The 115,343-nt window shown below is 52.1% G+C and carries 90 protein-coding genes and 1 pseudogene (2 of these 91 running past the window's edge); 77 read left to right on the forward strand and 14 right to left on the reverse strand.

The window, feature by feature from the left end; genetic code table 11:
• On the reverse strand, positions 1–311 hold the start of the coding sequence (locus tag ACOMHB_RS23650; RefSeq protein WP_448218471.1) for a bifunctional lysophospholipid acyltransferase family protein/GNAT family N-acetyltransferase. The gene continues 1,468 nt to the left of window position 1, outside the view; only the first 311 of its 1,779 coding nucleotides appear in the window; it begins with the start codon at positions 309–311; its stop codon lies off the left edge, out of view.
• Positions 312–569: 258 nt separating this feature from the next.
• The gene (locus ACOMHB_RS23655) at positions 570–1,091 is read right to left on the reverse strand and encodes a YHS domain-containing (seleno)protein (protein ID WP_448218472.1); all 522 of its coding nucleotides are present in this window, start codon (positions 1,089–1,091) and stop codon (positions 570–572) included.
• A gap of 94 nt (positions 1,092–1,185) precedes the next feature.
• Here ACOMHB_RS23655 and ACOMHB_RS23660 point away from each other — a divergent pair, with 94 nt between their 5' ends.
• The 5 genes from ACOMHB_RS23660 to ACOMHB_RS23680 all read left to right on the forward strand — a co-directional run bounded on the left by ACOMHB_RS23660 (position 1,186) and on the right by ACOMHB_RS23680 (position 8,314).
• Positions 1,186–1,533, forward strand: a complete 348-nt coding sequence (locus ACOMHB_RS23660; RefSeq protein ID WP_448218473.1) for a hypothetical protein — start codon at positions 1,186–1,188, stop codon at positions 1,531–1,533.
• Between the two features lie 37 nt (positions 1,534–1,570).
• Positions 1,571–2,956, forward strand: a complete 1,386-nt coding sequence (locus ACOMHB_RS23665; RefSeq protein WP_448218474.1) for a S8 family peptidase — start codon at positions 1,571–1,573, stop codon at positions 2,954–2,956.
• A gap of 185 nt (positions 2,957–3,141) precedes the next feature.
• Positions 3,142–5,238, forward strand: a complete 2,097-nt coding sequence (locus ACOMHB_RS23670) for a TonB-dependent receptor plug domain-containing protein (RefSeq protein ID WP_448218475.1) — start codon at positions 3,142–3,144, stop codon at positions 5,236–5,238.
• 22 nt (positions 5,239–5,260) lie between these two features.
• A complete protein-coding gene (locus ACOMHB_RS23675) occupies positions 5,261–5,803 on the forward strand; it encodes a YfiR family protein (RefSeq protein ID WP_448218476.1) in 543 nt (180 codons plus the stop codon).
• 78 nt (positions 5,804–5,881) lie between these two features.
• Entirely contained in the window at positions 5,882–8,314 is a 2,433-nt protein-coding gene (locus ACOMHB_RS23680; protein ID WP_448218477.1) for an ATP-binding protein, read from the forward strand.
• A gap of 234 nt (positions 8,315–8,548) precedes the next feature.
• Here the strand turns inward: ACOMHB_RS23680 and ACOMHB_RS23685 are convergent, their stop codons facing one another.
• Together ACOMHB_RS23685 and ACOMHB_RS23690 are read right to left on the reverse strand one after the other, a co-directional pair.
• Positions 8,549–10,333 carry an acyl-CoA dehydrogenase C-terminal domain-containing protein gene (locus tag ACOMHB_RS23685; protein WP_448218478.1) on the reverse strand — a complete coding sequence of 595 codons (1,785 nt, stop codon included), beginning with the start codon at positions 10,331–10,333 and terminating at the stop codon, positions 8,549–8,551.
• Positions 10,334–10,503: 170 nt separating this feature from the next.
• Positions 10,504–11,079 carry a hypothetical protein gene (locus ACOMHB_RS23690; protein WP_448218479.1) on the reverse strand — a complete coding sequence of 192 codons (576 nt, stop codon included), beginning with the start codon at positions 11,077–11,079 and terminating at the stop codon, positions 10,504–10,506.
• A gap of 319 nt (positions 11,080–11,398) precedes the next feature.
• Here ACOMHB_RS23690 and ACOMHB_RS23695 point away from each other — a divergent pair, with 319 nt between their 5' ends.
• Positions 11,399–11,659 (forward strand): hypothetical protein, encoded by a 261-nt coding sequence (locus ACOMHB_RS23695; protein ID WP_448218480.1) that lies wholly within the window; start codon positions 11,399–11,401, stop codon positions 11,657–11,659.
• Positions 11,660–11,952: 293 nt separating this feature from the next.
• Here ACOMHB_RS23695 and ACOMHB_RS23700 read toward each other — a convergent pair whose 3' ends face one another.
• A complete protein-coding gene (locus tag ACOMHB_RS23700; protein WP_448215063.1) occupies positions 11,953–12,966 on the reverse strand; it encodes an IS110 family RNA-guided transposase in 1,014 nt (337 codons plus the stop codon).
• A gap of 146 nt (positions 12,967–13,112) precedes the next feature.
• Here ACOMHB_RS23700 and ACOMHB_RS23705 point away from each other — a divergent pair, with 146 nt between their 5' ends.
• Positions 13,113–14,630: an IS1182 family transposase gene (locus ACOMHB_RS23705; RefSeq protein ID WP_448216038.1), complete on the forward strand. Its 1,518-nt coding sequence runs from the start codon at positions 13,113–13,115 to the stop codon at positions 14,628–14,630.
• Positions 14,631–14,821: 191 nt separating this feature from the next.
• On the opposite strand, the gene ACOMHB_RS23710 is transcribed toward ACOMHB_RS23705, so the two are convergent.
• Positions 14,822–16,612 carry an acyl-CoA dehydrogenase C-terminal domain-containing protein gene (locus tag ACOMHB_RS23710; protein ID WP_422139081.1) on the reverse strand — a complete coding sequence of 597 codons (1,791 nt, stop codon included), beginning with the start codon at positions 16,610–16,612 and terminating at the stop codon, positions 14,822–14,824.
• Positions 16,613–17,138: 526 nt separating this feature from the next.
• On the opposite strand from ACOMHB_RS23710, the gene ACOMHB_RS23715 reads away from it, so the two are divergent.
• From ACOMHB_RS23715 to ACOMHB_RS23775, 13 genes are all read left to right on the forward strand, one after another.
• Positions 17,139–18,200, forward strand: a complete 1,062-nt coding sequence (locus tag ACOMHB_RS23715) for an ankyrin repeat domain-containing protein (protein ID WP_448218481.1) — start codon at positions 17,139–17,141, stop codon at positions 18,198–18,200.
• Between the two features lie 188 nt (positions 18,201–18,388).
• Positions 18,389–19,441, forward strand: coding sequence for an ankyrin repeat domain-containing protein (locus ACOMHB_RS23720; protein ID WP_448218482.1), 1,053 nt, complete (start codon positions 18,389–18,391; stop codon positions 19,439–19,441).
• Between the two features lie 207 nt (positions 19,442–19,648).
• Positions 19,649–19,957 (forward strand): ankyrin repeat domain-containing protein, encoded by a 309-nt coding sequence (locus ACOMHB_RS23725; protein WP_448218483.1) that lies wholly within the window; start codon positions 19,649–19,651, stop codon positions 19,955–19,957.
• 138 nt (positions 19,958–20,095) lie between these two features.
• On the forward strand, positions 20,096–20,950 hold the full coding sequence (locus ACOMHB_RS23730; RefSeq protein ID WP_448218484.1) for an ankyrin repeat domain-containing protein: 855 nt from the start codon (positions 20,096–20,098) through the stop codon (positions 20,948–20,950).
• 199 nt (positions 20,951–21,149) lie between these two features.
• The gene (locus ACOMHB_RS23735; RefSeq protein ID WP_448218485.1) at positions 21,150–22,433 is read left to right on the forward strand and encodes an ankyrin repeat domain-containing protein; all 1,284 of its coding nucleotides are present in this window, start codon (positions 21,150–21,152) and stop codon (positions 22,431–22,433) included.
• Between the two features lie 137 nt (positions 22,434–22,570).
• Positions 22,571–23,257, forward strand: a complete 687-nt coding sequence (locus ACOMHB_RS23740; protein ID WP_448218486.1) for an ankyrin repeat domain-containing protein — start codon at positions 22,571–22,573, stop codon at positions 23,255–23,257.
• A 144-nt stretch (positions 23,258–23,401) separates the two neighbouring features.
• Positions 23,402–24,592, forward strand: a complete 1,191-nt coding sequence (locus ACOMHB_RS23745) for an ankyrin repeat domain-containing protein (RefSeq protein WP_448218487.1) — start codon at positions 23,402–23,404, stop codon at positions 24,590–24,592.
• A 136-nt stretch (positions 24,593–24,728) separates the two neighbouring features.
• Complete coding sequence (locus tag ACOMHB_RS23750; protein WP_448218488.1) at positions 24,729–25,523, forward strand: ankyrin repeat domain-containing protein; 795 nt, start codon at positions 24,729–24,731, stop codon at positions 25,521–25,523.
• A gap of 133 nt (positions 25,524–25,656) precedes the next feature.
• Positions 25,657–26,529: an ankyrin repeat domain-containing protein gene (locus ACOMHB_RS23755; protein ID WP_448218489.1), complete on the forward strand. Its 873-nt coding sequence runs from the start codon at positions 25,657–25,659 to the stop codon at positions 26,527–26,529.
• Positions 26,530–26,784: 255 nt separating this feature from the next.
• Entirely contained in the window at positions 26,785–27,642 is an 858-nt protein-coding gene (locus ACOMHB_RS23760) for an ankyrin repeat domain-containing protein (RefSeq protein WP_448218490.1), read from the forward strand.
• Positions 27,643–27,829: 187 nt separating this feature from the next.
• On the forward strand, positions 27,830–29,086 hold the full coding sequence (locus ACOMHB_RS23765; RefSeq protein ID WP_448218491.1) for an ankyrin repeat domain-containing protein: 1,257 nt from the start codon (positions 27,830–27,832) through the stop codon (positions 29,084–29,086).
• A gap of 208 nt (positions 29,087–29,294) precedes the next feature.
• On the forward strand, positions 29,295–30,356 hold the full coding sequence (locus tag ACOMHB_RS23770) for an ankyrin repeat domain-containing protein (protein WP_448218492.1): 1,062 nt from the start codon (positions 29,295–29,297) through the stop codon (positions 30,354–30,356).
• Between the two features lie 188 nt (positions 30,357–30,544).
• Complete coding sequence (locus tag ACOMHB_RS23775) at positions 30,545–31,303, forward strand: ankyrin repeat domain-containing protein (protein WP_448218493.1); 759 nt, start codon at positions 30,545–30,547, stop codon at positions 31,301–31,303.
• 196 nt (positions 31,304–31,499) lie between these two features.
• Here ACOMHB_RS23775 and ACOMHB_RS23780 read toward each other — a convergent pair whose 3' ends face one another.
• On the reverse strand, positions 31,500–31,766 hold the full coding sequence (locus tag ACOMHB_RS23780; protein WP_448218670.1) for a hypothetical protein: 267 nt from the start codon (positions 31,764–31,766) through the stop codon (positions 31,500–31,502).
• Between the two features lie 58 nt (positions 31,767–31,824).
• Positions 31,825–32,334 carry a DUF29 domain-containing protein gene (locus ACOMHB_RS23785; protein ID WP_448218494.1) on the reverse strand — a complete coding sequence of 170 codons (510 nt, stop codon included), beginning with the start codon at positions 32,332–32,334 and terminating at the stop codon, positions 31,825–31,827.
• 51 nt (positions 32,335–32,385) lie between these two features.
• On the opposite strand from ACOMHB_RS23785, the gene ACOMHB_RS23790 reads away from it, so the two are divergent.
• Entirely contained in the window at positions 32,386–32,616 is a 231-nt protein-coding gene (locus ACOMHB_RS23790; protein ID WP_448218495.1) for a hypothetical protein, read from the forward strand.
• 211 nt (positions 32,617–32,827) lie between these two features.
• Here ACOMHB_RS23790 and ACOMHB_RS23795 read toward each other — a convergent pair whose 3' ends face one another.
• Positions 32,828–33,355 (reverse strand): DUF29 domain-containing protein, encoded by a 528-nt coding sequence (locus ACOMHB_RS23795; RefSeq protein ID WP_448218496.1) that lies wholly within the window; start codon positions 33,353–33,355, stop codon positions 32,828–32,830.
• Between the two features lie 53 nt (positions 33,356–33,408).
• Here ACOMHB_RS23795 and ACOMHB_RS23800 point away from each other — a divergent pair, with 53 nt between their 5' ends.
• The 26 genes from ACOMHB_RS23800 to ACOMHB_RS23925 all read left to right on the forward strand — a co-directional run bounded on the left by ACOMHB_RS23800 (position 33,409) and on the right by ACOMHB_RS23925 (position 71,951).
• Positions 33,409–33,654 carry a hypothetical protein gene (locus ACOMHB_RS23800; RefSeq protein ID WP_448218497.1) on the forward strand — a complete coding sequence of 82 codons (246 nt, stop codon included), beginning with the start codon at positions 33,409–33,411 and terminating at the stop codon, positions 33,652–33,654.
• Between the two features lie 217 nt (positions 33,655–33,871).
• Positions 33,872–34,621: an ankyrin repeat domain-containing protein gene (locus ACOMHB_RS23805; RefSeq protein ID WP_448218498.1), complete on the forward strand. Its 750-nt coding sequence runs from the start codon at positions 33,872–33,874 to the stop codon at positions 34,619–34,621.
• Between the two features lie 131 nt (positions 34,622–34,752).
• Positions 34,753–36,000 carry an ankyrin repeat domain-containing protein gene (locus ACOMHB_RS23810; protein WP_448218499.1) on the forward strand — a complete coding sequence of 416 codons (1,248 nt, stop codon included), beginning with the start codon at positions 34,753–34,755 and terminating at the stop codon, positions 35,998–36,000.
• Positions 36,001–36,077: 77 nt separating this feature from the next.
• Positions 36,078–37,163 carry an ankyrin repeat domain-containing protein gene (locus tag ACOMHB_RS23815; protein WP_448218500.1) on the forward strand — a complete coding sequence of 362 codons (1,086 nt, stop codon included), beginning with the start codon at positions 36,078–36,080 and terminating at the stop codon, positions 37,161–37,163.
• Between the two features lie 135 nt (positions 37,164–37,298).
• A complete protein-coding gene (locus ACOMHB_RS23820) occupies positions 37,299–38,849 on the forward strand; it encodes an ankyrin repeat domain-containing protein (RefSeq protein WP_448218501.1) in 1,551 nt (516 codons plus the stop codon).
• Positions 38,850–39,486: 637 nt separating this feature from the next.
• On the forward strand, positions 39,487–40,605 hold the full coding sequence (locus ACOMHB_RS23825) for a hypothetical protein (protein ID WP_448218502.1): 1,119 nt from the start codon (positions 39,487–39,489) through the stop codon (positions 40,603–40,605).
• Positions 40,606–40,858: 253 nt separating this feature from the next.
• The gene (locus tag ACOMHB_RS23830) at positions 40,859–41,551 is read left to right on the forward strand and encodes an ankyrin repeat domain-containing protein (RefSeq protein ID WP_448218503.1); all 693 of its coding nucleotides are present in this window, start codon (positions 40,859–40,861) and stop codon (positions 41,549–41,551) included.
• Positions 41,552–41,738: 187 nt separating this feature from the next.
• Positions 41,739–43,532, forward strand: coding sequence for an ankyrin repeat domain-containing protein (locus tag ACOMHB_RS23835; RefSeq protein WP_448218504.1), 1,794 nt, complete (start codon positions 41,739–41,741; stop codon positions 43,530–43,532).
• A gap of 137 nt (positions 43,533–43,669) precedes the next feature.
• Positions 43,670–45,568 carry an ankyrin repeat domain-containing protein gene (locus ACOMHB_RS23840; protein WP_448218505.1) on the forward strand — a complete coding sequence of 633 codons (1,899 nt, stop codon included), beginning with the start codon at positions 43,670–43,672 and terminating at the stop codon, positions 45,566–45,568.
• A gap of 138 nt (positions 45,569–45,706) precedes the next feature.
• Positions 45,707–47,875: an ankyrin repeat domain-containing protein gene (locus ACOMHB_RS23845; RefSeq protein WP_448218506.1), complete on the forward strand. Its 2,169-nt coding sequence runs from the start codon at positions 45,707–45,709 to the stop codon at positions 47,873–47,875.
• 186 nt (positions 47,876–48,061) lie between these two features.
• Entirely contained in the window at positions 48,062–49,819 is a 1,758-nt protein-coding gene (locus ACOMHB_RS23850; RefSeq protein WP_448218507.1) for an ankyrin repeat domain-containing protein, read from the forward strand.
• A 441-nt stretch (positions 49,820–50,260) separates the two neighbouring features.
• Positions 50,261–50,962, forward strand: a complete 702-nt coding sequence (locus ACOMHB_RS23855; protein ID WP_448218508.1) for an ankyrin repeat domain-containing protein — start codon at positions 50,261–50,263, stop codon at positions 50,960–50,962.
• 136 nt (positions 50,963–51,098) lie between these two features.
• Entirely contained in the window at positions 51,099–52,952 is a 1,854-nt protein-coding gene (locus tag ACOMHB_RS23860; protein ID WP_448218509.1) for an ankyrin repeat domain-containing protein, read from the forward strand.
• Between the two features lie 189 nt (positions 52,953–53,141).
• Positions 53,142–54,446 (forward strand): ankyrin repeat domain-containing protein, encoded by a 1,305-nt coding sequence (locus ACOMHB_RS23865; protein WP_448218510.1) that lies wholly within the window; start codon positions 53,142–53,144, stop codon positions 54,444–54,446.
• 135 nt (positions 54,447–54,581) lie between these two features.
• Positions 54,582–56,327, forward strand: coding sequence for an ankyrin repeat domain-containing protein (locus ACOMHB_RS23870; RefSeq protein ID WP_448218511.1), 1,746 nt, complete (start codon positions 54,582–54,584; stop codon positions 56,325–56,327).
• Between the two features lie 245 nt (positions 56,328–56,572).
• Positions 56,573–57,523: an ankyrin repeat domain-containing protein gene (locus tag ACOMHB_RS23875; RefSeq protein WP_448218512.1), complete on the forward strand. Its 951-nt coding sequence runs from the start codon at positions 56,573–56,575 to the stop codon at positions 57,521–57,523.
• Positions 57,524–57,710: 187 nt separating this feature from the next.
• On the forward strand, positions 57,711–58,964 hold the full coding sequence (locus tag ACOMHB_RS23880) for an ankyrin repeat domain-containing protein (protein ID WP_448218513.1): 1,254 nt from the start codon (positions 57,711–57,713) through the stop codon (positions 58,962–58,964).
• Positions 58,965–59,052: 88 nt separating this feature from the next.
• Complete coding sequence (locus tag ACOMHB_RS23885; RefSeq protein WP_448218514.1) at positions 59,053–60,153, forward strand: ankyrin repeat domain-containing protein; 1,101 nt, start codon at positions 59,053–59,055, stop codon at positions 60,151–60,153.
• A 136-nt stretch (positions 60,154–60,289) separates the two neighbouring features.
• Positions 60,290–61,591 (forward strand): ankyrin repeat domain-containing protein, encoded by a 1,302-nt coding sequence (locus ACOMHB_RS23890; RefSeq protein WP_448218515.1) that lies wholly within the window; start codon positions 60,290–60,292, stop codon positions 61,589–61,591.
• Positions 61,592–61,727: 136 nt separating this feature from the next.
• On the forward strand, positions 61,728–63,527 hold the full coding sequence (locus ACOMHB_RS23895) for an ankyrin repeat domain-containing protein (protein WP_448218516.1): 1,800 nt from the start codon (positions 61,728–61,730) through the stop codon (positions 63,525–63,527).
• A gap of 137 nt (positions 63,528–63,664) precedes the next feature.
• Positions 63,665–66,031, forward strand: a complete 2,367-nt coding sequence (locus tag ACOMHB_RS23900) for an ankyrin repeat domain-containing protein (RefSeq protein WP_448218517.1) — start codon at positions 63,665–63,667, stop codon at positions 66,029–66,031.
• 169 nt (positions 66,032–66,200) lie between these two features.
• Positions 66,201–68,261: an ankyrin repeat domain-containing protein gene (locus ACOMHB_RS23905; protein WP_448218518.1), complete on the forward strand. Its 2,061-nt coding sequence runs from the start codon at positions 66,201–66,203 to the stop codon at positions 68,259–68,261.
• Positions 68,262–68,432: 171 nt separating this feature from the next.
• Complete coding sequence (locus ACOMHB_RS23910) at positions 68,433–69,830, forward strand: ankyrin repeat domain-containing protein (RefSeq protein ID WP_448218519.1); 1,398 nt, start codon at positions 68,433–68,435, stop codon at positions 69,828–69,830.
• Positions 69,831–69,966: 136 nt separating this feature from the next.
• Positions 69,967–71,238 carry an ankyrin repeat domain-containing protein gene (locus ACOMHB_RS23915; protein WP_448218520.1) on the forward strand — a complete coding sequence of 424 codons (1,272 nt, stop codon included), beginning with the start codon at positions 69,967–69,969 and terminating at the stop codon, positions 71,236–71,238.
• A gap of 87 nt (positions 71,239–71,325) precedes the next feature.
• Entirely contained in the window at positions 71,326–71,667 is a 342-nt protein-coding gene (locus tag ACOMHB_RS23920) for a hypothetical protein (protein ID WP_448218521.1), read from the forward strand.
• Complete coding sequence (locus tag ACOMHB_RS23925; protein WP_422412482.1) at positions 71,655–71,951, forward strand: helix-turn-helix domain-containing protein; 297 nt, start codon at positions 71,655–71,657, stop codon at positions 71,949–71,951. Before ACOMHB_RS23920 ends, ACOMHB_RS23925 begins: the two co-directional genes overlap by 13 nt.
• A gap of 26 nt (positions 71,952–71,977) precedes the next feature.
• Here the strand turns inward: ACOMHB_RS23925 and ACOMHB_RS23930 are convergent, their stop codons facing one another.
• The gene (locus ACOMHB_RS23930; RefSeq protein ID WP_422135625.1) at positions 71,978–72,148 is read right to left on the reverse strand and encodes a hypothetical protein; all 171 of its coding nucleotides are present in this window, start codon (positions 72,146–72,148) and stop codon (positions 71,978–71,980) included.
• 292 nt (positions 72,149–72,440) lie between these two features.
• On the opposite strand from ACOMHB_RS23930, the gene ACOMHB_RS23935 reads away from it, so the two are divergent.
• The 4 genes from ACOMHB_RS23935 to ACOMHB_RS23950 all read left to right on the forward strand — a co-directional run bounded on the left by ACOMHB_RS23935 (position 72,441) and on the right by ACOMHB_RS23950 (position 77,622).
• The gene (locus tag ACOMHB_RS23935) at positions 72,441–73,640 is read left to right on the forward strand and encodes an ankyrin repeat domain-containing protein (protein ID WP_448218522.1); all 1,200 of its coding nucleotides are present in this window, start codon (positions 72,441–72,443) and stop codon (positions 73,638–73,640) included.
• A 136-nt stretch (positions 73,641–73,776) separates the two neighbouring features.
• Entirely contained in the window at positions 73,777–75,129 is a 1,353-nt protein-coding gene (locus ACOMHB_RS23940; RefSeq protein WP_448218523.1) for an ankyrin repeat domain-containing protein, read from the forward strand.
• A 185-nt stretch (positions 75,130–75,314) separates the two neighbouring features.
• The gene (locus tag ACOMHB_RS23945; RefSeq protein WP_448218524.1) at positions 75,315–76,661 is read left to right on the forward strand and encodes an ankyrin repeat domain-containing protein; all 1,347 of its coding nucleotides are present in this window, start codon (positions 75,315–75,317) and stop codon (positions 76,659–76,661) included.
• A gap of 193 nt (positions 76,662–76,854) precedes the next feature.
• Positions 76,855–77,622 (forward strand): ankyrin repeat domain-containing protein, encoded by a 768-nt coding sequence (locus ACOMHB_RS23950; protein ID WP_448218525.1) that lies wholly within the window; start codon positions 76,855–76,857, stop codon positions 77,620–77,622.
• A gap of 198 nt (positions 77,623–77,820) precedes the next feature.
• Here ACOMHB_RS23950 and ACOMHB_RS23955 read toward each other — a convergent pair whose 3' ends face one another.
• Complete coding sequence (locus tag ACOMHB_RS23955; protein ID WP_448218526.1) at positions 77,821–78,105, reverse strand: BrnA antitoxin family protein; 285 nt, start codon at positions 78,103–78,105, stop codon at positions 77,821–77,823.
• Positions 78,089–78,358 carry a BrnT family toxin gene (locus tag ACOMHB_RS23960; RefSeq protein ID WP_448218527.1) on the reverse strand — a complete coding sequence of 90 codons (270 nt, stop codon included), beginning with the start codon at positions 78,356–78,358 and terminating at the stop codon, positions 78,089–78,091. The genes ACOMHB_RS23955 and ACOMHB_RS23960 overlap by 17 nt, the downstream gene beginning before the upstream one ends.
• 306 nt (positions 78,359–78,664) lie before the next feature.
• Here ACOMHB_RS23960 and ACOMHB_RS23965 point away from each other — a divergent pair, with 306 nt between their 5' ends.
• Entirely contained in the window at positions 78,665–80,908 is a 2,244-nt protein-coding gene (locus ACOMHB_RS23965; RefSeq protein ID WP_448218528.1) for an ankyrin repeat domain-containing protein, read from the forward strand.
• Positions 80,909–81,244: 336 nt separating this feature from the next.
• Positions 81,245–83,056, forward strand: a complete 1,812-nt coding sequence (locus ACOMHB_RS23970; RefSeq protein ID WP_448218529.1) for an ankyrin repeat domain-containing protein — start codon at positions 81,245–81,247, stop codon at positions 83,054–83,056.
• A gap of 61 nt (positions 83,057–83,117) precedes the next feature.
• Here the strand turns inward: ACOMHB_RS23970 and ACOMHB_RS23975 are convergent, their stop codons facing one another.
• A complete protein-coding gene (locus tag ACOMHB_RS23975; RefSeq protein WP_448218530.1) occupies positions 83,118–83,339 on the reverse strand; it encodes a hypothetical protein in 222 nt (73 codons plus the stop codon).
• On the opposite strand from ACOMHB_RS23975, the gene ACOMHB_RS23980 reads away from it, so the two are divergent.
• The 3 genes from ACOMHB_RS23980 (at position 83,340) to ACOMHB_RS23990 (ending at position 84,789) form a co-directional block, all read left to right on the forward strand.
• Positions 83,340–83,516: a hypothetical protein gene (locus ACOMHB_RS23980; RefSeq protein WP_448218671.1), complete on the forward strand. Its 177-nt coding sequence runs from the start codon at positions 83,340–83,342 to the stop codon at positions 83,514–83,516.
• Positions 83,461–84,150: an ankyrin repeat domain-containing protein gene (locus ACOMHB_RS23985; protein WP_448218531.1), complete on the forward strand. Its 690-nt coding sequence runs from the start codon at positions 83,461–83,463 to the stop codon at positions 84,148–84,150. Before ACOMHB_RS23980 ends, ACOMHB_RS23985 begins: the two co-directional genes overlap by 56 nt.
• Before the next feature lie 174 nt (positions 84,151–84,324).
• On the forward strand, positions 84,325–84,789 hold the full coding sequence (locus ACOMHB_RS23990) for an RING finger protein (protein WP_448218532.1): 465 nt from the start codon (positions 84,325–84,327) through the stop codon (positions 84,787–84,789).
• Positions 84,790–84,808: 19 nt separating this feature from the next.
• Here the strand turns inward: ACOMHB_RS23990 and ACOMHB_RS23995 are convergent, their stop codons facing one another.
• Positions 84,809–85,792, reverse strand: coding sequence for a hypothetical protein (locus tag ACOMHB_RS23995; RefSeq protein ID WP_448218533.1), 984 nt, complete (start codon positions 85,790–85,792; stop codon positions 84,809–84,811).
• Between the two features lie 200 nt (positions 85,793–85,992).
• Here ACOMHB_RS23995 and ACOMHB_RS24000 point away from each other — a divergent pair.
• The 21 genes and pseudogenes from ACOMHB_RS24000 to ACOMHB_RS24100 all read left to right on the forward strand — a co-directional run.
• Positions 85,993–86,079: pseudogene (locus tag ACOMHB_RS24000) on the forward strand (IS3 family transposase); the annotation flags it as partial.
• A 262-nt stretch (positions 86,080–86,341) separates the two neighbouring features.
• Positions 86,342–87,493 (forward strand): ankyrin repeat domain-containing protein, encoded by a 1,152-nt coding sequence (locus ACOMHB_RS24005; protein ID WP_448218534.1) that lies wholly within the window; start codon positions 86,342–86,344, stop codon positions 87,491–87,493.
• Positions 87,494–87,805: 312 nt separating this feature from the next.
• A complete protein-coding gene (locus ACOMHB_RS24010) occupies positions 87,806–88,933 on the forward strand; it encodes an ankyrin repeat domain-containing protein (protein ID WP_448218535.1) in 1,128 nt (375 codons plus the stop codon).
• 197 nt (positions 88,934–89,130) lie between these two features.
• Complete coding sequence (locus tag ACOMHB_RS24015; RefSeq protein ID WP_448218536.1) at positions 89,131–91,992, forward strand: ankyrin repeat domain-containing protein; 2,862 nt, start codon at positions 89,131–89,133, stop codon at positions 91,990–91,992.
• Positions 91,993–92,119: 127 nt separating this feature from the next.
• A complete protein-coding gene (locus ACOMHB_RS24020) occupies positions 92,120–93,115 on the forward strand; it encodes an ankyrin repeat domain-containing protein (protein WP_448218537.1) in 996 nt (331 codons plus the stop codon).
• Positions 93,116–93,262: 147 nt separating this feature from the next.
• Positions 93,263–94,558 (forward strand): ankyrin repeat domain-containing protein, encoded by a 1,296-nt coding sequence (locus ACOMHB_RS24025; RefSeq protein WP_448218538.1) that lies wholly within the window; start codon positions 93,263–93,265, stop codon positions 94,556–94,558.
• A gap of 143 nt (positions 94,559–94,701) precedes the next feature.
• Positions 94,702–96,027: an ankyrin repeat domain-containing protein gene (locus ACOMHB_RS24030; protein ID WP_448218539.1), complete on the forward strand. Its 1,326-nt coding sequence runs from the start codon at positions 94,702–94,704 to the stop codon at positions 96,025–96,027.
• Positions 96,028–96,142: 115 nt separating this feature from the next.
• The gene (locus ACOMHB_RS24035; RefSeq protein ID WP_448218540.1) at positions 96,143–96,562 is read left to right on the forward strand and encodes an RING finger protein; all 420 of its coding nucleotides are present in this window, start codon (positions 96,143–96,145) and stop codon (positions 96,560–96,562) included.
• A 57-nt stretch (positions 96,563–96,619) separates the two neighbouring features.
• Positions 96,620–96,730, forward strand: coding sequence for a hypothetical protein (locus ACOMHB_RS24040; RefSeq protein WP_448218541.1), 111 nt, complete (start codon positions 96,620–96,622; stop codon positions 96,728–96,730).
• A 16-nt stretch (positions 96,731–96,746) separates the two neighbouring features.
• A complete protein-coding gene (locus ACOMHB_RS24045) occupies positions 96,747–97,445 on the forward strand; it encodes an ankyrin repeat domain-containing protein (RefSeq protein ID WP_448218672.1) in 699 nt (232 codons plus the stop codon).
• 146 nt (positions 97,446–97,591) lie between these two features.
• Positions 97,592–98,593, forward strand: coding sequence for an ankyrin repeat domain-containing protein (locus tag ACOMHB_RS24050; protein WP_448218542.1), 1,002 nt, complete (start codon positions 97,592–97,594; stop codon positions 98,591–98,593).
• A gap of 146 nt (positions 98,594–98,739) precedes the next feature.
• Positions 98,740–101,634, forward strand: coding sequence for an ankyrin repeat domain-containing protein (locus tag ACOMHB_RS24055; protein ID WP_448218543.1), 2,895 nt, complete (start codon positions 98,740–98,742; stop codon positions 101,632–101,634).
• 227 nt (positions 101,635–101,861) lie between these two features.
• Positions 101,862–103,148, forward strand: coding sequence for an ankyrin repeat domain-containing protein (locus ACOMHB_RS24060; RefSeq protein WP_448218544.1), 1,287 nt, complete (start codon positions 101,862–101,864; stop codon positions 103,146–103,148).
• A gap of 184 nt (positions 103,149–103,332) precedes the next feature.
• Positions 103,333–104,163, forward strand: coding sequence for an ankyrin repeat domain-containing protein (locus ACOMHB_RS24065; RefSeq protein WP_448218545.1), 831 nt, complete (start codon positions 103,333–103,335; stop codon positions 104,161–104,163).
• Positions 104,058–105,119, forward strand: a complete 1,062-nt coding sequence (locus ACOMHB_RS24070; RefSeq protein ID WP_448218546.1) for an ankyrin repeat domain-containing protein — start codon at positions 104,058–104,060, stop codon at positions 105,117–105,119. Before ACOMHB_RS24065 ends, ACOMHB_RS24070 begins: the two co-directional genes overlap by 106 nt.
• Before the next feature lie 64 nt (positions 105,120–105,183).
• Positions 105,184–106,968: an ankyrin repeat domain-containing protein gene (locus tag ACOMHB_RS24075; RefSeq protein ID WP_448218547.1), complete on the forward strand. Its 1,785-nt coding sequence runs from the start codon at positions 105,184–105,186 to the stop codon at positions 106,966–106,968.
• A 182-nt stretch (positions 106,969–107,150) separates the two neighbouring features.
• Positions 107,151–108,944, forward strand: a complete 1,794-nt coding sequence (locus ACOMHB_RS24080) for an ankyrin repeat domain-containing protein (protein WP_448218548.1) — start codon at positions 107,151–107,153, stop codon at positions 108,942–108,944.
• Between the two features lie 148 nt (positions 108,945–109,092).
• Positions 109,093–110,871 (forward strand): ankyrin repeat domain-containing protein, encoded by a 1,779-nt coding sequence (locus ACOMHB_RS24085; RefSeq protein WP_448218549.1) that lies wholly within the window; start codon positions 109,093–109,095, stop codon positions 110,869–110,871.
• A 179-nt stretch (positions 110,872–111,050) separates the two neighbouring features.
• Complete coding sequence (locus ACOMHB_RS24090; RefSeq protein WP_448218550.1) at positions 111,051–113,129, forward strand: ankyrin repeat domain-containing protein; 2,079 nt, start codon at positions 111,051–111,053, stop codon at positions 113,127–113,129.
• Between the two features lie 137 nt (positions 113,130–113,266).
• Positions 113,267–114,973 carry an ankyrin repeat domain-containing protein gene (locus tag ACOMHB_RS24095; RefSeq protein ID WP_448218551.1) on the forward strand — a complete coding sequence of 569 codons (1,707 nt, stop codon included), beginning with the start codon at positions 113,267–113,269 and terminating at the stop codon, positions 114,971–114,973.
• Between the two features lie 136 nt (positions 114,974–115,109).
• On the forward strand, positions 115,110–115,343 hold the 5' end (the start) of the coding sequence (locus ACOMHB_RS24100; RefSeq protein ID WP_448218552.1) for an ankyrin repeat domain-containing protein. The gene runs 918 nt beyond the window's last position; only the first 234 of its 1,152 coding nucleotides appear in the window; it begins with the start codon at positions 115,110–115,112; its stop codon lies beyond the right edge, outside the window.

Consider the following 115,343-nt stretch of genomic DNA (forward strand, 5'->3'; position numbering starts at 1 on the left):
ACATCAGGACGAACCTGCAACAATAAATCAGCAAGGGCTACGCCTTCAATTCCGCCAAAAGGATGATTGGCCACTATAACGGATGAGCCTGTCGCCGGAATTGAATCCCGATGCCCTGAAGCCACCTGATGCTGAATATTAAATATTTTCAGTACCAGCTTGAGAAAATCATCTGAGGGGTATTCTTCATTCACCTCTCTTTTATAAATCTGGTCGATGGTTTTCAGGCCCAGGAGCCACTCGGCAGCAGCCTCAGGCAAGCCAGACCGTGTTTTTTGTGGAAGTCTGAACGGAGAACGTTGAGGAGTCATCCTATTTTCCCTTTCTCGCTTTTTTAGCTACGGGCCTATTTGAGCCATACCTCTTCTGTAGATAGCTACAACGCTTTGCTCCTGCTCATAAGGCTGGCCAGCTTCCTGTTTTTTTAATGAACAAGCTGAACTTTATTAGCAAGACTAGAAAGGGTTAATGACAATTCAGTGAACAGGATATGAAGACACTGTGACGATATGCATTTGAGAAATGAGCGAGATACCAGGACCTCGCTGTTGAATCATGCGCTGCCTGGATTAATGAGCCATCATTGTTGGCCAGTTCGCATCCCCCAGCCTGATGAAGCCCGGTATATCCTTCAGCCACTTTCCCTGAATGTCTGCGTCATAATTCAGATACAACTTATTATCCACAATTTTCCAATAATTCGGATCACCCGGTGCTCTTTGCTTTTTCTCGGCGACAGCCCAGGCACAGTAACCGCCGTATTGAGGCCGATATTTATCGGGCGATTTCTTGAAAATCTTCAGGTGTTTTTCTGAGGAAAAGTACCACTCTACCCCCATGTACTTGTATTTGAACCGGGCATTGCCCTTAACGGCTTTTGCTTCCGTAAAGTAAGCTACCGTATCGTAACCACTGACGGCTTTATTACTGAACCAGCCGGTATAAATGTTCTTGTCAGCAATGGCATTGCAACTGAACAGTAACATCAGGGCTAATACAGCCATGAGCAAAAAATGCCGTTCACACCAGACTATAAAAATAGCTTCAGGATTAGAAACAGTGGCATTTTCATAATAAGCAGTGCGGATCATCCTCGCCTCCCTGCGGACAATGACTCCGTATCCGGATATTGCCTGAAAAGCTTCCGCTCATGCTTCCATTGTTGATACAACACCAGGAAGAAAGTTGAGCGAAATCGCTGGCACCGATTCAGCCATCCCAGTCGAAAGAGTAGATACTGATAAAAAGAACTCGATAGACTTCTCTGAGAGAACTTCTGCAATCCCAGACAAAGGCTGCTTTTCTGCTGGCACCGTTCAGTTAAATTATATAGTAATTTTTGCCATTTATTGGAGAATTTATATCTCTAAATCGAATATCTATGCAGCTACAAAAATAGTCGGCGAACCTTCAGCCACTTTATCAACGGCCTCTCCAAGCTCAGTAGAAATTAATGAAGATAACTACAGACCGGCTGACACTTCTTTTGAAGATACTGTGTCGTGCTGTTTATCTTCAACCATACTGATTTAACCACGCCAATAATAACCAGAGGTAAGGATATCTCGCCATGAAAGCAAGGATTGCTTTAATACTGACTTTTCTCGGATTCACTCCCCTGATGGCCTCGAGCCAGGAAATAGAAAACGCGACAGCTCCCCGTCAGGTTACCGACCGAATCATTGTTAAATATCACCCCAAACCCACCGAAGGCAATGCCATGGCATTCATCAAGCAGGGAGTCAGTTATGGCTCCTTTGGTGTTGCTGCGGGTAAGCAGAAAGACATTCTTGAGATTGGCAGCAGCCTGAACATTAATGAGGTCCAGGCACTGGCAGAGGGTCTGGAAGACGATCCTCAGATTGCCTTCGCTGAACCAGACTACATTATGCAAATCATGCGCGTGCCCAATGATTCACGCTACAACGAGCAATGGCATTATTTTGAATCCACAGCAGGCATTAATCTGCCCGCCGCCTGGAATACGACAACAGGTGCGAATGTTGTTGTGGGCGTTATAGATACTGGCATCGTCTATCACAAGGATCTGGATGGCAATGTAGTGTCAGGCCATGATTTCATATCACAGGCGTGGATGGCCAATGACGGTGGCGGCCGTGACACTAATGCCACTGATTCAGGCGATGCTGTCACTTCAGCCGGAGCCTGTGGCTATGCCAATGGAGAACCGGTGCCATCGTCCCCCACCGAGAGCAGCTGGCATGGAACCCACGTCTCCGGCACCATTGCGGCAGAATCAAACAACAGCACTGGCGTGGCGGGTGTTGCCTGGAATGCCAAAATCATGCCTCTGCGCGCCCTGGGCCGATGCGGCGGTTACACCTCAGATATTATTGATGCCATGCGCTGGGCAGCCGGACTGGATGTTTACGGCATGACTCGTAATAACAACCCGGTAAAAGTCCTTAATATGAGTCTCGGTGGTTATTCCTACGGCTGCCCCCGCAGTTATCAAAATGCCATCAATGAAGTGGTCAATGCCGGGGTGACCGTCGTTGTCGCAGCGGGTAATGAAAACACCAACGCCGCTTATGTCACGCCAGCCAACTGTCAAAATGTGATTACAGTGGGTGCTATTAATCGCAGCGGCAACCGCAGCTGGTATTCAAACTTTGGCAGTCATGTGGATATTTCAGCACCTGGTGGAGAGACTCGCTATTACGGAAACGGTATCCTTTCCACAGCCAATGCGGGTGCCACTTCGGCTACCCGGGATAATTACGAGTATTATCAGGGCACCAGCATGGCCACTCCCCATGTTGCCGGAGTAGCGGCGCTCATATACTCAGTCAACCCCAATATCACACCGGCCAGAGTGGAAGAGATCATTAAACTCAATGCCCGTTCTTTTTCTGGTGGTACCTGTAATACCCGTCGTTGTGGCGCCGGCATTCTCGATGCCGGTGCTGCTGTACTGGATGCCAGAGACGAATAAATGGCCAATCGCAGGCTCTTTCGAGCCTGCACCCTTTATCCCCTGGAAAGCACCTTTATCTGCCCAATGTGCAGAATCCGGCTTTTCCAATTCAAATTTCTACAGGTCAGCTAGGGTTTAAAGAAGACCTTTTTTTGAATCTTCAACTTCAGCAGTGTTGGGATTTAAATCCACGGAGCGGAACCTTGAACACTAAATTTCTACCCACACTGCTGGCCTCATGTATTTTCGCAGGCAGTCAGGCTATCGCCGAATCACAGGAAGACGAGGATCTTTTTGAACTCAGCCTTGAAGAGCTGATTTCCATGGAGATTCCAGATGTCACGTCGGTATCCCGAAAAAAGCAGCGTCTGATGGATTCCGCTGCCGCTATCTATGTCATCACCAATGAAGACCTTCGTCGCAGCGGCGTCACTTCCATTCCAGAAGCCCTGAGAATGGTGCCGGGCATGCAGGTGGCAAAACTCAACGCCAACACCTGGTCAATCAGTACCCGCGGATTTAACTACATCTTCGCTAACAAACTGCTGGTTCTGATTGATGGCAGAACCGTTTACTCCCCGCTGTTTTCTGGTGTGAACTGGGATGTTCAGGACACCGTGATGGAAGACATCGACCGGATTGAGGTTATCCGGGGACCCGGAGCAGCACTCTGGGGAGCCAATGCCGTCAACGGTGTCATTAACGTCATTACCAAGAAAGCAGCAGACACCCAGGGGAACCTGATTTCAGCCGGCGCAGGCACTCAGGAAAAGGCCTTCGGAGCCTATCGTCATGGTGGCGAGTTTGGGGAAACCGGTTTCTACCGTGTTTATGCAAAAGCCTTCGAACGAGATGGTCAGGTTGATGCTGAAGGTAAAGATACCTCTGATGACTGGAATATGCGCAGAGCCGGTTTCAAATCAGAGTGGAAAACAACCTCTGACTCAGAGATGACAGTTCAGGGAGACCTTTACGAGGGAACCACCCGACCTCCCTTGCGCCTGTTAGACCAATCTCAGGCACTCTCCCCTCAACTGACTAACGGATTTATTGTTGAGGGGCTCAGTCGGGATCAACGTGGTGGAAATCTGGGCGCTTATTGGAAAAGAACCCTGAGTGAAACTCATGATTTCTCCTTCAGAGCGATCTACGATAACTACCAGAACTTTGATTACCGGATTGCTGAAAAACGTGACACGGTTGATTTTGAGTTTCAGCACTACTATCAGTTCTGGGGCAAGCACGATCTGGTCTGGGGACTCGGCTACAGAACCACCTGGTACGAGGTAGAAAACACCCCCTATATGTTTCTGCTTGAAGGCAAAGACTCGAAAAAAACGGAGTTATTCAGTGCCTTTATCCAGGATGACATCACGCTCAATGACCAGTGGACCTTCACCCTCAGCTCACGTTTCGAGCACAACAGTTTCACAGGCTATGAGGTTCAGCCTAACGCTCGGTTAACCTGGAAGCCCACTGAAAACAGGACTTTCTGGACGGCTCTGTCTCAGGCGGTAAAAACCCCCTCCATCAGTGAGACCGCATTACAGACTGACGGTATTACGATTGATGATACCAGTCCTGTTAAATACGTGATTCCGATCAAAGGTAATCCAGACCTGAAGTCAGAAAAACTGACCGCTCTGGAAGTAGGTTACCGTGAACAATTTAGTAATAGCTTTCGTCTCGATATTACTGCGTTTTACAATCAGTACGAAGATATCATTGCCTATGTTGATATTAATCAGTGCCCCAACGGTAGCTCTACCTTTCCACTCCTTTCACTACAAAACCTGTGCTCCAACACTGATCCTTCCCTCGGCTTCTTCGAAATCCCGGCCACTCTCATCAATGGACTTGATGTAAGAACCTACGGAATGGAAGTTGTAGCGGACTGGCAGGCAAAAGACTGGTGGAAACTTCAGTTTAATTACAGCTGGCTCCAGGTCGATGCATGGCCAAATAAGGAAAGAACCAGCATCCTGAGAGTCAATGAAGTAATTGTCGAAGATCTGAGCGCCTCCCACACAGCAAACATTCGATCCACAATGAACCTGCCTAATCAGTGGTATTTTGACTTCTGGGTCCGCTACATGGACAACTTGAAAAATGCCAGTATCGGAGCCAACACATCGCTGGATATGCGAGTCGCGAAAAAGCTTGGGGACGGTCTTGAGTTCTCAATTGTGGGACAGAATCTCTTCAGGAATCACCACCGGGAGTTCTACGAACCTCTGAGTGGTATGGCACCAACAGAAACCCGGGAATCATGGTACGCCCAGATTCGCTGGCAATTTTAATCGGATGAAGGAGGATTACTTCATGCCGATGCCAATCAACATGATCAAATCAAACATAAGACTGCTGCTGATAACGGCCAGTTTGTCGGTGATGTTCTTTACCAGTGCAGTCAAAGCTGGCACACCGGAGGACAAGGTCAAAACAGCCATTGTTTATAAAATCACCAAATTCGTGAGCTGGCCAAAGAAAAAGCAAAGCCTCACTCTCTGTATTATTGGAGAAGGTTCAATTAATAGTGAGTTGGTCAAAATTAACCGTAAAAGCAGTATGGGCAGACGCCTTTCTGTCACCCGAAAAGATTTGAATGCGCCTGTGGATAAGCTGTGCGACATTCTGTATATCCACAGCATTGACCAGGCTTCCTCTTCAAAAATGACCCGTAGTCTTAATGGCAAGCCTATTCTAACCATAAGTGACGGTCGTTCATTTGCCGAGCAGGGTGGATTAATTGGTTTGGCTCGGAAGGGGAAGAAGATCAACTTCACCATTAACAAATCCTCTGTGGATAAGTCAGGTCTGAAGATCAGCTCTCAACTAAAAAGTCTGGCCAAAGTCATTGAGTAAAAAAGCCACACGAAAAACATTAGTCACTCGTTTTCATCCCATTCGGGATGAAAACCTTTTTCAGTCAAGCAATCAATCATGGTGACGTTCAGAAATCTGCCTATCAAGCGAAAATTGCGTTATGCCATGCTCATCACGGCGTATGCGGTACTTCTGGTAACTTTGTCCATTCAGAGTATCAGCGATCTTATGAAGTCCAGGGCCTCTCTGGTTGAACATATGGAAACTCTGGCAGAGGTTGTAGGTTCCAATGCTCATGCCGCTCTGCTTTTTGGGGATGAAAACTCTGCCAAAAAACTGTTAACCGGTTTTGGCAGCGCTCCCCATGTTCAATCCGCTTTTCTTTTAAATGCTGACGGTGAAGAGATTGCTGCCTATCATCGTTCCAATCAAAGTCCCTGGGCCTTCTCAATAAAAGACCCTGAACGTCCTGTTACTCTTTTCAGCAGTACCCGTCTCCACTTGTACCGCCCCATTGTTCTCGATCAACAATTGATTGGTGCTATCTACATTCAGGGTGATCTGTCACCTCTGTATATAGAGCTGACTGAAAACCTTTTTTTAGCCTTGTTAGCCGCCCTGATCTCTATCATTCTGACCTCTATTCTTGCCTCAAAACTGCAGAGATTACTGGCTAAACCCATTACTGAGCTAGCCAACACCATCTCCCAGATGACCAAAAACGAACAGTATGATCATCAGGTTCAAAAATTTGATAACGATGAGATTGGTCAGCTGTACGACTGCTTCAACGAAATGCTGATGCAGATAAAAGAACGGGACAAGAGACTGCAACAACATCGCGAAAATCTCGAAGCTTCTGTTGCCGAAAGAACCAGAGAGTTACACAGTGCCAACCGCGAACTTAAAGATAATATTTCTGAACTGCATGAAGCCAAGGAAGCAGCCCTTGAAGCAGCCAAGGCTAAAAGCGCTTTTCTCGCCAATATGAGTCATGAAATCCGCACGCCTATGAATGGCGTTCTGGGTATGCTGGAGTTGTTAAAAGATACACACCTTAATCCAGCACAGCAGGACTTTCTGGAGACTGCCTATAACTCCGCAGATGTGTTGCTGCTGATTATTAACAACATCCTCGATTTTTCCAAAATTGAAGCAGGAAAGATGGATATTGAATCCATTAACATGAACCCTGCAGAGATCGCTGAGGATATCTGTGCCCTTCTGGCAGTCGAAGCCCGAGAAAAAGGTCTGGATTTAAGCTGTTATACCGATGTAGATCTACCTGCTATTTTGCAGGGAGATCCGGTACGACTGAGACAGGTACTCACCAATCTTGTGGGTAATGCTGTCAAGTTTACTGAAGAAGGTGAGGTGATTGTCCGACTGAATATGTTGGAAGCCAGGGAAAACCGGGTCAAAGTGGAATTTTCAGTAAAAGACACCGGTATTGGTATCGCACCCGATGTACTGACCAATCTGTTCTCAGCCTTTACCCAGGCCGACGGTAGCACCACCCGCAAGTTTGGTGGTACCGGCCTGGGGCTCACGATATCCAGACAGTTACTAGAGCTGATGGGCAGTGAGGTCAAGGTATCCAGTGCTTTGAACCTGGGCTCTACGTTCTCATTTGTTCTGGACCTGAATGTATCTGACTCTCAGACACTCAAGCCTGACAATACCAGTCATGCTCCGCAAGACATAACAGGACTGACTGTCGACGAGAATGCCTTTAGTCATCACATTCGAATTCTTCTGGTTGAGGACAACCTGGTTAACCAGAAAGTCGCTGTCAGTATGTTAAAAAAAATCGGATTAAATCAAACTGACATTGCAGCAGATGGCAATGAAGCAGTCAGTATGAGCCATAATCAGACTTATGATCTGATACTCATGGACTGCCAGATGCCGGCAATGAGTGGCTATGAAGCCACCGGCCTGATAAGAAAACGAGAAAGTGCTCATAACCTGCCACGCACTCCCATTATTGCCCTGACTGCCAATGCCATGCAGGGAGACAGGGAGAAATGTCTGGCATCCGGCATGGACGATTATTTGAGCAAGCCCATTAAGACCAATACCCTCAAAGAGAAACTGAGCCAATGGCTGATTAATGATTTTAATGACAATGATTTCGAATCAGATATTAAACCTGTTTCCGAAAAGATAGAAACAGAAGACAGCCTTGAGCTGGAAGAAAGCCTTGAAACAGAAGATCAAGACCCGATTCTGGATATGGCCACTCTGGATACCCTGAAAGACATCATGGAAGACGAATTTGACAGCCTTGTTGAAAGCTATCTTGAAGATGCTCCATCACTGTTGAAAGACATTCAGAACGCCTCAAAAGAAGCAGACTTACAGGTTATGATTCGGGCAGCCCATACATTAAAGTCCAGTAGTAATAACTTTGGTGCAACACTGTTGACGGGTATTGCACTGGAAGTGGAAAAAATGGGCAAAGATAATCAGCTCTCCAATGCCATTCACTTAATTCCTGAGCTCGAAGAGGCTTTGATTAAAACCACTGAGGCACTTAAATCACTCTGAGCCATAATTAATTTTTTCCCAGAAAAGAAAAACCTCGCATTGCGAGGTTAATGAATACCGGGCTGACTCCCTGTGAGCATCCTGCTCATTATTTTGCGTCCCTGCCTCTACATTCCATGTAGATTGATAGCCCAGTACTTTAATCATAGACAATTACCCAAAAATGAAAAAACCTTTCAACACCCGAGTGAAGAAAGGCTTTATTGATTGATTAAATGTGGAAACTATTCGCTATCAAAATTGTTCAGCCGACAATTCATAAAGCGCTTCTGTTCCAGAAGCTGCAGAAACGAGTAAACCTTCCATTCTGGGCAATAAACGCTGGTAAAAGTATCGGGCAGTAATAATCTTGGCCTGATAAAATTCATCTTCCTGAGTGCCTGCTGACAACTTGGCTTGAGCTTCTCTTACCATCATCGCCCACATCCAGGCATAACAAACGTATGAAAACGCATGCAGATAATCATTACAGCTGGAATTAATCACATTCGGATCATTGGCAGCCTGACTCAGCAGATCATCTGTCAGGGTCTCAAGTTTGACCAGAGCTGCTTCCAGAGGAGCAGTGAACTCATCGCCTTGTCCTTCAGCAATAAAACGCCTGACATTAGCGGCAAATTGTTTGAATGAGGTACCACCATTCATAGCGATCTTGCGACCCAGCAGATCCAGTGCCTGAATGCCATTGGTGCCTTCATAAATCTGGGCAATACGAACATCCCTGACCAGTTGCTCCTGTCCCCACTCACGAATGTAACCATGACCACCAAATACCTGCTGACCGGAAACACAGCTTTCAAGGCCCATATCGGTCAGGAACGCTTTCACAACGGGGGTCAACAGGCCCACCTGATCTGAAGCCTGGTTTCTTTCTGTTTCATCCGGGCTGAACTTGGCGGTATCCAGCAGATTCGCGACATAGGTTGAAAAAGCTCGCCCACCCTCGTTCAGAGCTTTCATGTTAAGCAGCATTCTTCGAACATCGCCATGCACAATGATCGGATCGGCAGCCTTTTCAGGCTGTTGCGGACCGGTAGCTGCCCGGCCCTGAACTCTGTCCAGAGCATATTCGAGAGCTGACTGATAAGACATTTCACTGGTGCCCAGTCCCTGAATACCGACAAAGAGTCGCTCATAGTTCATCATGGTGAACATAGCGTTAAGACCCTTGTTAACATCTCCCACCAGGTAACCTTTGGCGCCATCAAAGTTCATGACACAGGTGGCTGAACCCTTGATCCCCATTTTGTGTTCCAGAGAACCACAGTGAACCTGGTTTCTATCTGCCAGAGTCCCATCTTCATTCACATTTACCTTGGGTACCAGGAACATGGAAATACCTTTGGGTCCGGCAGGTGCATCGGGCAATTTGGCCAGAACCAGATAAATGATGTTTTCTGTCAGATCATGCTCACCGGCAGTAATGAAAATCTTGGTGCCGGTAATGTTGTAGGAACCGTCACCATTATCTTCCGCCCGGGTTCTGATTATACCCAGGTCTGTTCCACTGTGTGACTCAGTCAGGCACATAGCTCCCGTCCATTCGCCGGAATAGAGTCTGGGAAGATAAAGGGACTTAAGCTCTTCGCTGGCGTGGGCATCAATCGCCAGCGCAGAACCGGATGTCAGGCTCGGGTAGAGGATAAAGGCCAGGCTGGCACTGCTGAACATTTCATCAAATTGTGCACTCAGTGCTTTTGGCATCCCGATACCACCATACTCGGGATTGCCCGCGATGCCTGTCAAACCAGCTTCTGAAAACAACCGATAGGCTTCTTTATAGCCTTTCGGAGTGGTAACGCCTTCTTCACTCCAGTGGCAACCTTCCTCATCACCTTCCCGGTTGAGAGGAGCCACTGTTCTCGCAGCCAGTTTGGCACCTTCTTCCAGGAAAGCATCAGCCGTTTCACGATCAACCACTTCCTGGGTAGCAGGCCACTGACTCCATCGCTTGTCGGTATTGAACACTTCGTACATTACAAAGCGCATATCACGGAGAGGTGCCTGATAGTCTGCCATGGGGGACACTCCTGAAATTTTAATGTTTTTAATCAGTGTCCGGTCATTTTACCCCAGAGGAACAGGGGCTAAAAGGAATGTTTTAAACTAACGTTTGAATTTTTAACTACAAAAAAACGACATCTCCAATTTGTGGTATTTTTTGATAAGGGTGGCAAACGTTCAGGGCATTAGAAACGGTAATAAAAACCCGCAGAGAAAACCACCGCCGCATAGGATAACTCAACACCAAACCCCTTATAGTCGATGTCGAGTACGGCCTGAACCAGAGGGAAGACACGGCTTAGATATTCCTTATATCCATAGACAATCCCTGCGCGATACCCTGCCTCTATATCAAAGGCTCCATATTTTTGTTGATACAGAGTTCGCTGCACACCTCCAGACCAGACTCTGTCACAGTGAGTATTAATGAGAGTTGCGCCGTAATAACCTTCATAGGAGAAAGCGATCAGCTTATTGTTGCTTTCCTGATCATCACCACCCTCAAGATGAAAGGTCCACATGCCCAGGTAAAGATGATCTCTGGAAGGACGACCCCAAATTTGATCGACCCAATCTGTCTCCTTGTTAAAACTGTCATAAGGCAAAGAAGTGTCTGCAGTGACTGAAACGAGTTCTTCTTTCCCATGCGAGCCCTCATCCCTGATCTGCAAGTTTTTAAGGTCTGTGTCAACAGCCAATAGAATGTCTGTCGGCTCTAACCATTGCAAATGCCCCTGATGAGCCCGAAGCTCGTAGTTCATTTCATTATTTTCAGCCGCTTGCACTTTCAAGCCGCAGGGTATCAAAAGAAGAAATATCTGTAAGAAAGAATTAATGGATTGCTTAAAAAAGCCCGATAAGGGATTTATTAGTGTTTTCTGCTTGCTCATCGCCTCGCCTAATACAGCTCCGGTTAGGTACTTATATCTCCACGGACTTTGAAAAAGGACTAATGCCGTGTTTTTTTATAGACCAGCGTTGGAGGTTAGGCAAAAAACATTAGACTCAAAACAGTGTCTGGAAAAAAATCACCAGACTGCATTTTTATTAAATAACTGCGCATATTTCAAAGGAATGTTTATGCGGTATCTTATAACCCTGATCAGCATGATGCTGAAAATCACATGGCAGCCAGACTGGATGCAGGATCAGCTGCCCGATAAACGTCACTTTTATCGTCGAACCTTGACTGGCTCTTATCGAGCCAAGAAAAAGATTGTCAAAAACATCTGGATCGCAGCCGGACTGTTAATGCTGATTAATCCGGTTATACACATTGTGATGCTAATCGCTCTTCCCGTTACCCTCCTCAGTTTTGTTATTCTCGATGAAACTTCCTAGGAGCCTTATATGGTCCGCCCCGTTTTGCAAGAGCCTGTTTTGTTAATTAGCAAACAAAGATAACTGCAATCATATATACGGCCTATTCATGAGGTCTAACCCTCTGGCCCTGATGGGTATCCGCGCAACCTGGCCTTATCAGTCCGACGGCCTCAAGGGTCAAGGCTCCTATCAGGTTTCAGGTTGCCGGTTTTTACCTGTTTGCCATCAACTGTACATGCTCATCGCAATCTGCGGGGGGGTCCCCTTTGATTAAGCTTATGCTTTACTTTGCCGCTGCCGCCTTTACTTCATTATGCAGCCTTGTAAACTTCATTTCGGGTCATGATGACCCAGACAATCCGAGCCATTTTATTAGCCAGACCAACGGCGGCAACGTTGTGATTGCTGCGCTCATTAAGTTGGCTAACCCATTTTTTACAGCGGTCATCCTTATTTTTGAGGCAGTGGAGTACCGAACGTGCGCCGTGTATCAATAATGTGCGCAGGTATTTATCACCCCGTTTACTGATGCCCAGCAGGACTGACTTACCGCCTGTGGAATGCTGTCTTGGAACTAATCCCATCCATGCGGCAAGGTGTCGACCAGATTTAAAATACGTCGCATCACCAATGGCTGCCTTCAATGCTGTGGCAGTGATGGCTCCGATACCCGGCATAGTCATCATTCGACGACATTCGTCGTCGTTTTTTGCTAGCTCCTGAATTTTCTGGTCATACTGTTGAATACGCTTGTCAAGACTGGCCAACTCTTCTGATAAACCATGTAGCAGCTCACGAGTCAGCGAATGGAGTCCATTTTCAGCATCTTCCAGAATTCGTGGAAGCTGTGCACGAACTTTACCAATACCCTGGGCAACTACAATACCTTCTTCCAATAGTGACCCCCGGATCTGGTTAACCAGGGCAGTTCTCTGATCAACCGCTTGTTGACGATAGCGGTGCAGAAGTTGCCAGGCCTGCTGCTCTGATGTTTTAACAGGTACAAAACGCATGCTGGGCCGTGAAGCTGCTTCTGCAATCGCTTCAGCATCGTTGTAGTCATTTTTGTTGGTCTTGACATAAGGCTTGACAAATTGAGGTGAAATCAGCTTGACAGTATGCTCATAGTTCTTGAATAACCGAGCCAAATAGTGAGCACCACCACAAGCTTCCATAGCGATAATGCATGGCTCCAGATTTGCCACGTACTCTAGAAGGTTCTTCCTGGACGACTTCTTTCTGATGACTTTGCTACCCTGCTCATCAACACCAAACAGGTGAAAGTTGTTCTTGCCAATATCGATACCAAGTACTGAAATAGTCATGGGTGGTTCGCTCCGGTTAATCCTGTTTAAATGGTTAACTCCATTTTGGCTCATTTGAAGCCGTTTAGGAGGGGCGGACCATCCCATTAGACCGAGAATAGGCTTATCTGTTATGATAAGCCTTAAACCAACTCCGATGATGCCAGATGTCACCACCACCAAAATTCAAGGACAGCCCTGTTGAGTTTGACCAGCATCTGCTGTTCCCAACCAACATTTTCGACCTGCTTCCCAAAGACCATGATTGTTTCGTTTATGAAAGCATTTTTCAGAACATCGATACGTCTGAGGTTGAAAAAAAATATCACCACCTTGGTCAGCACGCTTACCCTCCAAAGCTCATTGTCGCTATTCTGATCTACGCCTATAGCCATGGTGTTTTCAGCTCCCGTCAGATTGAGCGACGGTGTCGACAAGATCTGGCGTTCATGTATATCTCACAAATGAACTGCCCAAATTTCAGGGTTCTGGGAGATTTTCGTAAGGAAAATCTGTCGTTTTTTCATGACTGCTTCAAACAGTCCGTCAAACTGGCCATGGAGCTCAAAATGGCATCACTGGGCCATATCAGCCTGGATGGCTCCAAGTTCAAAGCCAACAGCTCAAAGCACAAGGCCATGACCTACGGAAGGCTCAAGGCTAAAGAGGCAGAACTCAGTGCAGAAGTGGATGAGCTGATCAAAAAAGCCAGTCAGTGCGACCAGGAAGAAGACGACGCCTACAAAGCAAGCAACGGCTACAGCATTCCTGAAGACCTCCAGTTTAAAGAGGAGCGTCTGAAAAAAATCAAAGCGGCCAAAGAAGCCCTTGAAGAACGCGAAAAAGCCCTGAACCCTGATGAGCCTATTGACGACAAAAGGCAGATAAGCTTTGCAGACCATGATGCCCGGATCATGAGCAAGAAAAGTTACTGTGAGTACAGCTACAATGCTCAAATCACCGTAGATGCTGATAATCAGATCATCGTCGGCCAGCACATCAGCCAGCAAGCCAATGATGTTCAGGAGGCAGAGCCTGCTTTGGAAGCACTGTCTGAGACAACCGATGGTGCTGTAGTGGATAAGGTGAGCATGGATAATGGTTATTTCTCAGGGCCAAACCTGCATGTGCTGGATAAGCATGAAATAGATGGCTACATAGCCACCGACAGAAAAGAGAAGCCAGCAGATACCCAGCTTAAGGACTCTGAGCGTAAGTTTGTCAAAGCAGATTTTGACTACGATGCAGAAATGGATGTGTTTATCTGTCCGGCTGGGGAGAAGCTGATAACTAACCCAGACAGCAAGGCCAAGAGGCAGAGTTACCGGGCGAACAAGGACGCATGCAGGAAGTGTGTTTACCGTTCACAATGCAGTGGCTCAAAAAAGGATGCTGGCAGGGTCATCCGCACAGACAAGTTTGAGCCCGCGCGGCAACGTATGAACAAGAAAATGGAGACAGCCAGTGCGAAAGCAATCTATGAGCGTCGTAAGGTCATTGCAGAGCCACCGTTTGGTCATATAAAAAACTCAGGGTTCAGGAGTTTTAGCCTTCGTGGTAAAGAGAAGGTAGAAGCAGAGTTCTCACTGGTATGCACGGCACACAATTTCAAAAAATTTGTGAAGGCCGCTTCAACGGGATCAATCCGTCTTGAGAATTTAAAAGGGGTTAAAAAAGCGGCATAAAGGCTGTGAAAAGGCCTAAATTTGCAAAAATGAGCAAAATTACACCAAAAATTGGATGTTTTTTGCTCATCCTGAAATTTTAGAGAGCCTCTGGGGATCTAGTTACGCCATTCTCGGTCAGGCTCCTAGTGTTCAGACATAAAAAAAGGGGCTGCCGAAGCAACCCCCTGTCAGAAAACTCTTATCCGGGATTAGAGTTCACCGAAATCTTCCTCAGCCATATCCAGCAGATTCGCTGTGCCTGACAACATGGCAGATTTGTGAGCCTGTGTTCTTGGCAGGATACGTTCAAAGTAGAAACGTGCAGTCTGAATCTTGGCTTTGTAGAAGCCTTCTTCAGTTGTACCTTCAGCCAGCTTCTCCTTGGCCAGGCGAGCCATATCAGCCCACATATAAGCCAGAGTCGCATAACCGGAATACATCAGGAAGTCGACGGAAGCCGCACCCACTTCATCAGGATTTTCCATCGCCTTCAGGCCCAGCTGCATGGTGAGATCGCCCCACTCCTTGTTCAAGGCAGCCAGTGGCTCAACAAAGGCTTTCAGGTCTTCGTTTTCAGCGTGAGCTTTACAGAACTTGTGAATTTCCTTGGTAAATGGCTTCATGGTTTCACCACCGCTCTGGAAGATTTTTCTTCCCAGCAGGTCCAGAGCCTGGATACCGGTAGTTCCTTCATACAGCATGGAAATACGGCAGTCACGAACGTTCTGCTCCATACCCCATTCACTGATATAGCCGTGGCCACCGTAGCACTGAAGTGCGTGGTTGGCGGACTCAAAACCGGTTTCGGTCAGGAAAGCCTTGACGATAGGTGTCAGGAAGCCCAGTTCCTTATCAGCCTGTTCACGCACTGCTTCATCAGGACTGTGCAGCAGATCTGCTTTCTTGGCTGTGTAGTAAAGAAGGGCACGATTGCCTTCGGTTAAGGATTTGATGGTCAGCAGCATCCGACGTACGTCAGGGTGCACAATAATTGGGTCAGCCGGACCTTCAGTGTTCTTGGCACCGCTCAGGGAGCGCATTTGCAGACGTTCGCGGGCGTAGCGCAGAGCACCCTGGAAGGCGATTTCACCGTGGGACAGGCCCTGAATACCCGTACCCAGGCGGGCAGTATTCATGAAGGTGAACATGCAGTGCAGACCACGGTTTTCCGGACCAATCAGGAAGCCGGTTGCTTCGTCAAAGTTCATGACACAGGTGGCGTTACCGTGAATCCCCATCTTGTGCTCAATGGAACCACAACTTACGCCATTGCTCTCACCGTGCTTGCCAGGCAGATATTTGGGAACGATAAACAGCGAGATCCCTTTGGTACCTTTTGGAGCACCCGGCAGACGCGCCAGAACGATGTGGACAATATTGTCTGCCATGTCGTGTTCACCGGCAGAAATAAAGATCTTGGTACCTGAAATTTTATAAGTACCATCAGCGGCAGGCTCGGCTTTGGTTCGCAGCATACCCAGGTCAGAACCGCAGTGAGGCTCGGTCAGACACATGGTACCTGTCCATTCACCGGATACCAGCTTGGTCAGGTAAGCTTGCTTCTGTTCTTCAGTACCATGGGCTTCCAAAGTATTCATGGCACCATGACTGAGTCCGGGATACATGCCCCAGGCCCAGTTGGCTTCTCCCATCAGTTCGCTGAGAACCAGACCCAGAGAGTAAGGCAGACCCTGGCCACCGTATTCTGGATCACTGGACAGTGAAGGCCAGCCGCCTTCAACGTATTGCAGGTAAGCCTCTTTAAAACCGTCTGGTGTTTTTACACCGTCCTCGGACCAGGTGCAGCCTTGCTCATCACCGACCTGATTCAAAGGGGCCAGAACCTGTTCACAGAACTTGGCACCTTCTTCAAGGATGGCGTCCACCATATCAGGGCTAGCTTCTTCTCCACCGGGGAGACTGGCGTAATGTTCCTGATATCCCAGGAGCTCGTCACGAACGAACCGGATATCGCGCAGGGGGGCCTTATAGTCTGGCATAACGGTACCTCTGGGTTGTCTTATGTTTTAGTGTTTATTTATGAAACAGATTGTAAAATTATAGCAACAGTTTCAAACAGTCGTTTGAAAGTTACGATCGCTTACAGTAAATGTCAACTATTGTTCATTTTCCTTTCCTGTTTGTTCGGTTGATTTTCATGGTCGAGAGTTTTGATGCAGGGCCTGTGGTGAATGAGGTCAGCGGCAAATCTTACCCGGATGATTTTTTCCCGATCGCGTGTTTTTTTAAGCCTGTTTTGCGGGGGAATCAGATCAGGTGGAGCAGTCATCGACAGAGAAAATTAGTGTCGATGCCATTGTGAATAATGGTTTCACTGCTTTGATGCTGGCATGCGAGAACGGAAAAAAAACGTTGTGTTATCCAGTAACCAAGGTCTTCAGGTGTTCCCATCTTCTGCGTTTTTGAAATTGGTGACTATTTAGTCACTACAAACTTTGATTGCCATATACATGAACTATCATAGTTTCTTTGTACCTGACCCGGACCACTTATTGGCCAACACAGATGCTCTACTTATTGAGTGTTGCATTGCTCGCTACCCTCTCCCTTTGGACAGTGAAGGCTGATCAATGTCCTATTTGTCTGGCTCACTTCCATGGCCGAAGTAAAGCGTCCGTGGTCGTCAAAACCCAATGTTGTGGCCAACTTTTCGATCTGGACTGTATTTCGAAGTCTTTTGTTGAACAACCCATCGGCTCGCGACAGTGCGCGATGTGTCGGCAAGACCCGATGCCTCTGGTAAATCAGAACACCAATGAATCTCACCCGGATACATTTTTCCCCGATCAGAGGTTTTATCTTGCCTGTATAATCGGGGATCTGGGTCAGGTGGAGAGGTCAGTGGCAGAAGGCGTCAATGTTAATGCTGTTATGACTAATGGTCTCACTGCCTTGATGTTGGCATCCCGCTGGAGGCACGCTGATGTCGCAGAACGCCTGATCAATGTCGGGGCAAACGTCAACACCGCCTGGCATGGGGATGGCACCACCTCGCTGTTCCTGGCTGCTGTGAATGGCTTTGCCGACTGCGTAAAAATACTGATCAACGCCGAGGCGGATCTCGACATCCCTCGGACTTCGGATGGCGCCACTCCACTGTTCGCCGCTGCTATGAGAGGCAATACCGACTGCGTGAAACTTCTGATCAACGCCGGGGCGAATTTCAACGCCCGGACCAAGAATGGCACCACACCACTCTTCGCGGCTGCACAAGAAAATAACACCAACTGCGTGAAACTCCTGATCAACGCCGGGGTGGATATCAACATCCCTCGGGCTTCGGATGGCTCCACCCCACTGTTGGCCGCTGCTGTGAAAGGCAATAGCGACTGCTTGGAACTCCTGATCAATGCCGAGGCGGATCTCAACGCACGAACTGAGGATGGGCTCACCGCACTGTTCATGGCAGCTCAACAAAATAACATCAATTGCGTGAAACTCCTGATCAACGCCGGGGCGGATCTCAACATCCCTCGGATTTCGGATGGCATCACCTCGCTGTCCATCGCAACCGCGAGGGGCAATATCGAGTGTGCGCTAGCCCTTATCAAGGCTGGAGCAAAGTAGGGAACTGAGGCAAGGAAGGGAGCAAAAAAAAGGCGTTGTTTTATCCGGTAACCGCAGCTCTCAGCTGTTGCCATCTTCTGAGCTTTTGAGATAGGTGATTGTTTAGTCACAGCAAACTTTTATAGCCATAAAAATAAACTACCATAATTTCTTTGTACCCAACCCTCACTACTTCTTGGCCAGTACAGATGTTCTACCTATGGATGACATTGATCGCTGCCCTCTCCTCATGGACACTAAAGGCCGATCAATGTGCTATTTGTCTGGCTAACTTCCATAACCGTAATGAAGTGCCTGTGGTCGTCAAAACCGCATGTTGCGGCCAACTCTTCGATCTGGACTGTGTTTCGAGGTGTTTTGTTGATCAGCCCATCGGCTCACGCCGTTGCGCGATGTGTCGGCAAAACCCGATGCCTGTGGTAAATCAAAACACCAGTGAATCTCTCCCTGATACATTTTTCCCCGATCTGACGTTTTATAGCGCCTGCTCCAATGGGGATCTGGATCAGGTGGAAAGGTCACTGGCAGAAGGCGTCAATGTCAATGCCGTCGTGACTAATGGTTTCACCGCCTTGATGTTCGCATCCTATTATGGGCAAATGAACGTCGTCGAGCGCCTGATCAACGCCGGGGCGGACGTCAACATCGCCCGGAATGAGGATGGCGTCACCCCGCTATTCATAGCTGCCCAGACAGGCAATACCGGCTGCCTGAAAATCCTGATTGAAGCCGAAGCAGATCTCAACGCCCGGACCGAGAATGGCGCCACCCCGCTGTTCACCGCTGCACAAGAAAATAACATCGACTGCGTGAAACGCCTGATCAACGCCGGGGCTGATCTCAACGCCGCCCGGACCGAGGATGGCGCCACCCCGTTGTCCGCCGCAGCACAGATGGGCAATACCTATTGCGTGAAAGCCCTGATCAACGCCGGGGCGGATCTCAACGCCCCGACCAAGACGGGCGCCACCCCGCTGTTCTTCGCAGCGCAGGAAAATAAAACCGACTGCCTGCAAGCCCTGATCGAAGCCAAGGCGGATCTCAACGCACGAACTGAGCGTGGGGTCACCGCACTGTTCATCACCGCCCAAGAAAGTAACACCGACTGCGTACAACTCCTGATCAACGCCGGGGCAGATCTCAACGCCCAGACCAAGACTGGCGCCACCCCGCTGTCCATCGCAACAGAGATGAGCAATACAGAATGTGCGCAAGCCCTTATCAAGGCTGGAGCAAAGTAAAGAACTGAGGCAAGGAAGGCAGCGAAAGAAAGGCGTTGTGTTATCCAGTAACCACGGCTTTCAGAACCGAGTGTGCGCAACTCCTTATCGACTTCGGAGCGGATCTCAAAAGCATCCCTCCACTGCTCATCGAAGTCCTTAAGGGCAATACCGAGAAGGTGCGACTCCTGATTGCTGACAAGGCAGATCCCAACGCCGCCTTGTTGGATGGCACCCCCCCCGCTGTACATGGCAGCTCAAGAGGGCAATACCCAGTGCGTGAATCTCCTGCTCAACGCTGGTGCGAATCCCAACACTGCCTTACCAACTGGTGCCACCCCGTTGTTCATCGCAGCCCTGAAGGGCAATGTCGAGTGCCTGAAAATCCTGCTCAACTTTGGAGCAGATCTCAAAGCCGCCAGATATAGGGATGGCGCGACTGCATTGTCCATCGCAATTGAGAAGGGCAACAACGACTGCACAGAAGCCCTTGTTGAGGCCGAGAAAGCAAATGAAGGGTACTGCGTTATCTTGTAAACACGGCTTTAAGGTGTTCCCATCTTCTGAGCTTTTGAGATGGGTGATTATTTGGTCACAGCAAACGGTGATAGCCATACAAATGAACTACTATACTCCTTTCGAACCTAACCCTTACTACTTACTTGGCTAGCACAGATGTTCTTCTTATGTATGGCGTTGCTCGCTGCCTTCTTCCCGACGACACTGGGGGCCGACATATGTCCTGTTTGTCTGGCTCCCTTCCATGGCCGAAGTGAAGAGCCTGTGGTCGTGACAACCCAATGTTGTGGCCAACGCTTCGATCTGGACTGTATTTCGAAATGTTTTTCTGAACAGCCCATCGGCTCACGCCGTTGCGCGACGTGTCGGCAAAACCCGATGCCTTTGGTGAATCAGAACACCAATGAAACTCTCCCGGATACATTTTTCCCCAATCAGACGTTTTATCTTGCCTGCTTATCTGGGGATCTGGATCAGGTGGAGAGGTCGCTGGCAGAAGGAGTCAATGTCAATGCCGCTATGACTAATGATTTTACGGCATTGATGTTGGCATCCACTATAGGAGACACAGACCTCGTCGAACGCCTGATCATTGCCGGGGCGAACGTCAACACTGTCCTTTCGAGTAGCGCCAATGCAATGCTCATGGCTGTTTTCATGGGTAATAGCGACTGCGTGAAACACCTGATCAACGCCGGGGCAGATCTCAACGTCGCCAGAACGTCGGATGGCGCCACGCCACTTTCCGTCGCAGCCTGGAAAGGCAGTACCGAATGCGTGAAAGCACTGATCGAAGCCAAGGCAGACCTCAACCTCCCCAGGACTGATGGCGCCACCCCGCTTCACGTCGCAGCCCGCAGAGGTAATCACGATTGCTTGGAAATCCTGATCAACGCCGGGGCGGATCTCAACGCCGCCAGAACTTCGGATGGCTCCACCCCGCTGTCCATCGCAACCGAGATGGGCAATAGCGAGTGTGCGCAAGCCCTTATCAAGGCTGGAGCAAAGTAAGGAACTGAGGCAAGGAAGGAAGCAAAAAAAGGCGTTGTTTTATCCGGTAACCGCAGCTCTCAGGTGTTGCCATCTTCTGAGCTTTTGAGATGGGTGATTATTTAGTCACAGCAAACTTTATAGTCATAAAATTGAACTATCGTGCTTTTTTTGTTTCTAAATCTGTATAGCTTCTTAAAAAAACACAGAGGTTTTACTTATGAATATCAATACTCTCTCCCCTTTCCTCATGGGTACTGACGTAAGTTCGAAGGACGATGTCTGTGCTATTTGTTTGGAAAATTTCCATGGCCACGGTGTGGCGCCAGTGGACGCCGACGAAACCGAATGTCTAACCCATTGTGGCCACACATTCCATCTGGTCTGTCTTACGAGTCAGTATTTTACAAAACCTATCGGCTCACGCGAGTGCGCAATGTGTCGGCAAGACCCGATGCCTGTGGTGGGTAAGAAAATCGGTAAATCTTACCCGGATAAATTTTTCCCCGACGAGACGTTTTACGATGCCTGTCTTCAAGGGGATTACGATCAGGTGGATAAGTCAATGGCAGAGGGAGTCAATATCAATGCCGTTATGAAATATGGTCTCACTGCCTTGATGCTGGGATCCTGTAGTGGGAACAGGGCAGTCGTCGAACGCCAGCTCAAAGCTGGGGCAAAGGTCGGCGCTACCAGAACTGAGGATGGTGCCACCGCGCTTATTATTGCAGTCCTGGAGGGCAATACCGAGTGTGCGCAACTCCTGATCGACAAAGGGGCGGATCTCAAAGGCATCCCTCCACTGCTCATCGAAGTCCTCAAGGGCAATACCGAAAAGGTGCGAATCATGATTGCCGATGGGGCAGACCCCAACACCGACTTGTGGGGCACCACCCCAGTGTTTACCGCAGCACTGAAGGGCAATACCAAGTGTTTACAACTTCTGATTGAAAAAGGGGCGGCTTTTGACACTGCCAGAGCTTCGGATGGCTTCACTCCACTGTCCATCGCAGTCTGGAAAGGCAAAACCGATTGCGCGGAAATCCTGATCAAAGCCGGGGCGGATTTAAACGTCCGGACTAACGGTGGCTATAACATGTTGTTTCTCGCTGCCCAAGAAAATAACACCGGGTGCGTGAAACTCCTGATCAAACACGGGGTGGATCTCAACGCCGCCGGGACTTCAGAGGGCACCACCCCGCTCTACATGGCAGCTCAAGAGGGCAATACCCAGTGCGTGAAACTCCTGCTCAACGCCGGTGCGAATCCCAACACTGCCTTGCCAGAGGGTGTCACTCCACTGTTCATCGCAGCCGAGAAGGGCAATGTCGAGTGCCTGAAACTCCTGCTCAACTTTGGAGCAGATCTCAAAGCCGCCAGATTTAGGGATGGCGCAACTGCATTGTCCATTGCAAATGAGAAGGGTCACAACGACTGCGCAGAAGCCCTTATCGAGGCCGAGAGAGCAAAGAGAGCAAATGAAGGGTACTGCGTTATCCTGTAACCACGGCTTTCAGGTGTTCCTGTCTTCTGAGCTTTTGAGATAGGTGATTATTTAGTCACAGCAAACTTTTGTAGCCATAAAAATAAACTACCATAATTTCTTTGTACCCAACCCGCACGACTTCTTGGCCAGTACAGATGTTCTGCCTATGGATGACATTGATCGCTGCCCTCTACTCATGGACGCTAAAAGCCGATCAATGCGCTATCTGTTTGGCTAACTTCCATAACCGTAATGAAGAGCCAGTGGTCGTCAAAACCGGATGTTGCGGCCAACTCTTCGATCTGGACTGTGTTTCGAGGTGTTTTGTTGATCAGCCCATCGGCTCACGCCGTTGCGCGATGTGTCGGCAAAACCCGATGCCTTTGATGAATCAGAACACCAGTGAATCTCACCCGGATACATTTTTCCCCGATCAGACATTTTATATCGCCTGCTCCAACGGGGATCTGGAGCAGGTGGAGAGATCACTGGCAGAAGGCGTCAATGTCAATGCCGTTACCTCTGATGATCTCACGGCCTTGATGATGGCATCCTATGGGGGGCATACAGACGTTGTCGAGAGCCTTATCAACGCTGGGGCAAGCCCCAACGCCGCCCGATCATGTGGTGCTACCGCGCTGTACTTCGCTGTCCAGGAAAATAACCCCGACTGCGTGAAACTCCTGATCAACGCCGGGGCGAATCCCAACGCCGCCAATACCTCGAATGGCGCCACCCCGTTGTCCATCGCAACCAGGCTGGGCCATAGCGATTGCGTCAAAGCCCTTACCGAGGCCAGAGAAAGGAAGGAAACAAAAGAAAGGCATTTTGCTATCCACTAAAAACAGCTTTCAGGTGTTCCCATCTTACGAGTTTTGCAATGCGTGATTATTTAGTCACAGCAAATTTATTCGCCATAAAACTGAATTATCGTACTTTTTTTGTGTCTAAAACTCATTAGATAAAACAACGAGGAGGTTTTACTTGTGGATGCCATTACAGCCCCCCCTCTCCCCATGGGACCTGATGCAACGTCGACGAACGATGCCTGTCCTATTTGTTTGGAAGATTTCCATGGTCGCGATGTGACGGCTGCGGTCGTTAAACCTATATTTCGAACCCAATGTGGCCACCGCTACCATGTAGACTGTATTACGCAGCTATTTCTTGATGTAGCCATAGACCGCCGCCGGTGCGCGTATTGCCGGGGAGACCCGTTCCCTGTGATGAATTTGAACACCGGTGAATCTCACCAGGTTAAATTTCTCCCCAATCTGAGGTTTTATTTAGCCTGTTCAAACGGGAACCGGGAACAGGTGTCCAGGGCGCTGGCAGAAGGAGTCAATGTCAATGCCGTCATGAATAAGGATACTCCCTTGATCTTGGCATCCAATGAGGGGGATGAAGTGATCGTCGACCACCTGCTCAAGGCCGGGGCGGAAGTCAATACCGCCCGGACTGAGGACGGCGCCACCGCGCTGATGGTAGCTGCCCAGCGGGGCAGGACCAACTGCGTGAAACTTCTGCTCAAGGCCAGGGCGAATGTCAACGCCCGAAATGTGACGGGCGCCACTCCACTGTACTTTGCTGCTGAGAAAGGCAGAACCGGGTGCGTGAAACTCCTGCTCAATGCCGGGGCAGATCGCAACATCCCCAAGACTTCGGATGGCGCCACCCCTCTGTCCATCGCTGTTTCGAGAAGCTATGTCGAGTGCGTGGAACTCTTGATCAAAGACGAGACAGATCTCAACACCCGGTTCAGGGATGGCAACACGCTGCTACTCATTGCAGCCTGTAAGGGCACCATGGAACTCCTGATCAAAAATGGGGCGGATCTCAACGCCGCCAGAACTTCGGATGGCGCCACCCCGCTTTTCATCGCAGCTTTGAAAGGCAATACCGATTGCGTCGAAACCCTGATCAACGGCGGGGCGAATGTCAACGCCGCCAGGACTTCGGATGGCGCCACCCCGCTTTTCATCGCAGCTTTGAAAGGCAATACCAATTGCGTGGAAACCCTGATCAACGCCGGGGCGGATCTCAACGCCGCCAGAACTTCGGATGGCGCCACCCCGCTGTCTATCGCAATCGAGATGGACAACGTCGACTGCGCATTGGCCCTTATCAAGGCCAAGACTCCGAAGAGAACAAATGAAGGGTACTGCATTATCCTGTAACACGGCTTTAAGGAGTTCCCATCTGCTGAGTTTTTGAAATTCGTGATTATTTAGTCACAGCAAACTTTGATAGCCATACAAATAAACTATCATGATTGCTTTGGACCTAAACCGCGCTGCTTATTGGCTAGTACAGATGTTCTACCTAAAGGTCACATTGATCGCTGCCCTCTTCTCATGGACACTGAAGGCCGATCTACTTGAAATTTGTCTGGATTGCTACCGCTACCATAGCCGTAGTAGAGAGACTGTGTTCGTCATCACCCGATGTCGCCACTTCTACCATCTGGACTGCATTACGAGGCAATTTGTTATTCAGCCCACAGGCTCTCGCCAGTGCGGGTATTGCCGACAAAACCCGCTCCCTGTTTTGCATTGGCATACCGGTGAATCGTACCCGGATACATTTTTCCCCAATCAGACCTTTTATGATGCCTGTTATGACGGGGATTTGGATCAGGTGGAGAAGTCACTGGCAGAAGGAGTCAATGTCAATGCCGTTATGACCGATGATTTCACATCCTTGATGTTGGCATCCTCCGGAGGGCACACGGACGTCGTTGAACGCCTTATCAACGCCGGAGCAAACGTCAACGCCGCCATGACCTCGAATGGCGCCACCCCGCTTTTCTTCGCAGCTTGGAAAGGCCATACCGATTGCATGAAAATCCTGATCAACGCCGGGGCGGATCTCAACGCCGCCAGGACTTCGGATGGTGCCACCCCGTTGCTCGCCGCTGCTGAGAAAGGCAGTACCGTATGTGTGAAAGCACTGGTCAACGCCGGGGCGGATCTCAACGCCGCCAGGACTTCGGATGGCGCCACCCCACTGTCCATCGCAACCAGGTTGGGCCATACCGACTGCGTGGAAGCCCTTACTGCGACCAAAGAAAGGAAGGAAACAAAAGAAAGGCATTTTGCTATCCAGTAAAAACAGCTTTCAAGTGTTCCCATCTTCCGGTTTTTTGATATTCATGATTATTTGGTCACAGCAAACTGTGATAGCCATGTAAATGAACTATCATGCTTATTTGGATCTAACCCGTGCTTATTGACCAAAACAAATGTTCTTCTCGTGGATGGCATTGCTCGCTGGTCTCTCCCCCTGGAAACCGGAGGTCGATCAATGTCCTATTTGTTTGGCTTGCTTCCAAAGCCGTGATTCAGCGCCTGTGGTTGTCAAAACTCAATGTTGTGGCCGACTCTTCGATCTGGATTGTGTTTCAAAGTGGTTTATTGATCAGCCCATCGGCTCACGCCGTTGTGCGATGTGTCGGCAAAACCCGATGCCTTTGGTGAACCAGAACACCAGTGAATCTCACCCGGATACATTTTTCCCCGATCAGACATTTTTTCGTGCCTGTTTAGACGGGGATTTGGAACAGGTGGAAAGATCACTGGCAGAAGGAGTCAATGTCAATGCCGTTATGACTGATGATTTAACGGCCCTGATGTTGGCGTCCTATGGAGGGCACATGGACGTCGTCGAACGCCTTATCAACGCCGGGGCGAACCCCAACGCCGAACATTCGAGTGGCGCTACCGCGCTGTACTTCGCTACTCAGGAAAATAACTCCGACTGCGTGAAACTCCTGATCAACGCTGGGGCTAACCTCAACGCCGCCATGACTTCGGATGGCGCCTCCCCGCTTTTCATCGCAGCCCAGAACGGCAATGCCGACTGCCTGAAAATCCTTATCAACGCCGGGGCTAACCTCAACGCCGCCACGACTTCGGATGGCGCCACCCCACTTTTCATCGCAGCCTGGAAAGGCTATACCGATTGCCTGGAAATCCTGATCCGCGCCGGGGCGGATCTCAATGCCTTCAGGACTTTGGATGGCGCCTCCCCGCTAGGCGCCGCTGTTGCGAAAGGCAATACCGAATGCGTGAAAGCACTGATCGAAGCCGAGGAGCATCTCAACGCCCTGGACTAAAGGTGGCTCCACCCCGCCGTCCATTGCAACCAAATTGGACAATGCCGTCTATGTGAAAGTCCTTATTGAGTTCGAGGCAAGGAAGGGAACAAAAGAAAGTCGTCGTGTTATCCAGTAACCACGGCTTTCAGGTGTTCCCATCTTCGTGTTTTTTGATATTCATGATTATTTGGTCACAGCAAACTGTGATAGTCATACAAATGAACTACCATACTTTTTTTGTATCTAACCCAAGCTACTTATTGACCAACACAGATGTTTTACTTATGGGTGGCATTGCTCACTACCCTCTCCCCGTCAGCAGTAAAGGCTGATCAATGTCCTATTTGTCTGGCTGACTTCCATGGTCGAAGTGAAGCGCCTGTGGTCGTCAAAACCCAATGTTGTGGCCAACGCTTCGATCTGGACTGTATATCGAGGTGTTTTTTTAATCAGCCCATCGGCTCACGCCGGTGCGCGATGTGTCGGCAAGACCCGGTGCCTGTGGTGAATCAGAACACCAGTGAATCTCACCCCGATACATTTTTCCCCGATCGGACATTTTATGATGCCTGTTGTGATGGAGATTTGGATCAAGTGGAGAGGTCACTGGCAGAAGGCGTCAATGTCAATGCTGCTATGAATGATGGCTTCACTGCCTTCATGTTGGCATCCAGCAAGGGGCACATGGACATCGTTGAACGCCTGATCAACGCCGGGGCGAACGTCAACGTAGCTCGGAATGAAGATGGCACCACCCCGCTGTTCATCGCGGCCCTGACGGGCAACACCGGCTGCCTGAAAATCCTGATCAACGCCGGGGCGGATCTCAACGCTGCCTTGCCAAATGGCGTCACCCCGTTGTTTGCCGCTGCTGCGATAGGCAATACCGAATGCGTGAAAGCACTGATCGAAGCCGAGGCGAATCTCAACGCCGCCAGGACTTTGGATGGCGCCACTCCACTGTTCATCGCTGCCGAGTTGGGCAATACCGAATGCGTGAAGCTCTTGGTCAACGCCGGGGCGAATCTCAACATCTGCCGGACTTCGGATGGCGCCACACCGCTCTGCGCAGCAGCCCTGAAGGGCAATACCGACTGCGTCGAACTCTTGGTCAACGCCGGGGCAGAGTAGGGAACAGAGGCAGTGAAAGAAACAGAAGAAAGGCGTTATATTGTCCAGTAAACACAGCTCTCAGGTGTTCCCATCTCCCGAGTTTTGCAATGTGTAATTATTTTGCCAGAGCAAGCTTTGATAGCCATATAAATGAACTACCATACTTTCTTTGCACCTAACCCGTAATACTTATCGGCTAGCACAGATGTTTTACTTATGGATGGCATTGCTCACTGCCCTCTCCCCGACAACAGTTAAGGCTGATCAATGTCCTGTTTGTCTGGCTGAGTTCCATGGTCGAAGTGAAGCGCCTGTGGTCGTCAAAACCCAATGTTGTGGCCAACGCTTCGATCTGGACTGTATATCGAGGTGTTTTGCTGATCAGCCCATCGGCTCTCGCCGGTGTGCGATGTGCCGACAAAACCCGATGCCTTTGGTGAATCAGAACACCAGTGAAGCTCACCCGGATACATTTTTCCCCGATCAGACGTTTTATCGTGCCTGTTTATTCGGGGATCTGGACCAGGTAGAGAGGTCGCTGGCAGAAGGAGTCAATGTCAATGCCGCTATGAATGGTGATTTCACGGCCTTGATGTTGGCATCCGCTATGGGACATATAGACGTAGTCGAACGCCTGATCATTGCTGGGGCGAACCTCGACACTGTCCTTTCGAGTGGTGCCACTGCACTGTTCCTCGCTGCTAACGCGGGTAATAGCGACTGCGTGAAACGCCTGATCAACGCCGGGGCGGATGTCAACGCCGCCAGAACTTCGGATGGCGCCACATCACTTTCCGTCGCAGCCTGGAAAGGCAATATCGAATGCGTGAAAGCACTGATCGAAGCCAAGGCGGACCTCAACCGCCCCAGGACTGATGGCACCACCCCGCTTCACTCCGCAGCCTATAAAGGTAATAACGATTGCGTGGAAATCCTGATTAACGCCGGTGCGGATCTCGACGCCCGGATGCAGAATGGCTCCACCCCGCTGTTCGTAGCTGCACAAGAAAATAACGCCGACTGCATGAAACTCCTGATCAACGCCGGAGCGTATCTCAACGCCGCCAGAACTTCGGATGGCGCCACCCCTCTGTACATGGCAGCCCAGATGGGCAATATCGACTGCGTAAAACACCTGATTGCCGCTGGGGCGAATCTCAATGCCGCCAAGACTTGGGATGGCGCCACCCCGCTTTTCATCGCAGCCTGGAAAGGCAATATCAATTGCCTTGAAATCCTGATCCACGTCGGGGCGGATCTCAACGCCGCCAGGACTTCGGATGGCTCCACCCCGCTGTTCGCGGCAGCCATCAGGGGCAATACTGAGTGCGTGGAAATCCTGATCAACGCCGGGGCAAACCTCAACAGCCTGACTAAGCTTGGCACTACCCCGCTGTCCATCGCAACCCGGAAAGGCAACACCGACTGCGCGAAAGCCCTGATCAAGGCTGGAGCAAAGTAGGGAACTGAAGCAAGGAAGAGAACAAAACAAAGGCGTTGTGTTACCCGCTAAACACAGCTTTCAGGTATTCCCAGCTTCTGTGTTTTGCAATGCGAGATTATTTAGTCACAGCAAATTTATCAGCCATAAAACTGAATTATCGTACTTTTTTGGTGTCTAAGACTCATGTGGATAACTCATTGAATAAAATAACGAGGAGGTTTTACTTATGGATGCCATTACTCACTCCCCTTTCCCCGTGGGAACTGACGTAACGTCGACGAACGATGCCTGTCCTATTTGTTTGGAAGATTTCCATGGTCGCGATGTGACGGCTGTGAGCGTCAAACCTGTATTTCAAACCCAATGTGGCCACCGCTATCATGTGGACTGTATTACGCAGCTATTTCTTAAAGTAGCCATAGACCACCGCCAGTGCGCGTATTGTCGGGAAGACCCGTTCCCTGTGATGAATTTGAACACCGGTGAATATCACCAGGCTAAATTTTTCCCCAATCTGATGTTTTACCGGGCCTGTGAATACGGGAACCGGAGAGATGTGTATAGGGCGTTGGCAGAAGGCGTCAATGTCAATGCCGTCATGAATAAGAATACTCCCTTGATGTTGGCAACCAGTGAGGGGGATGAGGTGATCGTCGGTCGCCTGATCAAGGCCGGGGCGGACGTCAATACCGCCCGGACTGAGGACGGCGCCACCGCGCTGATGATAGCTGCCCAGCTTGGCAGAACCAACTGCGTGAAACGCCTGCTCAAGGCCAGGGCCGATATCAACGCCCGAACGGTTATGGGCGTCACCCCACTGTACTTTGCTACTGATAGAGCCAATACCGACTGCGTGAAACACCTGCTCAAGGCCGGGGCAGATCGCAACATCCCCAAGACTTCGGATGGCGCCACCCCACTGTTCATCGCTGTTTCAAGAGGCTATGTCAAGTGTGTGGAACTCTTGATCAAAGACGAGGCAGATCTCAACACCCGGTTTAGGGATGGCAACACGCTGCTACTCATCGCGGCCTTTAAGGGCAATAGAGGCTGCATGAAACTCCTGATCAAAAATGGGGCGGATCTCAACGCCGCCTTGCCGGATGGAACCACCCCGCTGTTCCTCGCTGCCCAAGAAAATAAGTACAGCTGCGTGAAACTCCTGATCAAAGCCGGGGCGGATCTCAACGCTGCCAGAACCAGTGATGGCGCCACCCCGCTGTCCATCGCAATCCTAAAGGGCAATAACGAGTGTGCGATAGCCCTGATCAAGGCCGGAGCAAAATAAGGAACAGAGGAAAGGCAAGGGAACAAAAGAAAAGTGCTGTGTTATCCAGTAATACGACTTTCAGGTGTTCCTATCTTCTGGATTTTTGAAATTCGTGATTATTTAGCCGCAGCAAACTTTGATAGCCGTACAAATGAACTAACATACTCCCTTTGAACCTAACCCATAATACTTATTGGCTAGCACAGATGTTCTACTTATGGGTGGCATTGCTCACTACCCTCTCCCCGTCAATAGTAAAGGCTGATCAATGTCCTATTTGTCTGGCTTACTTCCATGGTCGAAGTTTAGCGCCCGTGGTCGTCACAACCCAATGTTGTCGCCAACGCTTCGATCTGGACTGTATTACGAGGTGTTTTCTTGATCAGCCCATCGGCTCACGCCGGTGTGCGATGTGTCGGCAAGACCCGATGCCTGTGGTGAATCAGAACACCAATGAATCTCACCCGGATACATTTTTCCCCGATTGGACATTTTATGATGCCTGTTATGACGGAGATTTGGATCAATTGGAGAGGTCACTGGCAGAAGGAGTCAATGCCAATGCCGTGATGGTTAATGGTCTCACTGCCTTGATGGTGGCATCCATTATGGGGCACACGGACGTCGTCGAACGCCTGATCAACGCCGGGGCGAATCCCAACGCTGCCAGAACTTTGGATGGCACCACCCCGCTTTTCGTCGCAGCTTTGAAGGGCAATACCGATTGCCTGGAAATCCTGATCAACGCCGGGGCGGATCTCAACGCCGCCAGAACTCCGGATGGCGCCACCCCGCTTTTCATCGCAGCCTGGAAAGGCTATACCGATTGCGTGGAAATCCTGATCCACGTCGGGGCGGATCTCAATGCCACCACGACTTTGGATGGCTCAACCCCAGTGTCCATCGCAACCGAAATGGGCAATACCAACTGCGTGAAAGTCCTTACAGAGGCCGAGGCAAAGTAGGGAAATGAGGTAAGGAAAGGAACAAAAGAAAGTCGGAGTGTTATCCAGTAACCACGACTTTCAGGTGTTCCCATCTTCTGGATTTTTGAAATTCGTGATTATTTGGTCACAGCAAACTTTGATAGCCATACCAATGCACTACCATACCTTCTTTGTATCTAACCCGGACCACTTATTGATAATGCAGATGTTCTATTTATGTATGGCATTGCTCGCTGCTTTTTTCCCGTCGACGCTGGAAGCTGATCAATGTCCTATTTGTCTGATTCCCTTCCATGGTCGAAGTTAAGAGCCTGTGGTGAATCAGAACACCAGTGAATCTCTCCCGGATACATTTTTCCCCGCTTGGACATTTTATGGTGCCTGTAACACTACCCATTTCGTGCTCCATAGCCTCCAACAGATTGTCAATGTCAAGCTGGTCAAACTGTCGTTTGGTCAGCAGTTCACGCTGTTGGGTCAGCCATTGGGTGTAATCGGTTTTGTAAAATCAGTCATTGTCAGCCTCCGGCAGCCAGTCTTCAGTCGTGGATGTGGATATTGACGCCATTTAGCGGATACCAGTCTTCTGTCATTAACTGGTCAAACGACCAGGGGCACCCATTGGGAAAACTGCTATTGTTCAGGCGTTGTGCTTCGCTTCTGGCGTAGCTGTTCATTCCCCTGATCGCTCTTTGTTTGGCTTTGGGGTAAGCCTCAGATAGTGTTTCATCCACTTTGGATCGTACACAAGGATTCTCTTCGATCAGGGATTCGATTTCTGATCTTGAATTGTCAATGCTGGTCAACCAACTATGAATGAAATACATATTGCAACCATCCTTCAGTACCGTCGTCTGGTACTCACATTTAAGTAAATGAAGAATCAGATTGGTAAGAAGATTTCTTAACTCACGAATATGATCATTAAGGCCCAACTCTAGCTCTCCCAACAAATTCTCAATGTCAAGCTGGTCAAACTGTCGTTTGGCAAGCAGATCCCGCTGTTGGCTCAACCATCGGTGGTAATCAGTGTCATACAAGTTTTCCATAAATACCTCCATTGCCCTACCACTGTAGGCAAATAACAGAAGGGAATCAAAATGAATTACCAAAGCACAGATGCCTTTGTCGGGGGCTTTGCCCGTGGTTTTGGGCTGGTCAATTCGGCCATTGATGCCAAAGAGAACCGTCAGTATCGCAAAGAAATGATGGGGATGCAGAAAGAATTGTATGATCGCAAGATTCAGAGAGGCAACTACGACTGCGAAGAAGTCCTTATCGAGGCCAGGCAAGGGAAAGGAATGAAAGCATCAAGTTGTGTTATCCAGTAACCACGGCTTTCAGGCGTTCCCATCTTCTGGATTTTTGAGATACATTTTTCCCCGATTGGACATTTTATGGTGCCTGTAATACCACCCATTTCGTGCTCCATAGCCTCCAACAGATTGTCAATGTCAAGCTGGTCAAACTGTCGTTTGGTCAGCAGTTCACGCTGTTGGGTCAGTCATTGGTGGTAATCGGTATTGTATAGGTTACTCATGGTCAGCCTCCGGCAGCCAGTCTTCTGTCGTGGAGATTGACGCCATTAAGGGGATACCAGTCTTCAGTCATGATCTGTTCAAATGACCACGGACACTCAGGCGGGAAACTACTGTCATTCAGTCGTTGCGTTTCGCTACTGCCGTAGATGTTCATTTCTTTAACGGCTCTCTCTTTGGCATCAGGATAAGCTTCACTTAAAACCTCTTCAATTTTTGCTGTAAGACAATGATTTTTTTCTATTAATTTATCAATATCACGTCTTGCATTGCATATGCTAACCACCCACCCCTTAAGGACTCTTTCAGTAGCTGTACTGTCTCTCAACACACTGGTTTGGTAGTCTATTTTGAGAAGATGAAGTATAAGAATTACCAAGTGACTGTCTAGTACACGAAGGTCTTGCTTAATGCTCAACTCTAAATCCTCAATCAGGTTTTCTAAATCCAACTGATTAAAGTTTTGAGTTTTCAACAGGGTTACTTGCTGACTCAGCCATTGATGATAATCAGTGTTATATAAATTATTCATAAAAATACCTCCATTGCCCTACCACTGTAGGCAAATAACAGAAGGGAATCAAAATGAATTACCAAAGCACAGATGCCTTTGTCGGGGGCTTTGCCCGTGGTTTTGGGCTGGTCAATTCGGCCATTGATGCCAAAGAGAACCGTCAGTATCGCAAAGAAATGATGGGGATGCGGAAAGAATTCTATGATCGCAAGATTCAGAGAGAGGACATGAACAATAAAGTTAATGCGCTTCGGGCTTTACTATTTTTGAGCGCAAGCGACGATCCGGCAGAACGGCAACTGGCTCAGGATATTTGACGCAACTACGACTGCGAAAAAGTCCTTATCGAGGCCAGGAAAGGGAAAGGAATGAAAGCATCGAGTTTTGTTATCCGGTAACCACGACTTTAAGGTGTTCCCATCTTCTGGATTTTTGAAATTCGTGATTGTTTAGCCGTAGCAAACTTTGATAGCCATACCAATGGACTAACATACTTTTTTTGTATCTAACCCTTAACACTTTTGACCAATCCAGATGTTCTATTTATGTATGGCATTCCTTGCTGCCTTCTTCCCGTCGACACCGGAGGCCGATCAATGTCCTATTTGCCTGTCTCCCTTCCATGGTCGAAGTGTACCGCCCGTGGTCGTCACAACCCAATGTTGTCGCCAACGCTTCGATCTGGACTGTATTTCGAGATATTTTACTGATCAGCCCATCGGCTCACGCCGGTGCGCGATGTGTCGGCAAGACCCGATGCCTTTGGTGAATCAGAACACCAGTGAATCTCACCCGGATACATTTTTCCCCGATCGAACATTTTTTCGTGCCTGTTTATTCGGGGATCTGGATCAGGTGGAGAGGTCTCTGGCAGAAGGAGTCAATGTCAATGCGGTTATGATTGATGATTACACTGCCCTGATGTTGGCATCCGGCCTGGGGCACATAGACGTCGTCGAACGCCTGATCAACGCTGGGGCGAACCTCGACGCTGCCGGTTCGACTCGTCCCACTGCACTGCTCTTCGCTGTTAACTATGGTAATACCGATTGCGTGAAACGCCTGATCCACGCCGGAGCGGATCTCAACGCTGCCTTGACGGATGGCACCACCTCGCTGTCCATCGCTGCCCAGGAAAATAACATCGACTGTTTGAAACTCCTGATCAACGCCGGGGCGGATCTCAACGCTGCCATGCTGACTGGCGAAACTCCACTGTCCATCGCAACCGAGCTGGGCAATACCGACTGCGTGGAAGCCTTGATCAAGGCTGGAGCAAAATAGGGCTTTCAGGTGTTCCCACCTTCCGAGTTTTGCAATGCGTGGTTATTTAGCCAGAGCAAACTTTGATAGCCATACCAATGAACTATCATAACTCCTTTGTGACTGACCCGGACAACTCATTGATAATACAGATGTTCTATTTATGTATGGCATTGCTCGCTGCCTTCTTCCCGTCGACACCAGAGGCCGATCAATGTCCTATTTGCCTGTCTCCCTTCCATGGTCGAAGTGTACCGCCCGTGGTCGTCACAACCCAATGTTGTCGCCAACGTTTCGATCTGGACTGTATTTCAAGGTCTTTTTATGAACAGCCCATGGGCTCACGCCGGTGCGCGATGTGCCGACAAGACCCGATGCCTTTGGTGAATCAGAACACCAGTGAATCTCACCCGGATACATTTTTCCCCGATCAGGCGTTTTATCTAGCCTGTATAAACGGGGATCTGGATCGGGTGGAGAGGTCACTGGCAGAAGGAGTCAATGTCAATGCCGTTGTGATTGGTGGCTTCACTGCCTTAATGTTGGCATCCAGTGACGGGAACAAGGACGTCGTCGAACGCCTGATCAACGCCGGGGCGAACCTCGACGCCGCCTGTTCGACTGGTGCCACCGCACTGTCCATCGCTGCTCAGGAAAATAGCATCGACTGCGTGAAACTCCTGATCAGCGCCGGGGCGGATGTCAACGCACGGTCTGAGTATGGCGTCACCCCGCTGTTCATCGCTGCCGGAAAAGGCAATACCGACTGCGTAAAAGCACTGATCGAAGCCGAGGCGAATCTCAACGCCCGGGCCCAGAATGGCTACACCCCACTGCACATGGCTGTACAAAAAAATAACACCGACTGTGTGAAAATACTGATCAAAGCCGGGGCAGATCTCGACGCCCAGAACAAGATTGGCTCCAATGCTTTGCTCGTGGCGGTCCGACACAATAACATCGACAGCCTGAAACTCCTGATTGAAGCCAAGGCAAATCTCAACGCCGCCACTCCGAATGGTGTGCCACCACTGTTTGTCGCAGCCCAGGAAAATAACGCCGACTCTATGAAACTCTTGATCAATGCCGGGGCGAATCTCAACACCCGGGCTACGGATGGCACCACCGTGTTGATCTTTGCAGCTCTGAAGGGCCATACCGATTGCGTGGAAATCCTGATCAACACCGGCGCGAACCTCGAAGTGGCCCGTTTGGATGGTTCCACCGCACTGTTCATCGCTGCTGAGTATGGTAACGCCGACATCATGAAACTGCTGATCGACGCGGGGGCAGATGTCAACACCCTCCGGACTTCAGACGGCGCCACCCCGCTGTCCGCAGCAGCCCTGAATGGCAATACCGACTGCGTAGGACTCCTGATCAAGGCCGGGGCAAAGTAGGGAACATTGGATAGCCATACAAATGAACTACCATAGCTTCTTTGTACCTAACCCGAACTACTTATTGGCCAGCACAGATGTTTTACTTATGGATGGCATTGCTCACTACCCTCTCCTGGACACTGAAGGCCGATCAATGTCCTATTTGTCTGGATTACTTCCGTAGCAGTGATGCAGCGCCTGAGGTCGTCAAAACCCAATGCTGCGGCCAACTCTTCGATCTGGACTGTATATCGAGGTGTTTTTTTAATCAGCCCATCGGCTCACGCCATTGCGCGATGTGTCGGCAAAACCCGATGCCTTTGGTGAATCAAAACTCCGGTGAATCTCTCACGGATACATTTTTCCCCGATCAGACGTTTTATGATGCCTGTTATGACGGGGATTTGGATCAGGTGGAGAGATCACTGACAGAAGGCGTCAATGTCAATGCCGTTATGGCTTATGATTTCACGGCCTTGATGTTGGCATCCCACGGGGGGCACACGGACGTCGTCGAACGCCTTATCAACGCCGGGGCGAACCTCAATGCCGCCCGTTCGACCGGTGCTACCGCGCTGTACTACGCTGCCCAGGAAAATAACCCCGACTGCGTGAAACTCCTGATCAACGCTGGGGCGGCTCTCAACGCTGCCCTGGTGAATGGTGCCACCCCACTGTTTATCGCTGCCCAGAAAAATAACACCGAATGCGTGCAACTCCTGAGCAACGCCGGGGCGGATCTCAACGCCCGCACTATGAGTGGCACCACCCCGCTTGTCACCGCAATCTGGAGAGGTTATACCGATTGCATGGAAATCCTGATCCAGGCCGGGGCAGACCTCAACGCCGCCAGGACTATGGATGGCGCCACCCCGCTATTTATCGCAGCCTGGAGGGGCTGCACCGATTGCGTGGAAATCCTGATCCACGTCGGGGCAGATCTCAACGCCGCCACGACTTCGGGTGGCGCCACCCCGCTGTTCGTCGCTGCTGAGAATGGCAATACCGAATGCCTGAAAGCACTGATCGAAGCCGGGGCAGATCTCAGCATTGCCAGGACTTTGGATGGCGCCACCCCACTGTCTATCGCAACCAGGTTGGGCCATAGCGACTGCGTGAAAGCCCTTATCGAGGCCAGGGAAAGGAAGGGAACAAAAGAAGGGCATTTTGCTATCCAGTAAAAACAGCGTTCAGGTGTTCCCAGACTCAGAGTCATACAAAGGAGTGACTATTTATTCGCAGAAAACTTTGATAGCCACATAAATGAACTATCATGCCTTTTTGTATCTAACCCAGCTGCTTATTGAGCAACACAGATGTTCTACTTATACGTGGCATTGCTCGCTACCCTCTCCCCATGGTCACTGAAGGCTGATCACTGTCCTGTTTGTCTGGTTCCCTTCCAGGGCCGGAGTTTAGCGCCTGTGATTGTCAAAGCCCAATGTTGTGGCCATCGCTTCGATCTGGACTGTGTTTCGAAATGTTTTTCCGGTCAGCCCATTGGTTCACGCCAGTGCTCGATGTGTCGGCAAGACCCGATGCCTATGGTGAATCAAAACACCAGTGAATCTCATCCGGATACATTTTTTCCCGATCTGACATTTTTTCGTGCCTGTTTAAGCGGGGATCTGGATCAGGTGGAAAGGTCTCTGGCAGAAGGAGTCAATGTCAATGCGGTTATGATTCATGATTTCACTGCCTTGATGCTGGCAGCCAAAAACGGGAACAAGGCCCTCTTGGAACGCCTGATCAACGCCGGGGCGAACCTCGACGGTGCCGCCCGTTCGACTGCTAATACCCCATTGTTCATCGCTACCCGGGAAAATAACATCGACTGTGTGAAGCTCCTGATTAACGCCGGGGCAGATCTCAACGCCCGCTCTGAGGGTGGCGCCACCCCGCTAGCCATCGCTGCCCAGGAAAATAACATCGACTGTTTGAAACTCCTGATCAAAGCCGGGGCGGATGTCAACGCTGTCTCGTCGGATGGCGACACCCCGCTCTTCATCGCTGCCCAGAGAAATAACACCGACTGCTTGCAACTCCTGATCAACGCCAAGGCGGATGTCAACACCGTCCGGACTTCGGATGGCGTCACCCCGCTTTTCATCGCTGCCGGGATAGGCAATACCGACTGCGTGGAAATCCTGATCAAGGCCGGGGCGGAACTCGACGCCCGGAATGAGGATGGCGCCACCCCGCTATACATCGCAGCTCAGGAGGGCAATACCGACTGCGTGAAACTCCTGATCAACGCCGGGGCGAATCTCAACCCCTCCCTGACTTCGGATGGCAGCACCCCGCTGTTCACCGCTGCACGGGAGGGCAATAGCGACTGCGTGAAACTCCTGATCAACGCCGGGGCAGATCTCAATGCCCGGAGTGAGAATGGCAGCACCCCGCTTTTCATCGCTGCACAGGAGGGCAATACCGACTGCGTGAAACGCCTGATCGACGCCGGGGCGGATCTCAACGCCGCCAGGATTACGGATGGTGCCACCCCGCTTCTCATCGCAGTCTGGAAAGGCCATACCGACTGCGTGAAACTCCTGATCAAAGCCGGCGCGGATCTCAACGCTCCCATGAATGTTGCCACCCCGCTGTTTATCGCTGCCCAACAAAATAACATCGACTGCCTGAAAATCCTGATCGAAGCCGAGGCGAATCTCAACGCCCGGAATGAGAATGGCGCCACTGCGCTGTTCATCGCAGCCCTGATTGGCAATACCGACTGCGTAAAACTCCTGATCAACGCCGGGGTGGATATCAACGTCCGCACTGAGGCTGGCGACACTCCGCTGTCCATCGCAACCGAGAAGGGCAATATCGACTGCGTGGAAGCCCTGATCAAGGCTGGAGCAAAATAGGGAACTGAGGCAAGGAAGGCAACAAAAGAAAGGCGTTGTGCTATCCAACAAACAGGGCTTTCAAGTGTTCCCATCTTCCGAGTTTTGCAAAGCGTGATTATTTAGCCACAGCGAACTTTGTAAGCGATGTAGATGAACTATCAAGCTTTATCGACCATACCTGTGCGAACGATCATATTTTTAAAAATTGAACATTAGCACCATTCAATAAACTCCATGGAAATCTACAAGTGTTTTGATTGGACAGGTAAAAATGTGATGTCTAAGCTTCCCTCTGCTCCGGCAGTCTCTCAAGCAATCGGTTAGGTACGGGGATTACCCTTTTCTTTTGGTATTTATCCTACAGGCGGTCCATAGAATCATGAAAATACTTTCAAGCCTTTTTCTGGCCTTGATACTTCCATTTTGTTCTTCCCTTTGGGCTGTGAATAATGAGATCAGTGCAGATGGCCTTTTGCAATACGATCCCCGGGAGTATGCCGCTCCTGAAGAGGGCGGTGTAGTTTCTCAAAGAGACAGAAGAGAGGCCCGCAGAGGCGGAGGTTCCTCAGGAGGTGGAAGAAGTAGCGGTTCAAAAGGAGGCAGTTACAAGGGTGGCAGTCACAAGGGTGGCGGTTCAAAAAGAAGCGGTCACAAAGTGACAAGCTACATAAAATCATCAGTATCAAGAACCAGAGTTAAAATTGCAAAATTCATGAGAGGCTACTCCCTGTCCACCTCTAAAAAAATATCTGTCTCCATAAACCCGCTGGGGAAGTCCGCTCGAGGGAGTCAGCCAATAAACAAAATCGAATCAAAAGTCCGCTTTCAGACTAAAGAGTCTGGTTTTCTTTACTATACACTCAGGGGGCATGCATCACTGAAAACTTTGTTTCATCTCATTTTAATCGAAAATCCAGAAGACTCCTCAAAGTTATATCTTGGTTACTATGAGGACAATGAAGACAGTGTTATTGATAATACTGTTTTCAGTTCAACGCCAGCACCCATCTTGTTGAAAGACGTTTTATACAAGTCTGACACATCAGCTTCTGCAATCAATGGTACTGCTACCAATAGCACGGCTCTACCACCTCATTCAGATCTGTCTGCAAACGACACTCTTATAAATACTAATTTGACTTCCCGTAATACAACTGGACTACAGGGTTTAATGCCAAAAGGGCGTGAGTTTAAGTCCTTCAAACCCATTCTGAGTTTGGAAAAAGAGCTTGAATATTCAATCGAAGTGGCTTGGAAATCAGAGGATGCAATAACGTCAGTTGCAATGTCTGATAACAATGGTATGGCGTATACAACAATCAGCCCTTCAGCAACAATGTCTTCTTCGGCACCATCCTCATCCATACTGTCCTCAACGAGACGATTCATGCCAGACGCTTCGGAAGCCATTCCCGAAAATGTCGGCACTCAAATTGTTATCAAAAATAAAGAGGGCATGACTCTTGCCATATTAAATCTTGAACTGGAGCCTGGTTATTTTTCACTCAGTGATGGCAATGGCTATTTACTCGAGTACAGAATTGATGGGGCCGGGATTCATCAGCTGACTAAAATTCACACTGAAAATGAATATGCGAACGAAAACTGGAACAATGTATTCTTTCCAGTGCGTCCTGATAACGATTACACCGCCTTGTACGCATTCCTCGGAGGATTTGCCGGTTTTCTTGTAGTCGCTATGCTTTTATCAGCATTTGCAGTCAATCATTGTGGCCATCCTCAGGCGAAGACACTTCATGGAACGCCATTATAAAAATGACCTTGCGTTTCTCTACATACCATTTCTCTGGTTGCAGTGTTGATGACGATTTCTGCTGCAATATCCTTTCAACGATATTTTACAGATAGTTTGGAGCAGGGAAGCACCACCATTCATCATGGAAGCGATGGAATGATTTTAATGCTTTTTTGTATCTAACCCTTACCACTTATTCACCAATCCAGATGTTCTACTTATGTATGGAATTGCTCGCTGCCTTCTCCCCGTCGACACTGGAGGCCGATATATGTCCTATTTGTTTGGCCCCCTTCCATGGCCGAAGTTTAGCGCCTGTGGTTGTCAAGACCCGATGCCTGTGGTGAATCAGAACACCAGTGAATCTCACCCGGATACATTTTTCCCCGATCAGACATTTTATCGTGCCTTTATAAACGGGGATCTGGATCAGGTGGAGAGGTCGCTGGCAGAAGGGGTCAATGCCAATGCCGTTATGACTGCTGATTTCACTGCCTTGATGTTGGCATCCAACAGAGGGCACACGGATGTCGTCGAACGCCTGATCAACGCTGGGGCGAACCTTGACGCTGCCCGTTCGAATGGTGCCACCGCACTGTTCATCGCTGCTGAGTACGGTAATACCGACTCTGTGAAACGCCTGATCAACGCCGGAGCGGATCTCAACGTCCAGACTGAGTATGGCGCCACCCCGCTGTTCATGGCTGCTCAGCAAAATAAGATCGACAGCCTGAAAATCCTGACTGAAGCCAAGGCAGATCTCAACACTGCCACGATTAAGGATCGTGCCACCCCGCTGCACGTTGCTGCTTGGAAGGGCAATACCGAATGCCTTAAAATCCTGATCAAAGCCGGGGCGCATCTCAACGCCCACACTAAGACTGGCGCCACCCCGCTGTTCGTTGCTGCTGCGAAAGGCAATACCGACTGCCAGATACTCCTGCTCAACGCCGGGGCAGAGTAGGAAACATAGGCGGTGAAGAAAACAAAAGAAAGTCGTTGCGTTAGCCGGTAAACACAGCTCTGGGTGTTCCCATCTTCTGAGTTTTTGAAACAAGATGATTGTTTGGCCACAGCGAACTTTGATAGCCGTATAAATGAACTAATATGCTTTTCTGTATCTAACCCACTCTGCTTATTGACCAACACAGATGTTCTACTTATGTGTGGCATTGTTCGCTACCCTCTCCCCTTTGACACTGAAGGCCGATCACTGTCCTATTTGTCTGGCTCCCTTCCATGGCCGAAGTGAAGCGCCTGTGGTCGTCACAACCCAATGTTGTGGTCACCGCTTCGATCTGGACTGTATTTCAAGGTGTTTTGTTGATCAGCCCATAGGCTCACGCCTGTGCGCAATGTGTCGGCAAAACCCGATGCCTGTGGTGAACCTGAACACCAGTGAATCTTACCCGGATAGATTTTTCCCCGATCAGACCTTTTATCTTGCCTGTTTAAACGGGGATCTGGATCAGGTGGAGAGGTCTCTTGCAGAAGGAGTCAATGTCAATGCCATTATGACTGATGATTTCACTCCCTTGATGTTGGCATCCATTGGGGACCACGAGGTCGTCGAACGCCTTATCAAAGCCGGGGCGGACGTCAACGCTCGGACTGAGGATGGCGTCACCTCGCTGTTCATCGCATCACAGGAGGGCAATACCGACTGCGTGAAACGCCTGATCAACGCCGGGGCGGAGGTCAACACTCACACTAATACTGGCGCCACCCCGCTGCACGTTGCTACTTTGAGAGGCAATACCGACTGCGTGAAACTCCTGGTCAAGGCCGGGGCAAATCTCAACGCCGCCTCGTCGGATGGCATTACCGCGCTATTCATCGCTGCCCAAGAAAATAACACCGACTGCGTGAAAATACTGATTAGCTCCGGGGCGGATCTCAACGCCAACCGAACTTCCGATGGCGCAACCCCGCTGTTCGCTGCTGCTGCGAAAGGCAATACCGGCTGCATACAACTCCTGACCAACGCTGGGGCAGTGCCCAACGCCCGAACCAGGAATGGCGCTAGCCCGCTGTTCATCGCTGCCCTGAAAAATAACACCGACGGCGTGAAAATACTGATCAACGCCGAGACGGATATCAATCCCCGAACTTCGGATGGCATCACCCCTCTGTACGCCGCTGCTGAGAGAGGCAATACAGAATGCCTGAAACTCCTGATCGATGCTGGGGCGGACGTCAACGCCGCTCGGACTGCTGATGGCGCCACTCCGCTATTCGCCGCTGCTGCGAGAGGAAATACCGACTGCTTGAAAGCCCTGATCGAAGCTAAGGCGAATATCAATGCCCCAAATAAAAATGGCGCCACCCCGCTATACATCGCAACTCAGGAGGGCAATACCGACTGCGTGAAACTCCTGATCAACGCCGGGGCGGAAACCGACGCCGCCTTGTCGGATGGCTCCACGCCTCTGTTCGTTGCTGCCCGGGAGGGCAATATCGACTGCTTGAAACTACTGATCAATACCGGTGCGGATATCAACAGCCGGATTAAGAGTGGCGCCACCCCCCTCCACGCCGCAGCCTATAAAGGCAATACCGACTGCGTGAAACTCCTGATCAACGCCGGGGCGGAAACCGACGCCGCCTTGTCGGATGGCTCCACGCCTCTGTTCGTTGCTGCCCGGGAGGGCAATATCGACTGCTTGAAACTACTGATCAATACCGGTGCGGATCTCAACAGCCGGATTAAGAGTGGCGCCACCCCCCTCCACGCCGCAGCCTATAAGGGCAATACCAACTGCGTGAAACTCCTGATCAACGCCGGGGCGGATGTCAACGCCCACACTGAGAATGGCGACACTGCGCTGTCCATCGCAACCGAGCTGGGCAATATCGACTGCGTGGAAGCCCTGATCAAGGCTGGGGCAAAGAAGGGGACTGAGGCAGGGAAGAGAACAGAAGAAAGGCCTCATTCTATCCAGTAACCATGGCTCTCAGGTGTTCCCATCTTCTGCGTTTTTGAAACAGGTGATTGTTTGACCACAGCAAACTTTGATAGCCATATAAATGAGCTAGCATTCCTTTTTTGTATCCAACCCACACTACTTATTGACCAACACAGATGTTCTTCTTATCTTTGGCATTACTCGCTACCCTCTCCCCATGGACGCTGGAAGCCGATCCCTGTCCTATTTGTTTAGTTCACTTCCATGACCGTCATGTAGCGCCTGTGGTCGTCAAAACCCAATGTTGTGGTCACCGCTTCGATCTGGACTGTATTTCGAGGTGTTTTGTTGATCAGCCCATCGGCTTACGCCGCTGCGCGATGTGTCGGCAAGACCCGATGCCTGTGGTGAATGAGAACACCAGTGAATCTCACCCGGATACATTTTTCCCCGATCTGACGTTTTATCATGCCTGTTTAAACGGGGATTTGGATCAGGTGGAGAGGTCACTGGCAGTAGGAGTCAATGTCAATGCGGTTATGGCTTATGATTACACTGCTTTGATGTTGGCATCCAATAACGGGAACAATGCCGTCGTTCAACGACTGATAGCAGCCGGGGCGAACGTCAACGCTTCCCGGACTTGGAATAACGCCACCCCGCTGCTCATCGCTGCACAGCAAAATAACAACGACTGCGTAAAAATCCTGATCGAAGCTGAGGCAGATCTCAACGCCGCCATGTCGGGTGGCGCCACACCGCTGTTCATCGCTGCCCAGGAAAATAACATAGTCTGCGTGAAACTCCTGATCAACGCCGGGGCGGATCTCAACGCCGCCTTGTCGGATGGCTCCACCCCGCTGTTCATCGCTGCCCAGGAAAATAACATTGACTGCTTGACAGCCCTGATCGAAGCTGGGGCGGATCTCAACGCCACTCGGACTATAGATGGCTCCACCCCGCTGTTAATAGCTGCGGCAAAAGGCAATACCGACTGCGTGAAAGCCCTGATCGAAGCCAAGGCGAGTCTCAACGCCGCCATGTCGGATGGCGCCACACCGCTGTTCATCGCTGCCCAGGAAAATAACACAGACTGCCTGGAACTCCTGATCAACGCCGGGGCGGATCTCAACGCCGCCTTGTCGGATGGCGCCACAGCGCTATTCATTGCAGCCCAGAAGGGCAACATTGACTGCGTGAAACTCCTTCTCGACGCCGGGGCAGATGTCAGCGCCCGGACGAAGAATGGCGCCACCTCGCTGTTCATCGCAGCCCTGAAGGGCTATACCGACTGCCTGAAAATACTGATCAACGCCGGGGCGGATTTCAACGCCCGGACCGAGGATGGCTCCACCTCGCTGTTTATCGCGGCCTTGAGGGGCAATTCCGACTGCGTGAAACTCCTGATCAACGCCGGGGCGGATCTCAACACTGCCAGGATTACGGATCGTGCCAACCCGCTGTTCATGGCTGCTCAGCAAAATAACATCGACAGCCTGAAAATCCTGATCGAAGCCAAGGCGGATATCAATGCGCATATTGAGGATGGCACCACCCCGCTGTTCATCGCTGCCCAAGAAAATAACATCGAATGCGTGGAACTCCTGATCAACGCCGGGGCTGATCTCAACACCGCCTTGCCGGATGGCACCACTGCGCTGTTCATCGCTACACACGAAAATAACACCAAATGCGTGAAACTCCTGATCAATGCCGGGGCGGATCTCAACGCTCGAAATAAGACTGGCACCATCCCGCTGCACGTTGCTGTTGCGAAAGGCAATACCGACTGCGTGGAACTCCTGAGCAACGCCGGGGCTGATCCCAATATCTGCCGGACTTCGGATGGCGCCACCCCGTTGCAGATTGCTGCTGTGAAGGGCAACACCGAATGCGTGAAACTCCTGATCAACGCCGGGGCTGATCTCAACATCTGTCGGACTTCGGACGGCGCCACGCCACTGTCCATAGCAATCGAGATGGGCAATAGCGACTGTGTGAAGTTCCTTATCAACGCCGGGGCAGAGTGGGGAACAGAGGCGGTGAAGGAAACAAAAAAAGCATCGTGTCAGTGAAGATGGCTCTCAGGTATTCCTATCTTCTGAGTTTTTGAAACAGGTGATTATTTAGCCACAACAAACGTTGAGAGACACACAAATGAACTATCATTACTTTCCTGTACCCAGGCCGCACCATTCATCGACTGGCACAGAATGTTCTACATATATTTGGCATTACTCGCCACTCTCTCCCCATGGACACTGAAGGCCGATCAGTGTCCTATTTGTTTGGCTCCCTTTCATGACCGAAGTGAAGCGCCTGTTGTCGTCAAAACCCAATGTTGTGGTTACCGCTTCGATCTGGACTGTATTTCGAGGTCTTTTGTTAAACAGCCCATCGGCTCACGCCGGTGCGCGATGTGTCGGCAAAACCCGATGCCTGTGGTGAATCAGAACACCAGTGAAGCTTACCCGGATGCATTTTTCCCCGATCAGACGTTTTATCGTGCCTGTATATATGGGGATTTGGATCAGGTGGAGAGGTCACTGGCAGAAGGAGTCAATGTCAATACCGTTATGATTGGTGGCTTCACTGCCTTGATGTTAGCATCCAGCAGGGGTCACGTGGATGTCGTCAAACACCTGATAAACGCTGGGGCGAACCTCGACACTGCCCGTCCGAACGGTGCCAACGCAGTGTTCGTCGCTGCTGAGTTCGGTCATGCAGACTGCGTGAAACTCCTGATCAACGCCGGAGCCAATCTCAACGCCGCCAGAACTTCGGATGGCGCAACTCCGCTTTTCATCGCAGCCTCGAAGGGCAATACCGACTGCGTGAAACTCCTGGCCAACGCCGGAGCGGATCCCAACGCCGGGGCGAATCTCAATACCGGGGGTGTGGTAGCGGGTGCCACCCCACTGTTCATCGCAGCCCTGAATGGCAATACCGACTGCCTGAAACTCCTGATCGAAGCCATGTCGGATATCAATGCCCGAAATTCGGACGACGTCACCCCGCTGTTCGCCGCTGCCACGAGAGGCAATACCGAGTGTGTTAAACTCCTGATCAACGCCGGGGCAGACCTCAGCGCCGGTAATGAGTATAGCGCAACCCCACTGTTCGTTGCTGCTATGAGAGGTAATACCGACTGCGTGAAACTCCTGATTAACGCCGAAGCGGATCTCAACGCCCGGTCTGTGGATGGCAGCACCCCGCTGTTCCAAGCAGCTCAAAAAGGCAATACTGACTGCGTGAAACTCCTGCTCAACGCCGGTGCGAATCCCAACACTGCCTTGCCGAATGGCCGCACCCCGCTGTTCCAAGCAGCTCAGAAAGGCAACACTGACTGCGTGAAACTTCTGCTCAATGCCGGTGCGAATCCCAACGCTGCTTTATCGGATGGTGCCACCCCGCTGTTCATCGCAGCCCTTGAGGACAATGCCGAATGCCTGAAACTCCTGCTCAACTTTGGGGCAGATCTCAAAGCCGCCAGAAATAGTGATGGCGCGACTGCATTGTCCGTCGCAACCGAAGTGGGCAATACCGACTGCGTGGAAATCCTGATCAAAGCGGGAGCGCTTCTCAACGCCCGCTGTTCGTATGGCGCCACCCCGCTATACATCGCAGCTGAGGAGGGCATTACCGACTGCGTGCAACTCCTGATCAACGCCGGGGCGGATCTCGATGTCCCGGATGAGAATGGCGCCACCCCGCTTTTCGTCGCTGCACGGGAGGGCAATACCGACTGTTTGAAACTCCTGATCAACGCCGGGGCAGCTCTCAACGCCCGCACTAAGACTGACGCTACCCCGCTTTACATCGCTGTACAGAAGGGCAATACCGACTGCGTGAAACTCCTGATCAACGCCGGGGCGAATATCAACGCCACCAGGACTTCGGATGGCGCCAACCCGCTGTTCATGGCAGCCCTGAAGGGCAATACCGACTGTCTGAAACTCCTGATCAATGCCGGAGCGGATCTCAACGCCCGGACTGAGGATGGCGCCACACCGCTGTTCATCGCAATCGAGATGGGCAATACCGACTGTGTGAAACGCCTGATCAACGCCGGGGCGGATCTCAACGCCGCCAGGTCGGATGGCACCACACCGCTGTTCTTCGCTATACAAGAAAATAACACCGAGTGCTTGAAACTCCTGATCAACGCCGAGGTGGATCTCAACACCCCCCGGGCTTCGGATGGCGTCACCCCGCTTCTCATCGCAGTCTGGCAAGGCCATACCGATTGCGTGGAAATCCTGATCAGTGGTGGGGCAGATCCCAATGCCGCCAATACTATGGATGGCGGCCTACTTTTCATTGCTGCCTTGAAAGGCCATAACGGCTGCGTGGAGGCTCTGATCAAGGCTGGAGCAAAGTAGGGAACTGAGGCAAGTAAGGCAACAAAAGAAACGCGTTGTGCTATCCAGCAAACAGGGCTTTCAGTTGTTCCCATCTTCCGAGTTTTGCAATGCGTGATTATTTAGCCACAGCAAACTTTGATAGCCATATAAATGGACTAATATGCTTTTTTGTATCTAACCCACACTGCTTATTGACCAACACAGATGTTCTACTTATGTGTGGCATTGTTAACCACCCTCTCCCCATGGACACTGAAGGCCGATCACTGTCCTATTTGTCTGGCTCTCTTCCATGGCCGAAGTGAAACGCCTGTGGTTGTCAAAACTCAATGTTGTGGTCAACGCTTCGATCTGGACTGTATTTCGAGGTGTTTTGTTGATCAGCCCATCGGCTCACGACGGTGCGCCATGTGTCGGCAAGACCCAATGCCTGTGGTGAATCAGAACACCAGTGAATCTCACCCAGATACATTTTTCCCCGACAAGACATTTTTTCGCGCCTGTTTAAACGGGGATCTGGATCAGGTGGAGAGGTCTCTGGCAGAAGGGGTCAATGTTAATGCCGTTATGACTGGTGGCTTCACTGCCTTGATGCTGGCATCCTGCCGGGGTCACATGAATGTCGTCAAACGTCTGATAAACGCTGGGGCGAACCTCGACACTGCCCGTTCGAATGGTGCCACCGCACTGCTCATCGCTGCTGAATACGGTAATACCGACTGCGTAAAACACCTGACCAACGCCGGGGCGGATGTCAACGCCGCCAGGACTTCGGATGGCGCCACCCCGCTATACGTTGCTGCTGCGAAGGGCAATACCGACTGCGTGAAACTCCTGATCAGCGCCGGGGCAGATCTCGACGCCCGAACCAGGAACGGTGCCACCCTGCTTTTCATCGCTGTCCAGGAGGGCAATACCGACTGCGTGAAACTCCTGATCAACGCCGGTGCGAATATCAACGCCGCCAGAACTTCGGATAGCACCACCCCGCTGTTCATCGCAGTCCTGAAGGGCAATACCGACTGTTTGAAACTCCTGATCAACGCCGAGGCGGATCTCAACGCCCGGACTGAGGATGGCACCACCCCACTCTTCATGGCTGCCCAGAAAAATAACACCGAATGCATGAAACTCCTGATCAATGCCGGGGCGGATCTCAACGCCGCCAGGATTACGGATGGTGCCACCCCACTGCTCGCCGCTGCTGCGAAAGGCAATACCGACTGTGTGAAACTCCTGATCAACGCCGGGGCAGATCTCAACGCCCGGACTAAGAATAGCGCCACTGCGCTATACATCGCAGCTCAGGAGGGCAAAAACGACTGCGTGCAACTTCTGATCGACGCCGGGGCGAATCTCAACATCCCCCTGTCTTCGGATGGCAGCAACCCGCTGTTCATCGCTGCTGCGAAAGGCAATACCGACTGCGTGAAAGCCCTGATCAAAGCCAAGGCCAATCTCGACGCCCGAACCAAAAATGGCGCCACCCCTCTATTCTTCGCTGCCCAAGAAAATAACACCGACTGTGTAAAACTCCTGACCAATGCCGGGGCGAGTCTCAACACCCGGCCTGAAAATGGTAACACCCCACTGTTCATCGCTGCCCTGAAAAATAACACCGACAGCCTGAAACTGCTGATCAACGCCGGGGCGAATCTCAACATCTGCCGAACCTCGGATGGCGCCACCCCGCTGTACATTGCTGCTGCGAAAGGCAATACCGGCTGCGTGGAACTTCTGATCAACGCCGGGGCGGATCTCAACATCTACCGGACTTCGGATGGCGCCACCCCGCTGTACGTTGCTGCTGCAAAAGGTAACAGCGACTGCGTGAAACTCCTGATCAACGCCGGAGCAGATCTCAACACCCGGAATAAGAATGGATGCACCCCGCTGTCCGCAGCAGCCCTGAAGGGCAAAACCTATTGCCTGGAAATCCTGCTCAACGCCATGACAAAGTAGGCAAGGAAGGGAACAAAAGAAAGGCGTTGTGCTATCCAGTAAACACGGCTTTCTGGTGTTCCTATCTTCCGGGTTTTGCAGTCAAATAAAATTGCAACAATCGCAAGATCGAAAGCGGTCACTACGAAAAAGTGAATCAAACCAGTGGTGGTCACTTCCGCATATTCATTAGCCAGTGAAGGAAGATATGCTATGCAAGAGTCAGTTCTGGAAAGCAAAAATCCAGCATTGACACGCAAAAGCGCATCTTACTCCAAAAACATCCTGACGCAGAATTTATCAGCGACATTGCCAGTGCTTTCAACTTTAAGTGAAAAGGACTGCAAACCATTCTGGAATCAGCGGTGTGCGGAAATCCAACCCATATTGTGGTTGATAGCCATATAAATGAACTATCATGCTTTTTTGTCTCTAACCCGAGCTACTTATTGAATAACACAGATGTTCTACTTGTGTGTAGCATTGCTCGCTAGCCTCTCCCCATGGACACTGAAGGCCGATCCCTGTCCTATTTGTTTGGCTCCCTTCCATGACCGAAATGTAGAACCTGTGGTCGTCAGAACCCAATGTTGCGGCCACCGCTTCGATCTGGACTGTATTTCTAGGTGTTTTGTTGATCAGCCCATTGGCTCACGCCGTTGCTTGATGTGCCGACAAAACCCGATGCCTGTGGTGAATCAGAACACCAGTGAATCTCACCCGGATACATTTTTCCCGGATCAGACTTTTTATCTTGCTTGTTTAAACGGGGATCTGGATCAGGTCGAGAGGTCTCTGGCAGAGGGAGTCAATGTCAATGCCGTTATGACTAATGGTCTCACTGCCTTAATGTTGGCATCCGGCTGGGAGCACAAGGACGTCGTCGAACGCCTGATCAATGCCGGGGTGAATCTCAATGCCGCCTTGTCGGATGGCACCACCACGCTTTTCATCGCTGCACAGATGGGCCATACCTACTGCGTGAAACTCCTGATCGAAGCCGGAGCCAATCTCAACGTCCGGGCTTCGGATGGCGCCACCCCGCTGGCCATAGCAATCAAGATGAGCAATACCGACAGCATGAAACTCCTCATCAACGCCGAGGCAAAGCTGGGAACTGAGGCAGTGAAGGAAACAAAGGAAAAGCTTCATGCTGTCCAGTAAACAGGGCCCTCAGGTGTTCCCACCTTCTGAGTTTTTGAAACAGGTGATTGTTTGACCACAGCCAACTTTGATAGCCACAAAAATGAACTAAGATGCTTTTTTGTATCTAACCCACACGGCTTATTGACCAGCACAGATGTTCTACTTATGTGTAGCATTGTTCGCTAGCCTCTCCTCATGGACAGTGAAGGCCGATCACTGTCCAATTTGTTTGACTCCCTTCCATGGCCGCAATGAAGCGCCTGTGGTCGTCAAAACCCACTGTTGTGGACACCGCTTCGATCTGGACTGTATTTCGAGGTGTTTTTTTAATCAGCCTACCGGCTCACGCCGTTGCGCGATGTGTCGGCAAGACCCGATGCCTCTGATGAATCAGAACACCAGTGAATCTCACCCGGATACATTTTTCCCAGATCAGACGTTCTATCTTGCCTGTTTAAACGGGGATCTGGATCAGGTGGAGAGGTCACTGGCAGAAGGAGTCAATGTTAATGCTGTTATGAATAATGGCTTTACTGCCTTGATGTTGGCATCCGGTGGGGGGCACACTGACGTCGTCAAACGCCTGATCAATGCCGGGGCAGATGTCAACGCCGCCCCGCATGAGGATGGCGCCACTGGGCTGTTCATCGCTGCACAAGAAAATAACACCGACTGCGTGAAAATACTGATCAACGCCGGGGCAGTTGTCAACACCCGGACTAAGACTGACGACACCCCGCTGATCGCTGCTGTTACGAGAGGCAATATCGACTGCGTGAAAGCCCTGATCGAAGCCGGGGCAGATCTTAACGCCGCCTTGTCGGATGGCGCCACCCCGCTGTTCATCGCTGCACAAAGGAATGAGATAGACTGTGTGAAACTCCTGATCAACGCCGGGGCAGATCTCAACGCCGCCAGGATCACGGATGCCGCCACTCCGCTTTTCGCCGCTGCTGCAACAGGCAATACCGACTGCATGAAAGTCCTGATCAAAGCCAAGGCGAATATCAACGCCCGAAATAAGGATGGCGACACGCCGCTGTTCAGCGCAGCTATACAGGGCAATACAGAGGGCCTGAGAATCCTGATCGAAGCCATGGCGAATATCAATGCCCGGGCTTCGGATGGCGCCACGCCGCTGCTTGCCGCTGCTGCGAAAGGCAATGTTGACTGCATGAAACTCCTGGTCAACGCCGGGGCAGATCTCAACCCCCCTCATAGTCCCGATGGCGTCACCCCGCTGTTCGCCGCCGCTGCCAATGGCAATACCGATTGCGTGAAAATCCTGATCGACGCCGGGGCAGATCTCAACGTCCGGACTTCGTATGTCGCCACCCCTCTTTGCGCCGCTGCTGCGCTAGGCAAAACCGAATGCTTGAAACTCCTGATCAACGCCGGGGCGGATCTCGACAACTCCCGGACTTCGGATGGCTCCACCCCACTGTTCGAAGCTGCTGCAAGAGGCAACACCGAATGCGTGGAACTCCTGATCAACGCCGGGGCGGCTCTCAACACCCGGAATAAGGATGGCGCCACCGCTCTGTTCATCGCTGCACAAGAAAATAACACCGACTGCTTGAAACTCCTGATCAACGCCGGGGCGGATCCCAACGCCACCGCGTCGGATAGCACTACCCCACTGTTCATGGCAACTCAGGAAGGCAATACTGACTGCGTTAAACTCCTGATCGACGCTGGAGTGCATCTCTCAGCCCGGACTGAGGATGGCGCCACTGCGCTGCTAATCGCTGCTCAGCAAAATAAAATCGACTGCCTGAAAATCCTGATCGAAGCCAAGGCGGATATCAATGCGCAAATTAAGGATGGCAGCACCCCGGTGCTCATTGCTGCTGCGAAAGGCAATACCGACTGCGTAAAACTCCTGATCAACGCCGGGGCAGATCTCAACATCTGCCGGACTTCAGATGGCATCACACCGCTGCACCTTGCTGCTGCGAAAGGCAATACCGACTGCGTGCAACTCCTGACCAACGCCGGAGCAAAGTAGGGAACAAAGGCCGTGAAGGCAACAAAAGAAAGGATTTATGTTGCCCAGTGAACATGGCTCTCAGGTGTTCCCATCTTCTGAGTTTTTGAAACAGGTGATTGTTTAACCACAGCAAAGTTTGGGAGACACATAAATGAACTATCATTCCTTTTCTGTACCCAAGCCGCACGACTTATCGACTGGCACAGAATGTTCTACCTATATGTGGCATTGCTCGCCACTCTCTCCCCATGGACACTGAAGGCCGATCACTGTCCTATTTGTTTGGCTCCCTTCCATGGCCGAGTTGAAGCGCCTGTGGTCGTCAAAACCCAATGTTGTGGTCACCTCTTCGATCTGGACTGTATTTCGAAATGTTTTGCTGATCAGCCCATTGGCTCACGCCAGTGCGCGATGTGTCGGCAAGATCCGATGCCTATGGTGAATCAAAACACCAGTGAATCTCATCCGGATACATTTTTTCCCGATCAGGTGTTTTATGATGCCTGTTATGAAGGGGATTTGGATCAGGTGGAGAGGTCTCTGGCAGAAGGAGTCAATGTCAATGCCGTTATGCTTGATGATTTCACTGGCTTGATGATGGCATCTTACGGGGGGCACAAGGCAATCGTCGAACACCTGATCAACGCCGGGGCGAATCTCAACGCCACCTCAACAACGGGTGCCACTGCCATATTCTTTGCTGTCCAGAAAAATAACATTGATTGCGTGAAGCTCCTGATCAACGCCGGAGCGGATCTCAATGCCAACTTTTCAGATGGTGCCACTGTATTGTTGATCGCTGCAAGGCAGGGCAAAACCGACTGCGTGAAACTCCTGATCAACGGCGGGGCGGATATCAACGCTGCCTTATCGGATGGTGCCACCCCGCTGTTCTTTGCTGCCCAGGAAAATAACACCGACTGCGTGAAAATCCTGGTCAGGGCCGGGGCGAATATCAATGCCCGGACTAAGAAGGGTACAACCCCACTATTCATCGCTGCCCTGAATGGCAATACCAACAGCGTGAAAGCCCTGACCGAAGCCAACGCAGATCTCAACGTGAGAACTAACAATGACGGCACCCCGCTTCACATCGCAGTCTGGGAAGGCCATACCGATTGCGTGGAAACTCTTATCGCTGGGGGGGCTGATCTCAATGCTGTCTGGTCTATGGATGGCGTCACCCCACTTTTCATCGCAGCCCTGAATGGCCATACCGATTGCGCGGAAATCCTGATCCGCGTCGGGGCAGATCTCAACGCTGCCAGGGCTACAGATGGTGCCACCCCGCTGTTCATCGCAGCCCTGAATGGCAATACCGACTGCGTAGAACTCCTGATCAACGCCGGGGCAGATCTCAACGTTGCCAGGACTTCGGATGGCGCCACCCCGCTGTCCATAGCAATCAAGATGGGCAATACCGACAGCATGAAACTCCTCATCAACGCTGAGGCAGAGGTGGGAACAGAGGCTGTGAAGGAAACAAAGGAAAAGCTTCATGCTGTCCAGTAAAAAGGGCTCTCAGTTGTTCCTGTCTTCTGAGTTTTTAACAACTGGTGATTATTTGGCCACAGCAAGCTTTGATAGCCATATAAATGAACTACCTTTCTTTTTTTTGTATCCAACCCATACTACTGACCAACACAGATGTTCTACTTATATGTGGCATTGCTCGCTATCCTCTCCCCATCGACACTGAGGGCCGATCACTGTCCTATTTGTTGGACTCCCTTCCATGGCCGAAGTGAAGCGCCTGTGGTCGTCAAAACCCAATGTTGCGGCCACCGCTTCGATCTGGACTGTATTTCGAGGTGTTTTGTTGATCAGCCCATCGGCTCACGCCGCTGCGCAATGTGTCGGCAAAACCCGATGCCTGTGGTGAATGAGAACACCAGTGAATCTTACCCGGATAATTTTTTCCCCGATGAGACGTTTTATCGTGCCTGTTTAGACGGGGATCTGGATCAGGTGGAGAGGTCTCTGGCAGAAGGCGTCAATGTCAATGCCGTTATGACTGATGGTCTCACTGCCTTGATGTTGGCATCCATCAGCGGGCACACGGATGTCGTCGAACGCCTGGTCAACGCTGGGGCGAACCCTGACACTGCCCGTTCGAATGGCGCCACCGCACTGTTCATCGCTACTGAGTACGGTAATGCCGACTGCCTGAAACGCCTGATCAACGCCGGGGCTGATCCCAAGGCCACACTGTCGGATGACACCACCCCGCTATTAATTGCTGCTGCGAGAGGCAACACCGAATGCGTGCAAATCCTGATCAAAGCAGGAGCGCTTCTCGACGCCCGAACTTCGAATGGCGCCACCCCGCTGTTCATGGCATCACAGGAGGGCAATACCGACTGCGTCAAAATGCTGATCAACGCCGGGGCAGATCTCAACGTCCGGACCCGGGATGGCGCTAGCCCGTTGTTTATCGCTGCCAAAAAAAATAACATCGACAGCCTGAAAATCCTGATTGAAGCCGGGGCGGCTCTCAACACCCGGAATAAGGATGGTGCCACTGCACTGTACATCGCTTGTGAGTTCGGTAATACCGACTGCGTGAAACGCCTGATCAACGCAGGGGCGGATCTCAGCGCCACCCTGTCGGATGGCGCCACCGCTCTGTTCATTGCTGCTGCAAAAGGCAACACCGACTGCGTGGAACTCCTGATCAAAGCGGGAGCGCTTCTCAACGCCCAGACCTCCTATGGTGCCACCTCGCTGTTCATCGCAACACAGGAGGGCAATACCGGCTGCGTGAAAATGCTGATCAACGCCGGTGCAGATCTCAACTTACAGACCGAGGATGGCGCTACCCCGCTGTTTATCGCTGCCCAAAAAAATAATATCGACAGCCTGAAAATCCTGATTGAAGCCGAGGCAGGTCTCAACACCGTTATTAATAGTGGTGCCAGCCCAGTGTTCATCGCAGCCCAGAACGGCAATACCGACTGCCTGATAATCCTGATCGAAGCCGGGGCGAATTTCAACGTCGCCAGGATTAAGGATGGTGCCACCCCTCTGCTCATGGCAGCCCAGAAGGGCAATGCTGACTGCCTTAAAATCCTGATCGAAGCCGGGGCGGGTCTCAATGTCGGCAGGATTAAGGACGCTGTGACCCCGTTGTTCATCGCTGCACAAGAAAATAACATCGAATGCGTAAAACGCCTGATCAACGCCGGGGTGGATCTCAACGCCTGCACTAATACTGGCACCACCCCGCTGTTCGTTGCAGCCCTGAAAGGCAATACCGACTGCGTGAAACTCCTGATCAACGCCGGGGCGGATCTCAACGCCCGCACTATGAGTGGCACCACCCCGCTGCACGCTGCTATAACGAAAGGCAATATCGAATGTCTGGTACTCCTGATCAACGCCGGGGCAAGGTAAGGACGGGAAAACAAGAAAGGCCCTGTGCTATCCAGTAAACAAAGCTTTCAGGTGTTCCCATCTTCTGAGTTTTTAAAACAGGTGATTGTTTGGCCACAGCGAACTTTGATAGCCATATAAATGAACTAATATGCTTTTCTGTATCTAACCCACACGGCTTGTGGACCAACACAGATGTTCTACTTAAGTCTGGCATTGTTCGCAAATCAAAGACGGTCAGGAAGCATGTGATTAAACCAACACAGATGTTCTACTTAAGTCTGGCATTGTTCGTTACCCTCTCCCCATGGACACTGAAGGCCGATCACTGTCCTATTTGTTTGGCTCCCTTCCATGGCCGAAGTGAAGTGCCTGTGGTCGTCAAAACCCAATGTTGTGGTCACCGCTTCGATCTGGACTGTATAGCAAGGTGTTTTGTTGAACAGCCCATCGGCTCACGCCGGTGCGCGATGTGTCGGCAGGACCCGATGCCTGTGGTGAATCAGAACACCAGTGAATCTCACCCGGATACATTTTTCCCCGATCGGACATTTTATAATGCCTGTTTAAACGGGGATCTGGATCAGGTGGAGAGATCTCTGGCAGAAGGGGTCAATGTCAATGCTGTTATGATGGGTGGCTTCACTGCCTTGATGTTGGCATCCGGCAGGGGGTATATGGACATCGTCGAACGCCTGATCAGCGCTGGGGCGAATCTCGACGCCGCCTGTTCGACTGGTGCCACCGCACTGTTCATCGCTGCTGAGTATGGTAATACCGACTGCGTGAAGCACCTGATCAACGCCGGGGTTGATCTCAACGCCGCCAGGTCGGATGGCGCCACTCCTCTGTCCATGGCAGCCCAGAAGGGCAATACCGAATGCCTTACAATCCTGATCGAAGCCGGGGCGAATCTCAACGCCCGGGCTAAGGATGGCGCCACCCCGTTGTTAATCGCTGCCCATGAAAATAACACCGACTGCGTGAAACGCCTGATCAACGCCGGGGCGGATCTCAACGCCACCATGTCGAATGGCGAGACCCCGCTGTTCGTTGCTGCTGGGAAAGGCAGCACCGAATGCATGGAACTCCTGATCAAAGCGGGAGCACTTCTCAACGCCGCCAGGACTTCAGATGGTACCACCCCTCTCTCCATTGCAACCACGATGGGCAATACCGATTGCATGGAAGCCCTGATCAAGGCCGGAGCAAAGTAGGGAACAAAGGCCGTGAAGGCAACAAAAGCAGGGATTTATGTTGTCCAGTGAACGTGGCTCTCAGGTGTTGTCATCTTCTGAGTTTTTGAAACAGGTGATTGTTTGGCCACAACAAACTTTGATAGCCGTATAAATGAACTAATATGCTTTTTTGTATCTAACCCGCACTGATTGTTGGCCAACACAGATGTTCTACTTATGTGTGGCATTGTTCGCTACCCTCTCCCCTTTGACACTGACGACCGATCACTGTCCTGTTTGTCTGGCTCCCTTCCATGGCCGAAATGTGGCGCCTGTGGTCGTCAAAACCCAATGTTGCGGCCACCGCTTCGATCTGGGCTGTATAACGAGGTGTTTTGTCGATCAGCCCATCGGCTCACGCCGTTGCGCAATGTGTCGGCAAAACCCGATGCCTGTGGTAAATCAGAACACCAGTGAATCTTACCCGGATACATTTTTCCCCGATCAGACTTTTTATAATGCCTGTTTAAACGGGGATCTGGATCAGGTGGAGAGATCTCTGGCAGAAGGGGTCAATGTCAATGCTGTTATGATGGGTGGCTTCACTGCCTTGATGTTGGCATCCGGCAGGGGGTACATGGACATCGTCGAACGCCTGATCAGCGCTGGGGCGAATCTCGACGCCACCTGTTCGACTGGTGCCACCGCACTGCTCATCGCTGCTGAGTATGGTAATACCGACTGCGTGAAACGCCTGATCAACGCTGGGGTTGATCTCAACCCCACCCTGTCGGATGGCACCACCCCGCTGTTAGTTGCTGCTGCGAAAGGCAACACCGAATGCGCGGAACTCCTGATCAAAGCGGGAGCGTTTCTCGACGCCCGGACTTCGCATGGCGCCACCCCGCTGTTCTTCGCATCACAGGAGGGCAATGACGACTGCGTGAAAATGCTGATCAACGCCGGGGCAGATTTCAACGCCCGGACTAAGGATGGAGCTACTCCGCTGTTTATCGCTGCCCAAAAAAATAACATCAACAGCCTGAAAATCCTGATTGAAGCCGAGGCAGATCTTAACATCCGGATTAAGAGTGGTGCCAGCCCACCGTTCATCGCAGCCCAGAACGGCAATACCGACTGCCTGAGACTCCTGATCGAAGCCGGGGCGGATCTCAACGCCGCCAGGATTAAGGATGGTGCCACCCCTCTGCTCATGGCAGCCGAGAAGGGCAATAGCGACTGTCTGATAATCCTGATCAAGGCCGGGGCGGATCTCAGCACCGCCAGGACTAAAGATGGCGCCACCCCAGTGTTTGCCGCTGCTGCAAAAGGCAATTCCGACTGCCTGAGACTCCTGATCGACGCTGGGGCGGATCTCAATGCTGCCAGGACTTCGGACGGCGCCACCCCAATGTCCATAGCAATCAAGATGGGCAATGCCGACTGCGTTAAGCTCCTTATCACCGCCGGGGCAAGGTAGGGAACATAGGCGGTGAAGATTGATAACCATAAAAATGAACTAATATGCTTTTTTGTATCTAACCCGCACTGCTTGTTGGCCAACACAGATGTTCTACTTATGTTTGGCATTGTTCGCTACCCTCTCCCCATGGACACTGAAGGCCGATCACTGTCCTATTTGCTTGGCTCCCTCCCATAGCCGCAGTGAAGCGCCTGTGGTTGTCAGAACCCAATGTTGTGGTCACCGCTTCGATCTGGACTGTCTTTCGGTGTGCTTTGTTGATCAGCCCATCGGCTCACGCCAGTGCGCGATGTGTCGGCAAAACCCGATGCCTGTGGTGAATCAGAACACCAGTGAAGCTTACCCGGATACATTTTTCCCCGATCAGACTTTTTATAATGCCTGTCTTCACGGGGATCTCGATCAGGTGCAGAGGTCTCTGGCAGAAGGAGTCAATGTCAATGCCGTTATGACTGCTGATTTCACTGCCTTGATGTTGGCATCCAGCCGGGGGCACACGGATGTCGTCGAACGCCTGATCAACGCTGGGGCGAACCTTGACGCTACCCGTTCGAATGGTGCCACCGCACTGTTCATCGCTGCTCAGTACGGTAATACTGAATGCGTGAAACGCCTGATCAGCGCCGGGGCGGATCTCCACGCTGCCCTGTCAGATGGCACCACCCCACTGTACGTTGCTACTGTGCGAGGTCATACCGAATGCTTGAAACTGCTGATCAAAGCAGGAGCGCTTCTCAACGCCCGGAGTTCCTATGGCGCCACCCCTCTGTTCGCCGCTGCTGCCCGAGGCAATACCGAATGCCTGAAACTCCTGATCAACGCCGAGGCAGATCTCAACGCCCGGAGTTTTCAAGGTTGCACCCCTCTGTTCGCCGCTGCTGCCCGAGGCAATACCGAATGCCTGAAAATCCTGATCAATGCCGAGGCAGATCTCAACGCCCGGACTGAGGATGGCGCCACCCTTCTGTTCGCCGCTGCTGCGCGAGGCAATACCGAATGCGTGCAACTCCTTATCAACGCCGGGGCAGATCTCAATGCTGCCAGGACTTCGGACGGCGCCACCCCAATGTCCATAGCAATCAAGATGGGCAATGCCGACTGCGTGGAACTTCTCATCAACGCTAAGGCAGAGATGGGAGCAGAGGCAGTGAAGGTAACAAAAGAAAAGCGTCATGCTGTCCAGTAAACAGGGCTCTCAGGTGTTCCCGTCTTCTGAGTTTTTGAAACAGGTGATTATTTGGCCACAGCCAACTTTGATAACCATAAAAATGAACTAATATGCTTTTTTCTATCTAACCCGCACTGCTTATTGACCAACACAGATGTTCTACTTATGTGTGGCATTGCTCGCTACCCTCTCCACATCGACAGTGAAGGCCAATCACTGTCCCATTTGTCTGACTCCCTTCCATGGCCGAAGTGAAGCGCCTGTGGTCGTCAAAGCCCAATGTTGTGGCTACCGTTTCGATCTGGACTGTATTTCAAAGTCTTTTGTTGAACAGCCCATCGGCTCACGCCGGTGCGTGATGTGTCGGCAAGACCCTATGCCTTTGGTGAATCAGAACACCAGCGAATCTCACCCGGATACATTTTTCCCCGATCGGACATTTTATCGTGCCTGTTTAAACGGAGATCTGGATCAGGTGCAGAGGTCTCTGGCAGAAGGGGTCAATGTCAATGCTGTTATGATGGGTGGCTTCACTGCCTTGATGTTGGCATCCGGCAGGGGGTATATGGACATCGTCGAACGCCTGATCAGCGCTGGGGCGAATCTCGACGCCGCCTGTTCGACTGGTGCCACCGCACTGTTCATCGCTGCTGAGTATGGTAATACCGACTGCGTGAAACACCTCATCAACGCCGGGGTTGATCTCAACGCCGCCAGGTCGGATGGCGCCACTCCTCTGTCCATGGCAACCCAGAAGGGCAATACCGAATGCCTTAAAATCCTGATCGAAGCCGGGGCGAATCTCAACGCCCGGGCTAAGGATGGCGCCACCCCGTTGTTCATCGCTGCTGAGTACGGTAACAACGACTGCGTGAAACGCCTGATCAACGCCGGGGCGGATCTCAACATCTGCCGGACTTCGGATGGCGCCACCCCGCTGTACGCTGCTGCTGCGCAAGGCAACACCGACTGCGTAGAACTCCTGATCAACGCTGGGGCAGATCTCAACATCTCCCGGACTTCGGATGGCACCACCCCGCTGTACATTGCTGCTGCGAAAGGCAATACCGACTGCGTGAAACGCCTGATCAACGCCGGGGCGGCTCTCAACGCCCGGAATGAGGATGGCGCTACCTCCCTGTTCATCGCTGCTCAGCAAAATAACATCGACAGTCTGAAAATGCTGATCGAAGCCAGGGCGGATATCAATGCGCAAATTTGGGATGGCGCCACCCCGTTGCTCATCGCTGCTCAAGAAAATAACACCGAATGCGTGCAGCTCCTGATCAACGCCGGGGCGGATCTCAACGCCCGGAATGAGGGTGGCGCCACCCCGCTGTTTGTCGCCGCTGCGAAAGGCAATACCGACTGCGTGAAACTTCTCATCAACGCTAAGGCAGAGTTGGGAGCAGAGGCAGTGAAGGTAACAAAAGAAAAGCGTCATGCTGTCCAGTAAGCAGGGCTTTCAGGTGGTCCCACCTTCTGAGTTTTTGAAGCAGGTGATTATTTCGCCACAGCAAACTTTGATAGCCATATAAATGGACTAACATGCTTTTTTGTATCTAACCCAAACGGCTTATTGACCAACACAGATGTTCTACTTATGTGTGGCATTGTTCGCTAGCCTCTGCCCATGGACACTGAAGGCCGATCACTGTCCTATTTGTTTGGCTCCCTTCCATGGCCGAAGTGAAGCGCCTGTGGTTGTCAGAACCCAATGTTGTGGTCACCGCTTCGATCTGGACTGTCTTTCGATGTGCTTTGTTGATCAGCCCATCGGCTCACGCCGGTGCGCGATGTGTCGGCAAAACCCGATGCCTGTGGTGAATCAGAACACCAGTGAATCTCACCCGGATACATTTTTCCCCGATCAGACTTTTTATAATGCCTGTCTTCACGGGGATCTCGATCAGGTGCAGAGGTCTCTGGCAGAAGAGGTCAATGTCAATGCCGTTATGACTGCTGATCTCAATGCCTTGATGTTGGCATCCATCAGCGGGCACACAGATGTCGTCGAACGCCTGATCAACGCTGGGGCGAACCTTGACGCTGCCCGTTCGAATGGCGCCACCGCACTGTTCATCGCTGCTGAGTATGGTAATACCGGCTGCGTGAAACGCCTGATCAACGCCGGGGCAGCTCTTAACGCTTGCACAGAGACTGGCGCCACCCCGCTGTTTGCCGCTGCGGTGAAAGGCAATACCATCTGCGTGCAACTCCTGATCAACGCCGGGGCGGATCTCAACGCGAGAACCAAGAGTGGCGAAACCCCGCTTCTCATCGCAGTCTGGAAAGGCCATACCGATTGCGTGGAAATCCTTATCAGTGGCGGGGCAGATATCAATGCCGCCTCGTCGGATGGCGCCAACCCGCTGCTCTTTGCAACACAGGAGGGCAATAGCGATCTCGTGGAAATCCTTATCAGTGGCGGGGCAGATCTCAACATCCGGACTAAGAGTGGTGCCAACCCAACGTTTATCGCAGCCCAGAACGGTAATACCGACTGCCTGATACTCCTGATCGAAGCCGGGGCGGATTTCAATGCCCCCCACACTTCGGATGGCACCACCCCGCTATTCATCGCTGCCCAACAAAATAACATCGACTGCCTGAAAATCCTGATCGAAGCCGGGGCGGATCTCAATGCCCAGACTGAATATAGCGCCACCCCGCTTTACGTCGCTGCACAAGAAAATAACACCGCATGCGTGAAACTCCTGATCAACGCCGGAGCGGATCTCAACGCCCACACCAAGACTGGCACCACCCCGCTGTTCGTCGCTGCTGCACAAGGCAGCACCGAATGCGTGGAACTCCTGATCAAAGCGGGAGCGCTTCTCGACGCCCGGACTTCGAAAGGCGGCACCGCGCTGTTCATCGCATCACAGGAGGGCAATAGCGACTGCGTGAAAATGCTGATCAACGCCGGGGCAGATCTCAACGCCCGCACTGAGGATGGCGCTTCTCCGCTGTTTATCGCTGCCCAAAAAAATAACATCGACAGCCTGAAAATTCTGATTGAAGCCGGGGCAGATCCCAACATCCGGATTAAGAGTGGTGCCAGCCCACCGTTCATCGCAGCCCAGAACGGCAATACCGACTGCCTGATACTCCTGATCGAAGCCGGGGCGAATCTCAACACCGCCAAGATTAAGGATGGCGCCACCCCTCTGTTCATAGCAATCAAGACGGGCAATACCGACTGCGTGAAACTTCTCATCAACGCCGGGGCGGATCTCAATGCCGCCAGGACTTCGGACGGCGCCACCCCAATGTCCATAGCAATCAAGATGGGCAATACCGAGTGCGTGAAACTTCTCATCGACGCTGAGGCAAAGATGGGAGCAGAGGCAGTGAAGGAAACAAAAGAAAAGCATCATACCGTCCAGTAAACGGGGCTCAGGTGTTCCCATCTTCTGAGTTTTTGAAACAGGAGACTATTTGGCCACAGCCAACTTTGATAGCCATACGAATGAACTATCATTCCCTTTCTTATATCCAACCCGCACAAATTATTTGACCAGTGTAAATGTTCTACTTATATCTGGCATTGTTCGCTAGCCTCTGCCCATGGACACTGAAGGCCGATCACTGTCCTGTTTGTCTGGCTCCCTTCCATGGCCGCAGTGAAGCGCCTGTGGTCGTCAGAACCCAATGTTGCGGCCACCTCTTCGATCTGGACTGTATAACAAGGTGTTTTTTTGATCAGCCCATCGGCTCACGCCAGTGCGCGATGTGTCGGCAAAACCCGATGCCTGTGGTGAATCAGAACACCAGTGAATCTCACCCGGATACTTTTTTCCCCGATCAGATTTTTTATAATGCCTGTCTTCACGGGGATTGGAATCAGGTGGAGAGGTCTCTGGCAGAGGGGGTCAATGTCAATGCTGTTATGACTGACGGCTTCACTGCCTTGATGTGGGCATCTGGTGTGGGGCACACTGACGTCATCGAACGCCTGATCAATGCCGGGGCGGATGTCAACGCCGCTCGGCATGAAGATGGTGCCACTGCGCTGTTACTCGCTGCACAAGAAAACAACACCGACTGCGTAAAACTCCTGATCAACGCCGGAGCAAACCTTGACGCTGCCATTTGGAGTGGTGCCACCGCACTGTACATCGCATCACAGAAAGGCAATACCGACTGTGTGAGACTCCTGATCAACGCCGGGGCGGATCTCAACGCCACCCCGTCGGGTGGCGCCACCCCGCTGTTCGTTGCTGCTGAGAGAGGCAACACCGAATGCGTGGAACTCCTGATCAAAGCGGGAGCGCTTCTCGACGCCCCCCGAACTTTGGACGGCGGCACCCCACTGTTCATCGCCACACAGCAGGGCAATACCGACAGCGTGAATAGGCTGATCAACGCCGGTGCAGATCTCAACGCCCGAACTGAGGATGGCACTACACCGCTGTTAATCGCTGCCAAAAAAAATAACATCGACAGCCTCAAAATCCTGATCAAAGCCGAGGCAGATCTCAACACCGCCGAGTTTAAGCATGGTGCCACTCCTCTGTCCATGGCTGCTGCAAAAGGCAATACCGAATGCCTTAAAATCCTGATCGAAGCCGGGGCAGATCTCAGCGCCCGGGCCAAGGATGGCGCCACCGCACTGTTCATCGCTACTGAGTACGGCAATGCCGACTGCGTTAAACGCCTGGTCAACGCCGGGGCTGATCCCAAAGCCGCACTGTCGGATGGCACCACCCCGCTATTAGTTGCTGCTGCGAAAGGCAACACCGAATGCCTGCAAATTCTGATCAAAGCGGGAGCGCTTCTCGACGCCCGGACTTCGAAGGGCGGCACCCCGCTGTTTATGGCATCACAGGAGGACAATACCGACTGCGTCAAAATGCTGATCAACGCCGGGGCAGATCTAAACGTCCGGACTCAGAATGGCGCTACTCCGCTGTTTATCGCTACCCAAGACAATAACATCGACAGCCTGAAAATCCTGATTGAAGCCGGGGCAGATCTCAACATCGGGACTAAGAGTGGTGCCAGCCCAGCGTTCATCGCAGCCCAGAACGGCAATACCGACTGCCTGATACTCCTGATCGAAGCCGGGGCGAATCTCAACGCCGCCGGGATTGAGGATGGTACCACGCCTCTGTTCATGGCAGCCCAGGACGGCAATACCGACTGCCTGATACTCCTGATCGAAGCCGGGGCGGATCTCAACGCTGCGACCATTAAGCGTGGTGTCACCCCCCTGCTCATGGCAGCCCAGAAGGGCAATACCCACTGCCTTAAAATCCTGATCGAAGCCGGGGCGGCTTTCAACGCCAGGACTCCGGATGGCATCACCCCGCTGTTCATGGCTGCTCAGCAAAATAACATCGACAGCCTGAAAATCCTGATCGAAGCCAAGGCGGATCTCAATGCCCAAATTGATGATGGCAGCACCCCGCTGTTCATTGCTGCTGCGAAAGGCAATAGCGACTGCGTGAGTCTCCTTATCAAAGCCGGGGCGGATCTCAACATCTGCCAGACTTCGGATGGCGCCACCCCGCTGTTCATCGCATCACAGGAGGGCAAGACCGACTGCGTGAAACTCCTGATCAACGCCGGGGCAGATCTCAACGCCCGGACTCAGGATGGCGTTACCCCGCTGTTTATCGCTGCCCAACAAAATAACATCGACAGCCTGAAAATCCTGATCGAAGCCAAGGAGGATATCAATGCGCAAACTGCGGATGGCTCCACCCCGCTGTTCATTGCTGCTGCGAAAGGCAATAGCGATTGCGTCAAACGCCTGATCAACGCCGGGGCGGATCTCAATGCCGCCAGGACTACCGATGGTGCCACCCCGCTCTCCATTGCAACCGCGATGGGCAATACCGACTGCGTGGAAGCCCTGATCAAGGCTGGAGCAAGGGAACAAAGACCGTGAAGGCAACAAAAGAAAGGATTTATGTTGCCCAGTGAACATGGCTCTCAGGCGTTCCCATCTTCTGAGTTTTTGAAACAGGTTATTATTTGGCCACAGCCAACTTTGATAGTCGTATAAATGAACTAATATGCTTTTCCGTATCTAACCTACACGGCTTATTTACCAACAGATGTTCTACTTATGTGTGGCATTGTTCGCTACCCTCTCTCCATGGACACTGAAGGCCGATCACTGTCCTGTTTGTCTGGCTCCCTTCCATGGCCGCAGTGAAGCGCCTGTGGTCGTCAGAACCCAATGTTGCGGCCACCGCTTCGACCTGGACTGTATATCAAGGTGTTTTGCTGATCAGCCCATCGGCTCACGCCGGTGCGCGATGTGCCGACAAAACCCGATGCCTGTGGTGAATCAGAACACCAGTGAATCTCACCCGGATACATTTTTCCCCGATCAGACGTTTTATCGTGCCTGTTTAAATGGGGATCTGGATCAGGTGGAGAGGTCTCTGGCAGAAGGGGTCAATGTCAATGCCGTTATGACTAATGATTTCACTGCCTTGATGTTAGCATCCAACAGAGGGCACACGGATGTCATCGAGCGCCTGATCAATGCTGGGGCAAACCTTGACGCTGCCCGTTCAAATGGTGCCACCGCACTGTTCATCGCTGCTGAGTACGGTGACAGCGACTGCGTGAAACGCCTGATCATCGCCGGGGCGGGTCTCAACGCCCGCACCAAGACTGGCGCTACCCCGCTGCACGTTGCTGCTGCGAAAGGCAATGCCGACTGCGTAAAACTCCTGATCATCGCCGGGGCGGATCCCAACATCTGCCGGACTTTGGATGGCGTCACCCCGCTGTTCATCGCAACACAGGAGGGCAATACCGACTGCGTGAAACTTCTGATCAACGCCGGGGCAGATCTCAACGCCCGAACTGAGGGTGGCGCTACCCCGCTGTTTATCGCTGCCCAAAAAAATAACATCGACAGCCTGAAAATCCTGATTGAAGCCGAGGCAGATCTCAACACCCGGATTAAGAGTGGTGCCAACCCACCGTTCATCGCAGCCCAGAACGGCAATACCGACTGCCTTAAAATCCTGATCGAAGCCGGAGCGGCTCTCAGCGGCAGGACTTCGGATGGTGCCACCCCGCTGTTCATGGCAGCCCAGAACGGCAATACCGACTGCCTTAAAATCCTGATCGGAGCCGGATCGGCTCTCAATGCCGGGACTTCGGATGGTGCCACCCCGCTGTTCATAGCTGCTCAACAAAATAACATCGACAGCCTGAAAATCCTGATCGAAGCCAAGGCGGATATCAATGCGCACATTGAGGATGGCACCACCCCGCTGATCGTTGCTGCTGGGCAAGGCAATACCGACTGCGTGGAACTCCTGATCAACGCCGGGGCGGATCTCAACGCCCGGACTTTGGATGGCGGCACCCCGCTGTTCGTTGCTGCTGCGCAAGGCAACACCGAATGCGTGGAACGCCTGATCAAAGCGGGAGCGCTTCTCGACGCCCGGACTTCGGATGGCGGCACCCCGCTGTTCGTCGCCACACAGGAGGGCAATACCGACAGCGTGAAACTGCTGATCAACGCCGGGGCAGATCTCAACGCCCGAACTGAGGATGGCGCTACACCGCTGTTTATCGCTGCCCAAAAAAATAACATCGACAGCCTTAAAATCCTGATCGAAGCCGGGGCGGATCTCAACATCGCCAGGATTAAGGATGGTGCCACTCCTCTTCACATGGCGGCCCGGAAGGGCAATAGCGAATGCCTTAAAATCCTGATCGAAGCCGGGGCGGATCCCAACGCTGTCAGGCTCAGGGATGCCACCTCTCCGCTTTTCGTCGCTGCTGCAAAAGGCAATACCGACTGCATGAAAGCCTTGATCAAAGCCAAGGCGAATATCAACGTCCGAGATAAGGATGGGGTCACCGCACTGTTCATGGCTGCCCAGGAAAATAACACCGACTGCTTGAAACTCCTGATCAACGCCGGGGCGGATCTCAACATCGCCAGGATTAAGGATGGTGCCACTCCTCTTCACATGGCGGCCCGGAAGGGCAATAGCGACTGTGTGAAACTCCTGATCAACGCCGGGGCAGATCTCAACGCCCGGACTGAGGATGGTGCCACCCCGCTCTCCATTGCAACCGCGATGGGCAATACCGACTGCATGGAAGCCCTGATCAAGGCTGGAGCAAAGGAACAAAGACCGTGAAGGCAACAAAAGCAAGAATTTATGTTGCCCGGTGAACATGGTTCTCAGGTGTCCCCATTTTCTGAGTTTTTGAAACAAGTGATTGTTTGGGCACAGCCAACTTTGATAGCCATAAAAATGAACTAACATGCTTTTTTCTATCTAACCCACACGGATTATTGACCAACACAGATGTTCTACTTATGTCTGGCACTGTTCGCTGCCCTCTCCCCTTTGACACTGAAGGCCGATCACTGTCCTATTTGTCTGGCTCCCTTCCATGGCCGAAGTGAAGCGCCTGTGGTCGTCAAAACCCAATGTTGCGGCCACCTCTTCGATCTGGACTGTCTTTCGATGTGCTTTGTTGATCAGCCCATCGGCTCACGCCAGTGCGCGATGTGTCGGCAAAACCCGATGCCTGTGGTGAGTCAGAACACCAGTGAATCTCACCCGGATACTTTTTTCCCCGATCAGACGTTTTATCTTGCCTGTTTAAACGGGGATCTGTATCAGGTGGAGAGGTCTCTGGCAGAAGGAGTCAATGTCAATGCCGTTATGACTGATGGTCTCACTGCCTTGATGTTGGCATCCGGCAGGGGGCACAGGGACGTCGTCGAACGCCTGATCGAAACCGGGGCAGACGTCAACGCCGCCTTGTCGAATGGCGTCACCCCGCTGCACATCGCTGCACAGCAAAATAACTACGACTGCGTAAAAATCCTGATCGAAGCTGAGGCAGATCTCAACGCCGCCATGTCAGGTGGCACCACACCGCTGCTCATGGCTGTCTATAGAAATAACATCGTCTGCATGAAACTCCTGATCAACGCCGGGGCGGATTTCAACGCTGCCTTGTCCGATGGCAGCACCCCGCTGGTCATCGCTGTTACATTGGGCCATACCGACAGCGCGAAAGCCCTGATTAAAGCCAAGGCGAGTCTCAACGCCGCCATGTCGGATGGCTCCACAGCGCTGTTGTTCGCTGCCCAAGAAAATAACACTGACTGCGTGAAACTCCTTCTCGACGCCGGGGCGGATCTCAATGCCCAGACCGAGGATGGCCACACCCCGCTGTTTAACGCAGCCCTGAAGGGCAATTCCGACTGCGTGAAACGCCTGATCAACGCCGGGGCGGATCTCAACGCCCCCATGTCGGATGGCGCCACTGCTCTGTTCATTGCTGCTGGAATAGGCAACACCGACTGCGTGGAAATCCTGATCAAAGCGGGAGCACTTCTCAACGCCCGGACTTCCGATGGCGCCACCCCTCTGCTCGTTGCTGCTTTGGAAGGCAATACCGACTGCTTGAAACTCCTGATCAACGCCGGGGCGGATCTCAACGCTCACACTAAGACTGGCTCCACCCCGCTGCACTTTGCTGCTTCGAAAGGCAATACCGACTGTGTGGAACTCCTGATCAACGCCGGGGCAGATCTCAACGCCGCCAGGACCACAGATGGTGCCACCCCGCTCTCCATTGCAACAGCGAAGGGCAATACCGACTGCGTGGAAGCCCTTATAAAGGCTGGAGCAAAGCAGGGAACAAAGACCGTGAAGGCAACAAAAGCAAGAATTTATGCTGCCCAGTGAACATGGTTCTCAGGTGTACCCATTTTCTGAGTCTTTAAAACAAGGTGATTGTTTGGCCACAGCAAACTTTGATAGCCATATAAATGAACTAACATGCTTTTTTGTATCTAACCCACAGGCTTATTGGCCAACACAGATGTTTTACTTATGTCTGGCACTGTTCGCTACCCTCTGCCCTTTGACACTGAAGGCCGATCACTGTCCTATTTGTCTGGCTCCCTTCCATGGCCGAAGTGAAGCGCCTGTGGTCGTCAAAACTCAATGCTGTGGTCACCTCTTCGATCTGGACTGTCTTTCGATGTGTTTTGTTGATCAGCCCATTGGCTCCCGCCAGTGCGCAATGTGTCGGCAAAACCCGATGCCTGTGGTGAATCACAACACCAGTGAATCTCACCCTGATACATTTTTCCCCGATCAGACGTTTTATCTTGCCTGTTTAAACGGGGATCTGGATCAGGTGGAGAGGTCTCTGGCAGAAGGAGTCAATGTCAATGCCGTTATGAGTGCTGATTTCACTGCCTTGATGCTGGCATCCAGCTGGGGGCACACGGATGTCGTCGAACGCTTGATCAACGCTGAGGCAAACCTTGACGCTGCCCGTTCGAATAACTCCACCGCACTGTTCATCGCTGCCGAATACGGTAATACCGACTGCGTGAAACACCTGATCAACGCCGGGGCGGATCTCAACGCCCGGAGTGAGGATGGCGCCACTCCGCTGTTCATCGCTGCACAAGAAAATAACATCGAATGCGTGAAGCTCCTGATCAACGCCGGGGCGGATCTCAACGCTCAGATTGAGGAAGGCGCCACCGCGCTGTTCATCGCTGCACAAAAAAATAACATCGAATGCGTGAAACTCCTGATCAACGCCGGGGCGGATCTCAACGCTGCCCTGCTGGATGGCGCCACCCCGTTGTTTATAGCTGCTCTGCAAAATAACATCGACTGCCTGAAAATCCTGATCGAAGCCAAGGCGGATCTCAACGCTCGGAATAAGTTTGGCACCACCCCGCTATTCATCGCTGCCCAGAAAAATAACACCGAATGCGTGCAACTCCTGATCAATGCCGAGGCAAATCTCAACGCCCACAATAAGACTGGCGCCACCCCACTGCACGTTGCTGCTTCGATTGGCAATACCGACTGCGTGGAACGCCTGATCAACGCCGGAGCGGATCTCAACGCTCACACTAAGACTGGCTCCACCCCGCTGCACTTTGCTGCTTCGAAAGGCAATACCGACTGCGTGAAATTCCTGATCAACGCCGGAGCGGATCTCAATGCTGTGAGGACTGCAGATGGTGCCACCCCGCTCTCCATTGCAATCGCGAAGGGCAATACCGACTGCGTGGAAGCCCTGATAAAGGCTGGAGCAAACGCTTTATCAGGGTTGGCCGTTAAATAGTCAGGTGAAGTGCGAAAAACCACCGGCTTGCATCTTTCTTACCAACCATTATACTTTGCCTGAACTAATCCATTGGATTACATTCTAATGCATACGGTCGCTGAGCTGAAAAACTATCAGGACGAAGCTGAGAGCCTTCTATCCAGTGAGGAACGCCGCCATATCATTGATTACCTGGCGGCAAACCCTGAGGCTGGTGAGATCATGAAGGGTACAGGCGGCATCCGTAAGCTCCGGTGGCGAAGAGGTGCATCAGGCAAGAGTGGAGGAGTGCAGATTATTCACTTCTACAAGAACCCATCAATGCCCCTGTTCCTGCTCACGGTTTATGGGAAAAACCAACAGGAAAACCTGTCAAAGGCAGACCGCAACACCATGAAACAGTTAGTCACTCTACTCGAAAGAGGATGGAAAAAATGGAAAGCGTAGCGAACAGCATTATCCAGGGCCTTGAAGAGGCCGTAACCTACACAAAAGGTGAGAATACAGGTGCGATCGTCCATGAGGTGACACCCCTGGACATCAAAGGCATTCGCCAGCAGCTCGATATGACTCAGGAAGAGTTTGCCCAGGCTGTAGGTGTAAAACTCCCCACCCTTCGCCACTGGGAGCGGGGTGACCGCAAACCGAACGGCCCTGCCCGTGTATTGCTGAACCTGCTCGCCAGAGAACCCAAACAGATTGTCGCCATGCTAGGGCTGGCTCATTCCTGAATCATCGGCTGGTAATGTTTTTGCAGCTATTTATGTGGTTGTTTTTTAGTGCGTTTAGTATTCCATTTTCTAATACTTTTCTTAAGCATCTTCATTACTGCTTTGTTCTTATCAATCTTGCCACCTGCTTTTCTAATCCACCGCAGGCGAGCTTCATGGCCTCTGCTTTCTGGCGTTCCCTTCCATTGTTTTCTCATGTGAGCCTCCTTGTGGATTTTCCACTTTAGGTACTACGGCCATCCGTTTTAGGCAGGTATTCAAATGCGGTCTTTTATCCTCATCGCACTGACCCACAATCGCCAACCGTGCCGCCGTAATGTCGGTCTCGGACTGAGTTGGTACATGGCCCGTAAGCACGGCTCTGGTTGTTCCCATCTTCTGAGTTTTTGAAACAAGTGATTATTTAACCACAGCAAACGTTGAGAGACACATAAATGAACTATCATTCCTTTTCTGTACCCAAGCCGCAGCAGTTATCGACTGGCACAGATGTTCTACTTATGTCTGGCACTGTTCGCTGCCCTCTCCCCTTTGACACTGAAGGCCGATCACTGTCCTATTTGTCTGGCTCCCTTCCATGGCCGAAGTAAAGCGCCTGTGGTCGTCAAAACCCAATGTTGCGGCCACCTCTTCGATCTGGACTGTCTTTCGATGTGCTTTGTTGATCAGCCCATCGGCTCACGCCGGTGCGCGATGTGTCGGCAAAACCCGATGCCTGTGGTGAATCAGAACACCAGTGAATCTCACCCGGATACATTTTTCCCCGATCAGACGTTTTATGATGCCTGTTTTGACGGAGATCTGGATCAGGTAGAGAGGTCTCTGGCAGAAGGAGTCAATGTCAATGCGGTTATGACTGATGATTTCACTGCCTTGATGTTGGCATCCAGCTTCGGGCACACGGATGTCGTCGAACGCCTGATCAACGCTGGGGCAAACCTTGACGCTGCCCGTTCGAATGGTGTCACCGCACTATTCATCGCTGCTCAGTACGGTAATACCGACTGCGTGAAACGCCTGATCAACGCCGGGGCGGATCTCAACGCCCACACCAAGACTGGCAACACCCCGCTTATCATCGCAATCTGGAAAGGCCATACCGATTGCGTGGAAAGCCTCATCGGTGGCGGGGCAGACATCAATGCCGCCTCGTCGGATGGCGCCAGCCCGCTGTTCTTCGCAACACAGGAGCTCAATACCGACCTCGTGAAAATGCTGATCAACGCCGGGGCAGATCCCAACGCCCGGACTGACGATGGCGGAACCCCTGTGTATATGGCTGCCCAAGAAAATAACATCGACAGCCTGAAAATCCTGATTGAAGCCGAGGCAGATCTCAACATCCGGATTAATAGTGGTGCCAACCCAACGTTCATCGCAGCCCGGAACGGCAATACCGACTGCCTGATACTCCTGATCGAAGCCGGGGCGGATTTCAACACCCCCCACACTTTGGATGACGCCACCCCGCTATTCATCTCTGCCCAGGAAAATAGCACCGAATGCGTGCAACTCCTGATCAACGCCGGGGCGGATCTCAACGCCCGGACTAAGACTGGCACCACCCCGCTCTCCATTGCAATCGCGATGGGCAATACCGACTGCATGAAACTCCTGATCAACGCCGGGGCAGAGTTGGGAACCGAGGCGGCGGAGGAAACAAAAGAAAAGCGTCATGCCGTCCAGTAAACGGGGCTCTCAGGTGTTCCCATCTTCTGAGTTTTTGAAACAGGTAATTGTTTGGCCACAGCGAACTTTGATAGCCATATAAATGAACTAACATGCTTTTTTGTATCAAACCTACACTGCTTCTTGACCAATACAGATGTTTTACTTATATGTGGCATTGTTCGCTACCCTCTCCCCATGGACACTGAAGGCCGATCACTGTCCTATTTGTCTGGCTCCCTTCCATGGCCGAAGTGAAGCGCCTGTGGTCGTCAAAACCCAATGCTGTGGTCACCTCTTCGATCTGGACTGTATTTCGAAGTGTTTTGTTGATCAGCCCATTGGCTCCCGCCAGTGCGCAATGTGTCGGCAAAACCCGATGCCGGTGGTGAATCAGAACACCAGTGAATCTCACCCGGATACATTTTTCCCCGATCAGGTGTTTTTTGATGCCTGTTATGACGGGGATTTGGATCAGGTAGAGAGGTCATTGGCAAATGGAGTCAATGTCAATGCCGTTATACATGATGATTTCACTGGCTTGATGTTGGCATCTGACGGGGGGCACGAGGCAATCGTTGAACGCCTGATCAGCGCCGGGGCGAATCTCAACGCCACCTCCACAGGTGGAGCCACCGCAATATTCTTTGCTGTCCAGGAGAATGACATCGATTGCGTGAAGCTCCTGATCAACGCCGGGGCGGATGTTAACGCCACCTTTTCAAATGGTGCCACCGCACTGTTGATCGCTGCCAAGGAGGGCAATACCGACTGCATGAAACTCCTGATCAACGCCGGGGCGGATATCAACGCCGCCTTGTTGGATGGCGCCACACCGCTGTTCTTCGCTGCCCAGGAAAATAACATCGAATGCGTGGAACTCCTGATCAACGCCGGGGCGAATCTCAACGCCAGGACTGAGAATGGTACAACCCCGCTATTCGTCGCTGCCCTGAGAGGCAATACCGACTGCGTAAAAGCCCTGACCGAAGCCAACGCAGATCTCAACGCGAGAAATAAGAATGGTGCAACCCCGCTTCTCATCGCAGTCTGGCTAGGCCATACCGATTGCGTGGAAATACTGATCCAGGTCGGGGCGGATCTTAAGGCCACCAGGACTTCGGACGGCGCCACCCCGCTGTTCATCGCAGTTCAGAAAAATAACACCGACTGCGTGAAACTTCTGATCAAGGCCGGGGCGAATCTCAACGCCCGGACTATTGATGGCACCACCGCGCTGTTCACTGCAGCCCTGAATGGCCATACCGATTGCATGGAAACCCTGATCCACGTCGGAGCGGATCTCAATGCTGCCAGGACTTCAGATGGTGCCACCCCGCTGTTCATCGCAGCCCTGAATGGCCATACCGACTGCGTAGAACGCCTGATCAATGCCGGGGCAGATCTCGACGCCGCCAGGACTTCAGATGGCGCCACCCCACTCTACATCGCAACCGCGATGGGCAATACCGACTGCATGGAAGCCCTGATCAAGGCTGGAGCAAAGTAGGGAACAAAGGCCGTGAAGGCAACAAAAGAAAGGCGTTACTTTGTCCAGTAAAAACGACTCTCAGGTGTTCGCATCTTCTGAATTTTTAAAACAGGTGATTATTTAGTCACAGCAAGCTTTGATAGCCATATAAATGAACTACCATTCCTTTTTTTGTATCCAACCCACACTACTAACCAACACAGATGTTCTTCTTATATGTGGCATTGTTCGCTACCCTCTCCCCATGGACACTGGAAGCTGATCCCTGTCCTATTTGTTTAGCTCACTTCCATGACCGTCATGAAGCGCCTGTGGTCGTCAAAACCCAATGTTGCGGTCACCGCTTCGATCTGGACTGTCTTTCGATGTGCTTTGTTGATCAGCCCATCGGCTCACGCCAGTGCGCGATGTGTCGGCAAAACCCGATGCCTGTGGTGAATCAGAACACCAGTGAAGCTTACCCGGATACATTTTTCCCCGATCAGACTTTTTATAATGCCTGTTTAAACGGGGATCTGAATCAGGTAGAGAGGTCGCTGGCAGAAGGAGTCAATGTCAATGCGGTTATGATTGGTGGCTTCACTGCTTTGATGTTGGCATCCCAAAACGGGAACAAGACTGTCGTCCAACGCCTGATAGAAGCCGGGGCGGACGTCGACGCCGCCTTGTCGAATGGCGCTACCCCGCTGCTCATCGCTGCACATCATAATAACGATGACTGCGTAAAAATCCTGATCGAAGCTGAGGCAGATCTCAACGCCGCCATGTCGAGTGGCGCCACATCGCTGTTCATTGCTGCCCAGGAAAATAACATTGTCTGCGTGAAACTCCTGATCAACGCCGGGGCGGATCTCAACGCCGCCTTGTCGGATGGCACCACCCCGCTGGTCATCGCTGCCCAAGAAAATAACATAGACTGCATGACAGCCCTGATCGAAGCCGGGGCGGATCTCAACGCCCAGACCGATGATGGCTCCACCCCGCTGCTCATCGCAGCCTGGATAGGCAATACCGACTGCGTGAAAGCCCTGATCGAAGCCAAGGCGAATCTCAACGCCGCCATGTTGGATGGCGCCACACCGCTGCTCACCGCTGCTCAAGAAAATAACACTGACTGCGTGGAACTCCTGATCAACGCCGGGGCAGATCTTAACGCCGCCATGTCGGATGGCTGCACACCTCTGATCATCGCAGTCCAGAAGGGCAACATCGACTGCGTGAAACTCCTTCTCGATGCCGGGGCAGATGTCAGCGTCCGGACTGAGAATGGCGCCACCTCGCTGTTCCTCGCAGCCCTGAAGGGCAATACCGACTGTCTGAAAATACTGATCAACGCAGGGGCAGATCTCAACGCCCAGGCCGAGGATGGCTCCACCCCGCTGTTTATCGCAGCCCTGGTGGGCAATTCCGACTGCGTGAAACTCCTGATCAATGCCGGGGCGGATCTCAACACTGCCAGAATTACGGATCGTGCCACCCCGCTGTTCGTTGCTGCTGCAAAAGGCAATTCCGACTGCGTGAAACTCCTGATCAACGCCGGGGCAGAGTAGGGAACAGAGGCGATGAAGGAAAGAAAGGCGTTGTGTTAACCGATAAACCCGCCTCTGGGTGTTTCCATCTTCCGAGTTTTTAAAACAGGTGATTATTTAGCCACAGCGGACTTTATAGTCACACAATTGAACTTTTGTACTGCTCTTATGTCTAACCAACACTGCATTATTGACTGACACAGATGTTCTACTTATGGATGGCATGGCTCGCACTCTTCTTCCCATGGAAACTGACGTAACGTCGGAGCCCGATGTATGTCCTATTTGTTTGGCTAATTTCCATGGCCGCGATGTGGCGCCAGTAGACGTCAAAACCCAATGTCTAACCCAGTGTGGCCACCGCTTCCATCTGGACTGTATTTCGAAACAATTCATTTTTGAACCGATCGGCTCACGCCGATGCGCGATGTGTCGGGAATGCCCGATGCCTGTGGTGAATCAGAAGACCAGTGAATCCCACCCGGATACATTTTTCCCCGATCAGGTGTTTTATGATGCCTGTTATGACGGGGATTTGATTCAGGTGGAGAGGTCACTGGCAGCAGGAGTCTATGTCAATGCCGTTATGACTGATGATTTCACTGCCCTGATCGTAGCATCCAGTGAGGGGCACATAGACGTCGTCGAACGTTTGATAAAAGACGGGGCGGACGTCAATGTTGCCCGGGCCACGGATGGCGCCACCTCGCTGTTCTACGCTGCACAAGAAAATAACACCGACATTGGGAAACTCCTGATCGACTCCGGGGCGAATCTCAACACCCCCCGGACTTCGGATGGCGCCACCCCGCTGTTCTTCGCTGCACAAGAGAATAACAGCGACTTTGTGACACTCATGATCGAAGCTGGAGCGGATCTCAACGCCGCCAGGACTTCGGATGGCACTACCCCGCTGTCCATCGCAACCAAGATGGGCAATAGCGACTGCGTGGAACTCCTGACCAACGCCGGGGCAAAGTAAGGACGGGAAAGCAAGAAAGGCCTTGTGCTATTCAGTAAAGCTGGACACCCGCCTTCTGGCCCAGCTCCGCGCCGAGCAGGATCAGGAAGAACGCTGTGTCAGCCGGTTGAATCGATTTCTGATTGCCAGAGCCCGAGAAGTGGCGTTTCGGCTGGCTGGGGATCTGGTGAAACCAAAGCAGGGGGAGACTGCAAGCTGTCACCCTGAATGCCTGACCACATATTCACGCAAAGCTTCATCCATACGGGTCTGCCAGCCTTTGCCAGTGGCGCGGAAAAATTCAACCACCTCGGGTGACAGCCGGATAGAAATCCGCTCCTTGGTCTGTTCGGCCTTGGGTCGCCCCACTGGTCGTAGTTGTTTGAACTCCTCGTCAGTAAGTTCATATGTGTCAGGATCAGCGGCAATGCCTGCATTGATGGCTGCCTCTTCTTCGTCGGTGGGCAGCTCAAGCCAGCGCCCTGATTTAGTCTTGATTTGCATAAATTCGTACCTCTCGTTTATTGGCTTTTCGCAGGGAAATAATGCGGCGCTTCTCGCCCCGGTCGGTATACACCACACAATAAAGGCGCTTACCTCTGGAAGCAAAACCAACCATACGCTGCTCTCCATAGTCATAGCGATGATCTTCCCATGCCTTAAGCGTGTCCCACTCCAAGCGCTCAGCCTCAGACAACGACAAGCCATGCTTAGCCCGGTTGACGGCATCCTTGGCGGCATCGTATTCATACTTCATAGAATTATTGTATGCACGTTAATTAAGGTTTGCCAGCTATCAGGTATAGCACAAGTTAACGCTTTATCCATGTTAGCCCAACACCTGCAACCGCAGACCCAGCGCCTTAAGGAGGTCGTCTCACTTTACAACTACATGTTAAGCAGGATCAGGTCACTTTCAGCTTGGACTGAAGCAAATGGCATACTTAATCTCTTCAGGTTTTGCTTTCACCGTCCGGATTAGCCACAGCAAACTTTGATTGACACATAAATGAACTAACATGCTTTTTTGTATCTAACCCGCATTACATATTGACCAACACAGATGTTCTACTTATATGTGGCGTTGTTCGCTACCCTCTCCCCATATACAGTCAAGGCCGATCAGTGTCCTATTTGTTTGACTTACTTTCATGGCCGAAGTGTCACGCCTGTGGTCGTCAAAACCGGATGTTGTGGCCACCTCTTCGATCTGGACTGTATTTCGAAGTGTTTTGTCGATCAGCCCATAGGCTCGAGACGGTGCGCAATGTGTCGGCAAGACCCGATGCCTGTGTTGAATCTGGACACCGGTGTATCTCACCCGGATACATTCTTCCCCGATCTGACGTTTTTTCGTGCCTGTTTTGAAGGGGATTTGGATGTGGTGCAGAAGTCACTGGCAGAAGGAGTCAATGTCAATGCCCATGACATTACGAATGATGATTACACGCCCTTAATGATGGCATCCATCGGGGGGCATATGGCGGTCGCCGAATGCCTGATCAACGCCGGGGCGAATCTCGACGCCGTCTGTGAGAGCGGAGCTACCGCACTGTTCATCGCTGCAATAGAAAATAACACCGACTGCGTGAAACTCCTGATCAAAGCCGGGGCGGATCCCAACATTGCCTTACCAGATGGCACCACCCCGTCGTACATCGTAGCCGAGATGGGCAATATTGTCTGCTTGAAAGCCCTGATCGACGCCGGGGCGGATCTCAACACCAGCTTGCCGGATGGCGCCACCTCGCTGCTCATCGCTGCCCAGAATGGCAATACTGACTGTGTGAGACTCCTGATTGAAGCCGGGGCGGATCTCGACGCCGCCTTGTCTGATGGCTTCACCCCACTATTCATCGCAGCCGAGATGGGCAATACCGACTGCGTGAAAGCCCTGATCGACGCCGGGGCGGATCTCAATGCCCGGACTAAGGATGGCGCCACCTCGCTGCTCATCGCTGCCCAGAACAACAATATTGACTGCGTGAAAATCCTGATTGAAGCCGGGGCGGATCTTGACGCCGCCTTGTCGGATGGCTCCACTCCTCTGTTCATCGCTGCTGCGAAAGGCAATACCGACTGCGTGAAACGCCTGATCGAAGCCAAGGCAAAACTCAATGCCCTGACTCAAGATGGCGCTACCCCGCTGCTCATCGCTGTACAAGAAAATAACACCGCCTGCGTGAAACTCCTGTGCAACGCCGGGGCGGATCCCAACGCCCCAGCTGACGATGGCACCACCACGCTGTACATCGCTGCTGCAAAAGGCTATACCGATTGCCTGAAAGCCCTGATCGAAGCCAAGGCAGACCCCAACGTCAGGGCAAAGGAAGACAGCACTCCGCTGATCATTGCTGCTGCGAGAGGTCATATCGACTGCCTGAAAGCTCTGATCGAAGCAGGGGCGGATCTCAACGCACAAAATAAGGAGGGCGTCACCCCGCTGTTCATCGCTGCACAGGAAAATCACATCGACTGCATGAAACTCCTGATCAACGACGGAGCGGATCCCAACACTATACTGTCGAATGGCTGCACTCCGCTGATCAGCGCTGCTGCGATGGGCTATAGCGACTGCGTAAAGCTCCTGATCAACGCCGGGGCGGATCTCGAAGCCAGCTTGTCAGATGGTGCCACCCCGCTGTACATCGCAGCCCAGAATGGCAATACCGACTGTGTGGAATCCCTGATCGAAGCCAAGGCTGACCTCAACGCCAGGAATAAGGAAGGCTGCACCCCGCTGCTGATCGCTGCTGCGAATGGCCATACTGACTGCGTGGAACTCCTGATCAATGCCGGGGCAGATCTCAACACCCAGAACGAGGATGGCGGCACCCCGCTGTTTTTGGCTGCACAAGAAAATCACGCCGACTGTGTGAAACACCTGATCGAAGCCGGGGCGGACCTCAACATCCGGACTAAGGTTGGCGCCACCCCGCTGTTAATCGCTGCCAAGGAAAATAACATCGACTCCCTGAAACTCCTGATCGAAGCTGAGGCAGATCTCGACGCTAGGACTGAGGATGGCAGAACCCCCCTATTCATTGCAGCCGAGATGGGCAATAGCGACTCCGTGGAACGCTTGGTCAACGCCGGGGCCGATCTCGACGCCCGAAGGACTGAGGATGGTGCGACTCCGCTTTTAATCGCCGCTGAGGAGGGTAAAACCGAGGTTCTGAAACTCCTGATCAGGGCCGAGGCAGATATCAACGCCGCCTTGTCGAATGGCACCACCCCACTCGCCATCGCAACCGAGATGGGCAATACCAACTGCGTGGAACTCCTGACCAACGCCGGGGCAAGATAAGGAGGGGAAAACAAGAAAGGCCTCGTGCTATCGAGTAAACAAAACTTTCAGGTGTTCCGATCTTCTGAGTTTTTGAAATAGGTGATTATCTGGCCACAGCAAACTTTGATAGCCAGATAAATGAACTAATACCAATCGAACTTTCTAACTCCCTATTGCGCTGAAGATTTGAGCCTTAATCCTGCGTTGGCGATCGTCGCCATAGCTAAGGCTATGACTCCTCACGCCGCCTTGTCTTAAGGCTCAAATCTCCATGCTCATCACGGGATTTAGAAAGTACGATTGGTATAACATGCTTTTTTGCATCCAACCCACAATGCTTATTGACCAACACAGATGTTCTACTTATATGTGGCATTGCTCGCTACCCTCACCCCATGGGCACTGAAGGCCGATCACTGTCCCATTTGTTTGGCTAACTTCCATGACCGAAGTGGAGCGCCTGTGGTCGTTAAAACCCAATGTTGTGGTCACCGCTTCGATCTGGACTGCCTTTCGAAGTGCTTTGTTGATCAGCCTATCGGCGCACGCCGGTGCGCGATGTGTCGGCAAAACCCGATGCCTGTGGTGAATCAGAACACCAGTGAATCTCACCCGGATACATTCTTCCCCGATTGGAGGTTTTGTCTTGCCTGTTTTAACGGGGATCTGGATCAGGTAGAGAGGTCACTGGCAGAAGGAGTCAATGTCAATGCCATTATGACTGCTGGTTTCAGTGCCTTGATGATAGCATCCCTCTGGGGGCATACGGAAGTCGTCGAACACCTGATCAACGCTGGGGCGAACCCCGACACTGCCAATACCCTTTCGAATAATGCCACCGCACTGATCATCGCTGCTGATTGTGGTAATACCCTCTGCGTGAAAAGCCTGATCAACGCAGGGGCGAATCTCAACGCCCGGACTGGCGGCGGAGCCACCCCGCTATTCATGGCTGCTCAACAAAATAACATCGACAGCCTGAAAATCCTGATCGAAGCCGGGGTGGATCTCAACGCCCAGACTGAGGATGGCGCCTCCCCGCTCTTCATCGCAGCCCAAAGGGGCAATAACGTCTGCATGAAACTCCTGATCGACGCCGGGGCGGATCTCAACGCCCTGACTAAGGGTGGCGCTACCCCGCTCTTCATCGCAGCCCAAAGGGGCAATAACGTCTGCATGAAACTCCTGATCGACGCCGGGGCGGATCTCAACGTCCAGACTGAGGATGGCGTTACCCCGGTGTTTATCGCTGCCCAAAAAAATAACATCGACAGCCTGAAAATCCTGATTGCAGCCGAGGCAGATATCAACGCCGTGACCAAGAGTGGTGCCAACCCTGCGTTCATCGCTGCCCAGAACGGCAATACCGACTGCCTGATAATCCTGATCGAAGCCGGGGCAGATCAAAACGCCGCCACGATTACGTATGGTGCCACCCCTCTGTTCACGGCAGCCCAGAACGGCAATACTGACTGCCTGAGAATCCTGATCAACGCCGGGGCGGGTGTCAACGCCGCCAGGATTACGGATGCTGCCACCCCTCTGTTCATGGCAGCCCAGAACGGCAATACCGACTGCGTGAAACTCCTGATCAACGCCGGGGCAGATCTCAACGCCGCCAGGATCAACGATGGCGCAACCCCGCTGTTCATCGCAGCTCAGGAGGGCAATAGCGACTGCGTGAAACTCCTGATCAGCGCCGGGGCGGATCTCAACACCTCCAGGACCAAGGGTGGAGCAACCCCGCTGTTCATCGCAGCTCAGGAGGGCAATAGCGACTGCGTGAAACTCCTGATCAACGCCGGGGCGGATCTCAACACCTCCAGGACCAAGGGTGGAGCAACCCCGCTGATCATCGCTGCCGAGGAAAATAAAGTCGACTGCGTGAAGCTCCTGATCAAGGCCGGGGCGAATCTCAATGCCCGGGTCGAGGATGGTGCCACCTCGCTATACATTGCAGCCGGGTTGGGCAACACCGACTGCGTGAAACTCCTGATCAGGGCCGGGGCGAATCTCAACGCAGCCCTGCCGGATGGCACCACCCCACTTGGCATCGCAACCAAGATGGGCAATACCGATTGCGTGAAGCTCCTGACCAACGCCGGGGCAGAGTTCGGAACAGAGGCAGAGAAGGAAACAAATGAAAGACGTTGTTTTGTTCAGTAAACACAGTCAAATAAAATTGCAACAATCGCAAAATCAATTACGCTAGACACAAGATAAGTCATTAAAAAGTGAATTTATCTTGTGGGTTTCGGCCACAAAGCTCGCCAAGATTGAAGGCTTGACCAGCCAAACTATAAGGCGCAAGATCGAAAGCGGTCACTACGAAAAAGTGAAGCAAACCAGTGGTGGTCACTTCCGCATATTCATTAGCCAGTAAAGGAAGATATGCTATGCAAGAGTCAGTTCTGGAAAGCAAAAATCCAGCATCGACACGCAAAAGCATATCTTACTCCAAAAACACCCTGACACAGAATTTATCAGCGGCATTGCCAGTGCTTTCAACTTTAAGCGAAAAGGACTGCAAACCATTCTGGAATCAGCGGTGTGCGGAAATCCAACCCATATTGTGGTTGCCACAAAAGATCGCTCCGCTGATCAGCGCTGCTGCGATGGGCTATAGTGACTGCGTGAAGCTCCTGATCAACGCCGGGGCGGATCTCGAAGCCAGCTTGTCAGATGGTGCCACCCCGCTGTACATCGCAGCCCAGAATGGCAATACCGACTGTGTGGAATCCCTGATCGAAGCCAAGGCTGACCTCAACGCCAGAAATAAGGAAGGCTGCACCCCGCTGCTGATCGCTGCTGCGAATGGCCATACTGACTGCGTGGAACTCCTGATCAATGCCGGGGCAGATCTCAACACCCAGAACGAGGATGGCGGCACCCCGCTGTTTTTGGCTGCACAAGAAAATCACGCCGACTGTGTGAAACACCTGATCGAAGCCGGGGCGGACCTCAACATCCGGACTAAGGTTGGCGCCACCCCGCTGTTAATCGCTGCCAAGGAAAATAACATCGACTCCCTGAAACTCCTGATCGAAGCTGAGGCAGATCTCGACGCTAGGACTGAGGATGGCAGAACCCCCCTATTCATTGCAGCCGAGATGGGCAATAGCGACTCCGTGGAACGCTTGGTCAACGCCGGGGCCGATCTTGACGCCGCCTCGTCGAATGGCACCACCCCACTTGCCATCGCAACCGAGATGGGCAATACCAACTGCGTGGAACTCCTGACCAACGCCGGGGCAAGATAAGGAGGGGAAAACAAGAAAGGCCTTGTGCTGTCGAGTAAACAAAACTTTCAGGTGTTCCGATCTTCTGAGCTTTTGAAATAGGTGATTATCTGGCCACAGCAAACTTTGATAGCCGAATAAATGAACTAACATGCTTTTTTGCATCCAACCCACACGGCTTGTGGACCAACACAGATGTTCTACTTATGTCTGGCATTGTTCGCTACCCTCTCCCCATGGACACTCAAGGCCGATCACTGTCCTATTTGTTTGGCTAACTTCCATGACCGAAGTGGAGCGCCTGTGATCGTTAAAACCCAATGTTGTGGTCACCGCTTCGATCTGGACTGTCTTTCGATGTGCTTTGTTGATCAGCCCATCGGCACACGCCGGTGCGCGATGTGTCGGCAAAACCCGATGCCTGTGGTGAATCAGAACACCAGTGAATCTCACCCGGATACATTCTTCCCCGATTGGAGGTTTTATCTTGCCTGCTCTAACGGGGATCTGGATCAGGTAGAGAGGTCACTGGCAGAAGGAGTCAATGTCAATGCCTTTAGGACTGATGATTTCTCGTTCCCACGCTCTGCGTGGGAATGCATACCTCCCCTGAAAAGCGGACTCTACAGTTTGAGACTTATTTTTTTCAACATTCCTTAAATCTCTCAAAATTCAGCCTTTAAAAAGATAGGAATCTGAGAGCATAACGAACATGGAGTTCAACAAATAACTTTGTGATTTCAATATATGCCGATTCCCCATATGTACAGCGTCCTTCAAATCTAGTTTCACTGTCAGTCTTTGTTACTGTAAATAACGGCTCACCCCTATAAAAGACGAGAGACCGAATGTCCCTATAATCGCCTTCACAACCGTCTTCACAGTCTGAAAAGTCACGAATCGGGTCTCTCTCTTGAACTATTGAAATATCGGAAGGGTTAAGAGATTTAAGTAAATCGATGGCATTATTGAATTCTACAGGGCTTGACGCTCTAAATTGCGCACCATTTTCAATGAGAATATCTTTTAAATAATCCAGGAAATTTATGAATTGTGAAATATTGCAACAAGCTTCTGCGTTTGATTCATCCATTTTGCTCGCTTCTTCGGCACCCTCACGGGCTTGCGGCTGAGAGGGCTGTGTTTCTGTCATCTCATGATGATTGTGTCCTGTCGAATTTTCTGCGTAACTCAGCGACTCTTCAGCTAACGTAATATTATTGAATTTTTGTCGGAGTTCACAAACACCATGACAGGAACCGGCATAACAATTTAAATCCAACGTATGCAGGTCTTGTTCAGGATGTTCATTACCACCGCCAGAACCAGACGACAGGGGGTTACTGACAGAGCCTCTGACATGGCCGGTTGTCCCTGAGGCTTGTTGGCTGGATGATTCTGATGACGGGTTTTGTTGGTCACTTTGTTGTTTGTTTTGTCCGGGGAGCATCATGGTAATGATTGTAAACGGGTCATCCCGACTTGCCTCCAGTTGATCCCCCGGGTTAAACAGCAATGAATCGGGGTTCCAATAGTTTTTTAAAAGCCAGCCGACAGCGACAAACTGTTCGACAGCAAGATGTCTTGTAAACGAGTCTGCCTGACAGATGGCAGGCAAAGAGAAAAAGAGCAACAGAGGTGCCGCAAAAAGCAATTGTTCCATTATTCGATGAATCTCTTGCTGATTTTGTAGTCAGGAAAGATAGTTGAGGAAAGTGCAAAGTCAATGTGAGTTCGATGTTCGGAATATACCCTGTGATTTCAGACATCACCTTTGTCGAAGTCTTTCTGAACTCTGGTGACTTTTTTCAGATATCGGGTTTCAAGAAGATGCAGATAGGCAGCGCGAAGGAGGCACAGTAAGCAATTTTTGAGTATATCGAAGTGTTTTACAATCGCCAGAGAAAGCACTCAGCCAATGGCTACCTGGCGCCGTTCGAGTACGAATAGAAGTTTGCCTATGCAGTGTAAAAAAGTGTCCGGAAAACTCTTGCCATATCAAAGTGCAATCGACTGAAATTTCAGACATCACCTTTAAAGGAGGGGAAAACAAGAAAGGCCTTGTGCTATCGAGTAAACAAAACTTTCAGGTGTTCCGATCCTCTGAGTTTTTGTAATAGGTGATTATCTGGCCACAGCAAACTTTGATAGCCGAATAAATGAACTAACATGCTTTTTGCATCCAAACCACACTGCTTATTGACCAACACAGATGTTCTACTTATATGTGGTATTGCTCGCTACCCTCACCCCATGGGCACTGAAGGCCGATCACTGTCCCATTTGTTTGGCTAACTTCCATGACCGAAGTGGAGCGCCTGTGATCGTTAAAACCCAATGTTGTGGTCACCGCTTTGATCTGGACTGCCTTTCGATGTGCTTTGTTGATCAGCCCATCGGCGCACGCCGGTGCGCGATGTGTCGGCAAAACCCGATGCCTGTGGTGAACCAGAACACCAGTGAATCTCACCCGGATACATTCTTCCCCGATTGGAGGTTTTATCTTGCCTGCTCTAACGGGGATCTGGATCAGGTAGAGAGGTCACTGGCAGAAGGAGTCAATGTCAATGCCTTTAGGACTGATGATTTCACAGCCTTGATGTTAGCATGCCACAGTGGGCATACGGATGTCGTCGTACGCCTGATCAACACGGGAGCAAACCACGACGCTACCCGTTCTAATGGTGCCACCGCTCTGTTCATCGCTGCTGAGTTCGGTAATACCGAGTGCGTGAAACGCCTGATCAACGCCGGGGCAGATATCAACGCCCGGACCAGGTCTGGCGCCACGCCGCTGCACGTTGCTGCTGCGAAAGGCCATACCGACTGTGTGAAACTCCTGATCAACGCCAGGGCGGATATCAACGCGCAAACTGAGCATGGCGCCACCCCGTTGTTCATTGCTACACAAGAAAATAACACCGACTGCGTTAAAATACTGATCAATGCCAGAGCGGATCTCAACGCTTTCAGGATCAGGGATGGCACCACCCCGCTGTACATCGCCACCCTGAGTAATAGCATCGAGTGCGTGAAACTCTTCATCAACGCCGGGGCAGATATCAACGCCCGGTCCAGGAAAGGCATCACGCCGCTGCACGTTGCTGCTGCGTTAAGCAATTCAGACTGTGTGAAACTCCTGATCAACGCCGGGGCGGACCTCAACGCCCGGAATAAAGATGGCGCCACCTCGCTGTACATGGCAGCGCAGAATGGCAATACCGACTGCCTGAAAATCCTGATCGAAGCCGGAGCGGATCTCAACGCCGCCAGGATTACGACTGGTGCTACCCCTCTGTTCATCGCAGCTCAGAATGACCATACCGAGTGCCTGAAACTCCTGACCAACGCCGGGGCAAAGTAGGAAACAGTGGCGGTCAGAGAAACAAAAGAAAGATCTTGTGCTCTCCAGTAAATACACCTTTCAGGTGTTCCCATCTCCTGAGTTTTTGAAGCAGGTGATTATCTGGCCACAGCAAACTTTGATAGCCAAATAAATGAACTAACATGCTTTTTTACATCCAACCCACGCTGCTTATTGACCAACACAGATGTTCTACTTATATGTGGCATTGCTCGCTACTCTTTCCCCATGGACACTCAAGGCCGATCACTGTCCTATTTGTTTGGCTAACTTCCATGGTCGAAGTGAAGTACCTGTGGTCGTCAAAACCCGATGCCTATGCTGAACCTGAACACCGGGGAGTCTCACCCGGATACGTTTTTCCCTGATCCGACGTTTTTTCGTGCCTGTTTTGAAGGGGATTTGGATCAGGTGGAAAGAACTCTGGCAGGAGGAATCAATGTCAATGTCCATTACATTGCGTATGATGATTTCACTGCCTTGATGATGGCATCCATGAGTGGGCATATGGCGATCGTCGAATGCCTGATCAACGCCGGAGCCAATCTCAACGCCGTCGCTAAGAGCGGTCTTACCGCAGTGATCATAGCTGCACAAAAAAATAACACCGCCTGCCTGAAAAGACTGCTCGAAGCCAAGGCAGATAGCAACGTCCGAACTTCCCATGGCGCCACCGCGCTGTTCATCGCTGCTGAGTTCGGTAATACCGACTGCGTGAAACGCCTGATCAATGCCGCAGCGGACCTCAACGCCCGGAATAAAGATGACACCACCCCACTGTTCATCGCTGCACAAAAAAATAACACCGACTGTGTGAAACTCCTGATCAGCGCCGATGCGGATCTCAACGCCCGGACCAGGAATGGCGCCACCCCGCTTTACGTTGCTGCTGCGAAAGGCAATACCGACTGTGTGAAACTCCTGATCAACGCCGGGGCGGATCTCAACGCCACCTTGTCGGATGGCACCACCCCGCTGTTCATCGCTGCCCAAAAAAATAACATCGACTGCTTGACAGCTCTGATCGAAGCCGGGGCGGATCTCAACGCCCAGACCGATGATGGCTCCACCCCGCTGCTCATCGCAGCCTGGAAAGGCAATACCGACTGCGTGAAAGCCCTGATCGAAGCCAAGGCGAGTCTCAACACCGCCATGTCGGATGGCGCCACACCGCTGTTCATCGCTGCCCAGGAAAATAACACTGACTGTGTAGAACTCCTGATCAACGCCGGAGCGGATCTTAACGCCGCCACGTCGGATGGCGCCACTCCGCTGTTAATTGCCACTATGAGAGGCAACATCGACTGCGTGAAACTCTTTCTCGACGCCGGAGCAGATCTCAACGCCTGCACTGAGACTGGCCTCACCCCGCTCTTCGTTGCTGCTGCGAAAGGCAATACCGACTGCGAGGAACTCCTGACTAACGCTGGGGCAGAGTAGGAAACAGTGGCGGTCAGGAAAACAAAAGAAAGCTCTTGTGCTATCCAGTAAATAGACCTTTCAGGTGTTCCCATCTTCCGGGTTTTTGAAATGGGTGATTATTTGGCTACCGCAAATTTTATAACTATGTAGCTGAACTATTTTACTTTTCTTGTGTCCAACCGGCATTGCTTATTCACTAACACAGATGTGTACTTATGGACGGCATTGCTCGCAACCCTTCCCCCAGTGATACTGAAGTATCAGAGGAGGCACATCCCTGCCCTATTTGTTTGACCCATTTTCATGGTCGTGTTGTAGCGCCCGTGGTGGTCAAAACCCGATGTTGTGGCCACCTCTTTGATCTGGACTGTATTTCGAAGTGTTTTGTCGATCAGCCCATCGGCTCACGGCGGTGCGCAATGTGCCGACAAGACCCGATGCCTGTGTTGAATCTGAACACCGGGGAGTCTCACCCGGATACGTTTTTCCCTGATCCGACGTTTTTTCGTGCCTGTTTTGAAGGGGATTTGGATCAGGTGGAAAGAACTCTGGCAGGAGGAATCAATGTCAATGTCCATTACATTGCGTATGATGATTTCACTGCCTTGATGATGGCATCCATGAGTGGGCATATGGCGATCGTCGAATGCCTGATCAACACCGGAGCCAATCTCAACGCCGTCGCTAAGAGCGGTCTTACCGCAGTGATCATAGCTGCACAAAAAAATAACACCGCCTGCCTGAAAAGACTGCTCGAAGCCAAGGCAGATAGCAACGTCCGAACTTCCCATGGCGCCACCGCGCTGTTCATCGCTGCTTCGAAAGGCAATACCGAGTCCGTGAAAGCTCTGATCGAAGCCAAGGCGAATCTCGACACCCAGTCCAGGCAGGGCGCCACCCCGCTGCTCATCGCTGCTTCGAAAGGCAATACCGAGTGCGTGAAAGCCCTCATCAAAGCCGGGGCGGATCTCAACGCCGGGACTAAGGATGGTGCTACCCCGCTGCTTCTGGCAGCCCAGAACGGCAATACCGAATGCCTGAAACTCCTGATCGAAGCCAAGGCAGACCTCAACGTCCGAACTAAAGATGGTAACACCCCGCTGCTCATGGCAGTCGAGATGGGCAATACCGAGTGCGTGAAACTCCTGATTGAAGCCGGGGCAGATCTTGACGCCGCCCTGCTGGATGGCACCTCTCCGCTGCTCATGGCAGTCGAGATGGGCAATATCGACTGCGTGAAACTCCTGATCGAAGCCGGGGCAGATCTTGACGCTGCCCTGCCGGATGGCACCACCCCGCTGCTCATCGCAGCCGAGATGGGCAATACCGAGTGCATGAAACTCCTGATCGAAGGCGGGGCGGATCTCAATGCCCGGACCAAGGGTGGCGCCACCCCGCTGCTCATGGCTGCACAGGAAAATCACGCCGAATGCGTGAAACTCCTGATCGAAGCCAAGGCGGACCTCAACGCCAGGACTAAGGATGGCAGCACCCCGCTTGTCATCGCTGCTGCGAATGGCCATACCGCTTGCGTGAAAGCCCTGCTCAACGCCGGGGTCGATATCAACACTCGTAATGAAGATGGCACCGGCCCACTGTTCATCGCTGCTGCGAATGGCCATACCGATTGCGTGAAAGCCCTGATCGAAGCCAAGGCAGACCTCAACGCCAGGGCTAAGGATGACTTCACCCCACTGATCGTTGCTACTGCGAAAGGCCATGCCGACTGCGTGGAAGCCCTGATCGAAGCCAAGGCAGATCTCAATGCCAGGACTAAGGATGGTGACATCACTGCGCTTTTCATTGCGGCACAGGAAAATCAAATCGACTGTTTGAAACTCCTGATCAAGGCCGGGGCGAATCTCAATGCCCGCTTCAAGGATGGTGCCAACCCGCTCTATATTGCAGCCGAGATGGGCAATACCGCCTGCGTGAAAGCCCTGATCGAAGCCAAGGCGGATCTCAACGCCAAGACTGAGGATGGCGTCACCCCGCTTTTCATTGCGGTACAAAAAAATCACACCGAGTGCGTGAAACTCCTGCTCGACGCCGGGGCAGAGCCTGACGTCCGGACTGAGGATGGCACCACCCCGCTGTTCATCGCTGCTGCGAAAGGCCATACCACTTGCGTAAAAGCCCTGCTCAAAGCCAAGGCAGACCCCGACGCCCGGAACAAGGATGACAGCACCCCGCTAATCATTGCTGCTGCGAGAGGTCATAGCGACTGTGTGAAAACCCTGATCGAAGCCAAGGCGGATCTCAACGCGCGAAATAAGCATGGCGTCACCCCGCTGTTCATCGCTGCACAAGAAAATCACATCGACAGCTTGAAACTCCTGATCAACGACGGAGCGGATCCCAACGCCATCTTGTCGAGTGGCTGCACTCCGCTGTTCAGCGCTGCTGCAGGAGGCCATAGCGAATGCGTAAAACTCCTGATCGAAGCCGGGGCGGACCTCAACGCCCGCATCAAAGATGGTTCTACTCCGCTATACATCGCAGCCCAGAAAGGCAATACCGACTGCGCGAAACTCCTGATCAACGCCGGGGCGGACCTCAACGCCCAGAATAAGGATGGCGCCACCGCGCTGTTCATCGCTGCCCAGGAAAATCACCCCGACTGCGTGAAACTCCTGGCCGACGCCAAGGCAGGTCTCAACCCCCGAACCAAAGATGACGCCACCCCGTTGTTCATCGCTGCCCTGAACAATAACGTCGACTGCCTGAAAATTCTGATCGAAGCCGGGGCGGATCTCAACGCCCGGATCAAGAATGGCGCCACCCCGCTGCACGCCGCTGTTGCACAAGACAATACCGACTGCGTGGAACTCCTGATCAACGCCGGGGCCGATCTCGACGCCCGAAGGACTGAGGATGGTGCGACCCCGCTGTTCATCGCAGCCCGCAAAGGCAATAGCGAGTGTATGAAACTCCTGATCAGGGCCGAGGTAGATATCAACGCTGCCTTGTCGGATGGCACCACCCCACTGGCCATTGCAACCGTGATGGGCAATACCGACTGCGAGAAACTCCTGATCAACGCCGGGGCAGAGCAGGGAACAAAACAAAAGCGTTAGTTATCCGGTAAACACGGCTCTCAGGTGTTCTCATTTTCCGATTTTTTGATATAGCCATATAGCTGAACCATCGTAATTTTTTATGTCTGGTTTGTATAACTCACTAAATAACACGGAAACTCTACTTATGGATGCTATTGCTCCCTCCCCTCTCTCCATGGGCGTTGAATTGACGTCGGAAGCCGATGTCTGTTCTATTTGTCACGGTGAGTTCCATGGCCGCAATGTGGCGCCTGTGAACCTCAACCCCAAATGTCAAACCCACTGTGGCCACTACTTCCATCTGGACTGCATTACGGGGCAATTTGTTGATGAGCCCATAGGCTCACGCCGCTGCAAGCTTTGCCGACAAAATCCGATCCCGTTGTTGAATATAAACACCGGTAAATCTTACCCGGATAAATTTTTCCCCGATCAGATGTTTCGTAGTGCCTGTTGTTCCGGGGATTTGCAACAGGTGCAGAAGCTGCTGGCAGAAGGAGTCTATATCAATGCCGTTATGAATGCTGGTTTCACCGCCTTGATGATTGCATCCAGTGAGGGGTTCACAGACCTCGCCGAACTCCTGATTAGAAACGGGGCGGACGTCAACGCCGCTCGGGCTGAGGATGGCGTTACCGCGCTGTTCTTCGCTGCAAAAAACAATGACATTGACATTACGAGACTCCTGATCGGTGCCGGGGCGGATCTCAACACCCCCCGGACTTCGGATGGCGCCACCCCGCTGTCCATCGCAGTCCAGGAGGGCTGCACCGAGTGCGCGAGACTCCTGATCTACGCCGGGGCGGATACCAGCGCAGCCTTGTCGAGTGGCATGACCCTGCTGTACATCGCAGCCCTGAGAGGCAATACCGACTGCGTGAAACTCCTGCTCAACGCCGGGCTGGATCCCAACGAAGCCTCGTCGAATGGTATCACCCCGCTTTATATCGCAGCCCTGAGAGGCAATACCGAATGCCTGAAACGCCTGATCAACGCCGGTGCGGATCTCAACGCCCGGACCAGGAATGGCTCCACCCCGCTGTCCATCGCAACCAGAATGGGCAATACCGACTGCGTAAAAGTCCTTATCGCGACCGGGAAAAGCCAGGAAGCAAAAGAAAGGCGCGGTGTTCTCCAGTAAAAACAGCTTTCAGGTGTTTCCATCTCCTGAGTTCTGAAATGCGTGATGATTCAGCCACAGCAAACTTAACAGCCATAAAACTGAACTATCGTACTTTTTTAGTGTCTAAATTTGTATAACTCATTAAATTACACGGGGGTTTTACTTATGAATACAATTAGTCTTTCTGCTCTCACCATGAGCACTGAAGTAACTTCGGAGGCCGATGAATGTAATATTTGTTTCGTTGAGTTCCGTGGTCGAGATGTCACGCCTGTGGAAGACGACCCCGAATGTAAAACCCACTGTGGCCATCTCTTCCATCTGAAATGTCTTACGAGGCTATTTTATGGTATGCCCATAGGCTCACGCAGCTGCGCGTATTGCCGAGGAAAGCCGTTCCCTGTGTTGAATATGAAAACCGGCGAATCTTACCCGGATAAGTTTTTCCCCGATAAGAGGTTTTATGATGTCTGTCTTCACGGGGACTTGAATCAGGTGACGAAGTCACTGGCAGAAGGAGTCTATGTCGATGCCGTTATGAAGGGTGATTTCAATGCCTTGTTGATGGCATCCGGTGAGGGGCATACAACCCTCGCCGAAGTCCTGATTAACCAAGGGGCGGACATCAACGCCGCTATGGCTGAGGATGGCGTTACCCCGCTGTTCTTCGCTGCACAACAAAATCACACCGATATTTTGAAACTCCTGATCAATAAGGGGGCGAAACTCGATTCCCCCCGGACTACGGATGGCCACACCCCGCTGTCCATGGCAGTCCTGCAGGGCTCTAACGACTCCGTGCGACTCTTGCTCATCGCCGGGGCGAATCCCAACGCCGTCTTATCCTGTGGCATGACCCCGCTGCACATCGCAGCACAGAATGGCAATATCGAATGCGTTGAGCTCTTGCTCACCTACGGGGCGGATATCAACGCCCTGAATGAGAATGGCGTCACCCCGCTGTTCTTCGCTGCACAAAAAAATCTCACCGAAATTGCGAAACTCCTGATCAACGCCGGGGCAAATCTCACCCCCCCCCGGACTTCGGATGGCGCCACCCCGCTGTCCATGGCAGCCCAGCAGGGCTCTGGCGGCTGCGTGAAACTCCTGCTCGACAAAGGGGTGAATCCCAACACCGCCTTGTTGAATGGCGTCACTCCGCTGTACGCCGCAGCCCTTAAAGGCAGGATCGACTGCGTGCAACTCCTGCTCGAGAAAGGGCCGGATCTCAACGCCCGGACTAAATACGGCGCCACTGCGCTGTTCGTAGCCGCTGAGGGAGGCCATACCGAATGTTTGAAAAGCCTGATCCTGGCCGGGGCAGATATCAACGCTGCCTTGCCGGATGGCACCACCCCGCTGTCCATCGCAACCAGGATGGGCCATACCGGGTGCGTGGAAGCCCTTAACGAGGCCGAGAGAAGCAGGGGAACAGAAGAAGGGTTCTGCATCATCCTGTAAACACAGCTTTCAGGTGTTTCCATCTCCTGAGTTCTGAAATGCGTGATGATTTAGCCGCAGCAAACTCAACAGCCATAAGACTGAACTATCGTACTTTTTTTGTGTCTAATTTGTATAACTTACATAACATGGAGGTTCTTCTAATGGATGCCATTAATCACCCCTCTCTCCCCATCACCACTGAATTAACGTCGGAGGCACATAAATGTGATATTTGTTTCGGTGAGTTCCATGGCCGCGATGTGACGCCTGCGCAACACAACCCTAAATGTGAAAGCCACTGCGGCCACATCTTCCATCTGGACTGTCTTACGATGCTATCTGTTCTTAAGCCCATAGGCTCACGCAGCTGCGGGTATTGCCGAGGAAAGCCGTTCCCTGTGTTGGATACGGAAACCGGTAAATCTTACCCGGAAGAGTTTTTCCCCGACCAGGTGTTTTTACGTGCCTGCTGGAATGGGGATGTGGATGGAGTGAAGAAGTCACTGGCAGCAGGAGTCTATGTCGACGCCGTTATGAGTCATGGTTTCAATCCCTTGTTGATTGCATCCACTGAGGGGCACACAGAATTAGCCAAGGTCCTGATTAACAACGGGGCGGACGTCAACGCCGCTATGGCTGAAACAGGCGTTACACCGCTGTTCTTCGCTGCTCAAAACAATTACACCGACATTGTGAACCTGCTGATCAGTAAGGAGGCGAAGCTCGACATCCCCGAGACTAATGCTGGCCACACCCCGCTGTCCGTAGCGACCCAGGTGGGCTCTATCGACCCAGTAAGATTCTTGCTCATCGCCGGGGCGAATCCCAACGTCGTCTTGTCGTCTGGCCACACCCTGCTCACTATTGCAGTCCAGAAGGGCTCTACCGACTTCGTGAGACTCTTGCTCCTCGCCAAAGCGGATGTCAACGCCCGGAATGAGGATGGCGCCACCCCGCTGTTCTTCGCTGCAGAAAAAAATCTCACCGAAATTGCGCAACTCCTGATCGACAACGGGGCAAATCTCAACACCCCCCGGACTTCGGATGGCGCCACCCCGCTGGCCATCGCAGCCCAAGAGGGCTCTGGCGGCTGCGTAAAACTCCTGCTCGACAAAGGGGTGAATCCCAACACCGCCTCGTTGAATGGCGTCACTCCGCTGTGCGCCGCAGCCCTTAAAGGCAGGATCGACTGCTTGCAACTCTTGCTAGAGAAAGGGCCGGATCTCGACGCCCGGACTGAATACGGCACCACTGCGCTGTTCGTAGCTGCCAGGGGAGGCCATACCGAATGTTTGAAACGCCTGATCGGAGCTGGGGCAGATATCAACGCCGCCTTGCCGGATGGCACCACCCCGCTGTCCGTCGCAACCAGGATGGGCCATACCGAGTGCGTGGAAGCCCTTAACGAGGCCGAGACAAGTTGGGGAACACTAGAAGGGCTCTGCGTCATCCTGCACACACGGCTTTCAGGTGTTTTCATCCCCTGAGTTTTGCAATGCGTGATGATTTAGCCGCAGCAAACTCAACAGCCATAAAACTGAACTTTCTACTTTTTTTTGTCTAATTCGTATAACTTACTTTAATAACATGAAGGTTCTACTTATGGATGCCATTACTCTTAATCACCCCCCTCTCCCCATCAGCACTGAATTAACGTCGGAGCCCGATAAATGTGATATTTGTTTTGCTGAGTTCCATGGCCGCAATGTGGCGCCTGCGCAACACAACCCTAAATGTAAAAGCCACTGCGGCCACATCTTCCATCTGGACTGTCTTACGATGCTATCTGTTCATAAGCCCATAGGCTCACGCAGCTGCGCGTATTGCCGAGAAAACCCGTTCCCTGCGCTGGATACGGAAACCGGCAAATCTTACCCAGACGAGTTTTTTCCCGACCAGGCGTTTTCTCGTGCCTGCTGGAATGGGGATGTGGATGAGGTGAAGAAGTCACTGGCAGCAGGAGTCTATATCAATGCCGTTATGAGTTATGATTTCAATCCCTTGTTGATTGCATCCGCTTAGGGGCACACAGAATTAGCCGAAGTCCTGATTAACAACGGGGCGAACGTCAACACCGCTATGGCTGAGAGAGGCGTTACATCGCTGTTCTTCGCTGCGCAAAACAATCACACCGACATTGTGGAACTCCTGATCAGTAAGGGGGCGAAACTCGCCCCCCCCCCAGACTAAGGATGGCCACACCCCGCTGTCCACGGCGGCCCGGACGGGCTCTATTGACTCCGTGAGACTCTTGGTCAGCGCCGGGGCAAATCCCAACGCCGTCTTATCCTCTGGCATGACCCCGCTGCACATCGCAGCACAGAAAGGCAATATCGAATGCGTGAAGCTCTTGCTCATCTACGGGGCGGATATCAACGCCCGGAATGGGAATGGCGTCACCCCGCTGTTCTTCGCTGCACAAAAAAATCACACCGAAATTGCGAAACTCCTGATCGACAACCGTGCAAATCTCAACACCCCCCGGACTTCGGATGGCGCCACCCCGCTGTCCATGGCAGCCCAGCAGGGCTCTGGCGGCTGCGTGAAACTCCTGCTCGACAAAGGGGTGAATCCCAATACCGCCTTGTTGAATGGCGTCACTCCGCTGTACGCCGCAGCCCTCAGAGGCAAGATCGACTGCGTGCAACTCCTGCTCGAGAAAGGGCCGGATCTCGACGCCCGGACTGAACACGGCACCACTGCGCTGTTCGCAGCTGTTGAGGGAGGCCATACCGAATGTTTGGAACTCCTGCTCAACGCTGGGGCAGATCCCAACGCCGCCTTGCCAGATGGCAGCACACCGCTGTCCATCGCAACCAGGATGGGCCATACCGAGTGCGTGGAAGCGCTTAACGAGGCCGAGAGAAGCAGGGGAACAGAAGAAGGGCTCTGCATCATCCTGTAAAAACAGCTTTCAGGTGTTTTTATCCCCTGGGTTTTGCAATGCATGATTATTTAGCCACAAAAAACTTTGTAGCCACAAAACTGAACTATCTACTTTTTTTTTGTCTAATTCGTATAACTTACTTTAATAACATGAAGGTTCTACTTATGGATGTCATTACTCTTAATCACCCCCCTCTCCCCATCAGCACTGAATTAACGTCGGAGCCCGATAAATGTGATATTTGTTTTGCTGAGTTCCATGGGCGCAATGTGGCGCCTGCGCAACACAACCCTAAATGTAAAAGCCACTGCGGCCACATCTTCCATCTGGACTGTCTTACGATGCAATCTGTTCATACGCCCATAGGCTCACGCAGCTGCGCGTATTGCGGAGGAAACCCGTTCCCTGCGTTGGATACGGAAACCGGTAAATCTTACCCGGACGAGTTTTTTCCCGACCAGGTGTTTTCCCGTGCCTGCTGGAATGGGGATGTGGATGAGGTGAAGAGGTCACTGGCAGCAGGAGTCTATGTCAATGCCGTTATGAGTTATGATTTCAATCCCTTGTTGATTGCATCCGCTGAGGGGCACACAGAATTAGCCGAAGTCCTGATTAACAACGGGGCGAACGTCAACACCGCTATGGCTGAGAGAGGCGTTACATCACTGTTCTTCGCTGCGCAAAACAATCACATCGACATTGTGGAACTGCTGATCAGTAAGGGGGCGAAACTCGACCTCCCCCAGACTAAGGATGGCCACACCCCGCTGTCCATGGCGGCCCAGACGGGCTCTATTGACTCCGTGAGACTCTTGATCAACGCCGGGGCGAATCCCAACGCCGTCTTATCCTCTGGCATGACCCCGCTGCACATCGCAGCACAGAATGGCAATATCGAATGCATGAAGCTCTTTCTCACCTACGGGGCGGATATCAACGCCCGGAATGAGAATGGCGTCACCCCGCTGTTCTTCGCTGCACAAAAAAATCACACCGAAATTGCGAAACTCCTGATCGACAACGGGGCAAATCTCAACACCCCCCGGACTTCGGATGGCGCCACCCCGCTGTCCGTCGCAACCATGATGGGCCATTTCGACTGCGTGGAAGCCATTAACGAGGCTAAGACAAGAAGAACAGAAGAAGGACTCTGCATCATCCTGTAAACACGGCTTTCAAGTGTTTTCATCCCCTGAGTTTTGCAATGCGTGATGATTTAGCCACAAAAAACTTTGTAGCCATAAAAATGAACTATCGTACTTTTTTTGTGTCTAACTTATATAACTTATTGAATAACAAGGAGGTTCTGGTTATGGACGGCATTAATCCCCACGCTCTTCCCATGAGCGCTGACGTAACGCCGAAGGCCGATATCTGTTCTGCCTGTCCCGGTAAGTTCTACGGACGCCATGTGGCGGCTGTGGACCTCAAACAGGAATGTCAAACCCGCTGTGGCCACCACTTTCATCTGGCCTGCCTTACATGGCTATTTCTTTATAAGCCCATAGGCTCACGCAGCTGCTTGCATTGCGGACAGAACCCGTTCCCTGTGTTGGATTTGAAAACCGGTGAATCTCACCCGGACAAGTTTTTCCCCGACCAGGTGTTTTCAGTTGCCTGCTTGAATGGAAATTTGGATCAGGTGAAAAAGTCACTTGCAGAAGGAGTCAATGTCAATGCCGCTATGAAGGATAATTACACTGCCTTGATAATGGCATCCTTTATGGGGTACACAGACGTCGCCAAACAACTGATTAAACACAGGGCAGATGTTAACGCTGCCCAAGCCTTTAGCAGGTCCACTCCGCTGCACTTCGCTGCCAATGAAAATAAAACCGATATGGTGAAACTCCTGCTCGAGAAAGGGGCGGATATCGACGCCCGGAATGAGAGTAGCTGCACACCGCTGCACCTTGCAGCCCTGAAGAGCAATATCGACTGCGTGAAACGCCTGATCAAAGCCGGGGCGAATGTCAAGACGCCCAATGTGTTTGGCAACACCCCGCTGCACTTGGCTGCCCGAAAAAATAACACCGATATTGTGAAACTCCTGCTCGAGGAAGGGGCGGAGCTCGACGCCCGGAATAAGATTGACTTCACCCCGCTGCACTTGGCTGCCCATGAAAATAACACCGATATTGTGAAACTCCTGCTCGAAAAAGAGGCGGATCTCAACGCCCGGAATAAGGATGGCGACACCCCGCTGCACTTGGCTGCCCGAAAAAATAACACCGATATTGTGAAACTCCTGCTCGAAAACGAGGCGGATCTCAACGCCCGGAATAAGGATGGCGAGACCCCGCTGCACTTGGCTGCCCGAAAAAATAACACCGATATTGTGAAACTCCTGCTCGAGAAAGGGGTGGATATCGACGACTGGAATATGAAGGGCGCCACATCGCTGTTCTTAGCAGCCGAGATGGGCAATAGCGACTGCATGCAACTCCTGCTCGACAATGGGGCGGATATCAACGCTGCCCTGCCCGATGGTACCACCCCACTGGCCATCGCAGTCCGGGAAAATAATATCGACTGCGTGAAACACCTGCTCAATGCCGGGGCAAATGTCAATAAGCCCACTGCGTATGGCAGGAGCCTGCTGTTCTGCGCTGCCCAGGACAATAAAACCGACATTCTGGAACTTTTGCTCAACAATGGGGCGGATCTCGACACTGCCTGGCCCGATGGCACCACCCCACTGGCCATCGCAGTCCTGAAAAATAATATCGACTGCGTGAAACGCCTGATCAAAGCCGGGGCTAATGTCCACACTCCCACTATGTTTGGCACCACACCGCTGCACTTGGCTGCCCAAAAAAATAACGCCGATATGGTTAAACTCCTGCTAGAGAATGGGGCGGATCTCAAGGTCCGGAATGAGGATGGCGACACCCCGCTGTTCAACGCAGTCCATAAGGGCAATGCCAACTTCGTACAATTCCTGCTCGACGAAGGGGCGGATCCCCGCGCCCGGAATAAGTTAGGCGCCACCCCGCTACACTTCGCTGCCAGAGAAAATAACACCGATATTGTGAAACGCCTGATCGGCAGGGGCGCGGATCCCGATGCTACCTTGCCCAATGGTGACACCCCACTGTCCATCGCAACCAGGCTGGGCAATAACGACTGCGAGAAAGTGCTAAGCAACGCCGTGGCGGAAAAAGAGGCGGCGAAGGCCGATGCCAGTCCTGTTTGTCCGGTTGATTTCCATGACCGCGATGTGGCGGCTCTGGCTGCCAGAACCCCATGTCGAACCCAATGTGGCCACGACTTCGATCTGGTCTGTATTTCCAAGCATGTGGTTAAGCAGCCCATCGGCTCACGCCACTGCATGGTGTGCGAGCAAAACCCCATGCCTGTGGTGAATAAGAACACCGGCGAAACTTACCCGGATGAATCTTTCCCCGACGAGGTGTTTTTAAGTGCGTGCTATAGAGGGGACTTGGATCAGGTGAAGAAGTCATTGACAGAAGGAGTCAATGTCAATGCCGTTATGACTGATGATCTCACCGCCTTGATGATAGCATCCTTGACCGGGAGCGAGGAGGTCGTCGAACACCTGATCAGGTCTGGGGCGCAGGTCAACGCCGTCCGGACTGAGGATGGTGCCACACCACTGCTCTTGGCTGCCAGAAAAAATAACCCTGCCGTTGTGGAACTCCTGCTCAACGCCGGGGCGAAAGTCAATGCCGCCGATTCCCTGGGCGCCACACCACTGTCCCTGGCTGCCCAGAACAATCACGTCGACAACCTCAAACTCCTGATCAAAGCTGGAGCGGACCTTAACGCCCGAAACAAGGATGGCTCTACCCCTTTGCTAACCTCTGTCAAGGAAAATAACACCTGCTGCACGGTAAAACTTATTGAAGCTGGAGCGGATGTCGACGCTGCCTTGCCGAATGGCTGCACCCCCTTGCTAATCGCGATCCTGAATAATAACAACAAAATCGTGCAACTCCTGCTCAAAAACGGAGCGAATCCCAACGCCCGAACTACGGATGGCTACACCCCGGCGTACCTCGCAGCTCAGGAGGGCAATGCCTTTTGCCTGGTGTTCCTTGTCCAAGCCGGAGCAGATCCCAAAGCCGCCTTGTCGGATGGCACCACCCCACTGGCTATCGCAACCAGGATGGGCCATACCCTTTGCCAGAATTACCTGACCTCTCTCGAGACAAGGCAGAAAACAGAGGCAATGCAGAAAAATTGACATCTTCCCCGCCGTAAGGAAGGTGTTGCAAAACGCCAACAACTCGTTCCCATGCTGAGACCCAAAGGGCCTGAAAGCATGGGAACCAGAGTTTTGCGTCACCCTCTAAAGCACTGGTATTCCTTCTCCCAGGCGGCAATGCCCTGCCGCAGCAAACTTTATAGCCACACAAATGAGCTAACCTGCTTTTCTTGTGACTAATCCGTACTATTTAGCTGATTTCACAGATGTTCTACTTATTGATGGTATTGCTCGCCCTCCCCTCCATGGGAACTGACGTAGAGCCGGAGGATAAAGTCTGTCCTATTTGTTTGGCTGATTTTCATGGCAAGGATATGGCTCCAGTGGACGTCAAAACCCAAAGTCGAACCCAATGTGGCCACCACTTCCATCTGGACTGTATTTCAAGACAATTTGTTTCTCAGCCCGTTGGCTCAAGACAGTGTGCGATGTGCCGGCAAGACCCGATGCCTGTAGTGAATCTGAGCACCGGTGAATCTCATCCGGATGCATTTTTCCCCAATGAGACGTTTTGTGATGCCTGTTATTACGGAGATTTGGATCAGGTGGAGAAGTCACTGGCAGAAGGCGTCAATGTCAATGCCATTACGCATGATGATCTCACTGCCTTGATGATCGCATCTTACCGGGGGCACAAGGCTATCGTCGAATGCCTGATCAACGCCGGAGCGAATCTCAACACCGCCTCTGAGACTGGTACCACGGCACTGTTCCTCTCTGCCCAGGAAAATCACAGCGACTGCGTGAAACTTCTGATCAATGCCGGGGCAGATATCGACGCCCGGGCTAAGGATGGCGCCAACCCACTGTTCATCGCTACACAAGAAAATCACACTGACAGCGTGAAACTCCTGATCAACGCCGGGGCCAATCTCAACACCGTCTGGCTCGTGAATGGTGCCACCCCATTGTTCATTGCTGCAAAAAAAAATAACATCGACTGCCTGAAACTCCTGATCAACGCCGGGGCGGATATCAACATCCCGAGTGGGGATGGCACCACCCCGCTATTCATCGCAGCCGAGAAGGGCAATACCGACTGCCTGGAACTCCTGATCAACGCCGGGGCGGATATCAACGCCCGGGCTAAGGATGGCGCCAGCCCACTGTTCATCGCTGCACAAGAAAATCACATCGACTGCCTGAAACTCCTGATCAACGCCGGGGCTGACCTCAACGCCCGAAGAACTGAGGATGGCGCAACCCCGCTGTTCAACGCAGCCAGGGAGGGCAATTCCGACTGCGTAGAACTCCTGATCAACGCCGGGGCTGACCTCAACGCCCGTCTAACTGAGGATGGCGCGACCCCGCTGTTCATCGCAGCCAGGGAAGGCAATCTCGAGTGTTTGAAACGCCTGATCAGGGCCGAGGCAGATATCAACGCCATCTTGTCGGATGGCACCACACTTCTCTCCATCGCAACCAGGATGGGCAATGCCGACTGCGCGAGACTCCTGATGAACGCCGGAGCTGAGGGGGAGCAGAGGCGATGAAAGAAACAAAAGAAAGACATTATGCTGTCCGGTGAACAAGGCTTTCAGGTGTTCCCATCTTCAGAGCTTTTGAAATAGGTGATTATTTAGCCGCAGCAAACTTTATAGCCAAATAAATGAACTATCGTACTTTTTTTATGTCTAACTCGAACTATTTATTAGTTATCAAGGATGTTCAACTCTTATGGATAGCATTGCTCACCCCCCTCTCCCCATTGGCGCTGACGTAAAGTCGGAAGCCGAGGTCTGCCCTATTTGTTTGACTGAATTTCATGGCCACGATGTGGCGCCAGTGGACGTCAAAACCCAATGTCGAACCCACTGCGGCCACCACTTCCATCTGGACTGTATTTCAGAACAATTTGTTTATCAGCCCATCGGCTCACGACACTGCGCGGTGTGCCGGCAAGACCCGATGCCTGTAGTGAATCTGGACACCAGTGAACCTTACCCGGATACATCTTTCCCCAATCAAGCATTTTATGATGCCTGTTATTACGGGGATTTGGATCAGGTGGAGAGGTCGCTGGCAGAAGGCGTCAATGTCAATGCCGTTATGACGGATGGTTTGACCGCCTTGATGTTGGCATCCATCAATGGGCACACAGATATCGTCGAACGTCTGATCAACGCCGGAGCGGAGGTCAACACCGCTCGGAATGAGGATGGCGGCACCCCACTGCTCTTCGCTGCCCAGGAAAATAACAGCGACTGCGTGAAGCTCCTGATCAATAAAGGGGCAGACCTCAATGCTGAGGCCAAGAATGGTGCCACCCCTGTGTCCATCGCTGCCGCGATGGGCAATACCGACTGCCTGAAAGCCCTTATCGAAGCCAAGGCGAACCTCAACACCAGGGATGAGGATGGCGTCACCGCGCTTTTCATTCCGGTACAAAATAATTACATCGAATGCGTGAAACTCCTGCTCAACGCCGGGGCGGATCCTACGTCCGGACCAAGGCTGGCAGCAACCTGCTGTTCATCGCTGCTGCGAATGGCCATACCGCTTGCGTAAAAGCCCTGCTCAAAGCCAAGGCAGACCCCGACGCCCGGAATAAGGATGACAGCACCCCGCTGATGATCGCTGCTGCGATGGGTCATAGCGACTGTATGGAAGCCCTGATCAAGACCGGGGCGGATCTTAATGCCCGAACTGAAGATGGCATGACCCCGCTATTCATCGCCGTGATGCGTAATAGCATCGACTGCATGAAACGCCTGATCAAAGAGGGGGCGAATATCAATGCCCCGAATAACAATGGTGTCACCCCTGTGTACATCGCTGCGCAAGAAAATCATATCGACTGCCTGAAATTCCTGATCAAAAAGGGGGCGAATATCAACGCCCGGGCTAAAGATGGCGTCAGTCCACTGTTCATCGCTGCACAAAAAAATCACATCGAATGTGTGAAACTTCTGATCAACGAGGGGGCAGATCTCAATGCCGTCTGGATCAGGGAGGGTGCCACCCCATTGTTCATTGCTGTACAAGAAAATAACACCGATATTGTAAAACTCCTGATCGAAGCAGAAGCGGACCTTAACAAGCAGAATAATCATGGCTTCACCCCGCTGCACGTTGCTGCACAAGAAAATAACACGGACTGCCTGAAACTCCTGCTCAACGCCGGGGCAGATCTCAACGCCCGGACTAAATACGGCAGCACTGCACTGCACATCGCAGCCCAGAAGGGCCATACCGATTGCGTGGAACTCCTGCTCAACACCGAGGCCGATCTCAACGCCCGCAGGACTCAGGATGGCGCGACCCCGCTGTTCATCGCAGCCCGGGAGGGCAATATCGAATGTCTGAAACGCCTGATCAGAGCCGAGGCAGACATCAACGCCGCCTTGTCGGACGGCACCACTCCTCTCGCCATCGCAATCGGGATGGGCAATGCCGACTGCGCAAGACTCCTGATAAACGCCGGGGCAAAGAGGGGGACAGAGGCGGTGAAAGAAACAAAATGAACTATCGTAATTTTCTTATGTCTGATCAGTACTATTTATTGGATATCAAGAATGTTCAACTCTTATGGATAGCCTTGCTCACCCCCCTCTCCCCATTGGCGCTGACGTAAAGTCGGAAGCCGAGGTCTGCCCTATTTGTTTGACTGAATTTCATGGCCACGATGTGGCGCCAGTGGACGTCAAAACCCAATGTCGAACCCACTGCGGCCACCACTTCCATCTGGACTGTATTTCAGAACAATTTGTTTATCAGCCCATCGGCTCACGACACTGCGCGGTGTGCCGGCAAGACCCGATGCCTGTAGTGAATCTGGACACCAGTGAACCTTACCCGGATACATCTTTCCCCAATCAAGCATTTTATGATGCCTGTTATTACGGGGATTTGGATCAGGTGGAGAGGTCGCTGGCAGAAGGCGTCAATGTCAATGCCGTTATGACGTATGGTTTGACTGCCTTGATGGTGGCATCCATCAGGGGGCACACGGATGTCGTCGAACGTCTGATCAACGCCGGAGCGGACGTCAATACCGCTCGGAATGAAGATGGCGCCAACCCACTGCTCTACGCTGCCCAGGTAAATAACACCGACTGCGTGAAACTCCTGATCAATAAAGGGGCAGATCTCAATGCTGAGGCCAAGAATGGTGCCACCCCTCTGTTCATCGCTGCCGAGATGGGCAATACCGAATGCCTGAAAGCCCTTATCGAAGCCAAGGCGAATCTCAATACCAATAATGAGAATGGCGTCACCGCGCTTTTCATTGCGGTACAAACTAATCACATCGAATGCGTGAAACTCCTGCTCAACGCCGGGGCGGATCCTAACGTCCGGACCGAGGCTGGCAGCACCCTGCTGATGATCGCTGCTGCGAGAGGTCATAGCGACTGCATGGAAGCCCTGATCAAGGCCAAGGCGAATCTCAATGCCCGAACTGAAAACGGCATGACCCCGCTGTTCATCGCCGTTCTGCGTAATAGGATCGACTGCGTGAAACTCCTGATCAAAGAGGGGGCGGATATCAATGCCCCGAATAACAATGGTGTCACCCCTGCGTACATCGCTGCGCAAGAAAATCATATCGACTGCCTGAAACTCCTGATCAAAGAGGGGGCGGATATCAACGCCCGGACTAAGGACGGCGTCAGTCCATTGTTCATCGCTGCACAAAAAAATCACATCGAATGTGTGAAACTTCTGATCAACAAGGGGGCAGATCTCAATGCCGTCTGGATCAAGGAGGGTGCCACCCCGTTGTTCATTGCTGCACAAGAAAATAAAACCGATATTGTAAAACTCCTGATCGAAGCAGGGGCGGACCTTAGCAAGCAGAATAATGATGGCGGCACCCCGCTGCACATCGCTGCGCAAAAAAATAACACGGACTGCCTGAAACTCCTGCTCAACGCCGGGGCAGATCTCAACGCCCGGACTAAATACGGCACCACGGCACTGCACATCGCATCCGAGATGGGCAGTACCGAGTGTGTGAAACGCCTGATCAGTGCCGGGGCAGACATCAACATCCCGAGTGAGGATGGCACCACCCCGCTATTCATCGCAGCCCGGAAGGGCCATACCGACTGTGTGGAACTCCTGCTCAACACCGAGGCCGATCTCAACGCCCGCAGGACTCAGGATGGCGCGACCCCGCTGTTCATCGCAGCCCGGGAAGGCAATATCGAATGTCTGAAACGCCTGATCAGAGCCGAGGCAGACATCAACGCCGCCTTGTCGGACGGCACCACTCCTCTCGCCATCGCAACAGAGATGGGCAATGCCGACTGCGCGAGACTCCTGACCAACGCCGGGACCAGGCAGGCAACAGAGGCAATGCAGGGAAGGTGAATGAGGCCGGTGTGCGACAGGTCGGCATGACCCGGTGCCGGTATTGCGGCAGATATGCATCAGATATTTTGAAATAGTTGATTATTTAGCCACAGCGGACTTTACAGCTACATAAATGAACTATCCTACCGGCTCTCATGTCATATCTATATTATTTTGCTGCTTTCACAGTTGTTTTACTTATGGATGGTATTGCTCGCCCCCCTCTCACCATTGGAGCTGACGTAAAGTCGGAGGCCGATGTCTGCCCTATTTGTCACGATGAATTCCATGGCCGCGATGTGGCGCCAATGGACGTCAAAACCCAATGTCGAACCCAATGTGGCCACCGCTTCCATCTGGACTGCATTACAAGACACTTTGTTCATCAGCCCGTTGGCTCACGACACTGCGCGATGTGTCGGCAAGACCCCATGCCTGTTGTGAATCTGAAGACCGGTGAATCTCACCAGGATACATTTTTCCCCAATCAGACGTTTTATACTGCCTGTTATGACGGGGATTTCGATCAGGTGGAGAAGTCACTGGCAGAAGGAGTCAATATTAATGCCGTTAGGTATGATGATGTCACTGCCTTGATAATCGCATCTTACCGGGGGCACAAGGCTATCGTCGAACGCCTGATCAGCCACGGAGCGAATCTCAACACTGCCAGTGAGACTGGTGCCACGGCACTGTTTGCTGCTGCCCAGGAAAATAACACCGACTGCATGAAACTCCTGATCAAGGCCGGGGCAGATCTCAATGCTGGCACTGAGGATGGCTCCACCCCACTGTCCATGGCCGCCCAGTTGGGCAACATCGACTGCGTGAAAGCCCTGATCGAAGCGAAGGCGAACCTCAACGTCAAGGATAAGGCTGGCCACACCCCGCTACTCATCGCTGCTGCGAAAGGCAAGACCGACTGCGTGGAAGCCCTGATCGAAGCCAAGGCAGATCCCAATGCCGGGCATAAGAGTGGCATCACCCCGGTGCTCTTGGCTGCCCAGGAAAATAACGCCGACTGCCTGAAACTCCTGATCAAGGCCGGGGCAGATCTTAATGCCCGATCTGAAGATGGCATGAGCCCGATGTTTGTCGCCGTCCTGCGTAATAGCATCGACTGCGTGAAACTCCTGATCAAAGAGGGGGCGAATATCAACGCCCGGACTGAGAGTGGCGCCAGCCCTGTGTACATCGCTGCACTAAGAAATCATATCGACTGCCTGAAACTCCTGATCAAAGAGGGGGCGGATATCAACGCCCGGACTGAGGATGGCGCCAGCCCACTGTTCATGGCTGCACAAGAAAATAACACCGACTGCGTGAAACTCCTGATCAAAGAGGGGGCGGATCTCAACGCCGTCTGGATCGAGGAGGGTGCTACCCCGTTGTTCATTGCTGCACAAGAAAATAACACCGATATTGTACAACTCCTGATCGAAGCAGAGGCGGACCTTAACAAGCAGAATAATGATGGCGGCACCCCGCTGCACGTCGCTGCATACAAAAATAACACCGACTGCCTGAAACTCCTGATCAACGCCGAGTCGAATCTCAACGCCCGGACTAAATACGGCACCACTGCCCTGCACATCGCAGCCGAGATGGGCAATACCGAGTGCGTAAAAATCCTGATCAGTGCCGGGGCGGACATCAACATCCCGGGTGAGGATGGCACCACCCCGCTATTCATCGCAGCCCAGAAGGGCCATACCGACTGCGTGGAACGCCTGCTCAACACCGAGGCCGATCTCAACGCCCGCAGGACTCAGGATGGCGCGACCCCGCTGTTCATCGCAGCCCGGGAAGGCAATATCGAGTGTTTGAAACGCCTGATCAGGGCCGAGGCAGATATCAACGCCGCCTTGTCGGATGGCACCACTCCTCTCGCCATCGCAACCGGGATGGGCCATACCGACTGCGTGGAACTCCTGATCAATGCCAGGGCAAGGCAGGGAACGCAGGCGGTGAAAAGAACAAAAGAAAGGCGTTAGGTTGTCCGGTGAACAAGGCTCTCAGGTGTTCCCATCTTCTGAGTTTTTGAAATAGGTGATGATTTAGCCACAGCGAACTTTATAGCCACATAAATGAACTATCCTAATGTTCTTAAGTCAAATTCATACTATCCAGCTCGTTTCACAGATGTTCTACTTACGGATGGCATTGCTCTTGCTCGCCCTCCCCTCCATGGGAAATGACGTAAAGCCGGAGGATAGTGTCTGTCCTATTTGTTTGGCTGATTTTCGTGGCCACGATGTGCCACCAGTGGTCCTCAAAACGCAATGTCGAACCCACTGTGGCCACCGCTTCCATCTGGACTGTATTTCAGAACAATTTGTTTATCGGCCCGTCGGCTCACGACACTGCGCGATATGTCGGCAAGACCCGATGCCTGTAGTGAATCTGAACACCAGTGAATCTTACCCGGATACATCTTTCCCCAATCAGACATTTTATGATGCCTGTTATTATGGGGGTTTGGATCAGGTGGAGAGGTCGCTGGCAGAAGGCGTCAATGTCAATGCCGTTATGACGAATGGTTTGACTGCCTTGATGTTGGCATCCATCAAGGGGCACACGGATATCGTCGAACGTCTGATCAACGCCGGAGCGGACGTCAACACCGCTCGGAATGAGGATGGCGCCACCCCACTGCTCTATGCTGCCCTGGAAAATAACAGCGACTGCTTGAAGCTCCTGATCAATAAAGGGGCAGATCTCAATGCTGGGGCCAAGAATGGTGCTACCCCTCTGTCCATCGCTGCCGAGATGGGCAGTACCGACTGCCTGAAAGCCCTTATCGAAGCCAGGGCGAACCTCAACACCAAGGATGAGGATGGCAACACCCCGCTAATCATGGCTGCTGCGAGAGACAACACCGACTGCGTGAAACTCCTGATCGAAGCCAAGGCAGATCCCAATGCCGGTCCTGAGAATGGCACCACTCCGCTGCTCTTGGCTGCCCAGGCAAATAACACCGAATGCATGAAACTCCTGATCAAGGCCAAGGCGGATCTTAATGCCCGATTTGAAGATGGCATGACCCCGCTGTTTGTCGCCGTCCTGCGCAATAGCATCGACTGCGTGAAACTCCTGATCAAAAAGGGGGCGGATATCAACACCCCGAATAACGATGGTGCCACCCCTGTGTACATCGCTGCGCAAGAAAATCATATCGAATGCCTGAAACTCCTGATCAAAGAGGGGGCGGATATCGACGCCCGGACTAAGAATGGAGCCAGCCCTGTGTACATCGCTGCACAAAAAAATTATATCGATTGCCTGAAACTCCTGATCAAAGAGGGGGCGGATATCAACGCTCGGACTAAGGACGGCGCCAGCCCACTGTTCATGGCTGCACAAGAAAATAACACCGACTGCGTGAAACTCCTGATCAAAGAGGGGGCGGATCTCAACGCCGTCTGGATCAAGGAGAGTGCCACCCCGTTGTTCATTGCTGCACAAGAAAATAACACCGATATTGTAAAACTCCTGATCAAAGCAGAGGCGGACCTTAACAAGCAGAATAATCATGGCGGCACCCCGCTGCACGTCGCTGCACACAAAAATAACACCGACTGCCTGAAACTCCTGATCAACGCCGAGTCGAATCTCAACGCCCGGACTAAATACGGCACCACTGCCCTGCACATCGCAGCCGAGATGGGCAATACCGAGTGCGTAAAAATCCTGATCAGTGCCGGGGCAGATATCAACATCCCGGGCGAGGATGGCACCACACCGCTATTCATCGCTGCCCAGAAGGGCAATACCGACTGCGTGGAACTCCTGATCAACACCGGGGCCGATCTCAACGCCGCCTTGTCGGATGGCACCACTCCTCTCGCCATCGCAACCGGGATGGGCAATACCGACTGCGCGAGACTCCTGATGAACGCCGGGGCCAGACAGGAAAGATAGGCAAGGAAGGGAACAACAGAAAGGCCTTGTATTATCCAGTGAACACGGCTTTCAGTTGTTGTCGGCTTCTGTATTTTAAAATGCGTGATTATTTAGCCACAGCAAACTTTGATAGGCCTATAAATAAACTACCATAATTTTTCTGCATCAAACCCTGGCCACTTGCCTGACCAACACAGATGTTCTTCTTACGGATCGCATTGCTCTCTATCCTCTCACCGTGGACACTGAAGGCCGATCACTGTCCTATTTGTTTGGCTTACTTTCATGGCAGAACTGAAGCCCCTGTGATCGTCAAAACCCAATGCTGTGGTCACCGCTTCGATCTGGACTGTATTTCAAGGTGTTTTGTTGATCAGCCCATCGGCTCACGCCAGTGCGCTATGTGTCGGCAAGACCCGATGCCTGTAGTGAATCTGAACACCGGTGAATCTCATCCGGACACATTTTTCCCCAATCAGGCGTTTTTTAATGCCTGTTTAGACGGGGATTTGGATCAGGTGGAGAGGTCACTGGCAGAAGGCGTCAATGTCAATGCCATTACGCATGATGATTTCACTGCCTTGATGATCGCATCTTACCGGGGGCACAAGGCTATCGTCGAGTGCCTGATCAACGCCGGAGCGAATCTCAACGCCACCAGTGAGGCTCGTGCCACGGCACTGTTCCTCGCTGCCCAGGAAAATAACACCGACTGCGTGAATCTCCTGATCAAGGCAGGGGCGGATATCAACACCAGAATTGAAGATGGCATCACTCCGCTGTACATCGCTGTCCTGAGAAATAGCATCAACTGTGTGAAACTCTTGATCAACGCCGGGGCGAATCCCAACGCCGCCGATGGGGATGGTGGCACGGTACTGTTCCTCGCTGCCCAGAATAATAACACCGACTGCGTGAATCTCCTGATCAAGGCCGGTGCAGATCTCAATGCGGTGGCTGAGGATGGCTCCACCCCACTGTTCATGGCCGCCCAGTTGGGCAATACCGACTGCGTGAAAGCCCTGATCGAAGCAAAGGCGAACCTCAACGTCAAAACTGAGGATGGCATCACCCCGCTGCTCATCGCTGCTGCGAAGGGCAATACCGACTGCGTGAAAGCCCTGATCGAAGCCAAGGCAGATCTCAATGCCGGGCCTGGGTATGGCGTCACCCCGCTGCTCTTGGCTGCCCAGGAAAATAACGCCGACTGCATGAAAGCCCTGATCAAGGCCGGGGTTGATATCAACACCCGAACTGAAGACGGCATCAGCCCGCTGTTCATGGCAGCCCTGCGTAATAGCATCGACTGCGTGAAACTCCTGATCAGCGCCGGGGCGGATCTCAACCCTCGGAACAAGAGTGGCTCCACCCCATTGCTTATCGCTGCACGAAAAAATCACACCGCCTGCCTGAAACTCCTGATCAGCGCCGGGGCGGATCTCAACCCCCGGAATGAGAGAGGCGCCACCCCAATGTTTATCGCTGCAAAAGAAAATAACACCGACTGTTTGAAACTCTTGATTAAAGCCGGGGCTGATCTCAACGCCCAGAATAATGATGGCGCCAGCCCGCTTTTCATGGCTGCACAAGAAAATAACACCGACTGCCTGAAACTCCTGATCAACGCCGGGGCAGATCTCAACGCCGCCCTGACCCAGGATGGTGCCACCCCGCTGCTCATCGCTGCGCAAGAAAATAACACCGACTGCCTGAAACTCCTGATCAACGCCGGGGCGGATCTCAACGCCCGGGCTAAGGATGGCGTCAGCCCACTGTTAATAGCTGCACAAGAAAATCACATCGACTGCGTTAAACTTCTGATCAAAGAGGGGGCGGATCTCAACGCCGTCTGGACCAAGCTTGGTGCCACACCGTTGTTCGTTGCTGCCTATAGAAATAACACCGACTGCTTGAAACTCCTGATCAACGCCGGGGCAGACATCAACATCCCGGGTAAGGATGGCACCACCCCGCTATTCATTGCAGCCCGGAAGGCCAATACCGAATGCATGGAACTTCTGATCAACGCCGGGGCTGACCTCAACGCCCGAAGGACTGAGGATGGCGCGACCACGCTGTTCATCGCAGCCCGGGATGGCAATATAGAGTGTCTGAAACGCCTGATCAGGGCCGAGGCAGATATCAACGCCGCCTTGTCGGATGGCACTACTCCTCTCGCCATCGCAACCGAGATGGGCAATGCTGGCTGCGCGAGACTCCTGATCAATGCCGGGGCAAGGGAGGGAACAACAGAAAGTCGTTGTATTATCCAGTGAACACGGCTTTCAGTTGTTGTCGGCTTCTGTATTTTAAAATGCGTGATTATTTAGCCACAGCGAACTTTGATAGGCCCATAAATAAACTACCATAATTTTTTTGTATCAAACCCTTGCCACTTGTTTGACCAACACAGATGTTCTTTTTACGGATCGCATTGCTCTCTTTACTCTCCCCATGGACACTGAAGGCCGATCAATGTCCTATTTGTTTGGCTTGCTTTCATGGCCGAAGTCTGCCCCCTGTGGTCGTCAAAACCCAATGTTGTGGTCACCGCTTCGATCTGGACTGTATTTCAAGGTGTTTTGTTGATCAGCCCATCGGCTCACGTCGGTGCGCTATGTGTCGGCAGGACCCGATGCCTGTGGTGAATCTGAACACTGGTGAATCTCACCCGGATACATTTTTCCCCGATCAGGCATTTTATGATGCCTGTTATGATGGGGATTTGGATCAGGTGGAAAAGTCACTGGCAGAAGGGGTCAATGTCAATGCCCCTGCGCATGGTGGTTACACTGCCTTGATGATCGCATCCATCAGGGAGCACACGGACGTCGTCGAACGTCTGATCAACGCCGGAGCGGACGTCGACACCGCTCGGAATGAGGATGATGCCACCCCACTGCACTTCGCTGCCCTGAAAAATAACACCGACTGCGTGAAACTCCTGATCAAGGCTGGAGCTGATCTCAACGCCCGGACTAAGGATGGCACCAGCCCGCTGTTCATCGCTGCACAAGAAAATAACACCGACTGTCTGAAACTCCTGATCAACGCCGGGGCTGATATCAACGCCGTCCGGATCAAAGATGGCACCAGCCCGCTGTTCATGGCTGCACAAGAAAATAACACCGACTGCTTGAAACTCCTGATCAACGCCGGGGCTGATATCAACGCCGTCCCGATCAAAGATGGTGCCACCCCGCTGTTCATGGCTGCACAAGAAAATAACACCGACTGCATTAAAATACTGATCAATGCCAGAGTGGATCTCAACGCTGTCAGGCCCAGGGATGGCGCTACCCCGCTGTACATCGCCACCCTGCGTAATAACATCGACTGCGTGAAACTCCTCATCAACGCCGGGGCAGATATCAACGCCCGGTCCAGGAAAGGCATCACCCCACTACTTACCGCAGTCCTGAAGGGTAATACCGACTGCGTAGAACTCCTGATCAACACCGGGGCCGATCTTGACGCCCGGAGGACTGAGGATGGTGCGACCTCGCTGTTAATCGCAGCCCATCAGGGCAATACCGAGTTTGTGAAACGCCTGATCAACGCCGGGGCGGATCTCAACGCCCGGACTAAGAGTGGCGCAACCCCACTGTTCATCGCTGCACAAGAAAATCACATCGACTGCCTGAAACTCCTGATCAACGCCGGGGCGGATCTTAACGCCCAGACTAAGAATGGCACCACTCCACTGTTCATGGCTGCACAAGAAAATCACATTGACTGCGTGGAACTCCTGATCCACGCTGGGGCAGATCTCAACGCCCAGACCAAGCATGGCGCCGCCGCGCTGTTGATCGCTGCCCTGCGCGGCAATATCGACTGCGTGAAACTCCTGATCCACGCCGGGGCGGATCTCAACCCCCGGACTGAGAGTGGCGCCACCCCACTGTTGATCGCTGCTCAAGAAAATAACACCGACTGCGTAGAACTCCTGATCAGGGCCGGGGCCGATCTCAACGCCGCCTTGTCGGATGGCACCACCCCGCTGTCCATCGCGACCGAGATAAGCAATACCGACTGCGTGAACCTGCTGACCATCGCCGGGGCAATGAAGGGAAAAGGGGCGGTGAAAGAAACAAAAGAAAAATGTGATCTTGCCCAGTAAACAGGGTTCTCAGGTGTACCCATCTTCTTGAGTTTTGCAATGCGTGATTATTTAGCCACAGCAAACTTTGTTAGCCATATAAATGGACTATCCTGCTCTTTTGTATCTAACCGGTGCTAGTTATTGACCAACACAGATGTTCTTCTCGTGGATGACATTGCTCGCTGCCCTCTCGACAGTGAAGGCTGATCACTGTCCTATTTGTCTGGCTTACTTCCATGACCGAAGTGAAGCACCCGTGGTCGTCAAAACCCAATGTTGTGGTCACCGCTTCGATCTGGACTGTATTTCGAGGTGTTTTGTTGATCAGCCCATCGGCTCACGACGCTGTGCAATGTGTCGGCAGGACCCGATGCCTGTGGTGAATCTG

The sequence above is a fragment of the Endozoicomonas sp. 2B-B genome, from assembly GCF_053470045.1.

What these genes read in the sequence shown, in the direction of transcription:
- ACOMHB_RS24090 (WP_448218550.1), top strand. Translation starts at nt 111,051, where the DNA reads ATGTTCTTCTTACGGATCGCATTGCTCTCTATCCTCTCACCGTGGACA.
- ACOMHB_RS23935 (WP_448218522.1), top strand. Translation starts at nt 72,441, where the DNA reads ATGTTCTACTTATGTCTGGCACTGTTCGCTGCCCTCTCCCCTTTGACA.
- ACOMHB_RS23910 (WP_448218519.1), top strand. Translation starts at nt 68,433, where the DNA reads ATGTTCTACTTATGTCTGGCACTGTTCGCTGCCCTCTCCCCTTTGACA.
- ACOMHB_RS23930 (WP_422135625.1), bottom strand. Translation starts at nt 72,148, where the DNA reads ATGAGAAAACAATGGAAGGGAACGCCAGAAAGCAGAGGCCATGAAGCT.
- ACOMHB_RS23950 (WP_448218525.1), top strand. Translation starts at nt 76,855, where the DNA reads ATGGATGGCATGGCTCGCACTCTTCTTCCCATGGAAACTGACGTAACG.
- ACOMHB_RS23860 (WP_448218509.1), top strand. Translation starts at nt 51,099, where the DNA reads ATGTTCTACTTATGTGTAGCATTGTTCGCTAGCCTCTCCTCATGGACA.
- ACOMHB_RS23905 (WP_448218518.1), top strand. Translation starts at nt 66,201, where the DNA reads ATGTTCTACTTATGTGTGGCATTGTTCGCTACCCTCTCTCCATGGACA.
- ACOMHB_RS23755 (WP_448218489.1), top strand. Translation starts at nt 25,657, where the DNA reads ATGTTCTTCTCGTGGATGGCATTGCTCGCTGGTCTCTCCCCCTGGAAA.
- ACOMHB_RS23785 (WP_448218494.1), bottom strand. Translation starts at nt 32,334, where the DNA reads ATGGAAAACTTGTATGACACTGATTACCACCGATGGTTGAGCCAACAG.
- ACOMHB_RS24060 (WP_448218544.1), top strand. Translation starts at nt 101,862, where the DNA reads ATGTTCTACTTATTGATGGTATTGCTCGCCCTCCCCTCCATGGGAACT.
- ACOMHB_RS23695 (WP_448218480.1), top strand. Translation starts at nt 11,399, where the DNA reads ATGCGGTATCTTATAACCCTGATCAGCATGATGCTGAAAATCACATGG.
- ACOMHB_RS23685 (WP_448218478.1), bottom strand. Translation starts at nt 10,333, where the DNA reads ATGGCAGACTATCAGGCACCTCTCCGTGATATGCGCTTTGTAATGTAC.
- ACOMHB_RS23715 (WP_448218481.1), top strand. Translation starts at nt 17,139, where the DNA reads ATGCTCTACTTATTGAGTGTTGCATTGCTCGCTACCCTCTCCCTTTGG.
- ACOMHB_RS24030 (WP_448218539.1), top strand. Translation starts at nt 94,702, where the DNA reads ATGGATGCCATTAATCACCCCTCTCTCCCCATCACCACTGAATTAACG.
- ACOMHB_RS23815 (WP_448218500.1), top strand. Translation starts at nt 36,078, where the DNA reads ATGTTTTACTTATGGATGGCATTGCTCACTACCCTCTCCTGGACACTG.
- ACOMHB_RS23800 (WP_448218497.1), top strand. Translation starts at nt 33,409, where the DNA reads ATGAATTACCAAAGCACAGATGCCTTTGTCGGGGGCTTTGCCCGTGGT.
- ACOMHB_RS23725 (WP_448218483.1), top strand. Translation starts at nt 19,649, where the DNA reads ATGGCACCCCCCCCGCTGTACATGGCAGCTCAAGAGGGCAATACCCAG.
- ACOMHB_RS24075 (WP_448218547.1), top strand. Translation starts at nt 105,184, where the DNA reads ATGGATAGCCTTGCTCACCCCCCTCTCCCCATTGGCGCTGACGTAAAG.
- ACOMHB_RS23920 (WP_448218521.1), top strand. Translation starts at nt 71,326, where the DNA reads ATGCATACGGTCGCTGAGCTGAAAAACTATCAGGACGAAGCTGAGAGC.
- ACOMHB_RS23665 (WP_448218474.1), top strand. Translation starts at nt 1,571, where the DNA reads ATGAAAGCAAGGATTGCTTTAATACTGACTTTTCTCGGATTCACTCCC.
- ACOMHB_RS23895 (WP_448218516.1), top strand. Translation starts at nt 61,728, where the DNA reads ATGTTCTACTTATGTGTGGCATTGTTCGCTAGCCTCTGCCCATGGACA.
- ACOMHB_RS23830 (WP_448218503.1), top strand. Translation starts at nt 40,859, where the DNA reads ATGTCCTATTTGTTTGGCCCCCTTCCATGGCCGAAGTTTAGCGCCTGT.
- ACOMHB_RS23750 (WP_448218488.1), top strand. Translation starts at nt 24,729, where the DNA reads ATGTTCTACCTAAAGGTCACATTGATCGCTGCCCTCTTCTCATGGACA.
- ACOMHB_RS23710 (WP_422139081.1), bottom strand. Translation starts at nt 16,612, where the DNA reads ATGCCAGACTATAAGGCCCCCCTGCGCGATATCCGGTTCGTTCGTGAC.
- ACOMHB_RS23835 (WP_448218504.1), top strand. Translation starts at nt 41,739, where the DNA reads ATGTTCTACTTATGTGTGGCATTGTTCGCTACCCTCTCCCCTTTGACA.
- ACOMHB_RS23760 (WP_448218490.1), top strand. Translation starts at nt 26,785, where the DNA reads ATGTTTTACTTATGGGTGGCATTGCTCACTACCCTCTCCCCGTCAGCA.
- ACOMHB_RS23810 (WP_448218499.1), top strand. Translation starts at nt 34,753, where the DNA reads ATGTTCTATTTATGTATGGCATTGCTCGCTGCCTTCTTCCCGTCGACA.
- ACOMHB_RS23955 (WP_448218526.1), bottom strand. Translation starts at nt 78,105, where the DNA reads ATGCAAATCAAGACTAAATCAGGGCGCTGGCTTGAGCTGCCCACCGAC.
- ACOMHB_RS24050 (WP_448218542.1), top strand. Translation starts at nt 97,592, where the DNA reads ATGGATGTCATTACTCTTAATCACCCCCCTCTCCCCATCAGCACTGAA.
- ACOMHB_RS23900 (WP_448218517.1), top strand. Translation starts at nt 63,665, where the DNA reads ATGTTCTACTTATATCTGGCATTGTTCGCTAGCCTCTGCCCATGGACA.
- ACOMHB_RS23775 (WP_448218493.1), top strand. Translation starts at nt 30,545, where the DNA reads ATGTTCTACTTATGGGTGGCATTGCTCACTACCCTCTCCCCGTCAATA.
- ACOMHB_RS23805 (WP_448218498.1), top strand. Translation starts at nt 33,872, where the DNA reads ATGTTCTATTTATGTATGGCATTCCTTGCTGCCTTCTTCCCGTCGACA.
- ACOMHB_RS23675 (WP_448218476.1), top strand. Translation starts at nt 5,261, where the DNA reads ATGCCGATGCCAATCAACATGATCAAATCAAACATAAGACTGCTGCTG.
- ACOMHB_RS23945 (WP_448218524.1), top strand. Translation starts at nt 75,315, where the DNA reads ATGTTCTTCTTATATGTGGCATTGTTCGCTACCCTCTCCCCATGGACA.
- ACOMHB_RS24015 (WP_448218536.1), top strand. Translation starts at nt 89,131, where the DNA reads ATGGACGGCATTGCTCGCAACCCTTCCCCCAGTGATACTGAAGTATCA.
- ACOMHB_RS24065 (WP_448218545.1), top strand. Translation starts at nt 103,333, where the DNA reads ATGGATAGCATTGCTCACCCCCCTCTCCCCATTGGCGCTGACGTAAAG.
- ACOMHB_RS23870 (WP_448218511.1), top strand. Translation starts at nt 54,582, where the DNA reads ATGTTCTACTTATATGTGGCATTGCTCGCTATCCTCTCCCCATCGACA.
- ACOMHB_RS23990 (WP_448218532.1), top strand. Translation starts at nt 84,325, where the DNA reads ATGTTCTACTTATGTCTGGCATTGTTCGCTACCCTCTCCCCATGGACA.
- ACOMHB_RS23940 (WP_448218523.1), top strand. Translation starts at nt 73,777, where the DNA reads ATGTTTTACTTATATGTGGCATTGTTCGCTACCCTCTCCCCATGGACA.
- ACOMHB_RS24025 (WP_448218538.1), top strand. Translation starts at nt 93,263, where the DNA reads ATGAATACAATTAGTCTTTCTGCTCTCACCATGAGCACTGAAGTAACT.
- ACOMHB_RS23690 (WP_448218479.1), bottom strand. Translation starts at nt 11,079, where the DNA reads ATGAACTACGAGCTTCGGGCTCATCAGGGGCATTTGCAATGGTTAGAG.
- ACOMHB_RS23845 (WP_448218506.1), top strand. Translation starts at nt 45,707, where the DNA reads ATGTTCTACATATATTTGGCATTACTCGCCACTCTCTCCCCATGGACA.
- ACOMHB_RS23925 (WP_422412482.1), top strand. Translation starts at nt 71,655, where the DNA reads ATGGAAAGCGTAGCGAACAGCATTATCCAGGGCCTTGAAGAGGCCGTA.
- ACOMHB_RS23855 (WP_448218508.1), top strand. Translation starts at nt 50,261, where the DNA reads ATGTTCTACTTGTGTGTAGCATTGCTCGCTAGCCTCTCCCCATGGACA.
- ACOMHB_RS23890 (WP_448218515.1), top strand. Translation starts at nt 60,290, where the DNA reads ATGTTCTACTTATGTGTGGCATTGCTCGCTACCCTCTCCACATCGACA.
- ACOMHB_RS24080 (WP_448218548.1), top strand. Translation starts at nt 107,151, where the DNA reads ATGGATGGTATTGCTCGCCCCCCTCTCACCATTGGAGCTGACGTAAAG.
- ACOMHB_RS23700 (WP_448215063.1), bottom strand. Translation starts at nt 12,966, where the DNA reads ATGACTATTTCAGTACTTGGTATCGATATTGGCAAGAACAACTTTCAC.
- ACOMHB_RS24005 (WP_448218534.1), top strand. Translation starts at nt 86,342, where the DNA reads ATGTTCTACTTATATGTGGTATTGCTCGCTACCCTCACCCCATGGGCA.
- ACOMHB_RS23705 (WP_448216038.1), top strand. Translation starts at nt 13,113, where the DNA reads ATGTCACCACCACCAAAATTCAAGGACAGCCCTGTTGAGTTTGACCAG.
- ACOMHB_RS23970 (WP_448218529.1), top strand. Translation starts at nt 81,245, where the DNA reads ATGTTCTACTTATATGTGGCATTGCTCGCTACCCTCACCCCATGGGCA.
- ACOMHB_RS23915 (WP_448218520.1), top strand. Translation starts at nt 69,967, where the DNA reads ATGTTTTACTTATGTCTGGCACTGTTCGCTACCCTCTGCCCTTTGACA.
- ACOMHB_RS23790 (WP_448218495.1), top strand. Translation starts at nt 32,386, where the DNA reads ATGAATTACCAAAGCACAGATGCCTTTGTCGGGGGCTTTGCCCGTGGT.
- ACOMHB_RS23875 (WP_448218512.1), top strand. Translation starts at nt 56,573, where the DNA reads ATGTTCTACTTAAGTCTGGCATTGTTCGTTACCCTCTCCCCATGGACA.
- ACOMHB_RS23995 (WP_448218533.1), bottom strand. Translation starts at nt 85,792, where the DNA reads ATGGAACAATTGCTTTTTGCGGCACCTCTGTTGCTCTTTTTCTCTTTG.
- ACOMHB_RS23960 (WP_448218527.1), bottom strand. Translation starts at nt 78,358, where the DNA reads ATGAAGTATGAATACGATGCCGCCAAGGATGCCGTCAACCGGGCTAAG.
- ACOMHB_RS24095 (WP_448218551.1), top strand. Translation starts at nt 113,267, where the DNA reads ATGTTCTTTTTACGGATCGCATTGCTCTCTTTACTCTCCCCATGGACA.
- ACOMHB_RS23975 (WP_448218530.1), bottom strand. Translation starts at nt 83,339, where the DNA reads ATGCTTTTGCGTGTCGATGCTGGATTTTTGCTTTCCAGAACTGACTCT.
- ACOMHB_RS23740 (WP_448218486.1), top strand. Translation starts at nt 22,571, where the DNA reads ATGTTCTGCCTATGGATGACATTGATCGCTGCCCTCTACTCATGGACG.
- ACOMHB_RS23865 (WP_448218510.1), top strand. Translation starts at nt 53,142, where the DNA reads ATGTTCTACCTATATGTGGCATTGCTCGCCACTCTCTCCCCATGGACA.
- ACOMHB_RS24010 (WP_448218535.1), top strand. Translation starts at nt 87,806, where the DNA reads ATGCCTATGCTGAACCTGAACACCGGGGAGTCTCACCCGGATACGTTT.
- ACOMHB_RS23820 (WP_448218501.1), top strand. Translation starts at nt 37,299, where the DNA reads ATGTTCTACTTATACGTGGCATTGCTCGCTACCCTCTCCCCATGGTCA.
- ACOMHB_RS24020 (WP_448218537.1), top strand. Translation starts at nt 92,120, where the DNA reads ATGGATGCTATTGCTCCCTCCCCTCTCTCCATGGGCGTTGAATTGACG.
- ACOMHB_RS23720 (WP_448218482.1), top strand. Translation starts at nt 18,389, where the DNA reads ATGTTCTACCTATGGATGACATTGATCGCTGCCCTCTCCTCATGGACA.
- ACOMHB_RS23885 (WP_448218514.1), top strand. Translation starts at nt 59,053, where the DNA reads ATGTTCTACTTATGTTTGGCATTGTTCGCTACCCTCTCCCCATGGACA.
- ACOMHB_RS24070 (WP_448218546.1), top strand. Translation starts at nt 104,058, where the DNA reads ATGCGTGAAACTCCTGCTCAACGCCGGGGCGGATCCTACGTCCGGACC.
- ACOMHB_RS23765 (WP_448218491.1), top strand. Translation starts at nt 27,830, where the DNA reads ATGTTTTACTTATGGATGGCATTGCTCACTGCCCTCTCCCCGACAACA.
- ACOMHB_RS23850 (WP_448218507.1), top strand. Translation starts at nt 48,062, where the DNA reads ATGTTCTACTTATGTGTGGCATTGTTAACCACCCTCTCCCCATGGACA.
- ACOMHB_RS23680 (WP_448218477.1), top strand. Translation starts at nt 5,882, where the DNA reads ATGGTGACGTTCAGAAATCTGCCTATCAAGCGAAAATTGCGTTATGCC.
- ACOMHB_RS23840 (WP_448218505.1), top strand. Translation starts at nt 43,670, where the DNA reads ATGTTCTTCTTATCTTTGGCATTACTCGCTACCCTCTCCCCATGGACG.
- ACOMHB_RS23735 (WP_448218485.1), top strand. Translation starts at nt 21,150, where the DNA reads ATGAATATCAATACTCTCTCCCCTTTCCTCATGGGTACTGACGTAAGT.
- ACOMHB_RS24040 (WP_448218541.1), top strand. Translation starts at nt 96,620, where the DNA reads ATGGCTGAGAGAGGCGTTACATCGCTGTTCTTCGCTGCGCAAAACAAT.
- ACOMHB_RS24035 (WP_448218540.1), top strand. Translation starts at nt 96,143, where the DNA reads ATGGATGCCATTACTCTTAATCACCCCCCTCTCCCCATCAGCACTGAA.
- ACOMHB_RS23655 (WP_448218472.1), bottom strand. Translation starts at nt 1,091, where the DNA reads ATGATCCGCACTGCTTATTATGAAAATGCCACTGTTTCTAATCCTGAA.
- ACOMHB_RS23880 (WP_448218513.1), top strand. Translation starts at nt 57,711, where the DNA reads ATGTTCTACTTATGTGTGGCATTGTTCGCTACCCTCTCCCCTTTGACA.
- ACOMHB_RS23730 (WP_448218484.1), top strand. Translation starts at nt 20,096, where the DNA reads ATGTTCTTCTTATGTATGGCGTTGCTCGCTGCCTTCTTCCCGACGACA.
- ACOMHB_RS23795 (WP_448218496.1), bottom strand. Translation starts at nt 33,355, where the DNA reads ATGAATAATTTATATAACACTGATTATCATCAATGGCTGAGTCAGCAA.
- ACOMHB_RS24055 (WP_448218543.1), top strand. Translation starts at nt 98,740, where the DNA reads ATGGACGGCATTAATCCCCACGCTCTTCCCATGAGCGCTGACGTAACG.
- ACOMHB_RS24085 (WP_448218549.1), top strand. Translation starts at nt 109,093, where the DNA reads ATGTTCTACTTACGGATGGCATTGCTCTTGCTCGCCCTCCCCTCCATG.
- ACOMHB_RS23770 (WP_448218492.1), top strand. Translation starts at nt 29,295, where the DNA reads ATGGATGCCATTACTCACTCCCCTTTCCCCGTGGGAACTGACGTAACG.
- ACOMHB_RS23965 (WP_448218528.1), top strand. Translation starts at nt 78,665, where the DNA reads ATGTTCTACTTATATGTGGCGTTGTTCGCTACCCTCTCCCCATATACA.